The sequence below is a fragment of the Flavobacterium sp. LM5 genome, from assembly GCF_002017945.1.
Classification (GTDB): Bacteria; Bacteroidota; Bacteroidia; order Flavobacteriales; family Flavobacteriaceae; genus Flavobacterium; species Flavobacterium succinicans.
In genome coordinates, this window is the sequence record NZ_MUFX01000001.1 from 57672 (window position 1) to 173014 (window position 115343).

94 protein-coding genes, 2 tRNA genes and 3 pseudogenes (2 of these 99 cut by a window edge) are annotated in these 115343 nt (G+C 36.2%); 51 read left to right on the top strand and 48 right to left on the bottom strand.

What is annotated here, in order from left to right; genetic code table 11:
• Both BXU11_RS00275 and BXU11_RS00280 read right to left on the bottom strand, forming a co-directional pair.
• Positions 1-163, bottom strand: partial view of a hypothetical protein gene (locus BXU11_RS00275; RefSeq protein WP_078210588.1) — the beginning only. Its footprint begins 182 nt before the window's first position; only the first 163 of its 345 coding nucleotides appear in the window; the start codon lies at positions 161-163; the stop codon falls past the left edge of the window.
• A 67-nt stretch (positions 164-230) separates the two neighbouring features.
• Entirely contained in the window at positions 231-1391 is a 1161-nt protein-coding gene (locus tag BXU11_RS00280) for a lycopene cyclase family protein (RefSeq protein WP_078210589.1), read from the bottom strand.
• A 285-nt stretch (positions 1392-1676) separates the two neighbouring features.
• Between BXU11_RS00280 and BXU11_RS00285 the strand changes: the two genes are divergently transcribed.
• Entirely contained in the window at positions 1677-2969 is a 1293-nt protein-coding gene (locus tag BXU11_RS00285) for an aminopeptidase P family protein (protein ID WP_024979971.1), read from the top strand.
• A 157-nt stretch (positions 2970-3126) separates the two neighbouring features.
• On the top strand, positions 3127-3927 hold the full coding sequence (locus tag BXU11_RS00290) for a TIGR00266 family protein (RefSeq protein WP_078210590.1): 801 nt from the start codon (positions 3127-3129) through the stop codon (positions 3925-3927).
• Positions 3928-4555: 628 nt separating this feature from the next.
• On the opposite strand, the gene thiL is transcribed toward BXU11_RS00290, so the two are convergent.
• Positions 4556-5602: a thiamine-phosphate kinase gene (thiL, locus tag BXU11_RS00295; protein WP_078210591.1), complete on the bottom strand. Its 1047-nt coding sequence runs from the start codon at positions 5600-5602 to the stop codon at positions 4556-4558.
• Positions 5603-5711: 109 nt separating this feature from the next.
• On the bottom strand, positions 5712-9767 hold the full coding sequence (locus BXU11_RS00300; protein ID WP_078210592.1) for a T9SS type B sorting domain-containing protein: 4056 nt from the start codon (positions 9765-9767) through the stop codon (positions 5712-5714).
• A gap of 213 nt (positions 9768-9980) precedes the next feature.
• On the opposite strand from BXU11_RS00300, the gene BXU11_RS00305 reads away from it, so the two are divergent.
• Positions 9981-10913 carry a 1-phosphofructokinase family hexose kinase gene (locus BXU11_RS00305; protein WP_078210593.1) on the top strand — a complete coding sequence of 311 codons (933 nt, stop codon included), beginning with the start codon at positions 9981-9983 and terminating at the stop codon, positions 10911-10913.
• Positions 10914-10986: 73 nt separating this feature from the next.
• On the opposite strand, the gene BXU11_RS00310 is transcribed toward BXU11_RS00305, so the two are convergent.
• On the bottom strand, positions 10987-12333 hold the full coding sequence (locus tag BXU11_RS00310; protein ID WP_078210594.1) for a hypothetical protein: 1347 nt from the start codon (positions 12331-12333) through the stop codon (positions 10987-10989).
• Between the two features lie 122 nt (positions 12334-12455).
• On the bottom strand, positions 12456-14252 hold the full coding sequence (gene lepA, locus BXU11_RS00315) for a translation elongation factor 4 (protein WP_024979964.1): 1797 nt from the start codon (positions 14250-14252) through the stop codon (positions 12456-12458).
• A gap of 283 nt (positions 14253-14535) precedes the next feature.
• Here lepA and dusB point away from each other — a divergent pair, with 283 nt between their 5' ends.
• Positions 14536-15528: a tRNA dihydrouridine synthase DusB gene (gene dusB / locus BXU11_RS00320; RefSeq protein ID WP_078210595.1), complete on the top strand. Its 993-nt coding sequence runs from the start codon at positions 14536-14538 to the stop codon at positions 15526-15528.
• A gap of 51 nt (positions 15529-15579) precedes the next feature.
• Here dusB and BXU11_RS00325 read toward each other — a convergent pair whose 3' ends face one another.
• Both BXU11_RS00325 and rbfA read right to left on the bottom strand, forming a co-directional pair.
• Positions 15580-16779, bottom strand: a complete 1200-nt coding sequence (locus BXU11_RS00325) for an ABC transporter permease (RefSeq protein WP_078210596.1) — start codon at positions 16777-16779, stop codon at positions 15580-15582.
• 1 nt (position 16780) lies between these two features.
• The gene (gene rbfA / locus BXU11_RS00330; protein ID WP_024979961.1) at positions 16781-17173 is read right to left on the bottom strand and encodes a 30S ribosome-binding factor RbfA; all 393 of its coding nucleotides are present in this window, start codon (positions 17171-17173) and stop codon (positions 16781-16783) included.
• Between the two features lie 269 nt (positions 17174-17442).
• Here rbfA and BXU11_RS00335 point away from each other — a divergent pair, with 269 nt between their 5' ends.
• The 5 genes from BXU11_RS00335 to BXU11_RS00360 all read left to right on the top strand — a co-directional run bounded on the left by BXU11_RS00335 (position 17443) and on the right by BXU11_RS00360 (position 27021).
• Positions 17443-20595: an exodeoxyribonuclease V subunit beta gene (locus tag BXU11_RS00335; RefSeq protein WP_078211992.1), complete on the top strand. Its 3153-nt coding sequence runs from the start codon at positions 17443-17445 to the stop codon at positions 20593-20595.
• A gap of 38 nt (positions 20596-20633) precedes the next feature.
• A complete protein-coding gene (gene kbl, locus BXU11_RS00340) occupies positions 20634-21824 on the top strand; it encodes a glycine C-acetyltransferase (protein WP_078210597.1) in 1191 nt (396 codons plus the stop codon).
• A 110-nt stretch (positions 21825-21934) separates the two neighbouring features.
• Complete coding sequence (locus BXU11_RS00345; RefSeq protein ID WP_078210598.1) at positions 21935-23410, top strand: OmpA family protein; 1476 nt, start codon at positions 21935-21937, stop codon at positions 23408-23410.
• A 64-nt stretch (positions 23411-23474) separates the two neighbouring features.
• Positions 23475-26237, top strand: a complete 2763-nt coding sequence (locus BXU11_RS00350; protein ID WP_078210599.1) for a PD-(D/E)XK nuclease family protein — start codon at positions 23475-23477, stop codon at positions 26235-26237.
• 304 nt (positions 26238-26541) lie between these two features.
• Positions 26542-27021 (top strand): ATP-binding cassette domain-containing protein, encoded by a 480-nt coding sequence (locus BXU11_RS00360; protein ID WP_078210600.1) that lies wholly within the window; start codon positions 26542-26544, stop codon positions 27019-27021.
• Between the two features lie 184 nt (positions 27022-27205).
• Here BXU11_RS00360 and BXU11_RS00370 read toward each other — a convergent pair whose 3' ends face one another.
• From BXU11_RS00370 to purN, 5 genes are all read right to left on the bottom strand, one after another.
• Positions 27206-27988 carry an alpha/beta fold hydrolase gene (locus BXU11_RS00370; protein WP_078210602.1) on the bottom strand — a complete coding sequence of 261 codons (783 nt, stop codon included), beginning with the start codon at positions 27986-27988 and terminating at the stop codon, positions 27206-27208.
• 412 nt (positions 27989-28400) lie between these two features.
• Positions 28401-30299, bottom strand: coding sequence for an amidophosphoribosyltransferase (locus BXU11_RS00375; protein ID WP_024979953.1), 1899 nt, complete (start codon positions 30297-30299; stop codon positions 28401-28403).
• A gap of 68 nt (positions 30300-30367) precedes the next feature.
• Positions 30368-31291 carry a PfkB family carbohydrate kinase gene (locus BXU11_RS00380; protein WP_078210603.1) on the bottom strand — a complete coding sequence of 308 codons (924 nt, stop codon included), beginning with the start codon at positions 31289-31291 and terminating at the stop codon, positions 30368-30370.
• A gap of 103 nt (positions 31292-31394) precedes the next feature.
• The gene (rnhA, locus tag BXU11_RS00385) at positions 31395-31874 is read right to left on the bottom strand and encodes a ribonuclease HI (protein WP_024979951.1); all 480 of its coding nucleotides are present in this window, start codon (positions 31872-31874) and stop codon (positions 31395-31397) included.
• A gap of 39 nt (positions 31875-31913) precedes the next feature.
• Positions 31914-32474: a phosphoribosylglycinamide formyltransferase gene (gene purN / locus BXU11_RS00390; RefSeq protein WP_078210604.1), complete on the bottom strand. Its 561-nt coding sequence runs from the start codon at positions 32472-32474 to the stop codon at positions 31914-31916.
• A gap of 176 nt (positions 32475-32650) precedes the next feature.
• On the opposite strand from purN, the gene BXU11_RS00395 reads away from it, so the two are divergent.
• The 6 genes from BXU11_RS00395 to BXU11_RS00420 all read left to right on the top strand — a co-directional run bounded on the left by BXU11_RS00395 (position 32651) and on the right by BXU11_RS00420 (position 38010).
• Positions 32651-32887 (top strand): acyl carrier protein, encoded by a 237-nt coding sequence (locus BXU11_RS00395; RefSeq protein WP_007137004.1) that lies wholly within the window; start codon positions 32651-32653, stop codon positions 32885-32887.
• Positions 32888-33070: 183 nt separating this feature from the next.
• Entirely contained in the window at positions 33071-34324 is a 1254-nt protein-coding gene (gene fabF / locus BXU11_RS00400; RefSeq protein ID WP_078210605.1) for a beta-ketoacyl-ACP synthase II, read from the top strand.
• A 7-nt stretch (positions 34325-34331) separates the two neighbouring features.
• Entirely contained in the window at positions 34332-35072 is a 741-nt protein-coding gene (locus BXU11_RS00405; protein ID WP_024979948.1) for a ribonuclease III family protein, read from the top strand.
• Between the two features lie 112 nt (positions 35073-35184).
• Positions 35185-35673, top strand: coding sequence for an IPExxxVDY family protein (locus BXU11_RS00410; protein WP_024979947.1), 489 nt, complete (start codon positions 35185-35187; stop codon positions 35671-35673).
• Positions 35674-35677: 4 nt separating this feature from the next.
• On the top strand, positions 35678-37108 hold the full coding sequence (gene pyk / locus BXU11_RS00415; protein ID WP_024979946.1) for a pyruvate kinase: 1431 nt from the start codon (positions 35678-35680) through the stop codon (positions 37106-37108).
• 131 nt (positions 37109-37239) lie between these two features.
• On the top strand, positions 37240-38010 hold the full coding sequence (locus BXU11_RS00420) for a Bax inhibitor-1/YccA family protein (RefSeq protein ID WP_024979945.1): 771 nt from the start codon (positions 37240-37242) through the stop codon (positions 38008-38010).
• A 99-nt stretch (positions 38011-38109) separates the two neighbouring features.
• On the opposite strand, the gene BXU11_RS00425 is transcribed toward BXU11_RS00420, so the two are convergent.
• The 4 genes and pseudogenes from BXU11_RS00425 to BXU11_RS00440 all read right to left on the bottom strand — a co-directional run bounded on the left by BXU11_RS00425 (position 38110) and on the right by BXU11_RS00440 (position 41447).
• Positions 38110-38625 (bottom strand): ferritin, encoded by a 516-nt coding sequence (locus BXU11_RS00425; protein WP_024979944.1) that lies wholly within the window; start codon positions 38623-38625, stop codon positions 38110-38112.
• A gap of 71 nt (positions 38626-38696) precedes the next feature.
• Positions 38697-40067, bottom strand: coding sequence for a hypothetical protein (locus BXU11_RS00430; RefSeq protein ID WP_078210606.1), 1371 nt, complete (start codon positions 40065-40067; stop codon positions 38697-38699).
• A 62-nt stretch (positions 40068-40129) separates the two neighbouring features.
• Positions 40130-40758: pseudogene (locus tag BXU11_RS00435) on the bottom strand (CatA-like O-acetyltransferase).
• Positions 40758-41447, bottom strand: coding sequence for an HAD family hydrolase (locus tag BXU11_RS00440; protein ID WP_078210607.1), 690 nt, complete (start codon positions 41445-41447; stop codon positions 40758-40760). Before BXU11_RS00440 ends, BXU11_RS00435 begins: the two are co-directional and overlap by 1 nt.
• 267 nt (positions 41448-41714) lie before the next feature.
• On the opposite strand from BXU11_RS00440, the gene BXU11_RS00445 reads away from it, so the two are divergent.
• The gene (locus BXU11_RS00445) at positions 41715-42641 is read left to right on the top strand and encodes a hypothetical protein (protein ID WP_078210608.1); all 927 of its coding nucleotides are present in this window, start codon (positions 41715-41717) and stop codon (positions 42639-42641) included.
• A 56-nt stretch (positions 42642-42697) separates the two neighbouring features.
• Here BXU11_RS00445 and BXU11_RS00450 read toward each other — a convergent pair whose 3' ends face one another.
• The 3 genes from BXU11_RS00450 to BXU11_RS00460 form a co-directional block, all read right to left on the bottom strand.
• A complete protein-coding gene (locus BXU11_RS00450; RefSeq protein ID WP_078210609.1) occupies positions 42698-43687 on the bottom strand; it encodes an aspartate-semialdehyde dehydrogenase in 990 nt (329 codons plus the stop codon).
• Positions 43688-43880: 193 nt separating this feature from the next.
• Positions 43881-44261, bottom strand: a complete 381-nt coding sequence (gene mscL / locus BXU11_RS00455) for a large conductance mechanosensitive channel protein MscL (RefSeq protein ID WP_078210610.1) — start codon at positions 44259-44261, stop codon at positions 43881-43883.
• A 64-nt stretch (positions 44262-44325) separates the two neighbouring features.
• On the bottom strand, positions 44326-46767 hold the full coding sequence (locus tag BXU11_RS00460; RefSeq protein WP_078210611.1) for a bifunctional UDP-N-acetylmuramoyl-tripeptide:D-alanyl-D-alanine ligase/alanine racemase: 2442 nt from the start codon (positions 46765-46767) through the stop codon (positions 44326-44328).
• A 150-nt stretch (positions 46768-46917) separates the two neighbouring features.
• Here BXU11_RS00460 and BXU11_RS00465 point away from each other — a divergent pair, with 150 nt between their 5' ends.
• The gene (locus BXU11_RS00465; protein WP_078211994.1) at positions 46918-47523 is read left to right on the top strand and encodes a hypothetical protein; all 606 of its coding nucleotides are present in this window, start codon (positions 46918-46920) and stop codon (positions 47521-47523) included.
• Here BXU11_RS00465 and BXU11_RS00470 read toward each other — a convergent pair.
• The 7 genes from BXU11_RS00470 to BXU11_RS00500 all read right to left on the bottom strand — a co-directional run bounded on the left by BXU11_RS00470 (position 47518) and on the right by BXU11_RS00500 (position 54021).
• Positions 47518-48216: a porin family protein gene (locus BXU11_RS00470; RefSeq protein WP_078210612.1), complete on the bottom strand. Its 699-nt coding sequence runs from the start codon at positions 48214-48216 to the stop codon at positions 47518-47520. The two genes, BXU11_RS00465 and BXU11_RS00470, sit on opposite strands and share 6 nt — an antisense overlap.
• A gap of 104 nt (positions 48217-48320) precedes the next feature.
• Positions 48321-49271, bottom strand: coding sequence for a TIGR01212 family radical SAM protein (locus BXU11_RS00475; protein ID WP_078210613.1), 951 nt, complete (start codon positions 49269-49271; stop codon positions 48321-48323).
• 198 nt (positions 49272-49469) lie between these two features.
• Entirely contained in the window at positions 49470-50720 is a 1251-nt protein-coding gene (locus BXU11_RS00480) for an acyloxyacyl hydrolase (protein ID WP_078210614.1), read from the bottom strand.
• Between the two features lie 168 nt (positions 50721-50888).
• A tRNA-Ser gene (locus BXU11_RS00485) sits at positions 50889-50975 on the bottom strand.
• Positions 50976-51033: 58 nt separating this feature from the next.
• Positions 51034-52062, bottom strand: coding sequence for an asparaginase (locus tag BXU11_RS00490; protein ID WP_078210615.1), 1029 nt, complete (start codon positions 52060-52062; stop codon positions 51034-51036).
• Complete coding sequence (locus tag BXU11_RS00495) at positions 52052-53188, bottom strand: 1-acyl-sn-glycerol-3-phosphate acyltransferase (protein WP_078210616.1); 1137 nt, start codon at positions 53186-53188, stop codon at positions 52052-52054. Before BXU11_RS00495 ends, BXU11_RS00490 begins: the two co-directional genes overlap by 11 nt.
• A gap of 65 nt (positions 53189-53253) precedes the next feature.
• Entirely contained in the window at positions 53254-54021 is a 768-nt protein-coding gene (locus BXU11_RS00500; protein WP_078210617.1) for a TatD family hydrolase, read from the bottom strand.
• A gap of 84 nt (positions 54022-54105) precedes the next feature.
• On the opposite strand from BXU11_RS00500, the gene BXU11_RS00505 reads away from it, so the two are divergent.
• The gene (locus BXU11_RS00505; protein WP_078210618.1) at positions 54106-54552 is read left to right on the top strand and encodes a retropepsin-like aspartic protease; all 447 of its coding nucleotides are present in this window, start codon (positions 54106-54108) and stop codon (positions 54550-54552) included.
• A gap of 220 nt (positions 54553-54772) precedes the next feature.
• On the opposite strand, the gene BXU11_RS00510 is transcribed toward BXU11_RS00505, so the two are convergent.
• From BXU11_RS00510 to BXU11_RS00530, 5 genes are all read right to left on the bottom strand, one after another.
• Positions 54773-54967, bottom strand: a complete 195-nt coding sequence (locus BXU11_RS00510) for a hypothetical protein (protein ID WP_078210619.1) — start codon at positions 54965-54967, stop codon at positions 54773-54775.
• Between the two features lies 1 nt (position 54968).
• Positions 54969-55568 carry a hypothetical protein gene (locus tag BXU11_RS00515; protein ID WP_078210620.1) on the bottom strand — a complete coding sequence of 200 codons (600 nt, stop codon included), beginning with the start codon at positions 55566-55568 and terminating at the stop codon, positions 54969-54971.
• Positions 55568-58678 carry a class I SAM-dependent DNA methyltransferase gene (locus BXU11_RS00520; protein ID WP_078210621.1) on the bottom strand — a complete coding sequence of 1037 codons (3111 nt, stop codon included), beginning with the start codon at positions 58676-58678 and terminating at the stop codon, positions 55568-55570. Before BXU11_RS00520 ends, BXU11_RS00515 begins: the two co-directional genes overlap by 1 nt.
• A gap of 141 nt (positions 58679-58819) precedes the next feature.
• Positions 58820-60046: a 2-oxoglutarate dehydrogenase complex dihydrolipoyllysine-residue succinyltransferase gene (odhB, locus tag BXU11_RS00525; RefSeq protein ID WP_078210622.1), complete on the bottom strand. Its 1227-nt coding sequence runs from the start codon at positions 60044-60046 to the stop codon at positions 58820-58822.
• 97 nt (positions 60047-60143) lie between these two features.
• A complete protein-coding gene (locus tag BXU11_RS00530) occupies positions 60144-62933 on the bottom strand; it encodes a 2-oxoglutarate dehydrogenase E1 component (protein ID WP_078210623.1) in 2790 nt (929 codons plus the stop codon).
• Positions 62934-63048: 115 nt separating this feature from the next.
• Here BXU11_RS00530 and BXU11_RS00535 point away from each other — a divergent pair, with 115 nt between their 5' ends.
• Positions 63049-63585 (top strand): hypothetical protein, encoded by a 537-nt coding sequence (locus BXU11_RS00535; RefSeq protein WP_078210624.1) that lies wholly within the window; start codon positions 63049-63051, stop codon positions 63583-63585.
• Positions 63586-63686: 101 nt separating this feature from the next.
• Here the strand turns inward: BXU11_RS00535 and BXU11_RS00540 are convergent, their stop codons facing one another.
• Positions 63687-64040 (bottom strand): hypothetical protein, encoded by a 354-nt coding sequence (locus BXU11_RS00540; RefSeq protein WP_078210625.1) that lies wholly within the window; start codon positions 64038-64040, stop codon positions 63687-63689.
• A gap of 66 nt (positions 64041-64106) precedes the next feature.
• Positions 64107-65081 carry a polyprenyl synthetase family protein gene (locus BXU11_RS00545; RefSeq protein WP_078210626.1) on the bottom strand — a complete coding sequence of 325 codons (975 nt, stop codon included), beginning with the start codon at positions 65079-65081 and terminating at the stop codon, positions 64107-64109.
• Positions 65082-65339: 258 nt separating this feature from the next.
• Between BXU11_RS00545 and BXU11_RS00550 the strand changes: the two genes are divergently transcribed.
• From BXU11_RS00550 to BXU11_RS00570, 5 genes are read left to right on the top strand one after another with little or no spacing between them, the layout of a single operon-like run.
• Complete coding sequence (locus BXU11_RS00550) at positions 65340-65861, top strand: YceI family protein (RefSeq protein WP_024979898.1); 522 nt, start codon at positions 65340-65342, stop codon at positions 65859-65861.
• Between the two features lie 48 nt (positions 65862-65909).
• Complete coding sequence (locus BXU11_RS00555) at positions 65910-66554, top strand: TetR/AcrR family transcriptional regulator (RefSeq protein WP_024979897.1); 645 nt, start codon at positions 65910-65912, stop codon at positions 66552-66554.
• A 3-nt stretch (positions 66555-66557) separates the two neighbouring features.
• Positions 66558-67901 (top strand): TolC family protein, encoded by a 1344-nt coding sequence (locus BXU11_RS00560; RefSeq protein ID WP_024979896.1) that lies wholly within the window; start codon positions 66558-66560, stop codon positions 67899-67901.
• A gap of 3 nt (positions 67902-67904) precedes the next feature.
• A complete protein-coding gene (locus tag BXU11_RS00565; RefSeq protein WP_078210627.1) occupies positions 67905-68972 on the top strand; it encodes an efflux RND transporter periplasmic adaptor subunit in 1068 nt (355 codons plus the stop codon).
• Positions 68973-69001: 29 nt separating this feature from the next.
• The gene (locus tag BXU11_RS00570; RefSeq protein WP_024979894.1) at positions 69002-72175 is read left to right on the top strand and encodes an efflux RND transporter permease subunit; all 3174 of its coding nucleotides are present in this window, start codon (positions 69002-69004) and stop codon (positions 72173-72175) included.
• Positions 72176-72521: 346 nt separating this feature from the next.
• Here BXU11_RS00570 and BXU11_RS00575 read toward each other — a convergent pair whose 3' ends face one another.
• Together BXU11_RS00575 and BXU11_RS00580 are read right to left on the bottom strand one after the other, a co-directional pair.
• Positions 72522-72869, bottom strand: coding sequence for a toxin-antitoxin system YwqK family antitoxin (locus tag BXU11_RS00575; protein WP_024979893.1), 348 nt, complete (start codon positions 72867-72869; stop codon positions 72522-72524).
• Between the two features lie 177 nt (positions 72870-73046).
• Positions 73047-74051, bottom strand: a complete 1005-nt coding sequence (locus BXU11_RS00580; protein ID WP_078210628.1) for a TlpA disulfide reductase family protein — start codon at positions 74049-74051, stop codon at positions 73047-73049.
• 156 nt (positions 74052-74207) lie between these two features.
• Here BXU11_RS00580 and aspS point away from each other — a divergent pair, with 156 nt between their 5' ends.
• The 23 genes and pseudogenes from aspS (at position 74208) to BXU11_RS00695 (ending at position 95655) form a co-directional block, all read left to right on the top strand.
• Complete coding sequence (gene aspS, locus BXU11_RS00585) at positions 74208-75959, top strand: aspartate--tRNA ligase (RefSeq protein ID WP_078210629.1); 1752 nt, start codon at positions 74208-74210, stop codon at positions 75957-75959.
• A 111-nt stretch (positions 75960-76070) separates the two neighbouring features.
• Positions 76071-76265, top strand: a complete 195-nt coding sequence (locus BXU11_RS00590) for a cold-shock protein (protein ID WP_024979890.1) — start codon at positions 76071-76073, stop codon at positions 76263-76265.
• 232 nt (positions 76266-76497) lie between these two features.
• On the top strand, positions 76498-76863 hold the full coding sequence (locus BXU11_RS00595; protein ID WP_078210630.1) for an NADH-quinone oxidoreductase subunit A: 366 nt from the start codon (positions 76498-76500) through the stop codon (positions 76861-76863).
• Positions 76864-76898: 35 nt separating this feature from the next.
• Entirely contained in the window at positions 76899-77447 is a 549-nt protein-coding gene (locus tag BXU11_RS00600; RefSeq protein WP_024979888.1) for an NADH-quinone oxidoreductase subunit B, read from the top strand.
• Between the two features lie 5 nt (positions 77448-77452).
• Positions 77453-77973, top strand: a pseudogene (locus BXU11_RS00605) (NADH-quinone oxidoreductase subunit C).
• 32 nt (positions 77974-78005) lie between these two features.
• Positions 78006-79244 (top strand): NADH-quinone oxidoreductase subunit D, encoded by a 1239-nt coding sequence (locus BXU11_RS00610; RefSeq protein ID WP_024979886.1) that lies wholly within the window; start codon positions 78006-78008, stop codon positions 79242-79244.
• A 79-nt stretch (positions 79245-79323) separates the two neighbouring features.
• Positions 79324-79854 carry an NAD(P)H-dependent oxidoreductase subunit E gene (nuoE, locus tag BXU11_RS00615; protein WP_024979885.1) on the top strand — a complete coding sequence of 177 codons (531 nt, stop codon included), beginning with the start codon at positions 79324-79326 and terminating at the stop codon, positions 79852-79854.
• 1 nt (position 79855) lies between these two features.
• The gene (gene nuoF / locus BXU11_RS00620; RefSeq protein WP_078210631.1) at positions 79856-81223 is read left to right on the top strand and encodes an NADH-quinone oxidoreductase subunit NuoF; all 1368 of its coding nucleotides are present in this window, start codon (positions 79856-79858) and stop codon (positions 81221-81223) included.
• A 50-nt stretch (positions 81224-81273) separates the two neighbouring features.
• Positions 81274-82326, top strand: coding sequence for a 2Fe-2S iron-sulfur cluster-binding protein (locus BXU11_RS00625; RefSeq protein WP_024979883.1), 1053 nt, complete (start codon positions 81274-81276; stop codon positions 82324-82326).
• Positions 82319-83370 (top strand): annotated as a pseudogene (nuoH, locus tag BXU11_RS00630) (NADH-quinone oxidoreductase subunit NuoH). Before BXU11_RS00625 ends, nuoH begins: the two are co-directional and overlap by 8 nt.
• A 10-nt stretch (positions 83371-83380) precedes the next feature.
• Positions 83381-83932, top strand: a complete 552-nt coding sequence (locus BXU11_RS00635) for a hypothetical protein (protein WP_139363419.1) — start codon at positions 83381-83383, stop codon at positions 83930-83932.
• A 131-nt stretch (positions 83933-84063) separates the two neighbouring features.
• Positions 84064-84588 carry an ORF6N domain-containing protein gene (locus BXU11_RS00640; protein WP_078210633.1) on the top strand — a complete coding sequence of 175 codons (525 nt, stop codon included), beginning with the start codon at positions 84064-84066 and terminating at the stop codon, positions 84586-84588.
• Between the two features lie 105 nt (positions 84589-84693).
• Positions 84694-85239, top strand: a complete 546-nt coding sequence (locus BXU11_RS00645) for an NADH-quinone oxidoreductase subunit I (RefSeq protein WP_024979881.1) — start codon at positions 84694-84696, stop codon at positions 85237-85239.
• Entirely contained in the window at positions 85239-85751 is a 513-nt protein-coding gene (locus BXU11_RS00650; protein WP_078210634.1) for an NADH-quinone oxidoreductase subunit J, read from the top strand. Before BXU11_RS00645 ends, BXU11_RS00650 begins: the two co-directional genes overlap by 1 nt.
• A 1-nt stretch (position 85752) precedes the next feature.
• The gene (gene nuoK, locus BXU11_RS00655) at positions 85753-86073 is read left to right on the top strand and encodes an NADH-quinone oxidoreductase subunit NuoK (protein WP_024979879.1); all 321 of its coding nucleotides are present in this window, start codon (positions 85753-85755) and stop codon (positions 86071-86073) included.
• A 6-nt stretch (positions 86074-86079) separates the two neighbouring features.
• Positions 86080-87963: an NADH-quinone oxidoreductase subunit L gene (gene nuoL / locus BXU11_RS00660; protein ID WP_078211996.1), complete on the top strand. Its 1884-nt coding sequence runs from the start codon at positions 86080-86082 to the stop codon at positions 87961-87963.
• Between the two features lie 11 nt (positions 87964-87974).
• A complete protein-coding gene (locus BXU11_RS00665; RefSeq protein WP_078210635.1) occupies positions 87975-89417 on the top strand; it encodes a NuoM family protein in 1443 nt (480 codons plus the stop codon).
• Between the two features lie 11 nt (positions 89418-89428).
• Positions 89429-90796, top strand: a complete 1368-nt coding sequence (locus BXU11_RS00670) for an NADH-quinone oxidoreductase subunit N (protein ID WP_078210636.1) — start codon at positions 89429-89431, stop codon at positions 90794-90796.
• 85 nt (positions 90797-90881) lie between these two features.
• Entirely contained in the window at positions 90882-91589 is a 708-nt protein-coding gene (locus BXU11_RS00675; RefSeq protein ID WP_078210637.1) for a DsbA family protein, read from the top strand.
• A gap of 6 nt (positions 91590-91595) precedes the next feature.
• Positions 91596-92582 carry a Gfo/Idh/MocA family protein gene (locus BXU11_RS00680; protein ID WP_078210638.1) on the top strand — a complete coding sequence of 329 codons (987 nt, stop codon included), beginning with the start codon at positions 91596-91598 and terminating at the stop codon, positions 92580-92582.
• 63 nt (positions 92583-92645) lie between these two features.
• Positions 92646-93863: a patatin-like phospholipase family protein gene (locus BXU11_RS00685; protein WP_078210639.1), complete on the top strand. Its 1218-nt coding sequence runs from the start codon at positions 92646-92648 to the stop codon at positions 93861-93863.
• 86 nt (positions 93864-93949) lie between these two features.
• Positions 93950-95224, top strand: coding sequence for a Y-family DNA polymerase (locus BXU11_RS00690; protein WP_078210640.1), 1275 nt, complete (start codon positions 93950-93952; stop codon positions 95222-95224).
• Positions 95215-95655, top strand: a complete 441-nt coding sequence (locus BXU11_RS00695; protein ID WP_078210641.1) for a LexA family transcriptional regulator — start codon at positions 95215-95217, stop codon at positions 95653-95655. Before BXU11_RS00690 ends, BXU11_RS00695 begins: the two co-directional genes overlap by 10 nt.
• Before the next feature lie 90 nt (positions 95656-95745).
• Here the strand turns inward: BXU11_RS00695 and galE are convergent, their stop codons facing one another.
• The 11 genes from galE to BXU11_RS17980 all read right to left on the bottom strand — a co-directional run bounded on the left by galE (position 95746) and on the right by BXU11_RS17980 (position 111031).
• Positions 95746-96759, bottom strand: a complete 1014-nt coding sequence (gene galE, locus BXU11_RS00700) for a UDP-glucose 4-epimerase GalE (RefSeq protein ID WP_078210642.1) — start codon at positions 96757-96759, stop codon at positions 95746-95748.
• Position 96760: 1 nt separating this feature from the next.
• The gene (locus BXU11_RS00705; protein WP_078210643.1) at positions 96761-97810 is read right to left on the bottom strand and encodes a UDP-glucose--hexose-1-phosphate uridylyltransferase; all 1050 of its coding nucleotides are present in this window, start codon (positions 97808-97810) and stop codon (positions 96761-96763) included.
• 137 nt (positions 97811-97947) lie between these two features.
• A complete protein-coding gene (galK, locus tag BXU11_RS00710; protein WP_078211998.1) occupies positions 97948-99117 on the bottom strand; it encodes a galactokinase in 1170 nt (389 codons plus the stop codon).
• 239 nt (positions 99118-99356) lie between these two features.
• Positions 99357-101783 (bottom strand): DUF4982 domain-containing protein, encoded by a 2427-nt coding sequence (locus BXU11_RS00715; RefSeq protein WP_078210644.1) that lies wholly within the window; start codon positions 101781-101783, stop codon positions 99357-99359.
• A 225-nt stretch (positions 101784-102008) separates the two neighbouring features.
• Positions 102009-103046 carry a glycosyl hydrolase 53 family protein gene (locus BXU11_RS00720; RefSeq protein WP_223253638.1) on the bottom strand — a complete coding sequence of 346 codons (1038 nt, stop codon included), beginning with the start codon at positions 103044-103046 and terminating at the stop codon, positions 102009-102011.
• A gap of 2 nt (positions 103047-103048) precedes the next feature.
• Positions 103049-104146 (bottom strand): glycosyl hydrolase 53 family protein, encoded by a 1098-nt coding sequence (locus BXU11_RS00725; protein WP_139363420.1) that lies wholly within the window; start codon positions 104144-104146, stop codon positions 103049-103051.
• A gap of 2 nt (positions 104147-104148) precedes the next feature.
• Positions 104149-105180, bottom strand: a complete 1032-nt coding sequence (locus tag BXU11_RS00730; protein ID WP_078210646.1) for an aldose epimerase family protein — start codon at positions 105178-105180, stop codon at positions 104149-104151.
• Positions 105181-105372: 192 nt separating this feature from the next.
• Complete coding sequence (locus tag BXU11_RS00735; RefSeq protein WP_078210647.1) at positions 105373-106431, bottom strand: SusE domain-containing protein; 1059 nt, start codon at positions 106429-106431, stop codon at positions 105373-105375.
• Positions 106432-106457: 26 nt separating this feature from the next.
• Positions 106458-108068 (bottom strand): RagB/SusD family nutrient uptake outer membrane protein, encoded by a 1611-nt coding sequence (locus tag BXU11_RS00740; protein WP_078210648.1) that lies wholly within the window; start codon positions 108066-108068, stop codon positions 106458-106460.
• Positions 108069-108074: 6 nt separating this feature from the next.
• Complete coding sequence (locus tag BXU11_RS00745; protein ID WP_223253639.1) at positions 108075-110483, bottom strand: SusC/RagA family TonB-linked outer membrane protein; 2409 nt, start codon at positions 110481-110483, stop codon at positions 108075-108077.
• Positions 110480-111031, bottom strand: coding sequence for a carboxypeptidase-like regulatory domain-containing protein (locus BXU11_RS17980; RefSeq protein ID WP_223253640.1), 552 nt, complete (start codon positions 111029-111031; stop codon positions 110480-110482). Before BXU11_RS17980 ends, BXU11_RS00745 begins: the two co-directional genes overlap by 4 nt.
• A 248-nt stretch (positions 111032-111279) precedes the next feature.
• Between BXU11_RS17980 and BXU11_RS00750 the strand changes: the two genes are divergently transcribed.
• On the top strand, positions 111280-112278 hold the full coding sequence (locus BXU11_RS00750) for a GntR family transcriptional regulator (RefSeq protein WP_078210649.1): 999 nt from the start codon (positions 111280-111282) through the stop codon (positions 112276-112278).
• A gap of 49 nt (positions 112279-112327) precedes the next feature.
• Here BXU11_RS00750 and BXU11_RS00755 read toward each other — a convergent pair.
• Positions 112328-112407 (bottom strand) — tRNA-Leu (locus tag BXU11_RS00755).
• Between the two features lie 288 nt (positions 112408-112695).
• On the opposite strand from BXU11_RS00755, the gene BXU11_RS00760 reads away from it, so the two are divergent.
• From BXU11_RS00760 to pth, 3 genes are all read left to right on the top strand, one after another.
• The gene (locus BXU11_RS00760) at positions 112696-113637 is read left to right on the top strand and encodes a ribose-phosphate pyrophosphokinase (protein WP_078210650.1); all 942 of its coding nucleotides are present in this window, start codon (positions 112696-112698) and stop codon (positions 113635-113637) included.
• 119 nt (positions 113638-113756) lie between these two features.
• Positions 113757-114368: a 50S ribosomal protein L25/general stress protein Ctc gene (locus BXU11_RS00765; protein ID WP_024979853.1), complete on the top strand. Its 612-nt coding sequence runs from the start codon at positions 113757-113759 to the stop codon at positions 114366-114368.
• 555 nt (positions 114369-114923) lie between these two features.
• Positions 114924-115343, top strand: partial view of an aminoacyl-tRNA hydrolase gene (gene pth / locus BXU11_RS00770; RefSeq protein ID WP_223253641.1) — the 5' portion only. It continues 150 nt past the right edge of the window; the window shows 420 of its 570 coding nt (coding positions 1-420); its start codon is at positions 114924-114926; its stop codon lies beyond the right edge, outside the window.

Here is a 115343-nt window from a genome sequence, read left to right on the forward strand (position 1 = left end):
GATGCGCATGTGTAATTTGCTTTGTAGAAGGATCGCTATCATGATGACATACCACCACATTCAACTGCTCCAATAAATGGGAATAGCTGTGCTTGGTTTGAAAAACCATAGTTGCCAATAAAATCAGCAAAAGGATTCGTGATATGAAAGCTTTGTTTTTCATGAACTGCAAATGTAAAGAAAACAATTGAAAAAGTTACTTTAAAAAAAACACCCTCGCCCCAAACACTTTAGCGATACAATAGCACCCGAAACAAGGCCTTAATGAAAGGCATTTTAGGACACTTCCAAATCACTTGTAAGTCTTCAATGAAAGTAGTGTCTTCGTCTAAAAATTTAAAAATCAAACTAGGTGTTCCTTTTTGAAATAATTTCGAAAAAATATGACTACCTATGGCATTATTCCGATGCAAGATATCTAACAGCAACAGATCATACCACCAAAATTTGTTGCGTTTTCCAAACAAAGTAAATGGCTGTTCATTTTGCAAAAAAGCCACCAAAGCCTCCGATTTTTTGTCTGCATTTTTAAAAGTGTAGCCCGTGCTGGCTTTGGTCCAACCTCCAGCGGTACCGATGTGTAACACATTTTTAGTATTCCATTTCCAAAACGGATAGCTGGTCATTGGAATACTGCCTTGCTCCTTTTCAATAATAGTGTAATCGGTAACTCCCAATTGCGCAAGGTACTTTTGTATTTCTGCTTCATATTCTTGTTTCGGCAACAATTGTGACGAAAAAAGCGTATACTCCACCAACGCCTGATGGGCAGTAGTTGGCAACACATACATAAAACGAGTATTGTCTTTTTGTGCTACCGAAAAGTCCATAAAAGTAGGTTTTTCGGGTGTAAAAACAGCTTCTTTGGTTTGTACTACCCATCCAATAAAATGCTGTTGCAACACCGGATACTTTTGCTGTTTGGCTACAAGTTCAGGATGGTAGATACTATTAAACAAGCGCTTTCCGTAATAAACCGTTTGGTTAGTTTTGACAAAAATTTGCTGCTCGGTTTCTTCAATGGCAACTACTTTTTCGGATACGAAAGTTACATTGGAGTGTTGACGCAAACTAGACAAAACCTGTTGGTAGAAATCGATTCCACGAATCATTTGGTATTGGTAAGGCGACAAAACCAAATCACGATCAAACGATTGACAGCCAAAATGAGCTACGTCCCAATGTTTTGACACCGAAGGCTCCCACTGCGTTGGCTCAGTAGACCAAAAACACCAAGTTCGATCATTGCTGTCTTTGGGTTGTTCATCGAGCAACAAAATGGTTTTTTGAGCAAAAAAAGGCAATTGCACCATTTTGTATACTGTCATCAAAGCGGCTAGCCCTGTTCCTGCAAAAATATAATCGTAATTGTGTGACTCGTTTTGTACCATGCGTCAAAAATAAAGAATTATACACTACCTAACGAGCATTTATCATAATTGCCATTCCTTTACTCTTGGATTAATTGTAAAAAAAGCGCTACTAATCTGTGCTTATCTGAGAAACCGATAGCTTTAAAACACAACATCAAATTTTAACCATTATTAGCTTCTTGTTGCTCATAACAACGATTTACGAGTACAAGAAACATCCTAACGTTAAAAATTCTTTTTCTTAGACAAAAATCATAGTAAAGTTAGTATTTTTGAATTTTACTAATAAATAATTTGGTTGTCATGAAATATCATCAAATAAACAGTGGGCTTTTTGTAAAAAACAGAGAAAAATTCACTGCTCAAATGAAACCGAAAAGCGTAGCGGTTTTTAATTCAAACGACATATATCCTGTTTCTGCCGATAGCACTTTACCTTTTGCACAACATAGAGATATTTTCTATTTATCTGGTGTAGATCAAGAAGAAAGCATTTTGTTATTATTCCCAGATGCGCCATACGAACACTTGAAAGAAATCCTTTTCTTGAGAGAAACCAATGAGCACATTGCAATTTGGGAAGGCGAAAAACTAACCAAAGAACGTGCGTTTCAGGTATCAGGAATCAAAACAGTTTTTTGGCTACAAGATTTTGACAAAACCTTGAAAGAAATTATGATGTATGCCGAAGTGATGTACATCAACACCAACGAACACTATCGTTCAGCCGTAGAAACCGAAACCCGTGAAGACCGTTTTATCAAAAAATGGAAAGCACAATATCCAGCGCATACCGTAGCCAAAAGCAACCCAATTTTGCAACGCATTCGCTCCATAAAAGAAACCGAAGAAATCGATTTAATCCAACAAGCGTGTAACATCACCGAAAAAGGGTTCCGTCGTTTGCTTTCTTTTGTGAAGCCCAACGTAATGGAATATGAAGTCGAAGCCGAATTGATTCACGAGTTCGTTCGCAACCGTTCCAAAGGGTTTGCCTACACTCCCATTATTGCTTCGGGAAACAATGCCAATGTATTGCATTACATCGAAAACAACCAACAATGCAAAGCGGGCGACTTGCTTTTACTAGATGTAGCGGCAGAATACGCCAATTATTCAAGCGACTTAACCCGTACCATACCAGTTTCTGGACGCTATTCTGAAAGACAAAAAGCGGTGTACAACGCAGTTCTTCGTGTGAAAAACGAAGCTACAAAAATGCTTACTCCGGGTACCCTTTGGAAACAATACCACGTAGAAGTGGGCAAAATTATGACTTCTGAATTATTAGGTTTAGGTCTGATTGACAAAGCCGACGTTCAAAACGAAAATCCTGATTGGCCAGCTTACAAAAAATATTTTATGCACGGGACTTCGCACCATATGGGACTCGACACACACGATTACGGATTGCTCCACGAACCAATGGAAGCCAATATGGTGTTTACCGTAGAACCTGGAATTTATATTCCTGCCGAAGGTTTCGGTATCCGAATTGAAGACGATGTGGTGATTCAAAAATCAGGAGAACCGTTCAATTTGATGCGTAACATTCCGATTGAAGCAGACGAAATCGAAAGCTTAATGAACGCTTAAAAATAGAACACGTATTACACTAATTCTCGCGAAAAAGTAGAATTCAAAATAAATACAACTAACGGCATCTGTTCTGGATGCCATTTTTTTTATGCCAAAAAATGTAACATTTCAATTTAACCACTTACTAATTCCTTAAACCCTAAAACACAAAATCATGATAGCACACGAAATAGATTACCATATTTATGGCGAAGAAATGCAATATGTAGAAATAGAACTCGACCCACAAGAAATTGTCATTGCCGAGGCGGGAAGTTTTATGATGATGGACAATGGCATCCAAATGGAAACCATTTTCGGAGACGGTTCCCAACAACAAACAGGTTTGTTTGGCAAATTACTAAGCGCAGGAAAAAGAGTTTTAACAGGAGAAAGTCTGTTCATGACTGCCTTTATCAATCAAAATTACAACAAAAGCAAAGTCTCCTTTGCCTCACCTTATCCCGGAAAAATCATTCCAATTGATTTGAGACAATTTAGCGGAAAATTTATTTGCCAAAAGAACGCATTCCTTTGCGCTGCCAAAGGCGTAGCTGTTGGTATTGAATTCTCCAAAAAGTTAGGTACAGGCCTGTTTGGTGGCGAAGGTTTCATCATGCAAAAATTAGAAGGCGACGGAATGGCTTTCGTACATTCAGGCGGAACTTTAGCCAAAAAAGAATTACAACCTGGCGAAATCCTCAAAGTAGACACCGGCTGTATCGTAGGTTTCACCCAAGATGTCGATTATGATATCGAGTTTATTGGCGGCATCAAAAACTCTCTTTTCGGTGGCGAAGGCTTGTTTTACGCGACTTTGCGTGGCCCTGGAACTGTATATGTTCAATCGCTTCCGTTCTCTAGATTGGCCGATCGTATCATCGCTTCAGCCCCAAGAAACGGTGGCAATAGCCGTGAAGAAGGCAGCATTTTAGGCGGACTCGGCAGTATCCTCGACGGCGACCGACGCTTTTAAGCACAACTCAAACGTTCAAAAAACACCATACCCCAAAACGACAAATTTTGGGGTATTTTTTTTAGGAGCAATACCCATAGGGATTTTTTACAAACATCGTCCCGCTTTCCGCTACAATCTTTTTTTACACCTGACAGGTTTTATAAACCTGTCAGGTGTAAAAAAAGGATTTCCACTGCAATCGGGGCTAAAAACCAACATTTGGCTTTATTAAGTTACATTTTGAATTCAAAAAAGTCGAAAAACCATCTTTAAAACAAAATCTGAATTATAGGTATTTACTTTATTAAAGGAAGCTGAATCTAAGGCAAAGGGTTTTGTCAACTATTTTTTCTCACATCATTATCTTGTCTTGTTCTATTAATTATTGTGTTTTTGCGTTAGGGATTATTTCACTCATACTATTTTCATAGGAGCTCAGTGAACTTCGTTTGAAGTGGAAATCCTTTTTGAGGCTTTTTCTGCCTCAAAAAGATTGCAACGAAAGGAGCCCGACCCTTGTGGTAACGCCCAAATCATGAGATTTAAAATTTGTAGTTTCTTGTAGTTTTGAGCAAAAAAAATACCCCAAACTAGATTGTTCGGGGTATTGTATTGGGGAATATAAAAACTTGACGAATTTTAAAATCTATTCTTTAAAAGCATTCCAGCCTCTAGCTTTCAATTCAATTTTAGTATTGGCGCGTGTTACCAAGTGAATGCCTTCGTTGGCTTCGGTCATGTGGCCAATAATGGTAAAGTTGGGATTGCCTTTAATTTTGTCAAAATCCGTAATTGGAATAGTGAACAGCAATTCGTAATCTTCGCCTCCATTGATGGCAATGGTGGTACTGTCGATGTTGAATTCTTCGCACACGGAGATAAATTGTGGATCCAATGGCAATTTGTCTTCATACAAATTACAACCTACCTTGGACTGTTTGCACAAATGCATGATTTCGGAAGAAATTCCATCCGAAACATCAATCATCGCTGTAGGTTTGATCTCTAGCGCATGCAATAATGTTCGGACATCCGTTCTTGCTTCAGGTTTGAGTTGTCGTTCAATCAAATACGTATAAGCGTCTAAATCGGGTTGCGAATTGGGGTTGACTTGGAACACTTGCTTCTCGCGCTCTAGCACTTGTAAGCCCATGTAGGCTGCGCCAATATCGCCTGTTACCACTAGCAAATCGGTGGCAGTAGCTCCATTTCGGTATACAATTTCATTTTCATCGGCTTCGCCTAATGCCGTAATACTGATAATCATTCCTTTTTGAGACGAAGTGGTATCTCCTCCAACTACATCTACTTTGTACTCTTGGGCAGCACGGGCAATTCCGTCATACAATTCTTCCAAAGCCTCTAAAGGAAAACGATTGGACACGGCTACCGAAACTGTAATTTGGGTAGGTTTGGCGTTCATGGCACAAATGTCGGATAGATTGACCACTACGGCTTTGTATCCTAAATGTTTTAGAGGCATATAGGCCAAATCAAAATGCACGCCTTCAATCAACAAATCGGTAGATACTAGTGTTTTTCGAGTGCCAAAATCTAAAACGGCTGCATCGTCACCAATTCCTTTTACAGTAGAGTCTTGCGTAATTTCGAATTTTTGGGTTAAGTGATCGATTAATCCAAATTCTCCTAACTGATCAATACTAGTGCGTTGTGGGTTTTTATCTTCAATCATGTTCAACTATTATTTTAAAAAAAGCAAAGGTACGAAGATGTTGCACTAATTTCAGTGGCTATTGCAAGGGTTTATGCAACTAATCGTTTTTCTTTGGTTGCAACAGCGTTTATCGTTTCATACTAAAATGCGCTTTAAACACTTGTTGTTCTCCATTTAAAAGATACGTTACTTGAAACCAATAATCGGTCGATGGCAAGGGCTGGCCGTTGTAATTCCCATCCCATCCTGCACTTGAGGGTTTGATTTCTTTTATGAATTTTCCGTAGCGATCAAAGATTTGAATAACCGCATCGGGTTGAAATGCCAAATCCAAGATGTTCCAAGTATCATTAAAACCATCATTATTGGGAGTGAAAAATTTTGGATATTTCAACACATTGGCTACTAAAATACGATCGTCACAGCCTCCTTTGACGTCTTTGATGGTAACGGTATGGGCTCCCGAATCAACATCATAAAAAACTGTTCCTGTTTGAAAATTGCCATCGTCTAGTTTAAATTCATAGTTGCCCAATCCATTGGTTACTGTTACTATAATATCGATAGTATTGGTAAAAGCATTAGACACCGTCAAGGCGGCTTCGGCCGGGCTAGACTTCTCGACGGTATACGTCACGGGATTAAAACCACAATCAGCGCCAACACTTGGACTTATTTTTTGACTTTGCATAGTATACACTCCTTCTTGAGTTGTTGAATAGTCAACGCCCGAACCCACTTTTGCCCCTGACAGATACCAATCCACATTATAGTCATTCGGATCTAATCCTGAGGTCAACAAAGCGGGTTGTAATACATTGCCCGACTGAAAATCAACACAAACAAAAGCCCGCTGAGGCGCTAGATTTTTTAAAGGAAATACTGTGATTTCAAAAGAAACCTCTGAGAAACAGTTGGGATTCGTCGCAACAGCAGCGTAAATATACATTTGTTGACTTGCTCTAATCACGTCACCAGCCTGATACGATGTACCTCCTTTATTTGCATTTGAATAATAAGCCCCAATACTCAAAGGTGGTAAAACATAGCTAGCACAAGCCGTAACATTTGCTACAGGCTGAAGTATAGGAGTTGTCGAAATATTCACCATGAAGGAGGTTTCACTCGTGCAAGTGATCCGATTACCCACCTCAGCAAAAACATATATTTTTTGTGTGGTGTTCAAAACGGTACCCACCGCAATTGGGTCTTTACCATTTGGGCTTAAAAAATACCCTCCGACAGTTAAAGACGGTAAGGTATAACTATCACAAGCATTGACATCAGCGAATGTTCCTACATCCACTTGTTTGATATTAATCTTAAAAAAAGATTCATTATCACATGCACTAAAATCGCTCCATTCATTGTAGATAAAAAGTGTTTGCGAAGTAGTAATCACTGTACCCTCTGTAAGCATAGTACCTACTCCTTTACTACCTCCAGTAGCTGTGTAATAGTTACCGTTGGCTAATCTGGGTAATGTAAAACTTGTACAAGAAATTATATCGGTGAAATTATCAACAATAGGACGTGGTCTAATCTCAATGGCAAAAGCATGTTCGTTGTTGCAATCTGGACTGGAAGCAAAAACATACAACCTTTGATTTTGTGTAATAGGAGTTCCTGCTTGTACTTGGTTTCCTCTTCCGTTGGGTAAGGTGTAATAGTTTCCATTGGTTAAAGCTGGCAAAATATATTCTTCACAAGCCAACACATCATTAGGTGTATCAATGAGGGGCAAGGGTTTTATAGTGATGTCTATATTGATGGTATCGGTACAATTGGGCGTAGTGGTAGTAGTTGCAAAAAAATAAACCGTTTGAGAAGTGACAATTTGGGTTCCAGCAGGAATGGCATTGCCTTGACCTCTGGGCTGATCATAATATCCACCAACTGAAAGAGGAGGCAAGGTATACCCTCCACAACGGCTAACCGGTCCAAATACGGAGGGATCAATAATTACAATTCTGAATGAGGTTTCATTAGAACATTGTCCATCGTTAGTAAATATGTAAATGGTTTGAGTTGAAGTGATAGTGGTTCCTGAAGACAAAATTGTTCCGTTTCCTCCCGGTTGTGTGTAATAGTTTCCATTTATTATGGTAGGCAATACATACGAATTGCAGGTTACCACATCTGCTAATTGCTCCACAAGCGGCAGTGGAAAGACGGTAATGGCCACCGCTTCATCTCTACAAACTATTCCATTAACTACAGCATAGTAAAAAATAGTTTGACTTGTATTCAAAACGGTTCCTGCGGGCAAAAGGCTTCCTCCACCTCCCGCTTGGGTATAAAAGTCACCCACAAGTACATCTGGAACAACATATTGCCCACACCCTTCTCTCAAAAAAGACAAATCATATACCAAAGTGACCATAAATGAAGTTTCATTACTACAAATAGAATTGGGTGACGGATCGTTGTATATATAATAAGTCCCCGATGCAGTGATCACATCGCCAATATTGAGTTGTGTTCCTGTAGCATTTGGACCTGTATAGTACTTTCCATTGGTAATACTCGGTAATGTATAGCTATCACAGGCAATGACATCCGCTAACCGATCCACATTCGCCAAGGGAATAGCAATGACATCAAAGGTTACTGTGGCATAGCATCTGGACTCATTGTTGCTTTCTACACGTACCCAAATAGCAAGGGGTGATCTAGCCAACGTCATGATAAAATTCCTGGGATTACTAATGCTATTGGTTTTATTGTTGGCGTCGATTAAATTAAAATAATAGGACAACGTATAGTCGCTTGCAGGTAATCCATTTAAAATACTACTAGCATTAGTGGTTAAATCAACGGGGATTCGTCCATTTGCAGTATCGCACACTTTAATCTCAGGCGGATTGATAATATTTAGTGGAGCTGTAATTTGTAGTTCAAACGAAACCAAATCATTACAAAGTGTGTTATTGGTAATATGAATGGGTTTGATGTATATCGTTTTGTTGGCTGAAGTGATATAGTTGGTCCATTGGTTAGCTGGAATTGCAGGTCCGTTGGCATTGGCATTAGCCAAGGAGTCAAAATACAAAAGCGAATAAGCCGCAGGATCTAATCCTAATGCAGCAGCATTATTTTGAGTTAAATCGAAAGGGTAACTTGTACTGGCATTATAGCAATTAATCAAGTCTTTTGGAGGAAGTAAAGCCAATTCGAAAACAGTCACTTCATCTTGTATAACACATCCCGAAAGAGTCGCTGTAACGCCATAGGTTCCCGCTTGAGTTACGGTCAAAGTGGCACTAGTCTCGCCTGTTAGTTCAGCACCATTTAATGTCCATTTATAATTATAATTTCCAACTAAATCCGACTGAAGCAGTAGTTGCTCTCCTTTGCAAAGGATTTGATCTGGCCCTAAGTTCATCGATGTTTTAAAACTACCGCCTTTAATAAAAACTGCCGAATCATAATTGCTATCGTTGTAATCGCCTATGGCTAATTTAATTTGATACGTCCGATTCGGAACTACAGTTGCTGAGGCGGTTAACACCTTGGTTTCGCCTCGCATATTCATTAAAGAAGTAGTAGAATTACCAACATTATAATTATCAAAAAAAGAAGCATTGGCCGAAACACAAGAGGAATTGTACCGATTATCTCGAATATTTAAAACGGATACCGCTTGATTTGTTTGGGGAAGTACTGCCAAATTAGTGGAAATACCAGTAGTAAGATCCGTCAATATAAAACCAAAAACATCGCTAAAACCACATTGAAACTCGCCATATTCGTTAGACGCAAACAAAAAATCAAAACTAAAATTACTGGACACTGGTGTAAAATCAAATTGAATAAAACTCACATCTGTAATAGGTGTAATTTGCCCGTTGCTATTACTAATCGTTTGCAAATCTGGATCACCATTGGTATTTAACTGACTACTCTCGTTGACGCCAGTATACGTTCCCTCGGTGTGCTTAGCGATTCCATTTCTAATAATAATACCCTCTTGAAACGGAAAATTAGGGTTTGAACTTATAAACTTCCCGATCCCTAAACGTGATGAAAATTTGAAGTTGCTCTCCTCAGCGCAAGCATTTTGCAACAATTCATTTCTAACCAATTCAGGAATACTCAGCGTGGTCGTATCCACAACGATGCCCTGCGACCAAGAGTGTGCCGAACAAAATAATAAAACAAGAAATAGAGCTTTTCTCATCATTCTGAATGTTTTATTTGGGTTAGACAAATATACAAATCAAAACGTTAAAAAATTGAAAATCAACATTTTGAGCTTAAACAAGTTTAACAATAAGGTCCTTTCCCACCCACAATACTGAAAATCAGAAAGCAATTCACTGCAAAATAACAGTAGTACCTAGCGCATCGCATCAAAATTGATTAAATTGCAACGTAGACCTTTAAATTTAAAATAATGAAAGCATTCGACATAGTGACCTTAACGGTCAACCCAGCAGTAGATAAAAGTACTAGTTTTAAAGGATTAGTAGCCGAACAAAAAATCCGTTGCGAAGTCCCAAGATATGATGCAGGCGGCGGCGGAATCAATGTATCTAAAGCGATTGCTCGTTTGGGAGGTAATTCGATGGCTTTATTTACTTCAGGTGGAGCAATGGGACAATTATTGGAAGAATTAGTAGCCAAAGAAAATATTGCCAGTGAGGCTGTTGCTGTTGAGAGTTGGACACGAGAAAGTTTTGTAGCAGTAGACACCAATACCAACTCGCAATACCGATTTGGATTTACGGGAGGTGCAATTACTCCTGAGGAAAGCGAGTGTTTTTTAGCTAAAATTGCCGAATTCAAACCTAAATTTTTGGTTGGAAGCGGAAGTTTAAACGAAGGACTAAATGCCGATTTTTATCAAAAAGTAGCGCAGATTGCCAAAGCAAATGGTTCAAAACTAATTGTTGACACTTCGGGTGCCGCACTAGAAAAAGTCCTTGAAGTAGGCGCTTATTTAATCAAGCCAAACGTTGGTGAATTAGCCAAATTAATTGGTGAAGAGCGACTAGAAATGGAAGAAGTAAACGAGGCAGCCAAGAAAATTATAGCCAAAGGAGGTGCCGAAATAGTTGTGGTATCCCTTGGCCCGCAAGGCGCTGTTTTGGTGACCAAAGATCATTATGAGTTTGTCCCCGCTCCCAATGTTGCCAAAAAGAGTACAGTAGGTGCGGGTGATAGTATGGTAGGAGGAATGGTTTGGGCACTTTCTCAAAATAAACCTTTAAAAGAAGTTATTCGATGGGGAGTGGCTTGTGGTTCAGCTGCCACGATGAACGAGGGTACCCAATTATTCAAAGGCTCCGATGCACAGCGATTGTTTGATTGGTTGAAGGATAAATAAAAGCCCCTAACCCCAGAAGAGGAAATTAAAAAAGCCTGACAGTTTTCGTTGTCAGGCTTTTTTAGGTTTAATCTTATCCTCCGTTAACTCCAAATTTTCTAAAAGCTTGAATGGTTTGATAAATTCCGTAAGACACAAATATCTTATTGATACTTAAAATTAATAATGGAAAAAAATAATCTTCTGAATTCTCTAAAGGAGTTTTTAGAAATGATAAAGGATTTGTGAATTTTATGTAATTGACCAAAAAATCATCAAATTTAGGAATGCATTGAAAATCATCAATACATGCAGAATAAGAAATAATATAAAGTATATAAAACATAAAGCTCCATTCAAAAATGAACTTAATTCCTTTAGTCCAATCTAAACCGAAATAATTTGAGTTTTCATTAAAATATAAAATTAATGAGTCTTTCCAGTTTAATTTGTTTTGATCTATTTCCTTTTTGTAAGCAATTAGTTCATACGCTTTAAAACGTAAGTAGTCAATTTGATTATGAGTGTTGACTAGTTCTCTTTTTATACTTCTTATGGTTTCAATGTCACAATTATTAATTTGATTAATTTGAATATTTTCAAACCATACTTTCTTTTCAAAAACAGTTCTTACGATTGTTATTCTGTCCAAATAAGCCTTTTGTAATGATACATTGTCTAGGAAAGTTGTGTCTTCAATTCGTAGTTTATGAACAAAATATTCATTGAAATTAGCTAACTTAGAAAAGGTACAATTTTCAAACCATAAAAAGGATGTATTCATTTTTACATTAAATAAACCAAGAAATGTTGTCTTATCTAAAAAAGTACATTCCCTAAATTGAGAAGAATTATAATTACAGTCATATCTTAATTCTTTATAAAAACTGCATTCATAAAAATTTATTTTATCTAATAATGTATAGTCAAAGAAAGACTCACTTAGAAATTTAACACTACTAAAATCAATGGTAGTGTTTTTCATAAATTCGGCATTCTTAATCCAAAAAATAGATTCAAAATTACAGTTTTGAATTTTGAAGTTTCCTTTAGTAAAAATGTTTTTTTTGGTGTTTTCAGAATTTGAATCATTATTAGAAAACTCTAAAGTTCCGATTTCTGAATTAATTATTCGAATATTATTACAATTAAAAACATTAGCTTTGAATGAAATGTCAGCAAATTGTCCTTGAATATTGATATTGGTATTAAATGTACAATTTTCAATTTCAATGATTGTTTTGAACTCTTCTGTTTGATTATAAAAATCTAAATCTTTTCCAATAAAAGTCAGATTTTGAAAAAATATCGGATTCTTAGTTTTAACTTTTTCAAAGTCAATAGATAATTTATTATAATCGACAGTATAATCAGCTATAGAAACATCACCTTTATTTGAATATAAAATTCTTAAAAACTCCTCCTCGTTGATTTTTTTCATATTTAAATTTTATCTCTCAAATCTAAACAAAAAAAACCTGACAATTTTTACATCATCAGGCTTAATCTATATTCTATTATCTTTTTTCTTTATTCTAATTCCCCCTTCGGGGTTAGGGGGCTCTAGTCGTTCAGTTTAAGAACCGCCATAAACGCTTCCTGCGGAATTTCTACATTTCCTACTTGACGCATACGTTTTTTACCTTTTTTCTGTTTTTCCAATAGTTTACGTTTACGAGAAATATCTCCACCGTAACATTTGGCGGTAACGTCTTTACGCAAGGCTTTTATGGTTTCTCGGGCAATGATTTTGGCTCCAATAGCTGCTTGAATTGGAATATCAAATTGCTGTCTCGGAATCAGCTCACGCAATTTTTCTGTCATTTTTTTACCAATATTGTATGCGTTGTCTTCGTGGATCAAGGCAGAAAGTGCATCAACCGTTTGTGCATTTAACAATACATCTAGTTTTACCAATTTTGAAGTACGCATTCCAATAGGCGAGTAATCAAAAGAAGCGTAACCTTTAGAAACCGTTTTCAATCGGTCGTAAAAATCGAATACAATTTCGGCCAAAGGCATGTCAAAATTCAATTCTACACGTTCAGTTGTTAAATAGGTTTGGTTGGTGATCACACCGCGTTTTTCAATACACAAACTCATTACATTACCCACAAAATCAGCTTTGGTAATAATGGTAGCCTTAATATAAGGTTCTTCTACGTGGTCTAGTTTTGAAGGTTCAGGTAAGTCTGATGGGTTGTTGACAATCAAAATCTTTTCAGGCTCTTTTTTCGTAAATGCGTGATACGAAACGTTAGGAACCGTAGTAATTACTGTCATATCAAACTCGCGTTCTAAACGCTCTTGAATGATTTCCATGTGCAACATGCCCAAGAAGCCACATCGGAAACCAAAGCCCAAGGCTGCAGAGCTTTCTGGTGTAAACACCAACGAAGCATCATTCAATTGTAGTTTCTCCATTGAAGAACGCAAATCCTCATAATCTTCCGTATCTACAGGATAAATTCCAGCAAATACCATTGGTTTTACATCCTCAAAACCAGTAATCATATTCGTTGTAGGTGTTTTGGCATCTGTGATGGTATCCCCTACTTTTACTTCTTTGGCTTCTTTAATTCCAGAAATCAAATAACCTACATCCCCAGTGGAGATTGTGTTTTTTGGAACCTGATTCAATTTCAAAGTTCCTACTTCATCAGCAAAATATTCATTGCCAGTAGCCATGAATTTGATTTTTTGGCCTTTTTTGATTTCCCCATTTTTCACACGAAAAATTACTTCAATGCCACGGAATGGATTGTAATGTGAATCAAAAATTAAGGCTTGAAGAGGTTCGTCCACATTTCCTTTTGGAGCTGGAATTTTTTCAATAATGGCAGCCAAAATATTTTCGACACCAAAACCTGTTTTTCCAGATGCATGAATAATATCTTCTAATTTACAGCCTAATAAATCAATAATATCATCGCTTACTTCTTCAGGATTAGCGCTTGGTAAATCGACTTTATTTAAAACTGGAATGATTTCCAAGTCGTTTTCTAAAGCCAAGTATAAGTTAGAAATTGTTTGTGCTTGTATACTTTGAGCCGCATCTACAATCAAAAGCGCGCCTTCGCAAGCGGCTATCGAACGAGAAACTTCATAGGAGAAATCCACGTGACCCGGAGTGTCAATCAAATTCAAGATATATTGTTCGCCTTTGTAGGTGTATTCCATCTGTATGGCGTGACTCTTAATGGTGATGCCACGTTCGCGCTCCAAGTCCATATTGTCCAACAATTGGGCTTTTTCTTCACGAGCGGTAACCGTTTGCGTAGCGCCTAATAATCGGTCAGCAAGCGTACTTTTTCCGTGGTCAATGTGTGCAATAATGCAAAAATTTCTTATATGTTTCATTTTCAATAAATATCAATACTGTAAAACTTGCCGAATCAAAATTGGGGCGTGCCGGCAGAAAAAGCCGTCGTGCTATCCGCTATATCTTTTATTCCGCTATCGCTACATAAAAGGATGCCGCTACTATCACTCACGCAAACCCTGCTAAACGACAATTAATCTGCAAATATACGCTAAATTCAATAGCTTCAAAGCCAACAACAACCATATCTAGTAAGTCTTTCAAAATTACCTTTTTATCCTTTCATTTAAAAAGCGTAATTTTGCGCCAAATTTCCAGAATATGATCAAAATTGGCAACATAGAACTTCCAGATTTTCCTTTACTTCTTGCACCTATGGAAGACGTGAGCGATCCGCCTTTTCGCAGATTGTGCAAAATGCACGGTGCTGACATGATGTACTCTGAATTTATTTCCTCAGAAGGCCTAATCCGCGATGCCATAAAGAGCCGAATGAAGTTGGATATTTTCGATTACGAACGTCCCGTTGGAATACAAATCTTCGGTGGTGACGAAGAAGCGATGGCGTTATCGTCTAAAATCGTTTCTACAGTAAACCCCGATTTAATTGATATTAACTTTGGTTGTCCGGTAAAAAAAGTCGTTTGTAAAGGCGCAGGTGCAGGAGTTCTTAAAGACGTCGATTTGATGATTCGTTTGACCAAAGCGGTAATTGATAGTACGCACTTACCTGTAACAGTAAAAACCCGTTTGGGCTGGGATGATAATTCTATCAACATCGATGAGGTAGCCGAGCGTTTGCAAGATATTGGCGTTGCCGCATTGAGCATTCACGCTAGGACTCGTGCCCAGATGTACAAAGGCCATTCCGATTGGTCTCACATTGCTCGTGTTAAAAACAATCCAAGAATCACCATGCCTATTTTTGGAAATGGCGATATTGATTCTCCTGAAAAAGCCTTAGAATACAAAAACAAATACGGTATCGACGGGATTATGATTGGTCGTGCTGCTATTGGTTATCCTTGGATTTTTAACGAAATCAAACATTTCTTTAAGACGGGAGAACATCTAGCCAAACCCACCGTTGCTGATAGAGTCGAAGCCGTTCGTAACCACTTGACTTGGGCTATGGATTGGAAAGGCGAACGTCACGGAATTGTAGAAACAAGACCGCATTATACCAATTATTTCAAAGGAATTCATTCGTTCAAAACCTACAAACAACAACTGGTTACGCTCGATAAACCTGAAGAATTATTCGCTGTACTTGATGAGATTATCGATGCTTATTCTGGGTATGAAGTGGTGTAATTTCACCTCTAACCCTAACAGGGTTTAAAACCCTGTTAGGGTTACGAAATTCTACTCCAGCAACTTCTTCGTAACTCGACTACTAGCAATCAACGAAGCCAAAAAGCCAAGGATGATAATGGTCGTCATTACGATTGCAATATTTTCAAAACTAAAAACGACTGGATAAGCCAGTGTCGGGGTAATCATAATCCACTCGAATTGTTGTTGCAGTAACACAATTACGATACCCAAAAGCAATCCAATGATTCCGCCATAAACACTCAACAAAGTCCCTTGTAGCAAGAAAATATTGCGAAGGCTCTTGATTTCGGTTCCGAGATTGAATAAGGTTTTCAGATTGCCTTTTTTGTCCAAAATCATCATAATCAAAGCGCCAATCAAGTTAAAAAGCGCCACGACAATGACTAAGGTAAATATCAGATACACCGCGATGTTTTCGGTGTTCAACATTTTATAAAGCGACTCATTCAACTGCGCTCTGTTTTTTAGCGTGATTTTATTCTTGAAAATCGTTTGTAATTGCTCAATTACAGCGTCTTCATCCGCATTTGGCCGGAGTTTAAATTCAATTCCCGAAATTTGATTGGGTTGATATTCGAGTAATTCTTGCGCCAAGCTTAAATCGGCAAAAACATATTTCGAATCCAAATCTTCATTGATGGTATAAATCCCAATCGGAATCAAATCAGTCTGATTGAAGGCTTCTGATGGAATAGTAATCGTGCCTTTTCCCGGTCTTGGTACCATAACTTCTAGCGCCGTATTATAATCAAACAATCCCATTGAGAATTTCTGCGCCATACCGTATCCTACCACAACTTGATAGGTGTTAGGTTGCAGCCATTGCCCATTGAACAACTTTTTTTCAATCGCATTCACTCGAGTAAACTGAGTATCTACCCCTTTTAAATATGAAACCTCTTGCTTGTCCCCGAAAGTAAAAAGCACACGCTCTTCAATAATTTTGGTATACGAAGCAATGCCGGTTATTTTTTTAATTTCTTGATCTTGTTGGGGAGTAACAAAAAATGATTTACCAAGCACAGGAGCGGCTTTCAAATCGGGATCAATTTCGTTGGTAAACGAAAGACTAAATTCTTTCAACCCACTAAACACCGACAACACCACAAAAAGTGCCATCGCACCCACAATAATGCCCAAACTAGCAATACGATTAATGATGTTAATAGCACTATTTTTGCTATTACTTCTAAGATAACGATGGGCAATGTATAGCGGAAAATTCAAATTAAAACAATCTGCGTTTTTCTAATAAATCTCTGTTTTCAATAGGATTCTCCTGATTTTTCAAGGCATTGTCAATTTTCTCGATATAATCCAACGAGTCATCAATAAAGAAAACCAAATTAGGCACCCTACGCAATTGCATACGCACACGTTGCGACAAATCATGCTTGATTAAATTGGTATTCGTTTTTATAGCCTCTAATGTTTCCTTTGCTTTTTCTTGAGGAAAAATACTCAAATGCACCGTAGCTACCGATAAATCTGACGTCACCAACACTTTGGATACTGAAATTACTAAGTTAGTAACTCCATTTTTTCTCACTTCACCTTGCAAAATGTCCACCAAATCTTTTTGGATCACACCGCCTATTTTTTTCTGTCTATTTGTTTCCATGCTGCAAAAATACTACTTTTAAAAATTAAATGAACAAATTTTCAAAGGAACAATCCTTATTCTAGAATAATCCGATTGATAATCAGGAGCTATTTCCTGCTGTACGCTATATCTTTACTGCCGAACCCCGGCAGCAAAGGATGCCGCTTCCATCAGGGCTAGGGCTTTAGTGTACTCAAGAAAATTTGTTTCATGACAAGAAAATCTAATAGGATATGATAACTCTTTCAGAGTTTAAAACTCTGAAAGGGTTATATAACAAAAATACTATGCAAAGCACTTCCTTTTCAATCTATGACGCTTCAGCTGGCTCGGGGAAGACGTATGCATTGGTCAAAGAATACCTCAAAATTATTTTGGTCGCCCCAAAAAACGACGCGTACCGCCACATTCTAGCCATCACCTTTACCAACAAAGCGGTACACGAAATGAAAAGCCGAATTGTGGGTAGCCTTTCCGAATTTGCAAAGGACGAACCCAGCAGCAAAGCACTAGACTTAATGCGTGATTTAGCTGCTGACACCGAACTTTCTTTGATTCAAATCAAAACCAAAGCGCAACAAATTATCAAGCACATCATTCATAATTATGCGGCTTTTGATATTTCTACCATCGATAAATTCACCCATAAAGTCATTCGTGCTTTTGCTCTTGATTTGAATTTACCGGTAACTTTTGAAGTCACTCTTGATACAGAAAATTTATTAGTCGAAACCGTAGACGCCATTATTGCCCAAGCCGGAGAAGACGAAATTCTAACCCAATTGCTCATCGATTTCACCATGGAAAAAACCGACGATGACAAGTCGTGGGACATTTCCAGAGAAATTCTCAACACCGGCCGATTGGTACTCAATGAAAACAATCGTAATGAAATTGCTCATTTCCATGACAAAACGATTACCGAATTTGTTGCCATAAAAAAGAAATTAATAGCCATCAATAAGCAACTAGAAGCCGAAACGGTTACACTAGCGCAATCCATTTTGGAACTAATAGAAACGAACGGAATCGATGTAAAATCTTTTTCAAGAGGTACTTTTCCCAATCACATTAGTAGCATTGTAGACAAGAAATTCAATCCCAAAAACAAAATGTTTTATGAATTTGAAGATATCGCCATCAACAAAACAGCCAAAGACAGAGCGATTATTGAGGCCTTAATTCAAGAGTTTTTGATTCAATTGGCTGCTATTTATAAAATCTTTGAAAAGATTAACTTTTACAAAGCCTTCCTCAAAAACATCACACCGCTGTCTTTACTCAATACTGTCAGTCATGAATTGGCCAAAATTCAGCAAGAACAAAATGTATTATCTATAGCTGAATTCAATGCTATTATTCATCGAGAAATTCAAAACCAACCCGCTCCTTTTATCTATGAGCGTTTGGGCGAACGGTATCGCCATTTCTTTATTGATGAGTTTCAAGATACTTCCGAAATGCAATGGCAAAATCTAATCCCACTCATCGACAATGCCCTAGCCGGTCAAGATGATTATGGCGTAAAAGGCACCTTGATGATTGTGGGCGATCCCAAGCAATCCATTTACCGCTGGCGAGGTGGAAAAGCAGAACAATTTATTGCCTTAAGCAAAGAGCACAATCCTTTCAGTAACCCTGAAAAAAAACTGGTGCATTTGGACAAAAACTACCGTAGTTATTCGGAAGTCATTGACTTTAACAATGCTTTTTTTAAAATGTTATCTTCTGAATTTACTAACGAAGATTACAAAGACTTATACGAAAATCACAGCCACCAAAAAGCAAATGACAAAACAGGAGGCTATGTCAACATCTCATTCATACCGCAGCCAACCGATAATGAGGAAGACGAAGAAGCACTAGACAAGACCGATTTGTATGTTTTAGCCACACTACAAACCATTCAAAAAGTACTAAGCCAAGGATTCGAATACAAAGACATTGTCATTCTCACGCGCAAAAGAGAACAAGGCATTGCAGTAGCAAATTATTTAATGGAGCAAAAAATTCCATTGCTATCCTCAGAAACTTTAATGATTCAAAACGCTACCGAAGTCCGCTTCTTGATTCATTTACTAAAGTACCTCAACAACAACAATGACATAGAATCCAAAGCTTATTTTTTATATTATTTGGCCAAAAACAAACAGGATCAACTTCCTATTGCCGATTGCATTGCACAAGGCATGGCTTTGACCAACGAAAAGGAATTTGAACTTTGGCTACAGCAATTTGATATACAATTTTCTTTTCAAGACATTCGTAAAAAAGCGTTGTACGAAGCGGTAGAAATTTGTATCGCTAAGTTTTTAGATGCCAAAACCAGCAACTCTTATGTGCAATATTTTTTGGATATCGTCCTAGAACGCGACATGCGCAACCAAGCCGGAATTGCTGATTTCTTACTGTTTTGGGAGAAGAATGGCGCTAAATTCAGCATTCCATCTCCAGAAGGTAGCAACGCGGTGCGCATCATGACCATTCACAAATCCAAAGGCTTAGAGTTTCCTGTAGTGATTATGCCTTTTGCCGAAGAAGATTATTCACGCAAACCCAAAGATAAATTATGGCTCGACGCCGATAAAGAAGAATTAGGCTTAGAAAAAGCCCTTATCGACAATAGCAGTGCAGTTGAAGGCTATGGCGAAGGAGCCGCTTTGGTTTACAATCAAAAGAAAGAAGAAGAATTGTTGGATAATATTAATGTCTTGTATGTGGCTTTAACCAGAGCCGAAGAACAACTCTACATTATATCCAACATGAATTTATCAAGCAAAGGAGCTTTGCCCAAAAATAACATGTGTACTTTTTTTATTCAATATTTAGAAAACAATCATCTATTTCAAACCGAAAAGCTCTCCTATGATTTTGGCAACGCTACCAAACTATCAAAGGAAGAAAAACATATAAACAGTACAAAACCAATACCCACAATCACATCGTTCTTAAACCCTAAAAATATCAAGATTGCTCAAAAAGAAGCCTTGATGTGGGGCACACAACAGCAAGAGGCCATTGCTTATGGAAACGTAGTACACGAAATTCTTGCCGAGGTAAAACATCAGAACGACATTGAAAATGCCATCGCAAAAGCTTTAGATTACGGATGGATACATTTTGAACAACATAAAACTGTTCAAGAAACGATTGAATCAATAGTCCTGCATCCCGAGTTATTGGTTTATTTTGAAAAAGGAAACCAAGTATTTAATGAACAAACCATCATTCAAAAAGAAGGAAAAACGATAAAACCAGATCGAATGGTTTTGAAAGAAAAAAATGAAATTTATTTGCTAGATTACAAAACAGGAGAACATAACGTTAAATACGTAAAGCAATTAGAACATTATCAAGAAGCTATAGAGAAAATGGGTTATAAAGTAGTTAAAAAAGCACTCGTCTATATCGGATTAGCAATCGATGTAGTAAATTTGTAGACAAAATCAATTCTAAAAGATCATAACACCATCATATTATGTACGGTAAAATACAACAACATTTACAGAACGAATTACAAGCCATTGAAGAAAATGGTTTATTTAAAAAAGAAAGAATCATTACATCAGCACAAGGAGCCGAAATCACAGTGAATGGAGAAACGGTACTTAATTTTTGTGCCAACAATTATTTGGGGCTTTCTTCGCATCCCGAAGTAATACAAGCCGCCAAAGACACCTTAGATTCTCACGGCTTCGGAATGTCATCCGTTCGTTTTATTTGTGGCACACAAGACATCCACAAAACCTTAGAACAAAAAATTGCAGATTTTTACGGCACCGAAGACACCATTCTATACGCTGCAGCATTTGATGCCAATGGTGGCGTTTTTGAACCTTTATTAGGAGAACAAGATTGTATCATATCAGACAGCTTGAATCACGCTTCTATAATTGATGGCGTTCGTTTGTGTAAAGCAGCCCGTTACCGTTACGAGAATAGTAACATGGAAGACTTGGAACAACAATTAATCAAAGCTACGGAAGCTGGCACACGTTTTAAATTAATTGTAACCGATGGCGTTTTCTCTATGGATGGTCTTGTAGCTCCCCTAGATAAAATTTGCGACCTAGCAGACAAATATGATGCCATGGTCATGGTAGACGAATGCCATGCCGCTGGTTTTATAGGCGCAACAGGCAAAGGCACCATGGAAGCCAAAGGTGTAATGGGACGTATAGACATTATTACAGGAACCTTAGGCAAAGCTTTGGGCGGTGCTATGGGCGGTTACACTACTGCCAAAAAAGAAATCATTGAAATTTTACGTCAACGTTCTAGACCGTATTTATTTTCCAATTCATTAGCACCTGCCATTGTTGGCGCGTCAATCAAAGTATTTGAACTACTAGAGAAGGACACCTCCCTCAGAGATCAATTAGAATGGAATACGAATTATTTCAAACAAGGCATGCTAAAAGCCGGTTTTGACATCATTGACGGTGACGCTGCCATAGTACCCGTTATGCTTTATGATGCCAAATTAGCCCAAACATTTGCTAACGAATTGTTAAAAAATGGCATATATGTTATCGGATTCTTTTTCCCAGTAGTTCCTAAAGAAAAGGCTCGAATTCGAGTTCAACTGTCCGCAAGCCACAAAAAGGAACATTTAGACAAAGCCTTGCAAGCATTTATAAAAGTAGGTAAAGAGCTAAAAGTAATATAGATAATAGTAATTGTTCATTTTTTTGTAGGTTTTTTTTATATTTTAATTTTGTTGCTAAAAAATAAGTTGTTATTTTTGTTTATAATTAACTAAATATTAATAGAATCATTATGAAACATCTTAACAAAATTTTAGTTGCTGTATTGATGGCTGCGGGATTATCTTCCCAAGCTCAAGATAGTAACAATCCGTGGGCAATTACCATTGGTGTAAATGCTATCGACTCAAGATCAAGTGCAGGACCTGATCATGTGAATTGGTTTCAACAACACTTTTCTCAGCCATTCGCTGTAAAAGACAACTGGAACATCCTTCCGTCTGTATCTTATATCCAAGTATCTAGACACATCAACGGAGGATTCTCTTTTGGATTAGCTGGTTCTGTTAACAAAATCGACAAATTTGTAACATTTGCACCAAATCAAGCTAACGCAGATTCAAGAGGAATGTCAGTAAACAATCCTGGTGATTTAATGTACTACGGAATTGATGGTACTGTAAAATACAGTTTCATGGATTTGATTGGTACAAAATGGTTTGATCCAAGCTTACAAGCTGGTGGAGGTTATACTTTCTTAGGAAAAGATAGCTTTGGTACTGTAAATTTAGGAGTAGGTATGACTTTTTGGTTTACTGAAAACGTAGGTTTAGCATTATCTTCTACTTACAGAAAATCTTTTGGAGACAGAAATGATGGTTTAAATCCTGAATCTCCTTCTTTAGTTCAGCACACAGCTGGTATCGTTTTCAAATTTGGAGGTAAAGACACTGACGGTGACGGAATCTACGATAAAGATGATGCTTGTCCAGAAGTTGCTGGTTTGAAACAATTCAACGGATGTCCTGATACTGACGGTGACGGAATTGTTGACGGAAGTGATGCTTGTCCAGATACTGCTGGTTTAGCTGCTTTCAACGGATGTCCTGATACTGACGGAGACGGAATTGCTGATAAAGATGATGCTTGTCCAGATGCTGCTGGCCCTGCTTCTACTAAAGGTTGTCCTGACGGTGACGGTGACGGTGTAGCTGATAAAGATGACAAATGTCCAACAGTTGCTGGTCCTAAATCTAACAACGGTTGTCCAGAAATTAAAGATGCTGACAAAGACGGTGTGCCAGATACTGAAGATGACTGTCCAATCGTAGCTGGTCCTGCTAGCAACAAAGGTTGTCCTGAAGTAACTGAAGAAGTAGTTAAAGAATTAAGAGTTCAAGCAAGATCTATCTTCTTTGTAACTGGTAAATCTACTTTAGATGCTGCTAAACCAGCTACTGCTACTAGTTTAGACGCTATCAAAGAAATCTTGAAAAACTACCCTAACGCTAAGTTTGAAGTAAACGGACATACTGACAATGTTGGTAAACCAGCTTCTAACAAAAAACTTTCTGAAGCTAGAGCTCAAGCTGTAGTTGATGCATTAGTAGCTAGAGGTATTAATCCTGCTAACTTAACTGCTCAAGGATTTGGTGACACTAAACCAGTTGCTTCTAACAAAACAGCTAAAGGAAGAGCTGAAAACAGAAGAACTGAAGTTATCTACGTAGGTGGACCTTCTGGAATGAAAGTAAACAGATTACCATAATAATTTTTGAAATTATTTCTAAAAGCCGTTCTTAATTGAACGGCTTTTTTTTTATATTTATAAAATGACAAAACCTACTTTTTTAGATCAAATAGCCATACATTTAGCTGCTAATTACTCCGGAGATTTTGCCAATACTATTGTAATTCTCCCTAATAAAAGAGCAAAAATATTCCTGATTGAGGCTTTAAAAAAACAAATTCCAGGTACTGTTTTTTGTCCTGAAATTACTAGTATCGAAGACTTCATTCAAGAAATTTCAGAAATTAGAGCTATAGATTCTATTGCGCTACTTTTTGAATTTTACGAAGTATACTTGTCCATCACTTCCAAACAAAATCAACAATCCTTTGAATTGTTTGCCAACTGGGCTAAAATTTTACTACAAGATTTCAACGAAATCGATCGCTATCTGCTAGATCCAAAACATGTTCTTTCCTACTTAAAAGACATTGAAGACATTAAAAAATGGGGAATAGCCGTTGAAAACAAAACACAATTATTAGAAAATTACATCGACTTTTGGAAACTATTACCCAAATATTACGATTCTTTATACCACTATTTAAAAAACAAAAAAATTGGCTACCAAGGCCAAATCTACAGAGAAGCAGTATCCAATCTTTCAGAATTCTCAAAAAAAAGCACAAGTAAGCGCTATTTGTTCGCTGGTTTCAATGCTCTAAATGCTGCAGAAGAAAAGATAATACAACACTTAATTGCCAACGACAAAGCCACTATCTTTTGGGATATCGATCAAGTCTTTTTAAACGATCCTTACCACGATGCAGGATTATTTGCAAGAAGATTTAAAGCCAGCTGGAAGCACTACAAATCAAATCCATTTGAATGGATTGTAGATGAATTTTCAGCGCACAAAAACATACAAGTTATTGGCACACCAAAAACCATTGGCCAAGCTAAAATTGTAGGTAGCATTCTTGATAAAAACATTAAAAAACAACAAGTATGCAACCTAGACAAGGTTGCAGTAGTTTTAGGCGAAGAAAACCTATTACTCCCCTTATTGTACTCCCTACCAGAGTCGGTAGGCGCCTTAAATATCACTATGGGGTATTCTAGCAAAAACAACCCCGCACAATTATTGATAACAAAACTATTCAAAATGCACACGAGTGCATTAAAAAGAAATCCTGTTCAGTATGTATTTTATTACAAAGATGTACTCGACATACTTACCCATCCCCTGGTGGAATCTTTTGCGAATGCACATCATATTGTTCATATCATAAAAGAGAATAATTATACTTTTATTACACACCAAAAAATAAACGAACTGCAAAAACAACCCAATGAGCTATTCGATTTATTATTTCTAAAATGGGACAATGGCTCTAGACCTGTTCTAGACATTATCGCCAAGTTATTATTACACCTAAGAAACAACTTAAGCAACGATAACGAAGAAGAGAAACTAACCAAAGCATTTGTATTTTCAATATTTACGGTAATCAACAAACTAAAGAGTTACTATGCCCAACATTTGCATATTGACCAAATCCCCACTCTATTCGCCATTTACAAGCAAATTATCGACTTGGCCGAGGTTTCTTTTGAAGGAGAACCTTTGAATGGCTTACAAATCATGGGCGTTTTAGAAAGTCGAGTATTAGATTTCGATACCGTCATAGTGACTTCTATGAATGAAGGCAAATTTCCTGCTGGAAAATCCACCAACTCTTTTATTCCTTATGACGTAAAAAGAGAACTCGGGCTGCCTACTTTTAAAGAAAAAGACGCCATCTACACCTATCATTTTTACCATTTATTACAACGTGCGAAAAACATCTACCTACTTTATAACACAGAAAACGACGGTTTAGATGGAGGTGAGAAAAGCCGCTTTATTACACAACTCGAAGTAGAGAAACAACCAAACCATCAACTCTCACATGAAATATTCAATGCAACCGTTCCCGAAACGGCTTACACATCCATGACTATTGAAAAATCACCACTGATCATGGAACGACTGAAAGAAATTGCCGAGAAAGGTTTTTCTCCTTCTTCATTGACCAGTTACATCCGTAATCCTATTGATTTTTATTTTAAAAAAATACTACGCATCAGAGATACCGAAGAAGTTGAAGAGACTATTGCGCTTAACACCTTGGGAACGATTATCCACAAAACATTAGAGGAATTGTATACGCCACTTATTGACAAGTTCATATCAGAAGAAGATATGGAACTGGCAATTAAAAAAATTGACTCCGAGGTTTTAAAACAATTTAAAGCCATTTATAAAGAAGGAGAAATTAACAAAGGCAGAAATTTATTAGCTTTTGAAGTAGCCAAACGTAACGTATATAACTTTTTAAAAACAGAATTACAATCCATAAAAGCTGGTGATGCAGTAAAAATCGTGGCTTTAGAAGCTACTTTTGAACGCGTTTTGGAACATCCGAGCTTACCTTTTCCGGTGAAAATCGCAGGAAATGTTGACCGAATTGAAGTAAGAAACGGAGTGATTCGAATTATAGATTACAAAACAGGTAAAGTAGAAAAAAGCAATGTTACCTTAAAAACGTGGAACGGATTAGTAGATGAAATCAAAAATGACAAAATCATTCAAATTTTGGCATATGCTTATATGTATGAAACTCTAGCTCACGAACAACCGATGCAAGCAGGTATAATCTCCTTTAAAAATAGTAAAGCTGGCTTTTTGCCTTTTACTTTAAAAGAAGAAAAAAACGAAGAATCTACTATTAATTCAGCTATTTTGACTGCTTATTTGGAGGAATTAGTGGGCTTGTTACAAGAAATTCTAGATCCAGCAATTCCATTTATGGAGAAAGTATAATTGGACATGAATTGGATAAAAACCACTACTGTTTTTCAGTTTTTCAAATCTACTATTTTACTTAACTGTACGATTTGTCTCTTACCTTTACTATTTGGAGGCGCTGAACTTTTTAATAGTTGCTTTTTGAGCATAGGTTTTTTTGGCAGTCTTTTATTTAAAGAGATTAATCGCAAAAATGAGTATTTGTTTTACTATAATAATCAAATTTCTAAACCTGTTTTGTTTTTGACTTCTTGGATGATGACTTTTGTATTGCTTGTCTTACTGAATGCAGTGTATCATTTTATTATAAATTTATAAGATGAAACACGTTTTAAAAATAGATAGTATACAGAAGAAATTTGATTTAAAAACAATTCTTTCTGATGTTTATTTGAAATGCGAAACAGGAGATATCGTGGGTCTTTTGGGTAGAAATGGCTCTGGTAAATCCACATTATTACAGCTTATATTTGGTCTTTTAAAAGCTGACTTTAAATTTATTCGAGTGGACGGTGTAGTAAAGTCCAAAACAAGTGAATTGTTTAACGAGATAAGTTATTTATCACAAGATAATTTTCTACCAAGAAACTTTTCTGTAGCCAAAGTAATTGCATTATCCATAAAGAAGGATAAAATCAATGCTTTTTATAGTGATGAAACGATAACAACTTTAAAGAATAAAAGTATTGCTGAATTGTCTTCTGGAGAGTTAAGGTATTTAGAGATTAAGTTAGTGCTGAGCAATTCGTCTAAATTCGCCCTGCTTGATGAGCCCTACAATGGACTATCCCTTTGTTAATTGAAAAAGTTAATGATTTAATCCTTAAAAACGCTGCTCAAAAAGGAATAATCATAACAGACCATAATTATGAAAGTATAATTGGCATTTCAACACGATTGACTTTACTAAAAGACGGCAAACTATACACAATCAGCAGTAAAGAGATGCTGGTTAAAAAAGGATATCTAACTGGAAATAGCCTTTAAATTTTCTGCAAAAACTGTACTAATTCTTTAGTCAAATCCGTTTCATTTTCGATGTGGCTCATATGACCATCTGGGAAAGTGACTAAATCAACGGAAGTTTCCTGAATTTGAGCGACGGTTTCTTCGTAGTTCAAAACGGGATCTTTTTTACCTAGAATTAGCAATTTAGGAAAAGCAGTAGTGTGAAGGATCACTTCACGGTCTTTACGGATTTTCATCCCTTCGAGAGAGGCGACGATGCCTTGTAAGGGCGTTTGTAAAGCTTCTGTTTTTACATTTTCGATGCAGTCGCTCAATCGTTCGCGATTGTCTTCGCTGAATAAATTGGCGACAGAAAGTCGGATAAAGGTTTCGTAATCATTTTTTACCGCTTTTATGGCTCGATCTCGATTGGTTTTACGTTCGAGACTGTCTTTTTTGGCGGTGGAATTGAGTAACACCAATCCTTTGACACTTTCAGGATACAACTCAGCATAAGCTAAAGCTACGTAACCACCCATCGAGTGCCCAATGAAAGCCGCTTTTCGTAGGCGTAAACTGGACAGCACTTCATGTACCATGTCAGCATTATCTTCCATAGTTTGTATGTAACCCAAAGGTTCTGTTTGGCCGTGACCTAACAAATCGATGGTTATGACGCGGTATTTTTGACTCAAAACGGGTACTAAAGCATTCCACATCGATTGATTTTCTAGGAAGCCGTGTAACAAAACAATCGCGGTACCTTTTCCAATGTCAGAAAAAGAGATAGACGTATTTTTATAAAATAGTGTTTTCAAAATTTACAGCAGTAAGAGCAGACAAAATTAAAGCTTAAACACCAAAAAAAAGATAAATAAACCATCATTTTAATCCTAAAACAACAAAACTAAAAAAACACCATTACAATAGTTGATCTTAAGGCATAAAAACTCAAAAAATAAAAGAAAAATAGAAAAGTAAAGTGATAAAAAAAATGTTATAAAAAAAACACATTTAACACCCTTATTACCAAAAAGAAGAGAAAAGGAAAATACTTTAGGAATAAAAATAAAAAAGGTGGAATTGCTTCCACCCTTTTTGCCCCAAATCTACCATAAACTTAACCTACTAATATTATGGTGACATAAACTTACTGCAATACTGTATTAATGACAATAATTTCCGACGAACTACACATAAATCCGACGAACTACATCGTTTAACTTTTTATTAATAAGCTCTAGCATCTTTTCCTTCGTAAAAATTCATGAAGGCGCGATTCACTACACGGTTACCTCCTGGTGTAGGATAATCACCTGTAAAATACCAATCCCCTAAATTTTTCGGACAAGCTATATGTAAATTTTCAACCGTTTGAAAAATTATCTTTACTTCTGCCTTAATTTCTGATGAGCTCAACATTTCTGCGATTTTATCCGAAACTTCTTGAGGCGTAAATGGATCATAAATAGCTGTTACATAATTGACCACTTCTACATCCTTAAAATGTTCCTGTGCCTTACATTTTGCATATACTTCATCTACTATATGATATAGGTTTCGTTCCTTAAGCAATTCGAGAGCCGCCTTAAAGGCAATTAACCCCTCTAATTTAGCCATATCAATTCCGTAACAATCAGGGTAACGAATTTGCGGAGCAGAAGAAACCACAACGATACGTTTAGGATTCAAGCGATCCATCATTTTGATAATGCTTTTTTTAAGGGTAGTACCTCTTACAATACTATCATCAATGATCACCAAATTATCCGTTGGGCGAACCACTCCGTAAGTAACATCATAAACATGAGCTACTAAATCATCTCTACTACTATCTTCAGTAATAAAAGTTCTTAATTTCGCATCTTTAATAGCTACTTTCTCGGTGCGTATTTTAACCGATAACACCTCCTGCAACATCTCAGTCGTTAAGGTATCTTTATGCGCTAAAATATAATTGTTTTTACGTTGATTTAAGAAATCTTGAGCCGCTTCGACCATTCCAATAAATGAGGTTTCGGCGGTATTTGGAATGTAAGAAAAAACCGTATTGTCGGTATCTTCCTGAATAGTTTCTAAAACTGCAGGCAAAACCAATTTACCCAACATTTTGCGTTCTTGATAAATCTCGGCATCACTCCCTCTAGAGAAATAAATACGCTCAAAGGAACACGCCTTTTTGGTAATAGCAGGCAAAATTTCCTGCATAGAAACCGTTCCGTTTTTTTTAATGATTAAGGCTGCACCTGGATCAATTTCATGCACTTTTTCAAAAGGGACATTGAAAACGGTTTGAATTACGGGTCTTTCAGAAGCAACAACCACAATTTCATCATCTTGATAATAATACGCAGGACGTATTCCAGCTGGATCTCTAAAAACAAATGCATCGCCATGCCCCAAAAGACCTGCCATAGCATAACCGCCATCTAAATTTTTTGCTGCTCGGTTTAAAATTCTAGCCACATCCAATCGCTCTGCAATAACAGGAGATGCCTCTCTTTTATTCAAGCCTTCATTTTTACATTCTTGGTACAAATCAGTTACTGCATCATCTAAAAAATGTCCGATTTTTTCCATAACGGTAACCGTATCAGCCATTTCTTTGGGATGTTGACCCAACTCAACCAAATTTTCAAAAAGCTCCTTTACATTGGTCATATTGAAATTACCTGCCAAAATCAGATTACGATGCATCCAATTGTTTTGACGTAAAAAAGGATGTACACTTTCGATACTATTTTTACCAAAAGTACCATAGCGAACGTGCCCCAAAAAAAGCTCACCTATATAAGGAATATTTGCCTTTTGTAATGCCACATTATCAGCATATTCAGGATTTGCGGCCAACTCCTCATTAATTCTAGCATTAATTTGGGCGAAAACATCTTGAATGGGTTGCGCATGATTAGAACGCACACGACTAATATAGCGCTGACCCGGCTCTACATCAAGTTTAATACTTGCAAAACCTGCACCATCCTGACCTCGATTGTGCTGTTTTTCCATCAGTAAATACATTTTCTGGACACCATAAAATGCAGTTCCGTATTTTTCTTTGTAGTAGTCTAGTGGTTTAAGAAGTCGCACTAATGCAATTCCACATTCGTGTTGTAAAGCGTCACTCATTGTAATTTATTGTTGTGTTGTAATTAGGGTAGTGTATTAAAAAAAGCCCAGTTCCCTGAGCTTTGGCATTATAATTCGATATCAAATTGTGTTAAGGCTTTGAATTGTCGTAAACGCTGATTTACTTCGTTCTCATTCAAGCTTACCATTCTTTCTGTGCCAAATTTTTCCACACAAAAAGAAGCCAAGTTAGAACCGTAAATAATTCCATTTTTCATGTTTTCGAAAGACACATTTTCACTTTGGGCAATATAACCCGAAAAACCTCCTGCAAAAGTATCACCTGCTCCTGTTGGATCAAAAACCTCTTCTAATGGCAATGCTGGCGCAAAAAAGACTTCAGCACCATGAAACAACAACGCTCCATGTTCCCCTTTTTTGATCACAACATACTTAGGACCTAGTGTATGAATTTTAGCAGCGGCCTTAACTAAAGAGTATTCGCCAGAAAGCTGTCTTGCTTCTTCATCATTAATGGTAATTACGTCTACTCTCTTAATCACATCAAGCAATTCTGGAAGTGCACAATCCATCCAAAAATTCATGGTATCCAAAACCACTAATTTAGGTGTTGTTTCCATTTGATCCAAAACGCTACTTTGTACTAATGGATGAAGATTTCCTAGCATTACTACTTCGGCATCTTTAAAATTCTGAGGTACTTTAGGCTGAAAATCAGCCAAAACATTGAGTTCCGTTACTAAGGTATCTCTAGAATTTAAGTCATTATGATACAATCCGCTCCAGAAAAAAGTTTTACCTTCTTTGACAATTTCAATACCAGAAATATCAATATTTCTAGAAATTAATAAATCTAAATGTTCCTGAGGAAAATCGCCACCTACAACTGAAACTATTGCTGATTGTAAGTTAAAAAAAGAAGCTGACAAACCAATATATGTAGCAGCACCTCCTAAAATTTTATCCGTCTTCCCAAAAGGGGTTTCAATTGCGTCGAAAGCTACCGTTCCAACAATCAGTAATTTATTCATTTGCCTTGTTTGAAATTAAGGCGCAAAGATAGTTTTTAAAGTGTAAAATTGCAACGAATGATCTGCAAAGAATAAAAACAAAAATTAACTGATTTTTAACGTGTTAAACAATTTTCCGATCTTCAATTTCGTAAAAGGAATCAACTGAAAGTGATTTTTGCATCGAAGCCATAACTGCTAGCTGATCACAACGTTCATTTTGCGGATGATTATTGTGCCCTTTGATCCATTTGAAATCGACCTGATGCTTTCTGAAAATAACTAAAAAACGCTTCCAAAGGTCGGCATTTTTTCGATCTACAAAGCGCTTTTTCTCCCAACCAAAGACCCACTTTTTTTGAACAGAATCTACCACATATTTAGAATCCGAAACTACTAATACCGAAGTATTTTCGTTTTTTAGTTTCTCAAGACCTACAATAACCGCTAATAATTCCATTCTATTGTTGGTTGTTAATCGAAACCCTTCGAAAAATTCTTTTTTATAAGGTTTACCCACCCATTCCATAACTACACCGTAGCCTCCGGGACCGGGATTACCTTTGGCTGCGCCATCTGTATATATATGAACTTGGTGTGACATAAGAATTCTATTTGATACCAATATAAAAGTAAGAAGGTTTTATTGAAGAACATCGGCTATAACAACAGGGAAAAATTGCTGTTCTAACTCATGAATCTTAGCAGCAACACTTTCGGCTGTGTCCTCTGAGGTAAGTGCTACAGCGGTTTGAAAAATGACAGCACCTTCGTCATAATGTTCATTTACGTAATGAATAGTAATACCGGTTTCTTTCTCGCCATTTTGCACTACTGCTTGGTGAATATGCATTCCATACATTCCTTTTCCTCCAAATTTAGGCAAAAGAGCAGGATGTATATTAATGATTTGATTGGAATAAGCATCGATTAAATATGGAGGCACTTTCAACAAAAAACCAGCTAAGACAATTAAGTCAGGCGCATAGTTTTGTATTTTTTGTAATATATTACCCTCATTAAGATCTTCTTTTGAAAACACATGACACGGAACCTGCAACTGTTGCGCCCTATCTATAACTTTGGCCTTAGGGTTATTTGTAAAAACGCCAACCACCTTAGCGAAAGGCGAATTAGAGAAATATTTAATAATATTTTCAGCATTTGTTCCCGATCCTGAGGCAAAAACCACAATGTTCTTCATGTTTTTCTAGATTTTATTTTGCAAAAATAAGGGATAAAAAAGGAATAGAAACAGCTTTACAAATTCTTTATTAAATAAATTTTAGCATTTCGAACACACATTTATTAACTAAATAGTTGTTTTAAAATAAAGTTTTTTATTTTTGCCAACAAATTAAATTCTAAAATTAAAAAATTATGTCAGACATTGCATCAAGAGTAAAAGCGATTATCGTAGACAAATTAGGTGTTGACGAAAACGAAGTTGTAACAGAAGCTAGCTTCACAAATGATTTAGGAGCTGACTCATTAGACACTGTTGAGCTTATTATGGAATTCGAAAAAGAATTTGACATTCAAATTCCAGACGATCAAGCAGAAAATATTGCTACTGTTGGTCAAGCTATCTCTTACATCGAGGAAGCAAAAAAATAATAACTCTCACCCGTTTATTTCAATAATAAACGGGTGTTATTATTTTATTTTTGAATAAAACAGCAAGAGAAACGATTCTCTTTGTAAATACTAATATTATGTAATACCCATGTCTCTTTTGTACCAATTACAATAAAGAAAACGTGGGTTTTATTTGTTTAAAGCTAACAAAATAAAAACGTTATGGAATTAAGACGAGTTGTAGTTACAGGATTAGGAGCACTAACTCCTATTGGAAACAACATCCAAGAATACTGGAATGGTCTTTTGAATGGAACTAGTGGAGCAGCCCCTATTACTTACTATGATACGGAAAAACATAAAACCAAATTTGCTTGTGAAGTAAAGAACTTTAACATTGAAGACTATATGGATCGTAAAGAATCCCGTAGACTTGATAAATTTGCTCAATACGCTATCGCTGCAAGTGATGAAGCTATAAAAGACGCTGGCATCAACAACGAAAACATCGATAAACAAAGAGTGGGTGTTATCTGGGGTGCAGGTATTGGAGGGTTGGAAACTTTTCAAGATGAAGTAATGTATTATGCAAAAGGAGATGGAACACCAAAATTCAATCCGTTCTTTATTCCAAAAATGATTGCCGATATTGCTCCTGCTCATATTTCTATGCGCAATGGCTATATGGGACCTAACTACACTACAGTTTCTGCTTGTGCTTCATCGGCCAATGCACTGATTGATGCTTTCAATTACATCCGACTTGGTATGTGCGATGTCATTATTTCAGGTGGTTCAGAAGCAGCCATAACTATTGCTGGAATGGGCGGATTTAACTCAATGCACGCACTATCTACCAGAAACGAAAGTCCAGAGACAGCCTCAAGACCATTTGATGCAACAAGAGATGGATTTGTACTAGGAGAAGGTGCTGGTGCTTTGGTACTAGAAGATTATGAACATGCCAAAGCAAGAGGCGCCAAGATTTACTGCGAAATTGGAGGAGGCGGAATGTCATCCGATGCTTACCATTTAACAGCTCCACATCCAGAAGGAATCGGAGTTATTGCGGTAATGAAAAACACCTTAAGAGATGCTGGCATGAACCCCGACAAAGTGGATCACATCAATACTCACGGTACATCCACCCCACTTGGAGATGTAGCTGAATTAAAAGCGATTAGTGCTGTTTTTGGTGATCATGCTAAAAACATCAATATCAATTCGACCAAATCAATGACTGGTCATTTATTAGGAGCTGCAGGAGCTATTGAAGCCATTGCCTCTATCCTTGCCATGCAACACGGAATAGTACCTCCTACGATCAACCACAGCGTTGTTGACGAAAAAATTGATCCAGCCTTAAACCTTACACTTAATACTCCTCAAAAAAGAGAAATTAAGGTGGCTATGAGCAATACTTTTGGCTTTGGCGGACACAATGCTTGCGTTTTGTTTAAAAAACTAGTTGACTAAATTCAATATGAATATAATCAGAAAAATATTTTCAAAATCCCGTTCCAATACAGACGGGATTTTTTTTAATTCCATCGAAAAAATATTAGGATTTGCCCCTTTAGATATTGAAAAATATCAAAAAGCTTTTACACATCGCTCTTCGAACAAAACGGATAGGGATGGCAATCCGATGAATTATGAACGCTTAGAATTTTTAGGAGACGCCATGCTTAGCTCAGTAATAGCAGGCTATTTATTCAACAAAGCACCGCATGGAGACGAAGGATATTTAACTAAAATGCGTTCCAAAATTGTAAGTCGCGAGCATTTAAATGAATTAGGAAAAGATTTAAACTTGATTCAGTTTATAGATAGCAAAGTACCCGTACAACATTTTGGCGATAACATTCATGGCAATATATTTGAAGCCCTAATTGGCGCGATATACCTTGACCGTGGGTATGTGTATTGCGAAAAGTTTATCAATAGCCGAGTAATTCTTGAATATGTCGACATTAGCAGATTAGAAGGCAAAGTAATTAGCTACAAAAGTTTAGTTATCGAATGGTGTCAAAAAGAAAAGAAAAGCTTTTATTTTGATATTTTTGAAGATAATGCCATCGACGGACAACGTTTATTTGGGGTTCGATTAAGCATCGATGAAAAAGTAATTGCCAAAGCAAGAGCGACTTCCAAAAAGAAAGCAGAAGAAAAAGCATCCCAACGCGCTTACTTTGCTTTTCAAGAAAAAATAAACAAAAAATAACCCTATTTTTCTGATTGCTATAACGTTTTCGACAACGTTTTAACAAAATCATATCATTTCTACTTAGAAATTCTTCAATAGAAATACTATCTTTACTACTTATTTTAACAGAATGGCAATTCATAAAGTAAATTTAGATGAATTTGAAGCGATAGAATATGCTATTATAGCAATTCATTCCACACTGGAAGATTACCGATTAGCCTATTTTATCAATCAAGCCTTAAACATTAATCTAGGCAAAAACACTAAAGATCTTTTCGTTAAAATTAAAGAAGGAGAGTCTTGTTTTTCACGATACTCCTTTTACCAAGCCGATGAAGATATTTATTGGCATTTGATTAAAAACAAAAATGAGGTAGTGCAAATCAAAAATAACAGCAAAACCAACTTGTTTATAGAACAAGATATTTCAATTTCGGTACAGACCTACTTAATACCTGAATTAAAAAAAGCTGATTATTTCTTAAAAATAGAGGCTTGCCCCAACACTTTTAATTTAATTCAAACGGTTAGTAAATTAAATGCCATAGACGTAATTAATATGTCTTACACTATAGAAACAGAAAATTTAAAAACAAAAAACAATTTAATTTTTTAATAAAATGCTTACAAACAAAAAAACGAAAATTGTAGCCACACTTGGGCCTGCATGTAGTACAAAAGAAATCATCAAGGATATGATTGAAGCAGGGGTTAACGTGTTTAGAGTAAACTTTTCGCATGCTGACTATAATGATGTTAAGAACAAAGTAAACATCATCCGAGGAATAAATGAAGAATACGGATACACTACCGCTATTTTAGGTGACTTACAAGGACCTAAACTTCGTGTAGGGGTTATGGAAGAAGGCGCATTTGTTAATGATGGCGATTTAATTACATTTACCACAGCAGAAGAAATCATTGGAACTTCTAAAAGAGTATTCATGAAATACAAGAACTTTCCAAACGATGTAAATCCTGGGGAAAGAATACTTTTAGATGACGGAAAATTGATCTTTGAAATCGTTTCGACAGATAAAAACACTGAGGTTGTAGCCAAAGTAATTCAAGGAGGAGAATTAAAATCAAAAAAAGGAGTTAACCTTCCTAATACTAAAATTTCCCTTCCGGCAATGACTGAAAAAGATATTGCAGATGCTAAATTTGCTATCGAATTACAACTAGATTGGATCGCACTTTCTTTTGTTAAAACACCAAGAGATTTACAAGACTTACAAGAATTAATCGCAGAACACTCTGAATTCAAAATTCCAATTATTGCCAAAATCGAAATGCCAGAAGCATTAGAAAATATGGACAAAATTGTAGCTTATTGTGATGCATTAATGGTAGCTAGAGGTGACCTAGGAGTTGAACTTCCTGCTCATGAAGTACCTTTAGTTCAAAAAGAATTAATTAGAAGAGCTAAAACAGCAAGAATTCCGGTAATTGTAGCTACACAAATGATGGAAACCATGATTACTAGCTTAACGCCAACTCGTGCTGAGGTGAATGACGTTGCAAACTCAGTGATGGATGGTGCCGATGCAGTAATGCTATCTGGAGAAACAGCAACTGGTAATTACCCTGTTCAGGTTATTCAAAAAATGACACAAATATTAGAGGCTGTAGAAGATTCTCCGCTGATCAATGTGCCTCAAAACACACCTCAAATCAAAACCAATCGTTACATTACTAAAACGATCTGTCACCACGCAACATTAATGGCAAACTCTATTAATGCTAAAGCAATTTGTACACTTACTAATAGTGGATACACTGCTTTCCAAATTTCTGCTTGGAGACCAAACGCACATATTTTAGTATTTACTTCAAACAAACGTATCTTAACACAATTAAACTTATTGTGGGGAGTAAAATCGTTCATGTACACTAAAGATGTGAGTACTGACGACACCGTTACGGATGTAAATGAAATTGTAAAAGAAAAAGGTTTTGTTCAAAAAGGAGACTTCCTAATTAACTTAGCGGCTATGCCAATCAAAGATAAAGGAATGGTGAACACCTTGAGAGTATCTGAAATTGAATAGAACGATATAACACAATTATGAAACGCTCCTTAATTAAGGGGCGTTTTTTATACATTTTTTTCTCTATTTAAGAAGAATCCATATCTTTAGCGTTGTCAAAAAAATCATTACCTAACTTAAAGAATAAACAAATGGCTTTTAACACCTCAAATAATCCTTTTTTAAACAATAAAAGCTTTAAAAATCAGGACAAATCAAACACGGTACATCAAGCTACTGTAATTGATTACAACCAAGACATGACCCTTTCGGGAACAATCAACAGAAGTTTAATTTTGTTTTTATTATTAACTGCATCAGCTACCATTACTTGGTGGATGGCTTTTAATGACATGAATCCAATCGTTCCTACTATCGGCGGCGCTGTTGTTGGGCTTATCTTAGTAATGATTGCTGCATTCAAACCTCATTTATCACCTTATTTAGCTCCTGGCTACGCCGTATTTGAAGGGTTATTTATTGGTGGTATTTCTGCCATCTTTGAATCCAAATATCCTGGCATTGTACTTCAAGCTGTGAGTGCAACTTTTGTTACGTTTATAGTTTGCTTGGGACTTTATAAGTATAAAATTGTAAAAGTGACCGAACAATTTAAATCGGTGGTACTAGCAGCCACATTAGCTATCGCGACGTATTATCTTATCTCTTGGTTATTTTCGATGTTTACTAGCTTTACACCGGTACACCACGATAATTCATTAATGAGTATTGGTATTAGTGTCTTTGTGATTATCATTGCCGCTTTGAACCTCTTCTTAGATTTTGACCGAATAGAACAAGGTGTTTCCGAAAAAATGCCGAAATACATGGAATGGTATGGCGCAATGGGACTACTCATTACTTTGGTTTGGTTGTATATTGAATTTTTAAGATTACTATCAAAATTATCTAGTAAAGACTAAATCTCGATTTCGCATTTGAAATCTGGTATAAACTTTAATTCATGAAAAAAGCTGTCAATAACGACAGCTTTTTTTTATACACTCTTAAAAAACAAATAATTAAATCGTTGCTTTTGTAGCATTGGCAACTGCAACTTGCTGAATATCGCGATCAAATAAATACAAGCCCCCTTTGTCGTCACCAATTAAATTGATCTTATCCAAAATTGATTTTGCGGTAGCTTCTTCCTCAATTTGCTCAGCTACATACCATTGTAAGAAATTGTGTGTTGCGTAATCTTTTTCAGAAAAAGTAATGTGCACCAATTCGTTGATAGAATTAGAAACAAAAATCTCGTGTTTGTACAATTCTTCAAACATATTTTGAAACGTTTCATAAGACGATATTGGCGCTTTCAAATCAGTGATTTGGGTATGTCCGCCGCGCTCGTTAACGTATTTAATCAGCTTTAACATATGCGCGCGCTCTTCATCCGATTGGGCATACATAAACTGTGCAATGCCTTCCAAACCATGTGCCTCAGCCCAACAAGCCATCGATAAATAAATTTGAGAAGATTCGGCTTCGATTCGTATTTGATTGTTTAAAGCGGTTTCGATATTTTTGGATAACATAACAATATGAATTATGGTTAATAAATAAACTACAAACAAAAGTACTAAAATTGAACTATAAAGATATTTATTTACCAGCCATCATTAAATCGCATCATTACAAATTCCTTTAATTTAGAATCATAATAAGCATGAATATAATAATTTTTATGCCTCAAAGTGTTTTGCAAAACCGCTTCGGGATGTGCATATGAAAATTGACTGATAAAATCCACCGCCAAAGGAGCTGGTGTGGATGAGATATGATTCCCTTTTTTGTCCAAAACACTCTCAAAATAAACATTCAATGGAATAAAATAAGAATTGGTTACGAAATCACCATCATTGGGAGTAAAACCAGAAGAAAACTGTTCCACTTCTTGATTACCTCCTATTGTAAGCAACAAATTTTTGGGCGTTTTATATACCGAAACACCCAAATCAGTAGCTGATAACTGCTTTAAAAACTTTGCGGTAGTCTTGACAGCTTTGGGGCGTTGATTGACAACTTGAGTGTACAAAGGTGAGTTTTTGAAGGTAATTGTATCATTTTTGGTTGCACTAAATTCTTTGATCAACACATCAGTTTCAAAATCTTTGTAGCCAAAATGTAATTCTTCATCATTCGCAGTTACTTGATATATTTTGTTTTCGTGATAATAAGAATTCGACAATCCATTTAAGCGTTTCAACGGAAATTGCGGAATGCTACGCTCAACGAGTTTTAAGCTCTTAAAATCCAATTGAAACAACTGTGTTTCATTTATATTATGGTCAAAGGTGAAGAGAATATCGTTCTCTCGCACATAAAATTTAGACTTACTTGTGGCTTTAAACAACGGATTATAGGCACGTGTTTCTATTTTTTCTAAAGGCAAAACAGACAAAATCATGGATAAACGGATGACTTCTTTTTTACGATTCACAAACTCGAAACCGCTAAAATCTAAGAGAAACTGTGTTTTTTTCGAGTCTTTAAAAATATGTAAAACCAAGGCATCAGCATCTTTCTTTTTAGTAATGACATAAAAACTATTGTTTTCATTAAAAACATGGAGCACCGTTTCTCTTTGGGAAGGAAACTGAAAATAAGTGGCAGATGTTTTCTTTTCAAGTAGATCATAATGCACCGCAATCATATTTCTGAAAGCCTGATCCACCCAATACAATGTGGGGTTTTCATCTGTTCCAAAGGAGTAGCCCGCCATTAATTTATAACCAATATCAGGTCTTTTGGTCACCATACTGTCTTTAAAAAACAAGAAGGGACTGTACTTTAGAATCGTCGTTTTTTCTTTGTCGGTAGCAAAAACAAATACATTATCATTTTGCCTATCGTTGGCACTGATAACTTGATGGTACTCTTTTGACTTTTTTAATTCTAAAGGATGAGAGGCTAACTTTATTTGGCCAAAAGCCAAAAAAGTACTTCCAAGAAAGAAAAGAACCCACAACTGTTTCATAATGATTTATATTAAAAATAGTACAATTCTTCCCGCAAAGAGCATACCAAAAAAATCGCTACTTATTCGTTCATGATTTGCTGAAAATAATCTACAAATTGTCCCAAATGCAATCCATCCATCAAACCGTGATGAACATGTACCGACATATTCATTCGTTTGCTTCCATCGTTTTCAACCACCATTTTTCCAAAAGAAATTTTAGGAAACTATCTGGAAAAGTAAAACTACGAGCATGCGATAAAGACGTAAAATCCAACCAAGGCAAAGCCGAAAAATGAATTAAATTATCTGAATCGAAAGAACGTGTAAACAAACCTGTGGTGTTTTGAATGCGTTCGATCTCTTCTAGTGCATTTTTTTCGAAAACAGTAAAATCGGGATGAAATTCAATTAATGAAAAACCAAAGGTTCCATCAGGACGACCAATAGTAGCCGAACCATCAATTCTATCGTAAACTACAATGGTTTCGTTATCGATTCGGTATCTAAAATTTTCAATCGCATTGACCGCTTGTAAGGTTTTGTGCAAATAATAAATAAAGAAAGAAGATGAAATGGATTTGGCTTTTTCGTATGCCTTTGTGCAGTCTATTGCCACAGTAGCTCCAAAAAAAGGCTCACTCATTTGTCTAAAAAAATGAAAATGCTCTTTTCTGTTCCAATTTTCAAGGTCAAACGGCTGCTTCATTAGATTAAAAGTGGAATTATATCGGTTAATTGTTGCAAGGTAGTAAATTTGGGATGCTCGACTTTGTGGTCTATTTTCTCGTGTGCCCAAGTCGTGTGAAACGGAATATGTGCAGCATAACCACCTATAGAAAGTACAGGCAAAACATCCGACTTAAGCGAATTACCAATCATATAAAACTCATTGGGTTGAATCTCCAAACGTTTAATCAAATCCAAATAATCGATTTCTTGTTTGTCTGACATCACTTCAATGTGATGAAAATAAGGACCTAAACTTGAATTGTGTAATTTTCGTCTTTGGTCTAATAAATCACCTTTGGTAGCAACTACTAATTTATATTTTCCGCTCAACGCTTCTAAGGTTTCAGTAACGCCGTCAAGCAAATCGACAGGTTTTTCTAATAAATCTTTTCCGTATTGTACGATTTTTTCAATCGCTTCAATAGAGATTGTATTGTTTGAAATTTTCATAGCCGCCTCAATCATCGATAGAATATAGCCTTTGATACCATAGCCGTAGAGTTTTAAATTCGCAATCTCTATTTGAAACAATTCGGATGAAATTCCTTGATGCGAAAGATAATCTTCCATCAAACCACAGAATTTTTTTTCGGTTTCGTCAAAATACATTTCATTGCCCCAAAGCGTATCATCAGCATCAAATGCTATCACTTTCAAATTTTTCATCCTTACCTATTTTACAACAAATTTAAACTATAAACACGCAAGAATTAATCCGAGAAAACATTAATTCAAAACTTTTTCGGTCCGTCCATACTTGGTGCGTCGGAAAACTACAACAAAACATCCAACATTAGTACTCCTACGAACACCAAAAAACTAAAAATATAACATTGCAAAATTAATGAATAACCATTATGCTTTATCGATTGTTTAACGTATCCTCCTAAGTACTAGGGCATGAATTTTGTATTTTTGTAAAAAATATTTGCTATGAAATATACCTATTATTTACTACTCTCGCTTTTAAGTTTTTTACTGCTTTCGTGTTCTTCTGGAAGCTCTGACAGCGAACCAAATGAGTTAAAAGGTGAATCAGGAAGTTTTCTTTTTACCTATAGTGCTATTCCCTCCAAACCCATTCCGGTGCACTACTATTATCCTTCGAGTGGCGCAAAAGAAACAATGAAAATACTGATGGTGTTTCATGGCGATAGCCGGGACGCAAGTTATTATAGAGATTTATGGGTGGCATATGCCGAAAAATATAAAGTGCTCCTCTTTGCCCCTGAATTTTCTGAAAAAGATTTCCCTGGCGGTAATTTCTACATTATGGGTAATGTTTACAAAGACACGAACAAGCCCAAACCAGAAGATTTAAATCCGGAATCACAATGGACTTTCTCTTACATTGCTCCTTTATTTGAGGAGATTCAAAAAAGAACCAAAAGTACGCAAACTACCTATGATATTTATGGCCATTCGGGAGGAGGACAGTTTGCACATCGTTTGGCGTTGATGAAACCAAGCGAAAAAATAAACAGAATTATCAGTTCCAACGGAGGGTGGTTTACTGCACCAGACACAGCAGCACTATTTCCCTATGGATTAAAAGAAGCACCTATTCCCACTGAGAATTATGCTAGTTTTTTTGGAGCCCATCTCACTGTGCAAGTAGGAAGCCCTTGTACGGTTTGTAACGCAAGTGGCAGCGACCAAAGCAGTGGATTCAGACATAATACTTCCGCAGATGCCCAAGGGCTTAACCGAATAGATCGCGCTTTATATTTTTACAATAACGGCAAAGCACTTGCTAAACAACTTGGATTACCCTTCAATTGGACGTTTCGAGAGGTGCCCAATGCCTATCATGACCCAATTAAAACAAGTCAAGATGCTGCTCAATTCTTATACAATTAAAAAAAAGAGCGCCTCGATTTATCAAGGCGCTCTCTTTATAACGTAAAAACGATTGTTTATACCAAATTTGCTTTTATCAAATATTCAGCAATTTGAATGGTGTTAGTAGCCGCTCCTTTTCTCAAGTTATCCGCCACAATCCACATATTTAAGGTATTGTCTTGGCTTTCGTCACGACGAATTCTACCTACAAAAACTTCATTTTTTCCTTCAGCATAACGAGGCATTGGGTAAGTGAACGTATCCAAATTGTCTTGTACCACGATACCATCGGTGTGATGTAAAATATTTCTAACTTCTGAAACATCAAAATCATTAGTAAACTCAACGTTCACCGCTTCGCTATGACCTCCAACTACAGGTACACGAACAGCAGTTGCGGTAACTTTGATGGTATCATCACTTAAGATTTTTTTGGTTTCGTTGACCAATTTCATTTCTTCTTTGGTGTAACCGTTGTCTTCAAAACTATCACATTGCGGGATACAATTGCGATTGATTTTGTATTTGTACACCATGTCGCCTTCAATTCCTGCTACTTCATTTTCGAATTGTTGTACCGCTTTTACACCTGTCCCCGTAATGGACTGATAAGTAGAAACAATTACACGTTTGATGTTGTATTTTTGATGTAAAGGTGCCAAAGCCAATACCATCTGAATTGTAGAACAGTTTGGATTCGCAATGATTTTGTCCTCTTTAGTCAATTGGCCAGCATTGATTTCTGGAACCACTAATTTTTTGGTTGGGTCCATTCTCCAAGCCGAAGAATTATCAATTACTGTAGTACCTGCAGCTGCAAATTTAGGAGCCCACTCCAAAGAAGTTCCTCCACCAGCAGAAAACAAAGCAATATCTGCTTTTAAATCTACTGCCGTTTGCAATCCTACCACTTTATATTTTTTTCCGTTGAATTCTATTTCTTTTCCTACTGATTTTTCAGAAGCAACAGGAATTAACTCGGTAACTGGAAAATTACGCTCTGCTAAAACTTTCAACATGATTTCGCCTACCATTCCGGTAGCGCCTACAACTGCTATTCTCATCGTATCTCTTTTATATTGACTTACTATTGAATTACAAAAGTAAGTAAACTAAGAAACAAAACAAGGTGATTCACAATATTTAACAAATTGTTACATATGAAACATTTTATGTATTTTTTTATTTATCAACACAAAAAAAACCGCCTCTTTTTTGGGAAAAGAGACGGTTAAGTTAGACACTAGTGTAGCGGTATTATTTCTTTAAAAGATCTCTAATTTGAGTCAATAATTCTTCTTGAGTTGGTCCAGCTGGTGCTGTAGGAGCAGGTACTTCTTCTTTTTTCTTCATACTGTTAATGGCTTTTACCATCAAAAAGATCACAAAAGCTATCACTAAGAAGCTAATGATTGCCGCCAAAAATTTACCGTACAAAATACCTCCATCGGTTTTTAGTCCCGCTAAATCTTCTACTTGAGCAGCTTTTAATGCTGGGTTTAATAAAGCTGGCGTGATAACATCTGCTACCAATGAGTTCACAATAGCACCAAAAGCGCCACCAATGATCACTCCTACTGCTAAATCCATGGCGTTACCTTTAGCAATAAAATCCTTAAATTCTGAAATCATTCCCATATTTACAATTTTAGTTATTTGATTAGAAGATAAAGATATTTAAAATTTTCCTAAACTCTAAAAATTATTCCCTGTAAAACACCCGCTTCACCCGTTGGGAAATACTAGTTAGAATTTCATAGGGAATGGTGTGTAGCTTTTCGGCCATTTCGATTACGGTTGGGCTTTCGCCAAAAATGATTACCGCATCGCCTTCTTGACAATCAATATCCGTAACATCTACCATTAGCATATCCATACAAACGCTTCCAATAATGGTGGCTTTTTGCTGATGAATCGACACATATCCTACTCCATTTCCCCAAAGTCGTGCGATACCATCGGCATAACCAATAGGAATTGTGGCTACTTTGGTAGACTTTTCCGCCATAAAACGACGCCCATAACCTACAGAATCTCCAGCAGGAATTGTACGGATTTGTGAAATAACGGATTTGAGCGTACTCACATTTTCTAATTCTTTTTGTTCTTCGTCATCATTAGAAACACCGTACAAACCAATTCCCAAACGAACCATATCGTATTGCGCTTTCGGAAAATTACTAATGCCCGAAGTATTCAAAATATGACGAATAGGCTGAATATTCAACTCGGTCATCAAACGGCTGGATAAATTTTCGAACAACTCAATTTGAGATGCAACAAAAGCTTGATGGTTTAGGTCATCACTTGTGGCCAAATGCGACAATATACTTTTTACTCGCACCAAAGTAGTGTCTTTGAGTATCGCGATTAATTCCTCGATGGTATCTTTTTCAAAGCCCAATCGGTGCATACCTGTATCGAGTTTGATATGAATCGGAAAGTGCTTTAGATTCTTTTGTTCGGCTATTTTCAAAAAGGAACGCAAGCCTTTCAAACTATAGATTTCAGGTTCTAATTGATGTTGAATAATCGCTGAAAAACTCGTAGACTCAGGATTCAAAACCATAATCGGCAGATGAATTCCTGCTGTTTTCAAAGCAATTCCCTCATCGGCGAAAGCCACACCTAAATAATCAACTTGGTGATGTTCTAGTAATTTGGCAATTTCAAAACCGCCATTTCCATATCCAAAAGCTTTAACCATCACCATCATTTTAGTGGAAGGTTGTAATTTCGAACGGAAAAAATTAAGATTATGACTAATGGCGTTGAGATTGATTTCCAAAACCGTTTCGTGCTTTTTTTCTTCTAATACAGCCACAATATCTTCAAAATGAAAGCTTCTTGCGCCTTTGATTAAAATGGTTTCGTTGCTAAAAGTAGCACTATCCAATTTTGCTAAAAAATCGGCAGTAGTAGCATACGTAGTGCAATTGACGAACTTATGTTTAAAAGCGGTTATGGTCGTTCCGATGCCAATCACGCGGTTAATTTTGTTAGCAATAACAAGCTGCGATACTTTGGAATACAATTCTTCATTCGATAATCCGCTTTGAAAAATATCGGACAAAATCACTGTTTTTTTCTTGTATTGTTTTTGACTTTCTAAGAAATCCAATGCAATTTTTAAAGACTGAAAATCGGAACTGTAACTATCGTCAATAATTGTGGTGCTATTGATACCGTCTTTGACCTTAAGTCGCATTTCAACGGGATACAACAAATACATCCGATGTTCGATAGTCACTCTATCATAGCCCAAATGCAACAACACCATCAAACAATGAATCGCATTTTCGATAGAAGCATCATCTTGAAAAGGAATGATGATATCAAAAGCATACGACTGTAGTTGAAGATGCAACTTGGTTTTATCTAAAATACTTGTTTTTTGAATGAAAACATCCGCAGTGATATCTTTAAAACTCCAAGAAAAGGTTTTTAATGACGGTTTCAAAAAAGCATCGATGGTTTTATTTTTATTATAAATCAACAAATCACAGTGCTTAAAAAGCTGCAATTTTTCTTTTATTTTTTCGCCAATAGAAGAAAAACCTTCGTCGTGAGCCGAACCAATATTTGTCAAAATCCCAAGCGTGGGGCGAATGATTTTTTCCAAATGCACCATCTCATTTACGGTAGAAATTCCGGCTTCGAAAATTCCGAAATTATGTTGCTTGGCAATCGCCAACACAGACAAAGGAACACCTACTTGTGAGTTATAACTTTTGGGACTACGAATGATAGAATAATCGGGGCTTAGCAAGAAATTGAGCCACTCTTTTACGATGGTTTTTCCGTTGCTACCCGTGACACCAATTACTGGAAAATGAAATAAACTGCGATAATAGCTCGCCAATTCTTGTAAGGCTGTTAACGTATTTTGTACCACCAAAAACTTTGCTTTTCCTTCGCAATGCTCAGGAATGTATTGCACCACGAAATGAGTAACACCTTGTTGAATCAAATCATTGATATACAAATGCGCATCGTTGTTGGGACCAATCAAAGCAAAAAACAAGGTGTTCGGTCCGTTTTGCAAGGAACGGCTATCTATAGCAATAGCATCGATAAGTACTGAAGGGTCGCCTTTGAAAGTGGCATTTATTTGTTGCGAAATCGTAGCAATAGAAAGATTCATTGTATTCTTGATTTGAGAGTAAAAATACTATAAAGACAAGCAATCTCATCTTCATTTCATATTTATTTAACTTGAACTTCTTTGGGTTGCAATCCCATCAAAACAATTGTAAATTGCGAGATCAAAATTGGCAAACCAAACAAATTGACCTTGAAAAAAATAATAACCTTCTTTTCTTACGCGTTCCATCCTATATTTATTCCTTTGATGGCAACGCTGTTTTATTTTTATTACAATGCTACTTCTTTTGATTTAAAGGAAATAGCTTTTGTTTTGCTTCAAATTCTGATACTCACCATTATTGTTCCCGTTTTACTTTATTTATTATTAAGAGCCTTAAAACAAATCGACTCGGTCATGGCTTATGAATTAGAGCAACGCAAACTACCCTTAGTCTTTCAATGCTTTTTAATGATATTACTGATTAAAAAGACCATTACCATTGAATACTATTTAGAATTGCATTTTTTCTTTTTAGGTGCTTTGTTGAGTACTTTAATAACCTTATTACTTTTGTTTGCTAAAATCAAAGCCAGTATTCATATGCTAGCCTTTAGTTCGCTCACCATTTTTATCATAGGCTTACAATTGCAGCACCCACAAGATTTTTCAATTGTAGTACCCACCTTTATTTTTTTAAATGGCGTTATTGCATCGTCTCGTTTAGTAATGAATGCGCACACTCCCAAAGAGCTAAGTATAGGGTTTATATCAGGTAGTATTCCGCAAATATTGCTAATGATTCTTTGGTTATAAGATGTAGAATATTAGACCTAAATTAAAATTTTGCATCTGAAGTTGTTCTCCTGCTAATTGCCCTTTCTGAAATAACGAGTTGAGCCCATATTGTACATACACATTAAAAGTGTTGTAACCAGCCCCAATGTGTGCGCCGTAGCCTAATCGATTGAGATCATTATTGTTTTTAATCACTATTCGATCACTACCCGCCTCATACAAACTACGATCATAAAGCATATAGCTAATTTTCGCTCCTAAATAAATTCGCCAAAATTGCGTACTTTCAAAAGTAGAGGTACGCCATCTCAGTTCAATGGGAAAATCGGCAGTTAAGGTTGATAACTTATTCGCACTGTACGTACCACGTTCCAATAAATTATAGTCAGGATTTTTACCAGAACCCGAGATTTTAAGATTATGATTGTAATTGTTATGCGTCAAACCTAAACCAGCAGCTATGGCAACCGTTCTAGACGCATTTAACGGCATGTCTCTTAAAAAACCTGCGGTAAAACCAGCTGCAATTTTATCTTTATCGTATCCTTTGGGAGTATTTGTTAATGTATTATAAGTAATTCCAAAATAAAACTGATCTTCTCTATACAAAGAATCAAGTTTCTTCTTAGGTTTTGATTCATCGTAGGAAAGGTCTTGAGCAAAAGCACAAGTACCAAGAAATAGCAAAAAAAGCAATACAAAATTACGCATAGCAGAAGGATAAGATAAAGGATAAAGAAAGGATTTTTACCCAATACAAATATACTACTTTGATTGTGTATTTTTAAGCATGAATGAAAAACCGAACCATAGCCCTAATCAATTGGATACTGTGACCCTTGAATACAATTACGCTTACTAATTTCTTTATCCATATAATTCTGAATCAACGTTTTTTTAAGTCCCCAATTGGGCGCAATAAGTAATTCCCAATCAGAAATACCAAACAAACGTTGTACTACAATATCTGGTCGCAACAACGGAATTAACTGGCACAATAAATCCGTATACTCTTCTAAAGTAAAAAGTGGAAAGGGATTACGTTTATAGTGCACACCAAGTATGGAACCTTCTACAATATGTAAATGATGAAACTTCACAAATTTTATTTGAGGATATTGATTGATCTCGTGTATGTATTGTAACATCATCTCGGTAGTTTCTCCTGGAAACCCAAACACAGTATGAATACACAAATCAATTGGACTGTTGGCAAACCATTCTACCGCTTGAATAAACTCTTGATGGGAACAACCTCGATTAATTTGTTGCAGCGTCGCATCATATATAGATTCCATTCCCATTTCAACATCAACATCTAATCGATCACAATAGGATTCCAATAACGCAATTTTTTCAGGATCCAAACAATCAGGGCGTGTACCTACAGAAAGTCCAACGATAAGCTCTGGCGCAGCTGCTATGGCTTCGTCATAACATTTTTTCAAATAATCAACATCACCATAAGTGTTGGTATTGGGTTGAAAATAAACAATAAAGCGTTCTGCTTTGTAGGACTTTTGGGCACGTTCGATGCCTTGCACTACTTGATCGGTAATGCTTGGCAATTGTCGAGAAAGTTCAGGCGTAAAAGAATCGGTATTGCAATACGTACATCCTCCAAATCCTTTACTCCCATCGCGATTTGGACAACTAAAACCAGCGTCTACAATAACTTTGTAAACCTTTTGTCCGTTGTATTTCTCTCTTAGAAAAGTACCATAATTGTTATAGCTTTTTCTTTCATTTGAAACTGTATCCTTCATTTTGCAAAAATAAGACGAATCTAGTTAATAGCAGAACATTCAATTGTAAAGTATTGCTAAATAACACTTTTAGCAAAATACAGCTATTTACAAAAATCAGATGAGAAGAATAAAATCATAGGGACGCCTACAGTAGTATTGTACACTATTTTACTATTGCTTATCACTTAATTCATTCTAAAACAAGCCCTCAAACAACTACTTACTAGCTCTCTTCGGACTATAAACATATCCAAAGCTCAGTTCAGAAAAATCGGCTTGTCCTAAATTAGCATTGATAGTTGCGGCAACAAAAACATTGTGTTGGGGTGCTTTTTTGGCGGTAATCGCGTAGTACCGAAATCCTAAACGAGAAGAAATATATTGCTTTGTTTTGGCTTTAAGTCCAAATGGTTTGGGAATATATACCCCCGAAGCAGCACTTCCGTTATTTAAATACCAATCCAGTTTAAAAGCAGGTTTGTACACGTTTATTCCTAATTCTGTTTCAATACTGATATGATGAATTAAGACTTCAAAATTGGTATACAAACCAATTGCTGAGGCATTTCTGAAGGGATTATTTTTCAATGCTGGAAATTGGGTATTGATCACTGAACCTTCTTCTTTAATGTAATCATAATAATCATCATAGAATCGATAGAAGAAACCTACACCGTATTTAAAGGTTTTATCCTTTATTCGACCTACCGAAAAAGAACTGGTATACACGTTTTTCAGTGCATTATAATCACGAGCCAAGACTTTTTGTCCCAAGCCCAATCGAGTTCCATAGAAGGTTTGCGTATGTGATTGATCCGAGGGACTAACTAAAGTTGGAACAGAAGCAGTGTTTTTGACGAAATTCAATTCTGTTTTTACAGTAGCTAAATAAGAATTTAAACCGTGATTGGGTAATCGGGTATGACCGTTTGAAAAATGGGTAAAGCCTCCACCAATTTTCAGGTTGAAGTCTTTTCGATGCACCAGATCATAATACAAAAAGGATCTAAAAGCCCAAGTAAAGTGAGTCGAAATTCCAAAATTTCCAGGGTTGGTAACTTTGTCATAAATGACGTTATTGTAAGATCCTCCCAAACCCACCTGAAAACGGATGCGTGGAGTCACACTATTCAAAACACCAAAATCAAAAAAAGGTATTACGCTAATTCCGTAACCCACTTTCTCCTTATTACCAAAATCAGCAAAAGATAGCAATATTCCAGTTTTGGGATAATTTAACCGTTTGGCCCAAGTGTCGTTTTCAAAGGTAGTTGTGCCAAAAGTAAAATCAACCCCTTTTTGTGTCTTCGTTTCCGGAAATATACTAATTGAGGGAATGGTTTCACCCATAGCATAACCAATTCCTATAAAATTGACATTGTTTTTGATGCTAGTAGTACGCTCTTGAGCAATACTTTTGACACCAAGTAACAAAAAGAAGATTTGTGATAACGTTCGTAAAGTCATAATTAATCATCATCATTTGAGTTGCTTGAATTACACAAGAAGCTTTAAACACAGAACGAAATCTATTTCTGTAACCTATGAATTCTCCATAAAAAAACACCCAACTTTACCTTCCTGAGTGTAAAATTGGGTGTTATCATTTTGAAAATACGCTGCTTGATTTTCTAGCAGAGAGGAAGGGATTCGAACCCTCGATACAGTTACCCATATACTAGCTTTCCAGGCTAGCTCCTTCAACCACTCGGACACCTCTCTATTTTGAGTTTGCAAATAACTTAAAAAAAATTGAGTTAGAAAAGGAAAAAAGTAATAATTAACCCATTTCGCCTCGAATTGATTTTTCGAATTGATTTTTAAAATTTTCATTAGAAATAGGCTGACCTAACAAAAACATTAGTTTGGTAATGGCAGCCTCTGTGGTACAGTCTTTTCCAGAAATCACTCCAATTTGTTTGAGCTGAGAACTGGTTTCATATTTGCCCATATCTACACTTCCTCCGGAACACTGCGTAACGTTTACAATATGTATTCCCGCTTCAATGGCATTTTTCAATAATTGAACAAACCAATTTTCGGTTGGAGCATTACCGGATCCAAAAGTTTCCAATACTACCCCTTTCAATCCAGGGACAGCCATTAGTGTTTCGAGTATCTTTTGATTGATTCCCGGAAACATTTTTACAATCATGACATTGTTGTCAAAGGATTTATGAATTTTAAGCACCTTATTTTGTGGCAAAGGCAACAACAAGTCGCTATTTACTTTAAGATGTACTCCTGATTCTATCAAAAAAGGGTAATTGGGAGAAGTAAAAGCATTAAAATGTTCCGCACTAATCTTTGTTGTACGATTCCCTCGATACAATTTGTATTCAAAATACAATCCAACTTCTGAAACTAAGGGCCTCCCATTTTCTTGTAAAGAAGCAATTTGTATGGCTGTAATCAGATTTTCTTTAGCATCTGTTCTCAAATCACCAATAGGCAGTTGAGAGCCTGTAAAAATCACTGGCTTTCCTAGATTCTCCAACATAAAACTCAAGGCAGACGCAGAATATGACATGGTATCTGAACCGTGAAGCACTACAAAACCATCAAAATCAGCATAATTTTGCTCAATTACCTCAGCAATAGCTACCCAACTCTCGGGGCTGATATTAGAGGAATCAATAGGGTTTTCAAAAGAAATGGTTTCAATGGCACAATCCAACAACTTCAACTCTGGCACGCGTTGCAAAAGCTTACTAAAGTTGAAAGCTTTTAGCGCTCCCGTCTCAAAATCTTTTTGCATACCGATGGTTCCACCGGTATAAATTAGTAGTATTTTGATATTAGAAGACATTGGTATATTTCAATTTATTCACCACCGGATTTGCATACATCGCCAAAAACCCTTCTAAAAGTTGTGGATTATCATGATCAATTCGCATTTCCAAACGGCGTTCGAACAAGGCTTTTTCTTCTTCTGTATACAAATGGCTGTATTGATTCGTTTTGTGCAACAAATCAAAAGCAATAAAATTGGTAGGCCACAATTTGTAGTTAGTCAAAATCGCATCATCTATAACTTGTGCCAGACCTAAAACTTGTTTATTAGCATTGCCTTCATGCGCCACAATTGCATCAATTTCGGAATCGATTACTTTTCCAACGTGAATATGAATACGTTTTTTTGTCCCTAAAACACCACTCAAAATATTCTTAAAATCTTCGTTTTTCTCTTTGATATAAATTTCATTATTGGCCTCAGCCATTAATTGTGGCATTTTCAAAACATCAGTAGGATCGTATTCATAGGAAATAGAAACCGGTACAATTTTCACTTTTTTGAAATAATCCATGATGTTTTTTTCATCCGAACCCATGCCCAACATTTTCAAAACACCTGGGTTAGTGGCATCGTTACCGTCTTTGGTTCTGCCCTCGCGTTGCGCAATCCAAACCGAACGGTTTTCGTGCAACAACAATTGTCCGATATATTCAGAAAGTAATTTAGAACTTTGCAACATTTCTCTTGGCGAAAGTCCGCGAAGTACTAAGAAATTGCGATTTAATTTGGCTAAGACCTTCAAAAAAGATTTCTTAACTAAATTATCTCCGATTGCCGAGGCTGTCATCACCAATCCGTGTTCGAACAAGGTGGCGTTGAGCAAAGTGGTGTCTAAAAGTATGTCTCGGTGATTCGAAACAAACAAATAGGCGGTATTTTTTTCTAAATGTTCAAATCCAGAAGTGGTCAATCCATCGGAACTTTTCTCTAAAATTTTTCCAACCGATTGATAAATAAAATTACACTGAAAATCACGAATAGAGTGTGTTTTTTTGAGCTGTTCCTTCCAAACCTCATCTTCTACCTCAGGGAACGAAAAGTTCATCAAAGCTTTCATCATCGGATGCTGAATCACATCAGATAAAGCTTGATTTACTTCAGAATCATAAAATGGTCGTATGGCGTCAAATTTTTGCATTGGATTTTCACTTTTAATGGGCACAAAAGAACGAAAAAAAAGGCAAACAATAGGTACATTTCCCCTTAAATCCCAAATACCCGTTTCGAATTTTCGGTAGTAATCTGAGCAATTTCGGCTACACTCAAGTTATAAATTGCAGTCAACTTTGCGGCTACATTCACTACATAACTGCTTTCGTTTCGCTTACCGCGAAAGGGAATCGGAGCCAAATAAGGCGAGTCGGTTTCGAGTACAATGTGGCGTAAATCAATGCGGTCTAAGAACTGGTCAATTTTTCCGTTTTTAAACGTTACTACACCACCAATTCCTAACAACATATTATAAGAAATGGCCTGTAATGCTTGTTCATAGGTTCCCGAAAAACAGTGGAATATTCCAAACAATTCTGGGCTTTTCTCTTCTTCTAGAATTTCGAAAATTTCATCAAAAGCCTCACGACAGTGAATCACTATGGGCAATTTGTACTGCTTTGCCCACTGAATTTGTTGTCTAAAAGCAATTTGTTGTTCCTTAAGATGCGTTTTGTCCCAATACAAATCGATGCCTATTTCACCAATCGCGAAGAACTTTCGCTTGACTAGTTCGGAAGCTACGTGCGCTAACTCGGCTTCGTAATTGTCTTTCACATACGTTGGATGCAAGCCCATCATCAAAAAAACATTCTCTGGAAAATCCTGTTCCAAATCATACATTGCTTGAGTACAAGTCGAGTCAATAGCTGGAATAAAAAAACGAGAAACGCCAGCATTGATGGCACGTTGTATCATTTCGCCTCGGTCTTGGTCAAATTCTTCAGAATATAAATGGGTATGCGTATCAGTAAGTATCATTGTATCATTTTTGCGGGACAAAGTTAGCGTTTTGCCCTAGTAGTTTTAAAATTTTTAGGCTACTTTTGAAAAGGCACTTTTATTATGGAAAATCTACACGCAATCTTACAAACCGAAAACTACCAAAAAATCCGATTCAAAATCATTAAAACCCAGCATTTATTGGTCAAAGCCAAAATCAATGGTATTGCGGGTAATTTCATACTCGACACTGGCGCTTCAAGCAGTTGCGTAGGTTTTGAAGGCATCGATTTCTTTCAGTTAAAGGCCAAAAAATCCAAAACCAAAGCCGCAGGCGCAGGCGCCACTGGAATGCTAACCCAACTTTCTACCGACAACAAGCTGCAACTGGGCCGCTGGAAAACCGATGATGCCGCACTTGTGATTTTCGACTTATCGCACGTCAACGAAGCGCTCACTCAACACAAAGCCAAACCCGTTCACGGCATTATTGGCGCCGACATTCTCCTAAAAGGCAAAGGGATTATTGATTACTTTAATCATTATTTGTATTTGAAACAAGATTTTTAGGGCAATTGCCAAGGCACCACGCTATCCGCTATAGTTTTGCAAAACCTTAAATGGAAGTTTTGCAAAAGCTGCCGCTCCTATCGTTATTGCGGTAAAGTGCTTCAAACAGAATTTCTTGTTCTAAAACAAATCCCAAATTCTAAATGAGTTTGGGATTTATTTTATTATAAGTATTTCTTTAAAATGGCTTCTTTTTGTTTGAGATCATGCTAAAAAAGGATTATAAAGTTACAGTAACTAAATGATTTCCATGTTTTTCATCATAAACTTCTATCAAATAACCGTCATGAAAATTTCTCACCCAAACTAATTTCGTAACTCTTATAAAATAGTTATACCATTTTCTTTCCCCTAAAATCGAAGGGTTAAGTTTGTTGTTAATAATTGCTTTTTGAATTTTATTTTCTATATCCATACTACAATTTTACAAAATCTAAAAAAAGATGAAAAAGCTCCTTACCATTATGAGTAGAAAAAAAATTATTATTTATCCTTTCAGCTACTCTTTCATCCTTTTGGAGTAACTTATTTATACCTTCAACACAATTATCAACTGTCCCTTCAAGAATATACCCGACAAGAAACCCTTCACATTCAAAATATTTTCCACCTTTTAAAAAATTATCAATCCCCGTAGATATATATCGTCTTTTTAAACCAGAATCGTTTGCTTTAAGATTCTTAGCTTCTACATGATATTTAAATTCTTCTTTCTGCCAAAATTTAGTAAAACGCATATCAATCCTTGAAAATTCTGCGGCAAAACCTCTAACAAATTCTGCCTCTCTATCAAATAGATGGTTTTCTAAATTGGTTGAAATTTCCCAAGTTTTTCTTTTAGGATTTTCATCGATATAATTATGAAGAATTGCCGTTATGTCGTTTTCATGAAAGTCTAATAAAATAGATTTATTAGAAATGGAAGTAGAATACGCCTCAACAAACAAAGTTGTACATCTTTCTTTGAATTTATTTTGAAATTTTTGAGATATTGAAGCTTTTAAAGTTCCTGCCATTATTCTTTCATATTAAGAATTTCAACTAATAAAGATTTACAATCCTCCATAGCAGCGGTTTGACTCCAAAAACGTCTTTGATTGGGTTTTATGATATAAACATCATTATTATCATAATAGTTTAGTTTTTTTCTGAAATAAACACTTGGAGTATCTTTACTCCATAGTTTTTTATCCAATGTTTTTAATTCTTTATAAATATCTTCTTTTGATTCGAAAACAGGTTTTTCTTCATTCCCAAATGATATTTTAACCAAATACAATGGGCAATTTCCTTTGATATCATAAATTGTTGCAGAAGCTTTTAAATCAACATCATCCAACCAATTATTTAGTTCTTTTGTTAGTCTATTAAGATAAATATTTATTTCATTAACTGGTAAAACTGCTTTAGATTTCTCTTGATTTTCAAACAAATCCAAACTATAATCAAGTGTGTCTTGAATTATTATCTGCTCGTCTTCTGTTAACTTTAACATATCATTATAAATAATCTTATCAATTTGCTTTTCTAAAAGAAGAATATCCGCTTTTGAACCATTCTCTTCATCTAATTTTTTTATCGATAAAATTTTATCAAATAAATATACTAAAGTGAATTTAATATCTTCATTTATTGTGTATGGCAAAGTAAGAAACTCATTTTTCATAATTTGTTCCCTTTCTATTCCATAAGAAGAAATAGTTAAGAAAAGTAAATATGAGCTAATTTTAGAATTTAATAATGTTGTTAATGCTTTTAAGTAATTTTCATTCTTGTCCAAAGAATAAAATCCATATACGCCATCTCTAAAAGTACAGACTTCATCTAAATAAGAAGCGCAAATTTGGTTATCATTCAATCCTTTTTTCAACAACAAATGAGGTGATAAATAAGCGTCTAAATCTCCTAATCTTCTGAAAATATTTATATTTTGAACTCCAACATCTTTTCTTAAAGAGTTATCAATCCCATAAAATAATTTTGCTTTAATTGTTTTAATAGAAGAATTAATACCTTTTAAATTTGAACTATTAGATGTAAATCTTTCTATATAATCAGCATCTAAATATTTATTTTCCGAGATAAAAATATTTTTCTTAGGCTTATCTCTTTTGTTTGTCAATAATTGAAATCCTACACCATTTTTAATATTGTTTTTTCTTAAATCGTTTTTTAATGATTTATTTTTAAACAACTTTTCAATCAACTCAAAATCAAAATAACTTCCCCACATTGCTATTTTCCAGATTCTAGTGTCTTTCTTTTCACATTCTATTCTTGGCAAATGCTTTTCATCCGATGAATCAATTACAATTCCCTCTAAGATATCATTTTTAATATAGGTCTTAGGTGCATAATATGTAATGGTAGCTTTTGGACTTGCAGGTTTTTCTTTTTTATAAAAAACTATACTAATTGGCTCTACCGCTGAACCAAAAAGGTGACCACCTGAATTTTTAGGAGCTTTTCTTAAAATGGAAAAATTATAAATTTTTTCTACATAATTTCCGTTGAATAACCATTGTCTAAAATTTTGATACGTCCCACCTGTATTAGTCAAAACTTTGGTGTTAAAAATCAGGGCAATTTCACCTTTTGGTGCTAATAAAGTGGCTTTGTGCATAAATGGCAAAACCATTTCTTTTGCAAAATCATTTGCTTCACAATAAGTTTTTATTGTTGGTAATAAGTTTTTTGTCCCAAATGGAGGATTTCCAACTACCAATTGAAAATTTTGCAATTCTGATATTTCGAAATCTGAAATAGTATCTCTTTTAAAAAGATTATATCCTTGTTCATTTAAAGTTAAATCATCAGGATCGTTTATTAAATAAGGAAATTTAATATTCCCATTCCACCAACCTGTCTTTGGGTCTAGATTGTCCAACAACGCTAAATACAAACTAAATGCCGCAACTTTAATTGATTTTGGTTCAATTTCAATCCCGAAAATATTGTCTTTTAGAATCTTTACCAGAATATCGAAATCCGGCTTTTTTTTGTATTTGTTTTCATAACGTTTTACTAAACGCTTAAAACTTTGAACCAAAAAAATTCCTGAACCACAACTTGGATCAAGAGTTTTTATATTGTAATTGGTTTTGTCTTTTTGAATGGGTAACTTCTCATTTAAAATCAGTTCAACTAATGATGGAGGTGTATAAAAAGTTCCAGAATCTTTTTTATTTTTTTCATCTAATTCGGATAAAAAGTTTTCGTAGATTTCACTTAATAATTCAATTCGAATAATACTAAAATCAAATAACCTCCAGCCTTCAAAAAGAATAATTTGTTCATCATTTTCACAACCATTAATAAAACATTTTTTTATTAATTCTAAATGATTTGGTTTGACTAGATTTCTTTCCTCTTGAGTTATAGTAAATAAACTTCCATTAAAGTCATTGGATAATCTTTGGAATAGATTATAAGTAGCTTCAATATTTTCTAGAACCTTAAAATAAGAATCCGCATGATCTAAAAAAGTAGCATAAAATGGTTTTGTAGTCGCTCCTTTATCTTCTAAATACAATAAAAATAAAGAACGCATCACTAATTTATGAATGATGTCTTTGTCTTTTAACCCTTCTTTTTCTAGCTTCCTCGAAACATTAATTAAACTCTTAATTAAATATTTATCAACTCTATTTTGGAGATTTAGTTTGTCTTTTATCTCTTTAGCTTCAATTGCTGACCAAATAAATCCTGTGTCAATAGCAATTCTTGAAAAAAGTGTATTAAGAGTTTTTAATTTTGCTTCGTCTGTTTCCTCACAACAAAAAAGTTGCAGTTCTTGTAATTGACTTTTTAACTTTAAGTCAGCTATATTTTTATCTAAAACGAAAGGTTTTACAGAACAATTATAAATTCTAATTTCTGTTTTAGTATAAACATAGAGAAATAAAACTTTTTGAAAATTCCAACAAGTATGCTGAATTTCAGCAATTAAATTTAAAGTTTGTATATCAAAAGAATCAACCTCTTTTAAAAATAATGCGGGTTGATTTTCATTTTCATATACTTTAACAATTCCATGTCTTTCAATATCAAATATTTCAATATCAATTTCCTTGCTATCTTTTGCAAAGTCATTGAAATCGAGTTGTTGAAAAATGGAATTTGACATTATTTGGGTTTTAAACAAAAATAATTTAAAATTTAATATTCCGTACTGATACGGAAAATATTTTTAATTATTATACTAACAAAAAAAATCCCAAAAACCAGTATTGGAATTTGGGATTTTGTGTATTTAAAATGGAATGGACTACAACTCAAATGCTTTTTTAGGATTGTTATCGCAAAGCAACTCCACTGGATTTTCTAATGCTTCTTTCACTGCTACCAAGAAACCAACTGACTCGCGTCCGTCGATGATTCGGTGGTCATAAGAAAGGGCTACGTACATCATTGGGTGAATTTCAACTTTACCATTTACAGCAATTGGACGCTCAATGATGTTGTGCATTCCCAATATTCCTGACTGTGGAGGGTTGATAATTGGAGTAGACAACATTGAACCAAAAACACCACCATTGGTAATCGTAAAGGTTCCTCCTGTCATATCATCTACAGTAATTTGTCCGTCGCGTGCTCTCAAAGCCAAACGTTTGATTTCGGCTTCAACTCCACGGAACGTCAAGTTTTCTGCATTACGAACTACTGGCACCATTAAACCTTTTGGTCCAGAAACAGCGATTGAGATATCACAGAAATCGTAGGCTACTTTGTAATCGCCATCCATCATAGAGTTTACGTCTGGATACAATTGCAACGCTCTAGTTACCGCTTTGGTAAAGAAAGACATATAGCCTAAACTTACTCCACCGTGTTTTGCTTTGAAAGCATCTTTATACTCGTTACGCAAGTTGTTGATAGGCGTCATGTTTACTTCATTGAAAGTAGTCAACATTGCCGTATCGTTTTTGGCAGCTACTAATCGCTCAGATACTTTACGACGCAACATAGACAATTTGGTACGCTCTACACCACGAGAACCTCCTGTTGGCGTTCCCATAGACGGCACTGCATTAATCGCATCTTCTTTAGTGATTCTACCTGCTTTTCCAGTTCCAACAAGGGTTGCTGGAGCTATATTTTTCTCGTCTAATATTTTTCTTGCCGCTGGTGATGGTGTGCCTGCAGCATAACTTGGAGCTACTGGAGCTGCTTTTGGAGCTTCAACTTTCACCTCTGCTTTTGGAGCTTCGGCTACTGGTGCTGGTGCTGCCACTGGTGCTACACCAGATGGTTTTGCTGCGCTAGTATCAATTAAACAAACTACTGCGCCTACAGCTACAGCATCGCCTTCTTCTGCTTTTAAAGTAATAATACCACTGGCTTCTGCTGGCAACTCTAAGGTAGCTTTGTCTGAATCTACTTCAGCAATCGCTTGATCTTTTTCTACATAATCACCATCTTTTACTAACCAAGTGGCTATTTCTACTTCTTTGATCGATTCCCCTGGTGATGGGACTTTCATTTCTAAAATCATCTTCTTTTAGTTTATTGTTTGTAGTTTATGGTTATTAGTTTGAGGCTTATGGTTTTGTATCGGATTTGAAATTACCAACAAAAAACCACTAAAGCTTTTATCTAAATAAATTTTTATCAAATACCATTTTAATGGCGTCAGCATGACGGCGCTTGGCTCTGGTATAACTTCCTGAAGCTGGTGCAGCGTAAGCTCTTAACGAAGCTAATCTCCATTTTACCAAATCAAAATTAGCTAACATATACGTATAAGCTCCCATGTTTTTCGGCTCTTCTTGTGCCCAAACATAATCGTCGGCATTTGGATACTGAGCGATAATCGTTTTTAACTGCTCGATTGGTAATGGGAACAATTGTTCGATTCGCACTACAGCTACATCCACTCTTCCATTAATACCTCTTTCGGCAGTAATGTCATAATAGAATTTACCTGTACAGAATACTAATGTTTTCACCTCAGCTTTGTTTACTGCAGTATCATCAATAGTTTCTTGGAATTCACCATGCGTAAAATCTTCCAACGGCGAAACACATCTTGGATCACGCAATAAACTTTTCGGAGTAAACACAATTAACGGTTTACGGAAATTCGTTTTCATTTGTCTTCTCAACAAGTGGAAGAAATTGGCCGGCGTAGTACAATCGGCCACAAACATATTATGACGAGCACAAAGTTGTAAGTAACGTTCCATTCTTGCAGAAGAATGCTCTGCTCCTTGCCCTTCGTAACCGTGAGGCAATAACATCACGATTCCGTTTTGATTGTTCCATTTGTCTTCTCCACAAGAGATATATTGGTCAATCATAATTTGGGCACCATTAGAGAAATCTCCAAATTGTGCTTCCCAAATTGTCAAGGCATTTGGATTGGCCAAAGCATAGCCGTAATCAAATCCTAAAACCCCATACTCAGACAAGAAAGAATTAAATACATAGAAGTTTCCTTTTTTGTCTTTGATATGATCTAATAAAACAACTTCTTCCTCTGAATCTTCTACTTTTACAACTGCATGACGGTGTGAAAAAGTACCTCTCTCTACATCTTGTCCCGAAATTCTGACATCATAACCTTCGATCAAAAGCGAACCATACGCCATGGTTTCGGCAGTTCCCCAATCGATCGTGTTATTATCGTATCCTGTTTTTCTATCGGCTACAATTTTGGAAATTTTGTTGATGAATTTTTTATCTGAAGGCAAGCTCGAAACAGTTTCGATAATTGAGTCAAGTGTTTCTTTGTCTACTGTAGTTTTAACTTTTTGCAACATAGTAGCAGCAGAAACTTGTTCAAAACCATTCCATTCATTTTGCATAAATGGAGTAATTACCGTTAATTCCTTTTTACGAGAAGCTTCTAAGTTATCGTTGAGTTTATCTTTGTATTCTTTTTCAATTTGGTTAACATAAGTAGCGTCAATCACTCGCTCTGCTAATAATTTCTCAGCATAGATATCTCTTGGATTTTGATGCTTTGCAATTAATTTATATAAAACAGGTTGTGTAAATCTTGGCTCATCTCCTTCGTTATGACCATATTTTCTGTAACCAAGTAAGTCAATAAACACATCGCGTCCAAATTCCATTCTGAAATCCAACGCAAATGACATGGCATGAACTACAGCCTCTGCATCGTCAGCATTAACGTGTAATACGGGCGAAAGGGTTACTTTGGCCACATCCGTACAATACGTTGACGAACGAGCATCAAGATAGTTCGTAGTAAAACCTACTTGATTGTTGATTACAATATGAATGGTTCCGCCAGTTTTGTACCCATCTAACTGCGCCATTTGCACAATTTCGTACAAGATTCCTTGACCAGCAATCGCGGCATCACCGTGCACGGCAATAGGTAAAACTTTAGAGAAATCATCCGCATAGTACTTATCTTGTTTCGCTCTAGTAATTCCTTCAATAACGGCACCTACAGTTTCTAAGTGAGAAGGATTTGGCGCCAAGTTGATGTTGATTTTTTTACCATTTCGAGTTACTTTATCCGCAGTTAATCCCAAATGGTATTTAACGTCCCCATCAAAATATTCTTGATCGTAATCTTTTCCGTCAAACTCACTAAAAATATCTTGAGTAGATTTATCAAAAATGTTAGCAAGGACATTCAAACGTCCACGGTGTGCCATTCCCATTACAAATTGCTCTACACCTTTATCGGCTGCTTTTTCAATCAAAGCATCCAAGGCAGGAATGATCGTTTCGCCTCCTTCTAAAGAAAAACGTTTTTGACCTACATATTTAGTATGTAAAAAGTTTTCAAAGGATACCGCTTGATTTAATTTTTCTAAAATCACCTTTTTCTCATCAGCTGAGAAATTAGGTTGATTGTCATTGATTCTAATTTTTTGACGAATCCACTCTACTACTTCAGGTTTACGAATAAACACATATTCTATACCGATGTGTTGACAATAGATACGCTCTAAGTGTCCGATAAGTTTTCTCAATGAACAAGGTTCTAATCCGATCACTTTGGCCGCATCAAAAACAACATCCATATCAGAGGAAACTAGACCAAAATTTTCAATATCTAAAGTTGGTAAATATACGCGACGGTCACGAACAGGATTTGTTTTGGTAAACAAATGCCCTCGCATACGATAGCCCTCAATTAATTTGATAACTCTAAATTCTTTTTGTAATTTTTCTGAAAGTTGTGCATTGGATGCAAAACAAGAATCGTCAGAAGCTTGAACAATAGCTTGTGCTGGTGGAAGACTGGCCTGTTCTTCATTATACGTAGTCATTCCAAAATCGAAACCTTGAAAAAAACTTCTCCAACTTGGCTCTACGCTATCTGGATTTTCTAAATACTGATCGTATAATTGTGCAAAAAATTCGGTGTGTGCTGCGTTTAAAAATGAAAACTTATCCATAGTATTAGTTGAATGAATTTTTAAAATAGTCCGACAAAAGTACAATAAACGGATATAACTAATTCAACTTTTTGATTACTTTTACTGCAGTTTTTGTTAAATAAAACCCATTATCATGAAAAAAATTAATTTTTTTACTGTTAGCTCGTTGATTTTCCTATTCGTATGCTTCAGTTTTACGAAATCGTTGTATGCGCAACAATCCCTTTCGAATAGTTTTGGCAAAAAAATTCAGTTTGGAGGAGGACTTGGATTGAATTTTGGGTCAGGATTTACTGATATTTCTGTTGCGCCAAGTGCTATTTATAACATCAATCCAATTGTTGCACTTGGAGCCAGTCTACAATTTGGGTATATTAAGGTAAAAAATAGCTACGAAACCTACACTTATGGAGGAAGCTTAATTGGATTACTCAATCCTATTCCGCAAATTCAACTTTCGGCTGAGCTAGAACAATTACGATTCAATACTGATTTCAGAACAATAACAGGAAACATCGCTTCGGATAATTTTTGGAATACTGCTTTATATGTTGGGGCAGGTTACCGAAGCAACAATGTTACAATTGGAATTCGCTATGACTTGTTACACGATGACAACAAAAGTATTTACAGCGAAGCGTTCATGCCGTTTGTAAGGGTTTATTTTTAGAAAGAATCAAATAAGGAATAATTAAGAGTAAGTGAAGAAGGTACTAGAAAAATAGTCAAAAATGTAATTACTCCATTTCTAAGTATAAAACCAAGCGAAACTCAGCGATAAAAATTCCTAAACCACACCTTTTGCCACTCTCGCTTTAAAATTAAAAATGCGACTTGACCCGACAATTCGACAATATCAGAACCGTCCAATTGCTTAATCTCGTTTTCAGGCACATCAATAATATAGAGCAGGTTTAAATATTCGGCGAACTTGTACTGAATAAGTCGGTATATTTTATCTTGTAAAGCAATTTTGAGTTCATCGGGCAAAACACTTAAAGAAAAATCTATGCTTTCGTTGGCAAGATTAAAATCTTTATTGATTTGAGCCACCAACTTTACATACAAATCCTCCTTTGTTGCTTCCGTTAGTAAATGATCCATATTTAGGGGAGCTACATACATGGTTTGCTTTTTAATGCTTATAATAGCATGGTGACTTTTATTTTTTTGCCTTGCTCGACTAATTCTTTAAACTTTTCGTTCCATTAAGTTTTTACCAAAAGCTCTCAATAGTTCCTTTTTATCTGGCGTAATATTTAATTTATCCAATGTCGCAAAAGCCAAAAGTGTATAAGTTTCAATCGCTTCTTGAGTAGCATTTGAAGCACCGCTCTCTGTAAAAATTTGTTTTACCTGTTCAATTTTTGTTGTTACTGCTTCGGGTTGAATTGAAAACAAATCAATTAATTGCTCTTTTTGCTTCTCGTTTGAAAACTCTAATGCTTTTAAATAAAGATAGGTTTTTTTATTCTCAATAATGTCCCCTCCTACTTGTTTCCCAAAGGTTGCAGGATCTCCAAAAGCATCTAAGTAATCGTCTTGTAACTGAAAAGCAATACCTAAATTCAATCCGAAATCATAAATTAATTTAGCATTGGTTTTGGACGTTTTAGCGATTATTGCACCCATTTTCATAGCAGCTGCCACCAAAACTGCCGTTTTGAATTCGATCATTTTTAAATATTCTGGAATCGTAACGTTGTTTCTCGTTTCGAAATCCACATCCCATTGCTGTCCTTCGCAAACTTCCAAAGCTGTTTTACTGAATAACTTTGCTAATTTTCGAAACGTTTTGGGTTCGTATTTTTCAAAATATTGATAGGCCAAAATAAGCATGGCATCACCAGATAAAATTCCAGTATTGGTATCCCATTTTTCATGAACGGTTTCGTGTCCTCTCCTCAAAGGCGCAGCATCCATAATATCATCATGCACTAAAGAAAAATTATGAAAAACCTCCACCGCCATGGCTGCTGGTAATGCTTTTTGATAATTGGCATCAAATATTTCGGCACTCATTAAAGTCAACACTGGACGCATACGCTTTCCACCCAAGGACAAAATATAGTGAATAGGATCATAAAGGTTGCGAGGTTCTTTATGAATGGATTGGTTTTCGAGATAAGCTACAAAAAACTCTTGGTAGGCTGAAACTGAATACATGTTTATAAAAATTCGATTAGCAAGCTCCAAAGATACAATTCCATACTATATTTTGAGTAGAAAATTCGGCCGTGAATCATTATATTTCTGTAGAACAATTGTTAAATAACTGTTTCCGAAAACGTTTCAAGTGTTAAAAAATAGGTTTACATGGAAACTTATTTGGTATTCAAAGTTTCCTGACTATATTTGCCATGGATTTTAAATGCATCCAAAAAAACTAAACCACCATCCATCACCAATTCTTAAACCCAAAAAATGAATCCAAAAAACCGCATCAATTCTAATCAATCAGAGGTATTGATTGAGGGCAAAAACTCAGTTCTGGCCTATATTGGCGGAAAAAACAATCAATTTAGCGGCTACGTAGTACTGGATAATGACACCATTGAGGATGCTTCCTTAGAATTTTCTTTAGATATGTATCACAATCATAACCAGAAAGATTCGGTACCGTTTATTTCGAAGATTACGTCGCTGTTTGATGAAAACGAAGCACCGATCATACAATTCAAATCCACTTCTTTCCAAAGAGTCAATAAAAATATCAATTTTTTAAAAGGCGATCTGACCATCAAAAATGTAACTAAAACATTAGAATTGGATGCTGCCTTTTTGGGAATAAACAATTACGATGGCCATCAAAAAGGGGCTTTTGAAGTATCGACAAAAATTAGCAAAAACGATTTTGACAATTGGTACAATTCCAACTTTCAACAGGCTGGGATTTCAATTGGAAGAGATATTAAACTGGTCGCAAACTTAGAATTCCTAGTTTAAAGACAGCATAATTTACGTAACAACATTAAATCTAAACTGGATATACTGATGAAAGATAAAATAATGGCTAAAGCTAGTGAGTTGTTTTTAAAACTTGGTTTTAAAAGCATCACCATGGACGATATTGCTTGCGAAATGTGCATATCTAAAAAAACAATTTATAAGTATTTCTGCAACAAAGAGGTTTTAATTGAAGAAAGTACCGAGGTCATGCACAAAAAAGTACACCAAGGTATCAACGCAATTGTTCAACAAAATTTCAACGCCATTGAAGAAAATTTTGAAATACGAAAAATGTTCAAAGAAATGCTAAGTTCAGGTGACACATCTCCAATGTATCAATTGAAAAAACATTATCCCGATATTTACTTCAAATTAGTCCATCGCGAAGTGAGCGAATGCAACACTGTATTCAAACAAAACATTCTTAAAGGTATCGAACAAGGATTGTACCGTCCCAATATACCCCTTGAATCGTATGTAAAATTTTATTACACGATTATTTTCGACATCAACGGCAATACCATTTCTGAGAAAGAAGCACAGAAATTAGAACTCGAGGCGTTAGAATATCATACGCGTGCCATGGCCACATTAGCAGGAATCATCGAGCTTGAGAGACAATTAGAGCATCATCTTTTACTAACACAAAACAATAATAACACTGAATTCGTACCACTAAATAATTATTAAACTATGAAATATCGATTTTCCGTAATTTGTCTTTTACTCCTTGTCTTGAATAGCCAAGCACAAGAAGTTCAAACACTTACTTTACAACAGGCTTTAAAATTTGCTCTCGAAAACAAAGCCGAAGCACAAAAAGCCAAGCTTAAAGTAGAAAATAGTCAATACCAAATTGAGGAAGTTCGTTCCAGAGCTTTACCACAAATTGTGGCTAATGGAAATTTAAGTTACAGTCCAATACAACAAACAAGTGTTATTGATGGAAGTAATTTTGGCCAACCCGGAACTTTAATTCAAGCCGTGTTTGGACAAAAATGGAACTCGACCGCTGGAGTAACGTTAACTCAAGCTTTATTTGACCAATCCGTTTTTACGGGTTTAAAAGCAGCGCGTACTACCCGAGAATTCTATCAAATCAACAACCAACTTACCGAAGAACAAGTTATTGAAGGCGTTGCCAACAACTATTACCAAGTGTATGTGTTGCGTCAAAAATTAACATTACTAGAAAACACCTTCAAGATCACTGAAAAATCTCGTGATATTGTTAAAGGACAATTCGAAAATGGATTGGCAAAAAAAATTGATTTGGATCGAATGAACGTAAGGGTCACCAATGTGATGACGCAGAAACAACAAATCATCAACCTAATTCAACTCCAAGAAAACACTTTGAAGTTTTATATTGGAATGCCTATTGGAACCCAAATCAGCATTCCTACTACGGGATTTGAAATTAGTCCTTTAGCGATTACCGAAGCTCCAAACCCAACTACTAGAACTGAATTTTTATTATTGAAAAAACAAGAAGAACTCTTGCATCTACAAAAAAAGGCAGCAATAGCCAATTACTACCCCACCTTATCCCTATCGGCAAATTACAGCTACTTTGGACAAGGTCCCGTAATGCCTTTACTAAAATTACCCTCTGACGGAGTGTATTGGTCTGACTTCTCATCTGTGGCTTTAAATTTAAGAGTACCTATTTTTACTGGTTTTGGCACAAGAGCCAAAGTAAGACAAACTGACGTAGAATTGCGAACCATTCAAGAAGATCTTAAAGACACGCAATTAGCTTTGGATCTAGATTACAAAAATGCCAATACGCAAATCCAAAACAGCATCATTACAATCACCAACCAAAAAGAAAACATGCGTTTGGCCGAAGAAATTCTAAAAAACACTAATAATAATTATCAACAAGGTTTGGCCTCATTGACCGATTTGTTAGATGCAGAAAACACAGCTACTGAAGCTCAAAACAACTACACAGCTGCCATCTTAGACTACAAATTAGCCGAAATAAAACTAGTAAAATCAAAAGGAGAACTTAAAACATTATTAAATAACTAAATCATGAAAAGAAATATAACAACTATCATAATTATCATTGGAGCTTTAGGCTTAATCGGCTATGTGTTAATGAAAAACAAAGCTGAGAATGAAGAAAAAATTGCCATTGTAGCCTCTAAAAATGCTAGTGTATCTGTAAAAGCTACTCAAGTTAAAAACGAAACAGTTTCATTGGATTTTGTAGCCAACGGGAATTTTGAACCCATCCAAGAACTAACCTTCTCGGCTGAAAAATCAGGTAAAGTAATTAGCGTTTTAGCCAAAGAGGGTGATAGAGTTAGTGTTGGACAAACCCTAGCCATTGTTAGAGGAGACGTGATTGATGTGAATGCAAAAGCGGCAGAAGCAGCCTACATGAACGCTAAATCAGATTACAACCGATTTGAAAATGCGTACAAAACAGGTGGAGTAACCAAACAACAATTAGACCAAGCTAAATTGGGTTTGATCAATGCGGAATCGAATCTCAAACAAGCTAAAATAAATGTAGGAGACACCCGAATTAAAGCGCCTATCAACGGAATCATCAACAAAAAACACATCGAACCGGGATCTATGTTGGCCGCAATGCCAGCAACGGCACTTTTTGATATTGTTAATGTAAGTAAATTAAAACTGAAAGTTACAGTTAGCGAGGCGCAAGTCGCAAGTTTAAAAGTAGGTAACACCATTAACATCAAAACCAGTATTTATCCTGACAAAGCATTCACGGGTCGCATCACTTTTATTGCAGCCAAAGCGGATACTAACTTAAATTTCCCTGTAGAAATAGAAGTAGCCAACAACTCCAATCAAGAGCTTAAAGCAGGAATGTATGGAACTGCTATATTCCAATCAAGCCAACAAAAACAAGCCATGACTATTGTACCAAGAACGGCGTTTGTAGGTAGTGTTAGCAGCAACGAAATATTTGTGATCGAAAACGGAATTGCTAAATTAAAAAAAGTAACAGCTGGTAGAATTTTAGGTGACAAAGTTGAAATTATCAATGGGCTTACAATTGGCGAAACAGTAATCACAACAGGACAAATCAACCTACAAGATGGCGTTGCCGTAGAAATCATTAAATAATTGATTGCAATAATCAACAAATCACACCTATGAAATTAGCAGAAATATCAATAAAACGACCTTCGTTAGTGATTGTATTATTTACAATCCTAACGCTGGCAGGTATCTTTAGTTATAGCCAATTGGGCTATGAATTGATCCCTAAATTCGAAACCAATGTAATCACGATCTCAACGGTATATCCAGGAGCTTCGCCAAGTGAGGTTGAAAACACTGTTACCAAAAAAATTGAGGACGCCATCGCCTCACTTGAAAATATCAAGAAAATTGATTCTAAATCTTATGAGAGTTTATCGGCCGTATCGGTAACACTTACTTCTAATGCGAATGCTGACATTGCGATGAACGATGCGCAACGTAAGATTAACGCCATTTTGGGTGACCTACCCGATGATGCCGATCCGCCATCTTTGACCAAATTCTCGTTAAGTGACCTACCTATTATGACCATTGGTGCCAATGGAAAAATGGATGAAGCAGCCTTTTATGATTTGATCGACAAAAAAGTAGCCCCTATTTTATCACGTGTAGAAGGTGTGGCACAAGTAAATATTATTGGCGGGCAAGAACGTGAAATTCAAGTAAATATTGATGCACTAAAACTTCAAGGTTTTGGATTATCTGTCCCACAGGTGCAACAAATGATTCTAGCTTCAAACTTAGATTTCCCTACTGGAAATATTCAAACTAGAGAACAAAAAATATTAATTCGTTTAGCAGGAAAATATAAAAATGTTGATGAATTAAGAAATCTTGTTATTTCTTCTCAAAACGGAATTCAAATTCGTTTACAGGATATTGCAGATGTTCAAGACAGTCAGAAAATTGCTGAGAAAATCGCTAGAATTGACCAAAAAAGTGCGATTGTACTTCAAATCATCAAACAATCTGATGCTAATGCTGTAGCGGTGAGTGAATTGATTGTTAAAACCATCGCTTCTATTGAAAATGATTACAAAGAAAATGCCTTAGAACTCGAAATTGCAAAAGACAGCACCGTTTTCACTCTTGAAGCGGCCGATTCAGTAGTACATGATTTATTAATTGCCGTACTATTAGTGGCATTAGTAATGTTGTTTTTCCTTCACAGTATCCGAAACTCATTAATTGTAATGATTTCCATACCGGCTTCATTGGTGGCTACCTTTATCGGAATATATCTATTAGATTATACTTTAAACTTGATGAGTTTATTAGGATTATCTTTGGTGGTCGGAATCCTTGTCGATGATGCCATTGTAGTACTAGAAAACATTTATCGACATATGGAGATGGGTAAAAACAGGGTTCGAGCCGCATATGATGGTACTGCCGAAATTGGCGCTACCGTAACTTCGATTACCCTTGTAATTGTGGTGGTATTTTTACCAATTGCCTTGAGTACCGGATTGGTATCTAACATCATCACACAATTCTGTATGACGGTAGTGATCTCTACTTTGCTTTCTTTACTCACCTCATTTACTATCATTCCTTGGCTTTCTTCCAGATTTGGAAAATTAGAACATATTGAAGGTAAAAATTGGTTCGGAAAAGTGATTTTAGCCTTTGAAAACATGCTAACACGATTCACGCATTGGGTGACCGAGATATTAGAATGGTGTTTGGATCATTACATCAAAACGATTCTAGCCGTATTGGTTTTATTTTTTGCTTCAATTTCGTTGTTACCTCTAGGATTCATTGGTGGAGAGTTTTTTGCTTCTTCTGATAGTGGGGAATTTTTGGTTCAAATAGAATTACCCAAAGATGCTTCCTTGGAACAAACCAACTTTATGACCCAAAAAGCAGAAGCTTACTTGAGTAAACAAGAGTATGTAAAAACTCAAATTACTACTGTGGGTCAAACCTCAGAGGGAATGGGAGCTGCCCAATCTACAGCCTACAAAGGTGAGATCAACGTAAAAATGATTGATCAAAAAGATCGTAAAGACGATGCCTCTGTTTATGCAGCAAAAATTAAAAAGCAATTAGAAAAAGTTTTGGTGGGAGCCAAAGTAAAAACCGTTCCCGTAGGTATTTTGGGTACTGCAGAAGATGCTAAACTAGGTCTTATTGTAACAGGACCATCAGTAGAAAGCGCCATGAAATTTGCACTACTAGCAGAAGCCGAATTGAGAAAAATCCCAGGTACTACAGAAATTAAACTAACGGTAGAAGATGGTAATCCCGAAGTAAATGTAAAAGTGGACCGTGATAAAATGGCTGCACTGGGATTGACCTTACAAACGGTGGGAATGACCATGCAAACAGCCTATAGCGGAAACACCGATGGTAAATTTAGAGCTGGTGAATACGAATACGACATTAACATCAAATACAATGCATTCGACAGAAAAGACATTACCGATGTGAGCAACCTTATTTTTGTAAATGATGCTGGACAACAAATTAAATTGTCGCAATTTGCTACTATTACCGAAGGTTCGGGGCCAAGCCAATTAGAGCGAAGAGACAAAACAGCCTCGGTAACGGTGCAAGGACAAAATATAGGTGTCCCTTCTGGAACGATTGTTCAGCAATGGCAAGAGCGACTGGATAAGCTTGAAAAACCTACCGGTGTTAAATACATTTGGGGAGGAGATCAAGAAAACCAAAGCGAAGGTTTTGGTACATTAGGAGTAGCATTATTAGCCGCTATTATTTTGGTGTACTTGGTAATGGTTGGTTTGTATGATAGTTTTGTTCACCCTTTTGTGGTACTATTTGCCATTCCGCTTTCATTCATTGGAGCCATGTTAGCATTAGCCTTAACCAACAATTCATTAAACATTTTTACCATTTTAGGTATTATTATGTTGATTGGATTGGTAAGTAAAAATGCGATTATGCTGGTCGATTACACCAATCATCGTAGAGCCGCTGGCGAAACCATTCGTAGAGCCTTAATTCAGGCCAACCATGCTCGTTTGCGTCCAATTTTGATGACTACTATTGCCATGGTTTTTGGTATGTTCCCAATTGCCTTAGCATCTGGTGCAGGTGCCGAATGGAAAAATGGATTGGCATGGGTAATTATTGGAGGATTGATCAGTTCTTTATTCCTAACATTGATTATTGTTCCTGTGATTTATGAAATCATGGAAAAAATTATTCACCGTTTGAGTAAAGAAGAAAAAACAGATTATGAAGCCTTAATATCTGCTGATTATGTTCATACAGAAGTAAGTGAGGATGGTTTTAATCCAAAACATACACTATAAACTACTCGTTTTGATTTTTACTTAAGAATCAAAAGATAGCAACCCAAAAGCGCTTCCCTATTTTGTAAATGCAGAATTTACAGAAAATGGAAGCGCTTTTTTATGCCAATAACCTTGGATGAAAACAAAACACTAAAATGGTCAATATCAAGAATAAACAAATTATTCGTCTATAAACCATTAAAATTTCACCAAGCTCTAGTAAGCTAAGTAAGTTTACCTTACTATACTTGAACTTGATTTTTGTATCAGTTCACGGTTGGAGTCACAACAAATTGAGTTAAAAAAAAATTCCCACCTAATCTTGACATTAGGTGGGAATTTAACATTAACTAAAAAAAAGAAATTAATTCTTTACTGCAATAGCTTCTTGTTTCCAAGTTTTAACACTGGCAACAGCATTATTAGCATAATCAACTTCGTTTAAATTTACTTCTTTCCAAAAAAACCATTTTCCAACTTTCACTCCATTTTTATAAAAACCTGAAGCTTGTTTGGTTCCATCTTCATTATAAGCTACCCAATAGCCTTCCAACTTACCATTTTCAAAAAAACCTTCTTGTTGTACTTGTCCATTATCATAAAAATAAGTGGCTTTCACTTTTTTACCAAAAGGCTCTAAAACTGGTTTTGCTTCTTGAGCGTAAATGAAACCTGATACTAGTAATGCGGTAGTTATGATTAATGTTTTCATGACGTTTATATTTAGAGGTTTATATCTTTCTGATTTCAAAATTAAATAAAAATTCACATTAAAAAAACTTTTTGGTAACAATTTGATAACATTGGACAAAAACTTAACATTGGAAAACACAAAACACAAAAAAAAACAGCCATAAAAGACTGTTTTTAAACACTATAAAACAACTATTTACTTTAAAACCGAATCCAGCAAGGTGTGTAATTCACCTGAAGAAGGTCTTGGCGCATCTGCTTTTACAATGTTGCCATTAGGATCTACCAAAATAAAGCGAGGAATTCCAGTAATTTTATACTCTTGCACAAATTTTGAATTCCAATCGTTATCGGCAAAAACTTGAACACCGCCCAACTCTTTTTCTTTAATCATGGTTTTCCATTTTTCTATATCTTTCAACTTATCAATCGACATACTTAAAAAGACAATATTCTTGTCATGATACTTTTCCTCAACTTTTTTCAAAAAAGGAATTTCCTGACGACATGGCCCACACCAAGTCGCCCAAACATCAATATAAACAAACTTGCCTCTAAAATCCTCCAACTTGGTTTTTCCTCCTTTATAATTGTCGTACTCAAAAGTAGGCGATGGTGCACCATTCATTTTATTACTTTCAGCAATTTTTTGATAGTATTGTTGCAAACTTGCCAAATTCATTTCGATATTTTGCTTTTGAATCGCTACAAATTCTGGATCTAATTTTTTAGAGGCTAAATCCGCAACATCAGCCGATTTCTTTTCAGCAATACGTGTTGCAAAATTAGTCTCGTCTAAAGCCAACAAAGCATTATAGTCAAATTTAGACTCGGCAACAGTGTTTTGTGCTAAATAATTGTTCTCAACTGCACCCACTCCCGTAAACACAATAGATTCATCAAATTGCTTGGCATCCATTTTTAGTTTTAGATTATAACTGTTTTTCAAAAACAACGAAGCATATTCTTTACCATCAAACAAAAGATAAAAACCATTATCCAGGGCAACAGTCCCTTTAAACATTCCTTTTTTATCTACGGCCATCTTTAATAATTCCTTCCCATTGGTTCTGTTTAAAATTCTAAGCGTATCACTATTGCGATTAGCGATTTCGGCTTGTAAAACAAAAGTGGATTTCTTTTGGCTAAAACCTGCAATCGATACAAAAGCCAACAAGGCTAGAACAAGTACTTTTTTCATATATATTTTAGTTACTGATTAGTAACCTCAAACTTAATGGTATTTTCCTTCAAACTTAAAAACATTAACAATATTTTTTTTTAAAAGATAAGGATATGGTAAACTATTACCATTATTTAAAATTTGTGTTTACTTTTGCAATCTAAAATTTGGAACATGTATAGAAGTCATAATTGTGGCGAATTGAACGCCTCACATATCAATCAAGAAGTAACACTAGCGGGATGGGTACAAAAATCTCGTGATAAAGGATTCATGAATTGGGTCGACCTAAGAGACCGTTACGGCATTACGCAATTGATATTTGACGAAAGTCGTACCGAAAAATCGGTTTTTGAATTAGCCAAAACCTTAGGGAGAGAATTTGTAATTCAGGTGAAAGGAACCGTTATTGAACGCGAAGCCAAAAACAACAATATTCCAACCGGAGCTATTGAAATCTTAGTAACAGAATTAACGATTTTGAATGCAGCTTTAACGCCTCCATTTACTATAGAAGATGAAACTGATGGTGGAGAAGACATTCGAATGAAATACCGCTACTTGGATATCAGAAGAAATCCAGTAAAAAATAGTCTACTTTTCCGTCACAAAGTGGCAATGGAAGTACGCAAATACCTTTCTGATTTAGATTTTTGTGAAGTAGAAACTCCTTATTTAATCAAATCAACACCAGAAGGCGCTCGAGATTTCGTGGTTCCTTCTCGAATGAATGAAGGACAATTTTATGCTTTACCACAATCTCCACAAACCTTCAAACAATTATTGATGGTGGGTGGAATGGATAAATACTTTCAGATTGTAAAATGTTTCCGTGACGAAGATTTACGTGCCGATAGACAACCTGAGTTTACACAAATCGATTGTGAAATGGCATTTGTAGAACAAGAAGACATTTTAAATGTTTTTGAAGGACTTACTCGTCATTTATTAAAAGAATTAAAAGGCATCGAAGTAGACAAATTCCCAAGAATGACTTACGAACATGCTATGAAAACCTACGGAAACGACAAACCAGATATTCGTTTTGGAATGGAGTTTGGTGAATTGAACGCTTTTGCACAACACAATGAATTCCCTGTTTTCAATGCTGCTGAATTAGTCGTAGGTATCGCTGTTCCAGGTGCAGGAAACTATACTCGCAAAGAAATTGATGCCTTGATTGATTGGGTTAAACGTCCACAAGTTGGCGCAAGCGGAATGGTTTATGTAAAATGTAATGAAGACGGTACCTATAAATCATCTGTAGATAAATTTTACGATCAAGACGATTTAACCAATTGGGCAAAAACTACAGGTGCAAAACCTGGAGACATGATTTTTGTATTGTCTGGACCTGCCGATAAAACAAGAGCGCAACTTTCAGCCTTACGTATGGAATTGGCAACAAGATTAGGCTTAAGAAATCCAGCTGAATTTGCTCCACTATGGGTTATTGACTTCCCATTATTAGAATTTGATGAAGAAAGCGGACGCTATCATGCCATGCATCATCCATTTACCTCGCCAAAACCAGAGGACTTGCACTTGCTAGAAACTGCTCCAGGAAAAGTAAGAGCCAATGCTTATGATATGGTTTTGAATGGAAATGAAATTGGCGGAGGTTCTATTCGTATTCACGATAAAGCCACGCAACAATTAATGTTCAAATACTTAGGTTTCACAGAAGAAGAAGCCAAGGCACAATTTGGATTCTTGATGGATGCCTTTCAATTTGGCGCACCACCTCATGGCGGTTTAGCTTTTGGATTGGATCGATTGGTAGCTATTTTGGGCGGACAAGAAACCATTCGCGACTTTATTGCATTCCCAAAAAACAATTCGGGTCGTGATGTAATGATTGATGCTCCTTCTATTATTGATGAATCACAATTAAACGAATTACACATTCAATTAAATTCAAAATAATCATTAAATAGTCTGTATATCAATATTTTTGAAAAAAAATTAAGACACTAAACCGTTTTGTATTATTTTAAAGATTACATTTGTCCATTATAAATTATTATTACTATTACAATGCGTACAGGTACAGTTAAATTTTTCAATGAATCAAAAGGTTACGGATTCATTACAGACGAAGAAACAGGAAAAGACATTTTTGTTCATGCATCAGGAATCAAAGCGGAAGAATTACGCGAAGGTGACAGAGTAAGTTATGAAGAAGAAGAAGGAAGAAAAGGTAAAGTTGCTGCTCAAGTAGTAGTACTTTAAGCTAAAAAATATAACAGTATTTTTTACAAAATTAAAAAGTGCTTCGAGGCAATCGAAGCACTTTTTTTTGTTTACCCCCATCGAAAAGAAGAAAATTTAAACGCTTATTTATAATCAATAAAAATTAGAACACATTAACAAACGTTTATAACTGAAAAAAAGTAATTAACTTGTGTTTTACATCCTCGAAAGCTATCTTTGCGGTTCGTTAAAGCAAGAAAAAAAAACTACTATGCAAACCGAACAAATCAATTTTATTCCGATCCTAATTCAATTAGCAATTGTGATTGCTTTTGTAGCTGGAATCATCTTTATTTCAGGAAAATTAGGCCCAAAAAGAAATTCAGCTAACAAAAACAGAAACTTTGAGTGTGGTATCGAATCCATTGGAAACGCACGTATACCGTTTTCTGTAAAATACTTTTTAGTAGCTATTTTATTTGTGCTTTTTGACATTGAAGTTATCTTCTTATATCCTTGGGCCATCAATTTCAAGGAGTTAGGTATTGAAGGTATGATAAAAATGGTTATTTTTATGCTCTTGTTACTTGTTGGTTTTTTCTACATCATCAAGAAAAAAGCCCTTGAGTGGGAGTAAATTAAAGCAAGTAGAACTTGAACACTATATCAATTATGACAGATTCTAATACAAAAATGGTCGCTCCTCCAGAAGGAGTTGTTGGTGAAGGTTTTTTTGCCACTAAACTAAATGATGTTGTAGGACTAGCTAGAGCTAACTCCTTGTGGCCATTGCCTTTTGCCACTTCTTGTTGTGGTATTGAATTTATGGCTACTATGGCTTCACATTATGATCTAGCACGTTTTGGGTCTGAGCGAGTAAGTTTTTCTCCTAGACAAGCCGACATGCTTATGGTTATGGGAACAATATCAAAAAAAATGGGGCCGATTTTACGTCAAGTTTACGAGCAAATGTCAGAGCCTAGATGGGTGATTGCCGTTGGAGCTTGTGCCTCATCAGGCGGAATTTTCGACACCTATTCTGTGTTACAAGGTATTGACAAGGTAATCCCAGTAGATGTTTATGTTCCTGGATGTCCTCCAAGACCAGAACAAATAGTGGATGGCGTAATGCAATTACAAGAACTTGTAAAAAACGAATCGGTTAGAAGACGAAGCTCCCCTGAATATCAAGAATTATTAGCTTCTTATAATATCAAATAAAAAAGATGGCATTAGAAACAACCGAAATACAAGAAAAATTAGTAGCTACTTTTGGCAATGCTGTTTTTCAATTCAATCAAGATAGAGATCTTTTTACCTTTGAAGTTTCAGCAGATGTAATTACTGCCGTTGTACTTTTTTTAAAAAATGATCCTCAATTACGTTTTCACTTTTTGACAGATTTGTGCGGTATTCACTACCCGATAACGAAGAAGAAAGACAATTTGCTGTAGTATATCATATGCACAATTGGTACGAAAACAAACGCATTAGATTTAAAACTTTTTTGAACGGCACACAACCTGAAGTAAAATCAATAGCTAACATCTTTTTATGCGCCAATTGGATGGAAAGAGAAACCTATGATTTCTTTGGGATTAACTTTGTAGGACATCCTCAGTTGAAAAGAATTTTGAACATGGATGAAATGGTTTCTTTTCCAATGCGAAAAGAATTCCCAATGGAAGATGGAGGAAGAACCGATAAAGATGACCGATTCTTTGGAAGAACACCTTCTAATAGCTAAAAAACAAACTTATAATTTTTCACATTAGATAAATGTCAGAACTATTATTACCACCAGAGCATCGATATGCTAAGATTATAAAAGAGCGTCATAATGAAGACGGAAGTGAACTTTCGATCTTGAATTTAGGACCTACTCACCCAGCAACACACGGAATTTTTCAAAACATCTTATTAATGGATGGAGAAAAAATTTTAGAAGCTGAACCTACCATTGGATACATCCATAGAGCCTTCGAGAAAATAGCCGAAAATCGTCCGTTTTATCAAATTACGCCACTTACGGATCGTATGAACTATTGTTCTTCTCCAATTAACAACTTAGGATGGTGGATGACTTTAGAAAAATTACTAGGAGTAGAAGTTCCAAAAAGAGCACAATACCTTCGTGTAATTGTCATGGAGTTGGCGCGTATTACCGATCACTTGATTTGTAATTCGATCCTAGGAGTAGATACTGGAGCGTATACTGGCTTTTTATATGTGTTTCAATTCAGAGAAAAAGTATACGAAATCTACGAAGAAATTTGTGGCGCTCGTTTGACTACCAATATGGGAAGAATTGGAGGTTTCGAAAGAGATTGGTCTCCAAAAGCTTTTGAATTACTCAACACTTTCTTAGAAGAATTTCCAGTAGCTTGGAAAGAATTTGAAAATCTTTTTGAAAGAAACAGAATTTTTATTGATAGAACTGTAAATGTAGGAAGCATTACAGCTGAAAAAGCTTTAGCTTATGGATTTACAGGTCCTAATTTACGTGCCGCTGGTGTTGATTATGATGTTCGTGTGGCACAACCCTACAGCTCTTACGAAGATTTTGATTTCATTGTTCCTGTTGGAAAATCAGGAGACACCTACGATCGTTTCTGCGTGCGTAATGCAGAAGTTTGGGAGAGTTTAAGCATTATCAAACAAGCCTTAGCTAAAATGCCAGCTGGTAATGAATATCACGCTGACGTTCCTGAGTATTTTTTACCTCCAAAAGAAGATGTATACACTACGATGGAATCGTTAATCTACCACTTCAAAATTGTTATGGGAGAAGTTCCTGTTCCAGTTGGAGAGGTATATCACCCGGTAGAGGGCGCTAACGGTGAAATTGGTTTTTACTTAGTTTCTGACGGAAGTAGAACACCTTATCGTTTGCATTTCCGTAGACCTTGTTTCATCTATTACCAAGCTTATCCAGACATGATCAAAGGATCCATGTTATCGGATGCCATTGTAATATTATCAAGTTTAAATGTAATTGCTGGAGAATTAGACGCATAACAATTTTTAAAGTAGTGCTTTTTAAATTTAGATTTAAAAAAACTTTGTGACTTTGAGCCGTACGGCAAAAATTATAAAAATGGAAAGAAAACAGTACCAACAAGAAATAAACATGACCGAAACATTGATGGAACGCATCAATGAATTGATCAGCCACTATCCTGAAGACAAAAGAAAATCAGCGCTGTTGCCAGTTTTACATGAGGTACAAGATGCTCATGACAACTGGTTAAGCATTGAATTACAAAACAAAGTAGCCGAAATTCTTCATATTAAACCCATTGAGGTTTATGAAGTGGTGACGTTTTACACCATGTTTAACCAAAGACCTGTTGGAAAATACATGTTCGAGTTTTGTCAAACTTCTCCTTGTTGTTTGAATGGTGTAGAAAACTTAATGGACTACACTTGCGAAAAACTAGGTGTACCAGTAGGAGAGCCTACCGCTGATGGCTTGTTTGAAGTAAGAGGTGTAGAATGTTTAGGTGCTTGTGGTTATGCCCCTATGATGCAATTGGGCGATTTCTACAAAGAACATTTGACTGAAGAGAAAATCGATCAAATCATTACGGATTGTAGAGATAATAAAATAATATTACACGATAAATAAGATGTCACAAAAAATATTATTAGACAAAATCAATATTCCTGGAATAAAGACTTACGAAGTATATCGTGCTAACGGCGGTTATGCTTCTGTAGAGAAAGCTTTAAAAACATTAACTCCTGACGAAGTTGTTGAAGAAGTTAAAACTTCTGGACTAAGAGGTCGTGGTGGTGCTGGATTCCCTGCAGGAATGAAATGGAGTTTTATTGATAAAAAATCAGGAAAACCTCGTCACTTAGTTTGTAACGCAGACGAATCAGAACCAGGAACGTTCAAAGATCGTTTCTTGATGGAATATATTCCTCACTTGTTAATTGAAGGTATGATTACCTCTAGTTATGCACTAGGCGCTAATCGTTCTTACATCTACATTCGTGGAGAATACATGTGGGTTTACAAGATATTAGAAAGAGCCATAGCCGAAGCAAAAGCTGCAGGATGGTTGGGCAAAAATATATTAGGTACAGGTTATGATTTAGACTTGTATGTTCATTGTGGTGGTGGAGCCTACATTTGTGGTGAAGAAACTGCACTTATTGAATCTTTAGAAGGAAAACGTGGTAATCCACGTATTAAACCACCTTTCCCTGCGGTTTCTGGTCTTTGGGCCAACCCAACCGTAGTTAACAATGTGGAAACTATTGCAGCCGTGCCTTGGATTGTAAACAATTCAGGAGCTGATTACGCTAAAATTGGAGTTGGAAGATCTACTGGAACTAAATTAATTTCTGCTTCTGGTCACATTAAAAACCCAGGAGTTTATGAAATCGAAATGGGATTATCTGTGTACGAATTCATGAATTCAGATGAATATTTAGGAGGAATGAGTTCTGATCGTCCACTGAAAGCTTTTGTTCCAGGAGGAAGTTCAGTACCAATTTTACCTGCTAACTTAATCTATAAAACAGCCGCTGGCGAAGACCGATTGATGACGTATGAGTCTTTAAGTGATGGTGGTTTTGCTACAGGTTCTATGTTAGGTTCAGGTGGATTTATCGTGTATGATGACACCAGCTGTATTGTTAGAAACACTTGGAATTTCTCTCGCTTCTACCACCATGAAAGCTGTGGTCAATGTACTCCTTGTCGTGAAGGTACTGGATGGTTAGAAAAAGTATTGCACCGTATTGAAAACGGACACGGTCGTGAGGAAGATATCGAATTGTTGTTAAGCATTCAAAGCAAAATCGAAGGAAACACTATTTGTCCATTAGGTGATGCCGCTTCTTGGCCTGTGGCTGCAGCGATTCGTCATTTTAGAGATGAATTTGAATACCATATTCGTTTCCCTGAAAAAATTAAAAATAGAGATCATTTTGTTGCAGAACCTTTCGAAAAGGTAAAGCACTTAGTTGGTAAAGTAACCCTATAGTTAAAAAGTTAAAAAGGTAAAATATTGTTTTACCATTAAGACCCAAAAAAATGAAAGTAACAATAGACGGTCAGTCGATAGAAGTAGAACCAGGAACAACCATCCTTCAAGCCGCTCGTATGATTGGTGGAGATGTAGTTCCGCCAGCGATGTGTTATTATTCGAAATTAAAAGGTAGCGGTGGTAAATGCCGTTGTTGTTTAGTAGAAGTATCCAAAGGTAGTGAAGCTGATCCAAGACCTATGCCAAAATTAATGGCATCTTGTGTAACGGGCTGCATGGATGGTATGGAAGTAAACAGCAAATCTTCTGAAAGAGTTACCGAAGCAAGAAAGGCAGTAACTGAATTTTTATTGATCAATCACCCTTTAGATTGCCCAATTTGCGATCAAGCAGGAGAATGTGATTTGCAAAACTTAAGCTTCGAACACGGAAAATCACAAACGCGTTATATCGAAGAAAAAAGAACATTTGAACCTGAAAATATTGGTCCAAATATTCAACTGCATATGAACCGTTGTATTTTGTGCCAAAGATGTGTACAAGTTGCGGATCAACTAACAGACAATCGTGTTCACGGTGTATTAGACAGAGGTGATCATGCTAATATTTCTACTTGTATTTCAAAAGCTATCGACAATGAATTCTCAGGCAACATGATTGATGTATGTCCTGTTGGAGCATTGACCGACAAAACCTTCCGTTTCAAATCGAGAGTTTGGTTTAACAAACCTTTTAATGCACACAGAGAATGTACTACTCCTGGATGTTGTGGCAACACTACTGTTTGGATGTTTGGAGGTGAAATTCAACGTGTAACAGGAAGAAAAGATGAATATCACGAAGTAGAGGAATTCATTTGTAACACTTGTCGTTTTGACAAAAAAGACGTTAGTGACTGGGTAATTGAAGGACCTAGAGTTTTTGAAAAAGACTCTGTAATCAATCAAAACAATTACACGAAAACAGAAAAAGTAATCATCAATACCGAAGAGAAAATCCTTTTGGGAAGACCTCAAGACCGTAAAAAAATCAGCATGGCTGAGATTGATTACAACGAAAAAATTGATGGCAACCTAATAGATTCGAACAAAAATGGATAGTGTTTTTATTATTGAAAAAAGCGTTGTAATCGTAGTTGTATTTGCAATTACCATGTTGGTCGCAATGTATTCTACATGGGCCGAGAGAAAAGTAGCTGCATTTTTGCAAGACAGAGTAGGTCCAAACCGTGCGGGATGGGGTGGTTTATTTCAACCGCTTGCCGATGGTTTGAAATTGTTTGCCAAAGAAGAATTTGAACCAGATACTCCTAATAGATTTTTATTCTTTGTAGGACCTGGAATTGCCATGGGTACAGCCTTAATGACTAGTGCTGTTATACCATGGGGGGATCGTTTACATCTTTTTGGAAAAGACATCTTGCTACAAGCTACAGATATCAACATCGGATTATTATACTTTTTTGGAGTAGTTTCTATTGGAGTTTATGGGATTATGATTGGAGGTTGGGCTTCAAACAATAAATTCTCTTTGATGGGAGCGGTTCGTGCGGCTTCGCAAATGGTTTCTTATGAAGTAGCCATGGGATTATCCATGATTGCTTTGTTAATGATGACTGGAACCTTGAGTTTAAGAGAAATTTCTGCACAACAAGCTGGAATGAACTGGAATGTATTTTACCAACCTTTATCATTTTTAATCTTTTTGATTTGTGCTTTTGCTGAAAGTAACCGTACGCCTTTTGACTTACCAGAATGTGAGAGTGAATTGATTGGTGGATACCACACGGAATATTCTTCCATGAAAATGGGATTCTATTTATTTGCGGAATATGCTAATATGTTTATTTCTTCCACTATTTTATCTGTATTATTCTTTGGTGGTTACAACTATCCTGGAATGGATTATGCAGTGGAAAACTGGGGGTAAATATTGGTAACCTTATTGGTGTAGCCGTATTGTTTATGAAAATATTTAGTTTTATCTTTTTCTACATGTGGGTAAGATGGACGATACCAAGATTTAGATACGATCAATTGATGCATTTGGGATGGAGAATCTTAATTCCACTTTCCATCATCAATATCATCATTACTGGAATTGTTATTTTAAGAGCAGATATTGCTGCTTATTTAGGATTCTAAAATTCACAATATGGCAGCATCTCGAATTACAATAATATTATTATTAGCATATTCATATGCATTCTGTCAAATTAAAAGTGATCTAGATATAGACAAACTTAAAGGTAAAGTTAAATCTTTAAAAACAATATTTTTTTCTTACAATGTAAATCATAAGGAGGGAATGTTTTTGGAAAAAACTTCTACTGATAGTGTTAATTATGACAAAAATGGAAAAATAGCAAGAAAACCAACTAACATATTCAAAAAAAAAGCTAAAAACAATAAAGAACTTGATCCTCCATCACCACAATATGAAAAAGGTAAAGTCTATGACAAAAATGGTAATGTGATAGAATATAATTCGATTGATTCTTATGGTAATTTAGGATATGTTGTAAAATACAAATACAATAATTTGAACTATGAAATTGAAAGTATCTCTTATAATTCAAATGGAAATTTAATTGAAAAATGGGATTCAAAATACGAATTAGATAAATACCAAAATTGGACAAAAAGAATGATTTATGTAAATGAAAATTTTAAATATATCATTGAAAGAAAGATAAAATATTATTAATGTTGTTTACAATATAATCTTGAAGAAACCAAATCGATATCTCAAGTTATAAAAGTAAATTATTTTACAGAATAGTTTTGAATTAAAAATCTTGTAGTCGTAATTTGCGGCCACAGATAAAAGATATTAAAATGAGCAAGGAATTAATAATTACAGAAGAATTTATAATGAGTAAAATATTACTCATTAGGGATCAAAAAGTAATGATTGATTCTGATTTAGCCGCTCTTTATGGAGTAACAACAAAGCGACTCAATGAACAGGTAAAAAGGAATATAAAACGTTTCCCTAATAATTTCATGTTCCAATTGACTGCTATTGAAAAAGAGCAGGTGGTCGCAAATTGCGACCACCTCAATAAATTAAAGTTTTCATCAACTTTGCCTTATGTTTTTACTGAACATGGAACAATGATGTTGGGAAATGTTTTAAATTCAGATAGAGCTATTGAATTTAGTATAAAAATAGTAGAGGCTTTTGTTAAAATGAGAGAATTTTTGACTCAAAATTTAAGTGTTAAATTAGAAATTGAAAAAATAAAACAGAAGATTATCAATCACGATAAAAACATAGAACTAGTCTTTTCGTACTTGGATGAGTTGATGGATAATCAAGAAAATAGAGCGGAACGAACAAAAATAGGTTATAAAAAATAAAAACGAATACCCTAGCCCTGATAATAGCGGCATCCTTTTATTTTTTCTTTCAAAAAATAAAAGATACAGCGAAAAGCAGGATTAGCTTTAAATAAAAAACAAAAAATGTCAATAGAAACTATATCATTATCGGGTAGAAAAAAGATGGTCTCTAACAAAGAGATGACCTTTTTGGAACGCTTGTATCTTGTAGCGATTGTAAAGGGTTTATTTATAACCATCCAACACTTTTTTAAGAAAAAAGCAACGATTCATTACCCAGAACAAGTGCGAACCATGAGTCCAATTTATCGCGGACAACATATGTTAAAACGCGATGAAGAAGGAAGAGAAAACTGTACCGCTTGTGGATTGTGTGCTTTATCTTGCCCTGCCGAAGCCATTACGATGAAAGCAGCAGAGCGTAAAGCTGACGAAAAACATTTGTACCGCGAGGAAAAATATGCCGAGATTTATGAAATCAATATGTTGCGTTGTATTTTTTGTGGTTTATGTGAAGAAGCTTGTCCAAAAGACGCGATTTATTTGACGCTTTCTAAAGAATTGGTTCCAGCAAGCTACACCAGAGAAGACTTCATTTTTGGTAAAGATAAATTAGTAATGCCTTTGGAAATGGCTATTAAAAATACTCAACTTAAAAACGCTAACTAATGTCTACAGTACTTATTGTTTTTTGCCTGTTAGGCTTTATCACTTTAGCCAGTGCTTTTTTAACGGTTTTTAGCCGAAATCCAATACATAGTGCCATTTACTTGGTGATTTGTTTCTTTACTATTGCGGGTCATTATTTATTATTGAATGCGCAATTCTTGGCCATCGTTCATATCATCGTTTACTCCGGTGCGATTATGATCTTGTTTTTGTTTACCATCATGTTGATGAACTTAAATAAAGAAGATGAAGTACACAAACCTAGAATTACTCGTTTGGGTGCTATCGTTTCGTTTTGCTTGGTATGTTTGGTTTTGATTGCCATTTTTACCAATTCAAAACCTATTGTTGGTGAATATGTGGCTACGGGTGAGGATTTTCAATCCATCAACGTATTGGGTAAAGTGTTACTAAATGAATATATGGTGCCGTTTGAATTTGCTTCGATCTTGCTTTTGACAGCGATGATTGGAACGGTGCTTTTGTCTAAAAAAGAAAAAATAGAAAAGTAAGATGAATAATATTTTAAACCAGATTGGTATCGAAAATTACATCTTCTTGAGTGTCATCCTTTTTTGTATTGGCATTTTTGGAGTATTGTACAGAAGAAATGCCATCATTGTTTTCATGTCGATTGAGATCATGTTGAATGCAGTAAATTTACTTTTTGTTGCCTTTTCGACTTACCATCAGGATGCACAAGGACAAGTTTTTGTGTTTTTCTCCATGGCGGTTGCCGCGGCTGAAGTTGCAGTTGGACTAGCCATATTAGTTTCTATTTTTAGAAATTTAGGCGCTATTACTATTGATAATTTAAAAAACTTAAAAGGATAAATGGAAATGAATACCAACATAGCATTAATTTTAGTTCTTGCTCCTTTAGTAGGCTTTTTAATCAACGTATTTTTTGGAAAAAATTTAGGAAAAACAGTATCGGGAGCTATTGGTACGTTGACAGTACTAGTTTCATTTATCGCTACCTTTTACTTTTTTGGAGCTGTGAATGGTTCAAAAGAAAGCATTCAGGTTTCGTTATTCGAATGGATACAAATTGGCACTTTCAAAGTAGATTTAGGCTTTTTGATCGATCAACTTTCAGTATTATGGTTGCTTTTTGTAACAGGTATTGGATCTTTGATTCACTTATACTCTATTAGCTACATGCACGACGATGAAAATATGCATAAGTTTTTTGCGTATTTGAATTTATTTGTGTTCTTCATGATCACTTTGGTCTTAGGAAGTAATTTATTGGTTTTATTTATTGGATGGGAAGGCGTAGGACTTTGTTCTTACCTATTGATTGGATTTTGGTACAAAAACCAAGAATACAACGATGCGGCTAAGAAAGCCTTTATCATGAATAGAATTGGTGACTTAGGTCTTTTAATCGGGATTTTTATATTAGGAAGACAATTCAACACTTTAGACTATACTACATTAAAAACAGTTATTGCGAGTGCTTCAGAAATCAACATTTATGCGTTATCAGTAGCCGCTTTTGCATTATTTATTGGAGCTTGTGGTAAATCAGCACAAATTCCGTTGTACACTTGGTTACCTGATGCGATGGCTGGACCAACACCAGTTTCTGCGTTAATACACGCGGCTACCATGGTTACCGCTGGTATTTTTATGATCACCCGTTTGAACTTCGTGTTTGATTTGGCTCCAGACGTACAAAATATTATTGCTATCGTTGGTGCTGTTACTTCTTTGGTAGCTGCAACCATCGGATTGGCTCAAAATGACATCAAAAAAGTACTGGCTTATTCTACAGTTTCTCAATTAGGATTAATGTTTTTAGCCTTAGGATTGGGTGCTTATGAAGTTGCCGTGTTCCACGTAATCACACACGCTTTCTTTAAAGCTTGTTTGTTCTTGGGTTCAGGTTCTGTGATCCATGCCTTACATGGAGAACAAGATATGCGTAATATGGGTGGATTGAGAAAAGTAATGCCAATCACTTTTATTACCATGCTAGTGTCTTCTTTGGCCATATCAGGTGTACCGTTGTTCTCAGGATTCTTCTCAAAAGATGAAATTTTGCTTACAGCTTTCCACCATAATATTCCTTTGTGGATTATTGCTTCTGTAGCTTCTATTATGACGGCTTTTTATATGTTCCGATTGATGTTTTTGACTTTCTTCCAAGATTTTAGAGGAACGGCAGAACAAAAACATCATTTGCACGAAAGCCCTGCACTAATTACTGTACCATTAATCATTTTGGCGATTTTGGCAACGATTGGTGGGCTTATCAGTTTACCAGGTAACAGTTGGTTGAATCACTATTTGATTCCAATTGTACCCAAATTAGCGACTGCCGAACATCATTTAGGTTCAACAGAATATATGTTGATGGCTCTTGCCGTAGTTGGAGGATTAGTTGGGATTGCCATTGCTTATTTTAAATACGTTAAAAATAATACTGTACCACCTGCAGATAGCGAAATTACAGGCTTCACAAAAGTGGTTTACAACAAATATTATGTTGATGAATTATACGATACTTTATTTGTAAAAACGACCAATACTTTATCTTCTTTCTTTAGAGATTATATTGAAACTGGTCTTTCAAGTTTCGTATTTGGATTTGGAAAAGTAACGAACGAAATTGGACACTATGGTAGAAAAATTCAAAACGGAAGTATTGGTTTATACCTTTTTGCTTTTGTTTTGGGACTATGCGCCATCATTTCCTTTTTATTTTTAGCACAATAATACACCCTACTATGAACGTATCACTTATATTACTATTACTTTTAATTGGAGCTTTGGTCACCTACTTATCAGGAGACAAGTTGGCTTCAAAAATAGCTATGTTGTTTGGACTAGTTACTTTTGGGGTTTCTATTGTACTTTTAAATCATTACAATGCTGGCGAAAACATCAGCTTTTTGGCCAATTGGATTACACAACCTAAAGTATCTTTTGCATTAAAAGCTGACGGTCTTTCTTTAGCAATGCTTTTGTTAACGACAGCTTTAACGCCAATCATCATTTATTCTTCTTTTGGAAATGATCTAAAAAATGCTAAAACTTTTTATGCGTTAGTTTTATTCATGGCATTTGCTATGGTAGGTACATTTTTAGCATCAGACGGACTTTTGTACTATATTTTCTGGGAATTGGCTTTGATTCCAATTTACTTTATTGCCTTAGTTTGGGGTAATGGTGATGTGGAAGAACGCAAAAAAGCAGTAGTTAAATTCTTTATCTACACTTTAGCAGGTTCTTTATTCATGTTGGTTGCTTTTGTTTATATGTACCAACAAGCGGGAAGCTTCATGATAGAAGATTTGTACAAATTAAACTTAACGCCTTCTGAACAAAAATGGATTTTCTTGGCTTTCTTTGCCGCCTATGCTATCAAAATTCCATTAATTCCTTTTCACACTTGGCAAGCGAATGTATACCAAAAAGCACCAACCGTTGGAACAATGTTACTTTCAGGTATTATGCTAAAAATGGGATTGTACAGTGTGATTCGTTGGCAATTGCCTTTGGGAAGAATTGCAGCTAAAGAATACATGCCGATATTTATTGCCATAGGAATTGCAGGAGTTATTTACGGATCGATTGTAGCGTTACGACAAAAAGACCTTAAGAAATTATTGGCCTACTCTTCTCTAGCACACGTTGGTTTAATCGCCGCTGGCGCCTATACTTTAACAATTGATGGGTTAAGAGGTGCCGTTCTACAAATGATTGCTCACGGATTTGTAGTCGTAGGTTTATTCTTTGCTGCTGAAATTATTTACAGAAGATACGAAACAAGAACGATTGCTGACATGGGAGGTATTCGTGCTTTGGCGCCAAAATTCACTTCATTATTTATGATCTTAGTGTTGGCCTCTGTAGCGTTACCAACCACTTTTAACTTTGTTGGAGAATTTACGGTATTGTACAGTTTATCGCAAATCAATATTTGGTTTGCAATACTTGGCGGGACTACCATCATTCTTGGTGCCTATTACATGCTTAAAATGTTTCAATATGTAATGTTAGGTGAAACGAACGCGAAACCATTTGCAGCATTGTCAACTAGCGAAATCATCACTTTACTTGTTATTGTAGCAGTATTGTTCTTTTTTGGATTGTATCCAAAACCCATTACAGACTTAATCACACCAAGTCTTGAAGAAATTTTAACACAAATCAATCGAATCAATTAGTCAAATAGAAAATGAATACATTAATAGCTATAATAGGATTAGGTGTTTTATGCCTTTTATTTGAAATTCTTGATTTCAGAAAAGGAATTATTCCTGCAACCATCCTTGGATTACTTGGCGTTTTGGGGCTAACAGTGGCCGATTACAATATGCCTGCTTCTTTTTATAATAATATGATTTCGGTAACGAATTTTTCAGTTACTTTTTCAAGTTTATTTATCGTGCTTACCATCTTTTTGGTAGCCTTGAGTCATAACTTTTATGAAAAGCATCAATCTAAATTATCGGATTTTATTGCGATAAAAATATTTTTACTAGCTGGAGCAGTTGCTATGGTTTCTTTCGGAAACTTAGCCATGTTCTTTTTAGGAATCGAAGTATTATCGATTGCTTTATACATCCTGGCAGCAAGCAGACGTTTGGATTTAAAAAGTAATGAAGCTGGGATGAAGTATTTCTTGATGGGCTCTTTTGCCTCTGGAATTATTCTTTTTGGAATTTGTTTGGTGTACGGCGCCATGGGAAGCTTTGATGTAGCTGAAATCAGTGAAATGTCTAAATCGGCAGAATTACCTATTTGGTTCCCCATTGGCATTGTGCTTTTAACCATTGGAATGTTATTCAAAGTAGCGGCAGTTCCGTTTCATTTTTGGGCTCCTGACGTATACGAAGGTGCGCCTGCAATGACTACTGCCACAATGAGTACTTTGGCAAAAGTGGTAGCAATGGCCACTTTGTTTAAATTACTGAGTGTTTTAAATGCCGATTTGAATTATAATTTCCAAATGGTCATTGTAATTGTTTCTATTGCATCCATGACTGTAGGTAACATCATGGCATTAAAACAAAGCAACGTCAAAAGAATGTTGGCCTTCTCTGGTATTTCTCATGCAGGATTTATGCTAATGACCTTACTAAGCATCGGCACTTCAGCTGGAAGTTTATTATATTATGCTACGGCTTATGCTATAGCAGGTATAGGAGCCTTTAGCGTATTACTTTATGTATGTAAAAACAAAAACAACGAGGATATTGCCAACTTCCACGGATTAGGAAAAACACATCCTTTATTAGCCGCAGTACTCACTGGATCTCTTTTATCCATGGCAGGTATTCCAATTTTCTCAGGATTTTTTGCCAAAATGGCTTTATTCAGTGAAACCATTCAAGCAGGTTATCTAGTAGTAGTGATATTTGCTGTAATCAACTCTATCATCAGTGTGGGCTATTATTTCAAATTAATACTAGCCATGTATACTAAAGAATCTAATGAATCTAGAACAGGAACTCCAATATTAATCTATATTGTTGCCACTGTTGCTTTATTATTAAACATCGCATTAGGATTATTCCCATCGCTAGTAATGGACTTAATCTAAAAAAATACAACTATATTCAACCGCCTTAAATTCATATTTAAGGCGGTTTTTTTTTAGTATATTTCACCCCTCAAAAATCAAAAAAATGACAAAGCCAATCAACATACAAATTTGGTCTGATATTATGTGCCCCTTTTGCTACATCGGAAAACGAAGACTAGAATCAGCCATCGCACAATTCGAATATAAAAATGCCGTAACTATCGAGTGGAAAAGTTTCCAATTAGACGCTAACTTCGTTGCCACGAAAGAAGATAGTTTGGTGGAACATTTAGCAGAAAAATACAGAAAAGATACAGATTGGGCACAACAGATGCTAGATGATATGACACAGAATGCTAAAAACGTTGGTCTGGATTTTCACTTTGAAAAAGCTAAAATGGCGAATTCCTATAATGCGCATCGTTTATTGCATTTGGCCAAAGAGAAAGAAGTCGCTGATTCGTTAAAAGAGTTGTTATTCAAAGCCTATCTTACCGACGGATTGGACATCAACAACATTGCCGTACTAACTTCTTTAGGGAAAGAAGTTGGACTGGAAGAGAAAAGTATACACTCAGTTTTTTCTTCAGATAGGTTTGGTGATGCCGTTAGAAAAGACCAACTAGAAGCACAAGCCATAGGCGTGCAAGGAGTTCCATTTTTTGTTTTGAATAATAAATATGCCGTTTCAGGAGCGCAATATCCAGAAACTTTTTTGAATGCCTTGAAACAAATTTGGGAAGAAGTAGAAAACACTAGCATCAACAAAGAAGCAGATAATTCTTGTTGTGGCATAGACGGATGCAATTAAAAGCCAATGGATATAAAAGATAAAACAATCCGCTGGGGAATTATTGGTTGCGGGAATGTAACCGAAATTAAAAGTGGCCCCGCCTATCAAAAAACAGAAGGATTTACCATCGGAGCTGTGATGCGCCGTAATGAAGAAAAAGCGGCTGATTATGCCAAAAGACACGGCATAGCCAAATACTACACCGATGCTGATGCCCTAATCAACGACCCTGAAATAGACGCGGTTTATATCGCAACGCCACCAGATGTACACAAATATTATGGTCTAAAAGTAGCCGAAGCCGGAAAACCCTGTTGCATAGAAAAACCATTGGCTCCTAACTATAAAGATTGTGTTGCCATCACTGAAGCATTTGCTGCTAAAAACATTCCTTTATTTGTTGCCTATTACAGACGTACTTTGCCAAGATTTGAGCAAATAAAAGAATGGATAAACAGTCATAAAATTGGCACCATTAGACACCTTCATTGGCATTTGAGCAAACCCACCTCAGCACAAGACATTTCTGGAGATTACAATTGGAGAACCGATAGTAAGATAGCTACAGGAGGATATTTTGATGATTTGGCCAGTCACGGATTGGATTTGTTTGTGCACTATTTTGGAACCATAACAAATGTTTCGGGAATTAGTCTCAACCAACAAGGGTTATACACCGCAAAAGATGCTGCAACAGCTTGCTGGCTCCATCAATCAGGTATAACTGGAAGTGGTTGTTGGAATTTTGGCACTTTAAAACGAGAAGACAAAGTTACTATTTATGGCAGCGAGGGTACTATTTCTTTTTCGATTTTTGAAAACGACCCTATTCTACTCACAACATCAGAAGGCACAACAGCACACGAAATAGCACACCCTGAAAACATTCAACTGTATCATGTGCAACAAATGAGAGAGCACTTATTAGGTCGTTCACAACATCCCTCAACGGGAGCAACAGCTACTCATACCAACTGGGTTATGGATCAAATTGTTGGAAATGAATTATAAAAAAATCATTTTTTGAGTATTTTTATATCGCTCTAATCCTATCTATTAACCAAACTAACCACAATGGCAAAAGTAAACGGATCAAAAATGCCAACCTCAAGAAAAAAGGCCTTTGAAACACTCAACATCAACCCCAACAAAAGAGCAATTTTATGCTTAGATGGTGGCGGTATGAGAGGAATTTTAACCCTTCAACTGCTCAAAAAATTAGAAGAAACCGCTGGTATTCCTTGTTTTGAATTGTTTGATATGGTTTCAGGAACTTCTACTGGAGGCATCATCGCGGGACTCATAGCTTCTGGCTATACCGCAGCAGCGATAGAAGAGAAATACAGTACATTAATCGAAGAAGTATTTGACAAAAAACCTTTGGGAGACCGTTTTGTAAATCCGCCAAAATACCTAAAAGGCAATTACCGAAAGTTACTTTTCGAAGAAATTCAAAACACTACCCTAGCCGAAAGTTGTGCCAAAACCGATATTGATTTGATGATTACGGCGCACGATATGACCGCTTCTGAAGAGACTTTTTTTAGTTGTTTCAAGCAAAAAGACGGTAGCTTTTATGGCACCTACAAAGATGTATTACTCCGTGCCGTACTCGAAGCCACTATGAGTGCTCCTACTTATTTCAATCCACTTGAACGTTTTGTAGATGGTGGAACGACTACCTACAACAATCCTGTTCTTGCCGGATTTATGGAAGCCATTTCCTATAGCTTTCCCAAAGGCAAAGAAGAAGATTCTGCTTATGATATCACCAAATTATGCATTTTCAGTTTTGGCACCGGAATCTCCAGACAGTTTGTACAACCCGATGCAACTCTCAAAATCAAGGGGCTAGATATTAAGTTTTGGCTGGAATGGCTTATGACACAAATGGGTCAAGATTCCAGCGCTATGCAAGTAAACACCTTACGCTCTCCAATAATTAATAAAATCATCGATTTTCGCCGATTCCAAATTTCATTAGACCCTCTCTCTATCAAAAAAATACCGAATACCGACGGATTGGACCCCAAAAAATATCCTTCAAAATGGTTGCACGATGTAGATTATTCCATCTTGAACTCAATTGATATGGCCGATATTAATCGTTTTGATTTGATGCAAGTCATTGGTCAACAAATGGCCGAATACATCATCCAAAAAGGCGGCGCTTTTCAGAAAGATTTGGTCGACAGCAACAACAACGACGCTTTGGTGACTACGTTTGGCGACATCGAAAGGATTCAAAAACAAATGAGCGACCCCAATTGGTTGGATAATTTTCACGCCTAAAAGGAGTGGTTGTAACTTATCAACAGCCACAAAAAATTAACTATCGTTAGCTACTTACGGCAGTTCGAATGCTGTAAATTTGCGCTATGTATGCTTTAGTCGATTGTAATAATTTCTATGCTTCTTGTGAACGTGTTTTTCAGCCGAAACTCAACGGGAAACCGGTTGCGATATTATCCAACAACGATGGCTGTGTGATTTCTAGAAGTAATGAAGCCAAAGCAGTTGGCATTCCTATGGGCGCACCTGCCTTTCAAATCAAAGACCTAATTAAAGAAAAAGAAGTCGCTATTTTTTCCTCCAATTATCCGTTATATGGCGATTTGAGTAATCGAGTGATGACTATCTTGAATCAGTTCACCCCGAACATAGAAATTTACAGTATAGACGAAGCCTTCCTGAATTTTGATGGGCTTTCGGTTGAGGACTACCACGGCTACGGACTCCAAATGAAAACTCGAGTACAAAAATGGGTAGGGATTCCGGTTTGCATTGGCTTTGCCGAAACCAAAGCGCTAACTAAAGTCGCCAATAAAATTGCTAAAAAATTTCAAGATCGCACCCAAGGTGTCTATGTTATTGACTCTGAAGAAAAACGCATCAAAGCCCTAAAATGGACCAAGATTGAAGACGTTTGGGGCATAGGCTATCGCACGACCAAAAAAGCCAAACTGCGCAACATACAAACCGCGCTGGATTTTATACAACCCCAACACGAAGCTTGGATTAAGAAAGAAATGGGCGTTATTGGCCTTAGATTAAAACAAGAATTAGAAGGTAACTCAGTACTAGATTTAGAACCTGTTGTGCTTCAAAAAAAGAGTATTGCCACTACAAGAAGCTTTCCAAAACAAATCGCGGAATTTGATTTACTTAGAGAACGCCTCGCAACTTTTGCCGCAGTTTGTGCCGAAAAATTACGCAAACAACATTCGTGTTGCCATACCATCATCGTGATGTTGGTCATTGACAAACATTCGGTTACTAGCTCAAAATACTATTTCAATAAAGCCATAACATTACCTTATGCAAGTAATTCAACCTTAACAATTTCGAATGCTGCCATCTCTTTACTGAAAGAACTGCACCAAGGCAACGAAGGCATTAAATTCAAAAAAGCAGGGGTAATCGTGACCGAGCTGATTGACGAGAACAAGAAACAACTGCATTTATTCGAAGAAGAAAACCCAAAACATTTGGCTTTGATGCAAACCATCGACCAACTGAATCGTAAAATTGGAATGACGAAAGTCAAATTAGCTACACAAAATCTGAGTCTGACTTGGAATATGAATCAAAACCATTTGTCACCAAAATACACCACAAAGTTTAAAGAAATACTCGAAATACAATGTCTGTAAACCCAAAACAAAAGCTCACTTTCTTCCGTCCAGACTTCGAAAGTGAACTTCGAATACCGTATATCAATGAGGGCGTTTCGGCAGGATTTCCTTCGCCGGCAGGTGATTTTATGGAAACCAACATTGATTTGAATAAAGAATTGAGCGAAAATCCGTTGGCTACATTTTACATCAAAGTCAAAGGCAATTCTATGATTGATGCTGGTATCAATGACAAAGATGTACTGGTCGTCGACCGAAGTTTGGAACCCAAAAACAACAAAATTGCGATTTGTTGTATTGATGGTGAATTTACCGTAAAACGCATTCAAGTCGAGAAAGATTGTATGTATTTACTCCCCGAAAACCCAAGTTACAAACCCATTTTAGTTACTGAAGAAAACCAATTAATCATTTGGGGAATGGTAACTTATGTGATTAAAAAAGTGTAATCTAAAGTATATTTCATTGAAATCAACTTTAACACAACAATAAAATCCATATTTTTTGAAAAAATCTGAGTTTTAGAATATTAAAATTAATTATTTTCTACTCTTTTGTTCCCATTTCCAAGCGCTTTCGATGGCTTCTTCAAGGGTTGCCGCTGTTTTCCAGCCTAGTACTTTATTGGCTTTTTCGGTATTGGCATAGGCTTCGGTTACATCGCCTTCACGTCGTGGTACGATGGTATACGGCAACTTTTGGCCACTCACTTTTTCAAAAGCCGTAATCACTTCGAGTACAGAACTTCCTTTACCTGTTCCTAAATTGAATACCTCTAACGCAGTTTCATTTTTCTTATCCAACAAACGTTGCAAAGCCACTACATGCGCCTTGGCCAAATCTACTACGTGAATGTAATCTCGCACACAAGTACCGTCAACCGTAGGATAATCATTGCCATAGACGGATAACTCTTTGCGCAAGCCCATTCCGGTTTGTGTAATAAAAGGGACTAAATTTTGAGGAACCCCAATAGGTAATTCTCCAATTTCGGTAGAAGGATGCGCTCCAATTGGATTGAAGTAACGCAATAAAATAGCATTGAGTCCGCTTACCTTGGTCACATCCGCAATGATTTCTTCTCCAATTTGTTTGGTATTTCCATAAGGAGACATCGCCGCTTGTATCGGTGTAGATTCTGCAATAGGCATCACCTCGGCTTGGCCATAAACCGTGCAAGAAGAACTAAAAATAAAATGAGCTTCTGGCTTTTTCTGCAATTCTTGCAAAAGATAAACCAAAGAAGCAATGTTGTTCTCGTAATACAATAAAGGATTTTGCACACTCTCGCCCACCGCCTTTGAGGCTGCGAAGTGAATCACTCCTGAAACCTCAGTGTATTTGGCAAAAAAAGCTTGTACTGCCGCTTTTTCTCTTAAATCAATCTGTTCAAAAATAGGCTGCTTTCCGGTGATTCTTTCAATTCCACCCAAAACATCAATAGATGAATTCGATAAATTATCAATCACGATTACCTCATACCCTACATTTTGTAGTTCGACCACCGTATGCGAACCAATAAATCCTAAACCTCCTGTGACAACTATTTGCATTTTATTTGTTTTTATAATGAACTACTGATAATCCTCTCAAGACCTCAGCACTTTTCTCTGGAGTAATATCACGCTGTGACTCGCCCATCATTTCATAACCTACCATAAATTTCTTTACCGAAGCTGAGCGCAACAACGGCGGATAAAAATGCATGTGAAAATGCCATTCTGGATGTTCTTCACCATCTGTTGGCGCTTGATGAATCCCAGAAGAATACGGAAAGGAAGTCTCGAAAAGATTATCGTATTTAGTGGTTAATTGTTTTAAAATAATAGCAAAATCTGTAACCTCAGCTGAAGTAAAATCAGTAATTTTAGAAACGTTGCGTTTGCTTACAATCATGGTCTCATAAGGCCAAATCGCCCAAAAAGGCACCAAGGCTACAAAATGCTCATTCTCGATAACGATGCGCTCTTGCACTTTCAATTCTTCTTGAACATAATCTTGTAATAAGGTTCGGCCTTGTTGTTCGTAATACTGTTTCAAGCTATTATGCGTTTTTTCAACCTGCGTAGGCAAAGACGATTGCGCCCAAATTTGACCGTGCGGGTGGGGATTACTACACCCCATCACACTGCCTTTGTTTTCAAAAATTTGAACATGGTTAATGTAATCTATAGCGCCCAAAGTAGTGTATTCTTTTTGCCAAGTCGCTACAATATTCTCGATATTCTCGACCTCCATTTGAGGTAAGGTCAAATCGTGTCTTGGTGAAAAACAAACCACTCTAGAAATGCCTCGTTCTGGTTTTGCCTTAAAAAAAGTAGGTGCATTGTTTTCTTCAAAAGCAATAGGTTCTTGTTTTAGCGCAGCAAAATCATTTTCGAAAACATAACAAGAATCATAAGTAGGATTCACTTCGCCATTGGCACGCACATTACCTGGACACAAGTAACATTCGGGGTCGTACTCTGGCAATTGCGCACCTGAAATGCTTTCTTTTTGACCTTGCCAAGGTCTTTTGGAACGGTGAGGAGAAACCAAAACCCATTCGTTGATTAAGGGATTAAAACGTCTATGCGGGTCTTCGTTGATATCAAAATTTTTCATGCTATTCATTTTATGTTTTTTGACACAGATTTGCTACGCCTATTCGCTACCACTCGGGTCACGAATTATCACAGATTAATTTTGTGCTTAAAAATTTGTGCAAATATGTGTGGAATCAGCGTTAAGTTTTTTATTAATTATGATGGCTCATATAAGGATGTACCATTTCCGATTTTTACATCATAAATTTTCAATTCTATGTTCCATTTTTCTTGGTACAATTGAGCGAATTTTTGTTTAACGGCTTCTTCTTTTCCTTTCTTAATCAAAGTAATGGTGCAGCCACCAAAACCACCGCCCATCAATCGGGAACCTATTACGGCATCATCGGCTAAGGCCAATTCAACCAAGTAATCCAGCTCGGGACAGCTTACTTCGTATTCTCTAGACAAGCCATCGTGTGTTTCAAAAAGTAATTGCCCCAAAAGCTCAATATTTCCAGCATCCAAAGCTTCGCAGGCTTTAGAGACACGAGCAATTTCTTTTACTACATAATGCACGCGTGTAAAAACAACAGCATCCATTTTGTCTTTCAAAGTCAACAATTGCGCTTCGGTACAATTTCTAAAACTTTTGATTTCAGGAAAATTAGCTTTGATAATCGCCAAACCTTCCTCGCATTCTTCTCTTCTTTTGTTATACGCCGACGTAAACAAGGAATGCTTCACATTACTATCAAACAACACCAAAGCATAGTCTTTAAAATCGGCATTATGGTACTCATACTCCAGCGTATTACAATCCAACTTGATGACTTTGTTTTCTAGGCCGTGTACGCTAGCAAACTGATCCATGATACCACAATTGATTCCCACCCAATGTTCTGCCTTTTGGCTCATCAATGCCCGATTTTGTTTGCTAATGTCTAAATTGAAAAGTGATTGTATCCCAAAAAGGAATCCGCACTCCAAAGCAGCCGAAGACGATAATCCAGAACCTACTGGAATGTTGCTACTAAATACACAATTGACTCCACTAAAATCAAAGCCATTGTCTTTTAGCTGTTTCAAAACTCCTAAAATGTAATTATGCCAAACCGTTGAACTCAATTGAATGTCTTGCGATAAATCGACTTCGAATTCTTGATTCAAATCGATAGCCACAATTCGAGAAGTAGTCGTATTGCTTTTTTCGAAAGCAAAGCAAATAATCTTATCTATAGCAGCAGGCAATACATAGCCATCGTTATAATCTACATGTTCTCCAATGATGTTAATTCTTCCTGGAGAAAGCACTATTTTTTCAGGTGCATTACCAAATGCATCCTGAAAAAAAGCCGTCGTTTTTTGTATTAATGAATCATTCATTATTCTTAAAATTAGAATTATTTTGAAATTGTTAATCTTTCTTCCCTTGTATACAAAAGAGGAAGGATAAAATGTGATTAAGTAAGAATCTAAAGTCATCGTTTTGTCATTCCGAAGAATGAGGAATCTCACAAGTGACTACCGTTATGCGATTTCTCCTTCGTCGAAATGACATAAAAAATACCTAACATAGTGACATTAACGATGCTTATTGTGCTACTTCATATTTGTTTTTTTATTTATTTCTTTGCTTCCAAAGTCAATTTACCCGCCTTCAACCCATCTCCGGTTACTTCCAATTTGATATCGCCTGCGGTAGTTTTCGATTTCACAAGTACTACCAATTTTCCGCTAAACAATTTCATCGTGTCTTTATGAAATAGTTCAAGTGAAGTTGCATCTCCATTACAGGCGGCGCGATACGTACCTGCTCCAGAAACTTTAAATTTTAATTGGTTGGTGGCTGTTGGACAAGGAACTCCATTTTTATCCACTACAGAAACCGCCACAAACGAAATATCCTCGCCATCGGCTGTGATGGTTTTTCGGTCTGCATCCAAAACAATCTGGTACGGTTTATCAGCGGTTCGGATTTCCTTTTCTTCAGCTACTTTGCCATTGTCATCATAAGCTACAACCTTTACCGTTCCTGGTTCATATTTTACATCCATCCACATCAAGCGGTAACGGTTTTGCGGAGTATTCTTGTTTTTGGTTTGTACGCCCATACTTTTGCCATTGATAAAAAGTTCGGCACTGTTGTAACTGGTGTACACAAAAACAGGAGTTGTTTGTCCCTCGCGACCTTCCCAATTCCAATGAGGTAAAATGTGTAGCGTAGTTGCCTTGGTGTTCCAACGGCTTCGGTACAAATAATAGCGGTCTTTCGGTAAGCCTGCTAAATCGTTAATTCCGAAATAAGAACTACGTGACGGCCATATTTCATCATAAGGTGTCGGTTCACCCAAATAATCAAATCCTGTCCAAACGAATTCACCAATTACCCAAGGTTTATCATCCTGAAGTACAAAATCTTCATCGGGAACATTGGACCAACTACAGGCTTCTAAATCATAGGATGAAGATTGCAAATCTGGATATTGCTTCATTTTTTCTTGCACGACAGGAAATTTGTAAATCCCTCTAGAACTCACCGTTGAAGCAGTTTCGGAACCTAAAATAAATCCTTGTGGAAATTTTTTGAATGCCTCATCGTACAAATGCACGCGATAATTCAATCCTGGAATATCCAACAAAGCTCCAAAACCAGACTCCATAGTCGCTTTCACTTGATCCATTCCTACGGTTACAGGACGTGTTGGGTCTTCTCTATGAAAAATCTCCTGCAACCATTTGGCTCGTTTTACACCTGCTTCTCCCCACTGATCTGGAACTTCATTTCCTGAACTCCACATCACAATAGAAGGATGATTACGTGTGGCTTGCACCAAATTCACAATGTCTTTTTCAGCATACTCGTCAAAAAAGCGATGGTAACCGTTTTCTACTTTTGGTAGAACCCATTCATCGAAACTCTCTGCCAAAAACAAAAAGCCCATTTCGTCTGCCAACTCCAATTGTTCGAAAGAAGGCATATTGTGCGAACTACGAATGGCATTGCATCCCATATCTTTTAAAATGGTCAACTGTCTACGCAAAGCCGCTTTGTTTACCGCAGCACCAAGAGGTCCCAAATCGTGATGCAAACAAACCCCTTTGAATTTGGTCACTTTCCCATTAAGACTAAATCCTTTATTGGCTTCATACTTAATTTCACGGATTCCAAATCGGGTGACAACCTCATCTTTTAGTTCATTGCCAACATACAATTGAGAAACGGCTTTGTACAAATAAGGTGTTTCTGGGCTCCACAATTTTGGATTCTCTACTTTTATATTTTGGTCAAACTCTTTTCCGAAGCGTAAAGAAGATTCCTCTGCACTTACTTTGTGTCCTTCGGCATCAAAAATGGTGGTCACCAAACGCGTATTTTCGCCAGAGGCTTTGGTCTTAATATTGACTTTGGCAACTGCATCACTAATAAAAGGCGTCGTTATAAATTGCCCCCATTGGTCAATACTTTCATTGTTTTTAATAATAACACTTACTTTTCGATACAAACCCGCTCCAGGATACCAACGGGAGGCAAATTCTTTATTGGATAATTTTACTGCTACAGTATTGTCGCCTTCTTGAATGAATTGAGAAACATCAAAATAAAAATAACTATAGCCATACGTCCATTCTCCTACTTTTTCCCCATTCAAATACACTTGAGGTTCACTCATCGCACCTTCAAAAAGTAGTAGTACTTTTTTTCCTTTGGCTTCTTTAGGCAAAGTAAAAGTATTGCGATACCACGCCGTACCCATATGAGGTAAGGCTCCGGTTCTTCCTGTTTTTACAGTAGGAGTATTTTCGCCATTTTGAGAAATTGCAACTGTTTGCATATCATTTTTTTTGTCAAAAGGACCATAAATTGCCCAGTCGTGCGGAACAGTAACCGATTCCCATTTCGAGTCGTTGAAGTTCATTTTGAAAGCGTCTTCAATATTTCCTTTTTGAAATTTCCAATGGGTATCCAATACCTTTACCACTCGGGCTTGAGAGAAAGCTATGGTGGTGGAGGCTATAAAAACCAACAAAAAATAGGGTATTTTTTTCATTTGTAAACCTGTATAATTATTTACTATCTAATCAATTCATAAACATTTAAGTCATTTAAGCGAAAGTTATTTAGCTTGCCCAATACTGTTCAAAAGGGAATATAAGTTCAAAACATTCTCTATAAGGCTAACAGTAGTTACTTAAACGAACTGATATTTTCACTTATAAGCAAATCAAAAACTTATCTAACTTATATGTTGTAACATTTTTTTGAATCCAATTCATTATTCTTTAAAAGCATCCAAAGCTGGCGAAGGTTTCCCGTCTGGTTGCCAAGCACTCAAGCCATAGCCACTCCAAGATTTGGCTCCTTGTGGTTCCCAATACAAAACGCCCAAGCCTTTATTATTGGGAACAGCTCTTACGGCTTTGATTGTAGCAGCTAGGAGTTCTTTGGTGTTTTGTACTTGTTCATCAACACCTCCAACTTCGACCACCATTACTTCTTTCTGATAACGTGAAGCCATATCGTTTAGGTTGTTTTGTAAATCGGCTATGGTTTCTGAATAGTCTTTCTTAATCCAAAACGGATAGTAAGACAGACCAATAACATCATACTTTACTTTATGCTCGGTAGCTTTATCAAAAAACCAACGGAATTTTTCGTTGTTGTTTCCTTCGTCTACGTGCACAATTACTTTGATTTTGGCATTCACAGCTTTGGTCGCTTCGTATCCTTTATTCAACAATTGCGCCAGTTGAGCCCAATTGTTAGTGCTCCCATCAGGCCAAAGCATTCCACCTGGAATTTCATTCCCTACCTGAACCCATTCTGGAGTAACACCTGCCTTTTTTAAAGCGGTCAACACATCAAATGTATGTTCATAAACTTTTTTCTGTAACGCATCGAATGATAAATTGGCCCAAGCAGCAGGTTTGGCTTGTTTGGCTGGATCGGCCCAAGTATCGCTGTAATGAAAATCAATCATAATGCGCATTTTGGCTTTTTGAGCGCGCAAAGCCATAGCTACTGTTTCTTCCTTACTGCAATGACCATTAGTTTTGTCTTGACTCGGATTGACAAACACACGCAAACGAATGGTGTTCATCCCGCGTTCTTTTAGCAATTGCAAACAATCTTTTTCCTTTCCGTCGGTATCATAAAAACGATAGCCAGTGGCTTCCATTTGCGGCAACCAACTCACGTCGGCTCCTTTGGCGAAAGCCGATGTATTTTTCTTTTGTGCCAAAGCGATAGTGGTACCACTTATAAAAAGAAGCAGTAGCATTATTCTTTTAAAAATTCTAACTGTAGTATTCATAACTAATTGGTAAATGCTTGCAAAACGGGCAAGGCTTTATTTGAAAAATCATAGAATGCTTGGTTTTCGAAAGTAGAACCATTGGTAGCTTGACTTCCTTTGAAAGACACCCATTCGCCTCCCCAATACGCAAAACCTTGCCCATAAGTAGATGATTTTACTAAATCTTTAATCGCTAAAACAAAACTTTTTTGTCCTTCGGGAGTGGCTGGATAGCCAGAAACCAATTGATCCGTCTGTCCCATTATATTATTGGTCCAGTCATTGAATGCCAAAGTAAACGGATAAGCAGTTTCTGCAATCACTACTTTTTTAGAAAAGTTTTTTCCTAAGGCATCGATAGTGGTTTTTATGGTAGCCAAATCTTTCCCATGCCAAATAGGATAATACGACAAACCGATATAATCATAATCAACACTTTTTACTTTAGTAAAAAACCAATTAGTATCTGTAGCCGAAACGCCTGCATAGTGAATCATAATTTTGGTACTTGGCGCTTTGCTTCGAATGGTAGCACTCGCTGTTTTTAACAAGTCTATACATTGTGCTTCTTGATTGATTAAATGCCCTTGAGGCCAAAGCAATCCGGTATTGATTTCGTTCCCGATTTGAATAATATCTGGATTAATTTCGGTCAAAATAGTTGTGGTGTATGAAGCTACCGCAGCTTTTAAATCAGTAAAAGATAAGTTTTTCCAAGCAGCTGGAGTGGTTTGAACCGCAGGATCTGCCCAATCGTCAGAATAGTGAACCGTTAACCAAACTTTTAAACCTGCTTTTTTTACTCGCTGTGCTAGAGTTTTTACCTCTGTCAACCCAGAATGTCCGTTGGCTGGATCTTTCCACAAACGAATTCGAATGGTATTGCAACCAGCACTTTTTAATGTAGTCAACATGTCTTCGGTTTTTCCGTTGTTGGTAAAAACTACACCCGCCGCTTCTATTTCTGGTAAAAAAGAAATATCAGCCGCTTTGATAAAATCACTGGTTACTACAGGTGGTGTAACGGTTCCGCCATCGCTTTTTTCGCTATCGCTAGAGCATGCTGTTTGTAACAAAACACTTAGGAGAATAACGATGTTTAAGAAGGTTTTTTTCATGATTAATTCGATTTGGATTGGAATTTGTAAATAGTTCTATGATTATAATGTTCTCCTTTTTTCAAAACTGCTGAAGGAAATTCAACATGATTAGGAGCATCTGGAAAATTTTGAGTCTCAAAACAAATGCCACTTAAAGGATGGTAATTGGCACCCTCTTTACCTGAAATAGTATCAAAACAATTGCCCCCAACATAAATATGAACGCCTGGCTGATTGGTATACACCAATAGTTGCAAGTTGTTTTTAGCACTATAAAGTGAAGCCGCAACTTCTTCAGAGCTGCTCAAAACGAAAGTATCGTCAATAGATATAGGACATTCTTTAGAAGTTAAAAAATCAAATGGAGTTCCAGCTACAGGCAGTACCCTACCAGTTGGTATATTTTGATGATCTTTCTCTATCACTTTCTCGGCATTGACAAATAATTCTTGTTGAGTTATCCCCTCTTGATGCCCATCAAGGTTAAAGTAACTGTGATGTGTTAAATTCAAAATGGTATCTTCGGAAGTGGTTGCGCTATACTCAACTTTTAATTCATTTGACTCTGTCAAAGTATAAGTAACGTTTACTTCTAGGGTTCCTGGAAAATTTTCTTCATTAGCAGGACTTGTATAAGAGAGCGTTACTGCCGAATTAATTCCTTGTTTACTATTTACAATCTTCCAATTTTTTTTACTAAATCCATCTTCTCCTCCATGTAATACATGTGCACCGTTATTTGGATTTAACTGAATGGTTTTACCATTTAATTCGAATGTGCTTTCATTAATTCTACCAGCGTATCGCCCTACGATGGTTCCGAAATAGGGAGGGCTTGGCAAATTATAAGAATCAATGTATGATGCTGCATTTTCAAATCCTAAAACCACATCTACCATTGATTGGTTTTCTAATGGAACTTTAATAGCAGTTACTGTGGCTCCATAGCTCATAAGCTGTACTTCCATTCCATTAGCATTTTTAAGCATAACAAACTGAATGTCTTCACCATCAGGCATTGTTCCAAATGATTTATTGATATAATGTGTCATAATCTGAGAATTTAATTTTATTTATGCTGTTTTATTATTAAATGTGAAATTCAAATTTAGATAAAAAAAAGCCTGTTACATACCAGTACCTACCAGTTATTTTATTATAAAAGTATTTTTATATCCCTCAAAAAAACAACCCCCGATAGCAAAGACTACCGAGGATTGAAAAGTATAAAAAACCAAAAATTATTACTGTGCTACAATGAACGTGTAACGTCCATCTAAATCATTGAACCAGATATCGTATTTACCGGCTGTTACAATAATATCACCACCATTATCTCCCCAATTCACATCCCAGCTGTTGTTGGCTCTGAATTTCATCTTACCATCTTTTAATGTTTGAGTAACTTTCCACATATGAGCATCAAAAGTAGATTGTACCATTGGCACACTCACATCCCATCCAGACGGCAAAGCATCACCAACAATTCCTACTGTTGCATAGGTAGTCATAGGTCCTGTGTAAGGTGTTAAAGTATAGGTTAATGATTCCAAATTCAATTCAAAATAATAGTATCCTTCTTTATCTGTAGGAAAAACGGCTGGGTCTGGTGCGCTATCATTGGCTCTGTATTTTACTTTGCCTCCATCAACACCATACGAAGGTGCCCAGAAACCTAATTGTTCAATTAATTTGAATCCACCAGCGTTGAAGTATCCCGTGTAGTAAAACTTAGCGTTGTCTTTGGTGTCTCTAAAAATAGGCATATTCCCTTTATTCACATCCCAACCCGCGATTGTCGCAGGACCTACTTGATACAAATCCACTTTAGGGAAAACGCCTCTGTAAGGTGTTACTACAATACTTATTGCTTTAGAATATTTAGGTTGAGAACCAGTAGTACCTACAGTAGATTTGATACGAATATCAATAGTTCCCTCTACCTCTGGAATTAATCCAAAATCCAACGCTTTGGTGTTTAGCTCCGACACTTTAATCGTAGCGAAAGAATTTGATGTTGCATTGATTTCGACTGGTGCAGCAAAATCAGTTCCGCTTTTGGCAAACTCTACCGTATAAGTTACAATAGTTGGCGTACCATAAGATACTTTTTCCCAAGTCAAAGTAAGTGCTGTATTATCTGGTGTAGCTTTGTTCAAAATTACTTTCGAACCCGCATCTGGGGTAATAATAGCAAAATCAGCTTCTTGTGGTTCAAGAATCATCAAATCAGTTTCGTTATCACAGGACCAAAATCCTAAAATAGCTACAAAAGCAACTAATAGTTTATATGTATTTTTCATTTCTTTAGTGTAAAGTGGTTATTTTTTTAGTATCCAAGGTTTTGAGTTAGGTTGCTATTTGATCCCAAAGAACCCGCAGGAATTGGAAACAAATCCATAAAAGCCGGAATAGAAACTCCCGTAGAAGCATTGCCTTTCCAAGCCCAATTGTAAGAACCGCCAGAGAATTTCCCAAAACGGATTAAGTCTTGTCTGCGGTGTGCTTCCCAGTGTAATTCACGAGCTCTTTCGTCTAAAACAAAATCAAGAGTCAAATCAGCAGGGACAATATTACCAACAGTGGTATTGTTATTGGCTCTTCTTCTAAGTGCATTCACATAGTCTAATGCTTTGGTAACATCTCCGCCAGCTCCTCCGCGTAAAGTAGCTTCAGCATACATCAAGTATACATCGGCCAAACGGAATAATGGAAAATCAGTATCGGCAAAAGTAGAACTTGTTCCATTTTGTCCCGTAGATGTTTTATTAGAAAATTTAGACAAAATGTACCCTTGGGTTTTAACTCCAATATCTGCAATATCAATCGTTCTTTGTTTAGAAGCACTTCCAGCCACGCCAGTTCCTATTGTTTTACGAGTATCTTGGTTGAATTTGGTACCATCAAATTTTTGAGCAAATTCTTTTCTAATTCTCAAGGCTCCACTCCATCCTCCAATTCCAAAATCAGCGCCGTTGTTTTCCCATACACCAATTTGTCCATTGGTCAATACTGTAGTGGCTCCCCAGTTTTGAGTTTTGGCACCATCAGATTGAATGGTGAAAATCATTTCAGGTGAAGTATGATTATCAGCTTTGAAGTTGTCCAAATAATTTGCTTTCAAAGAATAACCCGCAGCAATAAGGTCATTACACATGGTAATACAATCTCCGTAACGCTTAGTTTTGGTATACACTTCGGCATTCAAGTAAATTTTTGCCAAAATCATTTTTGCCATTCCTTGGTCAACGCGTCCGTATTCATTGGTTCTTGCGGCTTTCAAATTAGGAAGTGCAGCTTTTAATTCTGTTTCCACAAAATCAAACAATTGTTGTCTTGTAAACTCAGGTCCTTTGAAGTTGATAGGATCCGCTTCTGTGTACATAGCTGCTTTCCCAAACAAATCCATCATATTATAGTAGGCATACGCACGCAAAACCTTCACTTCATTTCGGTACAATTCGATTGCTGCCAAATCTTCGGCACTAGTAATGTTGCGTGATTTCAATTTTTCAGGAGTACTTTGGCGTAAAAATTCATTAGCATAAGCCACAGAAGCCATAGTTCGCGAGTACATTCCCAAAAGAATTGGATTGGCTGGTGTCCAAATATTGCGTTGCAATTCGGCTGTCCCACCATCATTTTCATAACTCCAAACCAATTCGTCGGTTGTAAGCTCTTGCAAATACAACAAACATCTACTAAACTGACTTGTTCCTGCATCTACTCCTTCAAGCGAAGAAGCATCTGGGCCCCAAGTACTCGTAAGCGATAAATTTCCGTAAACACCTGCCAAGGCATTTTTGTATCCAGCTGCATCTTTATATACAGCATCTGAAGCCAATACATCGTCATCTTCTGACACTACATTCAAATCATCGGTACACGATTGAAATAAAGTAGCCAAAGCTAAAAAGGATATAATTATATATTTCTTCATCGTTTATTAAAATTTAAGATTAAGACCAAATAGAATAGTACGTTGTCTAGGATAGATGGTTTTATCGACACCATTATTAGTAATTTCAGGATCTAAACCGCTGTATTTTGTCAAGACAAAAACATTTTGAACTCCTGTAAACATTCTCAAGCTAGTATTTTCATTCATTATTTTTCTAAAAGTATAGCCTAATGTTACGTTATCCATTCTCAAGTACGAAGCATCTTCGATATAAATATCAGACAACAATACGTTTGAAGTAGTTTGGAAATTCGTATCTAAAATAGAAGAAGGAACATTGCTTAAAATACCACCATTTTCCATTGCCTCATATTGCGCTCTAGAAGCGTCTACTGCGTTGAAAATACGGTTGCCAATGCTCGCTCTTAAATTGAAAGAGAAATCAATGTCTTTGTAATTCATTGTAGAAGCAAAGCCTAAGGTCACATCTGGATCTGGGTTGTTATAGATGTAGCGATCTGAATCATTTTTGATGTTATCTCCATTCAAATCTGCAAAAGCACCTTCAATAGCTTTTCCGTTGGTATCATACAATTGTTTGTACACATAAAACGAATAAGGCGTATATCCTTCTCTAAAAAGCTGACCTGGCGTTCCCGTTCCAGCAATGTTATCGCCTACATAAATATCTGTTCCGTAGACTAAATCTTTGATTCTTCGCTCGAATTTAGTTGCATTGAAATTAACATTCCAATTGAAATTTTCTGTTTTAATTGGAGTAGCGTTCAAGGTAAACTCAATTCCTTTGGTTGTAAAAGAACCCACGTTTTGGTATACACGGTTCGAGAAATTACTTCCGTCAGAAATGGCAGCATTTACCAATAAATCTTTGGCTTCTTTGTAAAACACATCTACTGCACCCGTGATTACATTTTTGAATACCCCAAAATCAAGACCCGCGTTATAAGAAACAGTTTCTTCCCATTTCAAGTTTTTGGTACGTTTGCTTGGCAAGGCAATTGGAAAATAAGCATTACCAAATTGGTATTCAGAGTTACCTCCACCTAAATCGTATTTCTCTAAATAGCCATTTGGATCAGGAATATCTTGTTGTCCTGTAATACCATAGCTCAAACGTAATTTCAAATCGGACACCACATTACTGTCTTTAAAGAAATCTTCTTTTACTTTCCAAGCAAACGCAGCAGAAGGGAAATTCCCCCAACGGCTTTCTTTTTCAAATCGAGAAGAACCGTCTCTACGATAAGACAAGGTCAATAAATATTTGTTTTTGAAATTAATATTGGATCTTCCAAAAAAGCCTAACAGTACGACATCCGTATTCAAAGTAGTTTCAGGGAAAGTCGAGGGTAGATCTGGGTTTAAGATGTTACCGGTATCGAATCTATTGGATTCGAATTTTTGATACGAATGTCCGCTTGTTAGTTCAACATTAAAATCATTAAAAGTCTTGTTATATACGAAATAAGCATCAATCAACTTATTTCTTCGAGTCGATTCAGAGTACTCATCTGTTCCGAAAGGAATATTATTATTGGATGGAGCCGAACCAGCATTGGCACCTACCAAGCGGTGTCTTTCTCCATTCGATTCATCAAAACCAAGATTCACTACAGCTCTCAAAGAAGGCAAAAAGTGAAATTTATAATCGATTTCAAAATTTCCAAAAAGTCTATTGCTCTTTCCACGATCATTAGTTTGAAGCAGCTGCGCTACAGGGTTTCTTGCTGCAATAGCGATTAGCGGATAATTGCCGTTGGCATCTATACCAGAAGTATACTCAAAAAATCCACCATAAGGAGCACCGTCAACACGAATAGGTTGTGTTGGATCAAAACCAATAGCAGCACCTTCAACAGCATCTGTAAAACGGTTTCTTTCATTGGCATAATTAGCAGAAAGTTTCACCTTCAAATGATTTTCAAAAAAAGACGGATTCATAACCAAACCTACCGTGTTTCTTTTGAACTCATTGGTAATACGCAACCCTTGTTGATCCGTATTTCCTAAAGTTAAACTTGTTGGAATCACACCGAAAAGACTTCCTCTAACCGCTAGATTTTGATCTACCAAACCAGTATTGCGGTAAATTGCCTCTTGCCAGTTGGTATTGGCTGTGCCTAATTTATCTAAATCTTGTGGACGAACTTGAGCAATGGTATTTCTAAAAGCAGTTGGGCTCAATACATTAACAGTTTTGACCAACTCACCTGCACCAAACTGTACATTGTAATCTACAGAAAGGGTTTTGCTTCCCTTTTTAGTCGTGATAATAATTACCCCGTTTGACGCACGTGAACCGTAAATAGCAGTTGCCGAAGCATCTTTCAAAACCGTCATCGACTCAACTGTACTTGGATTCAAAGAAGCCAAAAACGAAGCTGAACCCGTGTTGGTCGTGTTTTCAAGAGGCAAACCATCAATAACAATCAATGGGTCATTACTTGCAAATAACGAACTTCCCCTCTAATTCTAATTTCGGATAACGAACCAGGTGCTCCTGATGAATTGATAGACAAACCCGCTACTCTACCTGTAAGCATGTTCTCGGTAGAAACGTTTACCCCTTTGTTAAAATCTTTGGTAACCAAAGAAGTCACAGAACCTGTGGCATCTTTTCTTTTTACAGATCCATATCCTACTTGAACTACGACCTCGTTAAGCTCATTCCCTTGTTCTTGCAAAAAAACTATAAGAGAACTTTGGCCAGAATAAATCACCGTTTGTGATTTAAAACCCACAAACGACACTACGATTTGATCTCCTTTACTCACACTCGAAAGCTGAAAAGATCCTGAAAAATCAGTAGACGTACTAACTTTAGAACCCTTAACAACTAGATTCGCTCCAGGTATTGGTTGTTTGGTTGTGTTATCAACCACCGTTCCAGACAATTTATTTTGTGCCTGAACAAGAAACGGAACAAGGAGTAGCAGAAAGAACAATCGCAAATGCATTGTTTTTAAACTTTTTGTTTTCATTAAATTGGTTTTTGTTGGTTATTATTATTTGAAACATTTACCAAAAAGTCAGAATAAATTAAAAATGGCTTATCGATGAATTAACTAAAAAAAATGATAATCATATTTTTTGTTGTTATTTGTGATAAAAACGTTTTAATTTTCTATTTTTTTTGTGAAATATTAAAATCCAAAATTATACGAAGGATTATGTTTTACATACCAGTACCTACCAGTTTTTTTGTATTTTGCCATAAAAAATACCAGACATGAAATACATCACAGTTCAAAACAACCAAGGTGTGCCCAAATACAAACAAATAATTCAATCGATTGAGAAGGCCATCGAATCAGAAAAATTAGTCAAAGGCGATCAACTGCCTTCGGTAAATAAAGTGTGTTTAGCACACGAATTATCTCGAGACACCGTACTCCAAGCTTATGATGAATTAAAGAAGCGAGGCATTGTATTTGCTATACCTGGCAAAGGATATTATGTAAAAAGTGTAGAAATAAACATCAAACAAAAAATATTTTTACTCTTTGACGAATTAAATATTTTCAAGGAAGATTTGTACAACTCATTTTTAGAAAATATTGGAAAAAACGTCCAAGTTGACATTTTTTTTCATCATTTTAATTTTCAATTTTTTCAAAAAGTCATCGCAGAAAATAATGGCAACTACACCAAATATATTATTATGCCCACCGCTTTTGAAGAAGCACATACCACAATAAAAAACCTACCAGTAAATGATGTCTATATATTGGACCAAACCAATTCCGAATTATTTTCCTACCCTTCAATTCATCAAAACTTTATTCAAAACATTTACGATGGCCTTTTGGAAGGTAAATCTAGGTTGGACAAATACAAAAAACTCATCATCATCTTCCCTGGATTTAGAGAACCGCTGGGTATGAAAATAGGTTTTCTAAACTTTTGCAAGGACTTTGGATTTGAGCATGAAGTAATTACAGAGTTCAAACACCGAAGCATCACACCCGGTGAAGTCTACGTCATTCCAAGTGATCGCGATTTAGTGAGCGTAATCGAAAAGGCAAAATCACAACAGCTTACTATAGGTCAAGACTACGGAATCATTTCGTATAATGAAACGCCACTGAAGAAAATCGTAGATAACGGAATCACGACCATCTCCACTGATTTTGAACAAATGGGTAAATTAATGGCCGAAATGATTTTGAAGAATAGAAAAGATCGAATTGAAAACAAATGCAACCTAATTGTAAGAAACTCACTTTAAAATTTAAGCAAACCTCATAAAAAAAACCGCTTCTTTCGAAGCGGTTTTGTACCCGGAGCCGGAGTCGAACCGGCACGGTTTCCCACAGGTGTTTGAGACCAGCGCGTCTACCAATTCCGCCATCCGGGCTTAGCAGACCGAAACAACAACAGTTGTTTCACGCATAAAGAACAATTTAGTGGTAGCTAAACTGCTGTTCCTTTAACACGGTGCAAATGTAAAAAATATTTTTAAATGTCCAACAAAAATTACTCGTTTTTTTTCTTTCAGTCTTGAATAAATTTCATAAATTTGCACCTCGTTAAAACAACACACACTAACTAACTACATCCGAGACTTTTAGAACACTTTGTTTTGAATTCGTTCAAAATAAAAAACACACTAATATAGTAACGGGCTTTAAAAACAACATACTAAATGTCACACCTAGAACCAGAAGCTAAAATTTTTGCTTGTTCACAAAGTGTATATCTTGCAGAGCAAATTGCAAAAAATTACGGAATCCCATTAGGAAAAGTAACCTTAGCCAAATACAGCGACGGAGAATTCCAACCTTCTTACGAAGAGTCCATCAGAGGATTACGTGTTTTTATTGTTTGCTCAACATTTCCAACATCAGACAATCTGATGGAATTATTGATGATGATCGATGCCGCCAAAAGAGCTTCAGCAAGACACATCACTGCCGTAATTCCCTATTTTGGATGGGCTAGACAAGATCGAAAAGACAAACCAAGAGTTCCAATTGGAGCCAAATTAGTAGCTAATTTATTAGATGCTGCAGGAGCCACAAGAATTATGACCATGGATTTACATGCTGATCAAATTCAAGGATTCTTTGAAATACCGGTAGATCATTTATTTGCCTCTACTATCTTTTTACCATATGTAAAAAGTTTAGAGCTTGAAAATTTGACTATCGCGTCTCCAGACATGGGAGGTTCAAAAAGAGCCTATGCGTATTCTAAATTTTTAGAATCCGATGTAGTGATTTGCTACAAACAAAGAAAAGCAGCCAACGTTATCGAATCCATGGAATTGATTGGTGAGGTAAAAGGCAAAAATGTAATTCTAGTAGACGACATGATCGATACTGGAGGAACTTTAGCCAAAGCTGCCGATTTAATGATTGAAAAAGGCGCCTTGAGTGTAAGAGCTATTTGTACGCACGCTATTTTATCAGGTAGCGCTTACGAAAAAATAGAAAATTCAAAACTAAGCGAGTTAATCGTTTCAGATTCTATTCCATTAAGAAAAGAATCTAGCAAAATAAAAGTGTTGAGTTGTGCACCACTTTTTGCCGAAGTAATGCACATGGTACACCACAACAATTCCATTAGTGGGAAATTTATAATGTAGCATTAGTGAATAGCACTTAGTCATTAGTAATTAGCAAAAAAAACAAAGCTAATCACTAATAACCAATTACTAATCACTCCAAAAGAAGAGTTTAATTAATAACTATATAAATATTTAAAATGAAATCGATTACAATTAAAGGATCAGAAAGAGAAAGCGTGGGCAAAGTGTCAACTAAAGCCTTACGTAATGCTGGATTGGTTCCTTGCGTATTATACGGAGGAAATCAGGCAGTTCATTTTTCAGCGGAAGTTATAGCTTTCAAGAACTTGGTTTACACTCCAAACGCGCACACAGTTGTGATTGAATTGGGCAATGGTAAAACCTTCAATGCTGTATTACAAGACATTCAAGTACACCCAGTATCTGACAAAATTTTACACATTGATTTCTTCCAAATTCACGAAGACAAAGAAATCACTATGGAAGTTCCAGTAAAAATTATCGGTAACTCTAAAGGAGTTATGGCAGGTGGTGACTTACGTATGAACAACCGTAAATTAAAAGTAAAAGCATTACCAAAAAATCTTCCTGATTTTGTTGAGGCTGACATTACTCCATTAGACATGGGTAACAAATTGTATGTAACTAAAGTACCTACACCAAACTTCAAAATCATGCACCCAGACAACACTGTTATCTGTCAAGTGAAGATCTCTCGTGCCGCTATGAAAGCCGCTCAAGAAGCAGCAAAAGCAGCAAAAGCTCCTGCAAAAGGAAAGAAAAAATAATTTTTTTCAATCATTATATCAAAGCGTCAGTTACACAACTGGCGCTTTTTTTTTATCTGAACTTGTTTCAGATTCTATAATTCATAATTTTAATTAGGAGCACACCTCCCTTCTATTAATCACGAGTCCTCCTGCTGTCCACTATATCTTTACTGCCGAACCCCGTTAGCAAAGGATGCCGCTCCCATCAGGGCTACACTACACGCCCAATCTCATTAAGTTAATAGCTAAATCATAAATAGATTGCTGATTTTTGATTAACGATTTTTGATTGTTGATAAAAAATACTGAAAATCTTTTGCTTTTTTATTCACTTGCACCAAAATCTAAAATCAAGAATCGTTAATCGTCAATCTAAAAGCTCTTAACTTTATACTATTGACTACATGGCTCCTTTCCATAACAATTACAGACTTTCAATTTAACTTCTGCACTAAATACACTATTTTTGCAACATCAGAAAATGGATCCAAATTTTGTTTCCATCACAAAAAAAGCAGCAATACAAGGTAAAATAAAACCGGTGGTTCACGAACACCAAAAAATATTGAGAAAGTGAGTAAAAAGTTTTTAATAGTAGGATTAGGCAACATTGGTGCCGAATATGTCAATACCCGTCACAACATTGGTTTTAAAGTGCTGGATTTTTTAGCTCGAAAAGAAAGCCTAGATTTTCAAACCGTAAAACTTGGCGCCTTGGCCGAATACAAGTTCAAAGGGCGAACATTCTTGCTTTTGAAACCCAATACTTACATGAATTTGAGCGGTAAGGCCGTAAAATATTGGATGGACAAAGAAAACATTCCTTTAGAAAACCTATTGGTCATCACCGATGATTTAAATCTATCCTTCGGTACCATTCGCATCCGCAAAAAAGGAAGCGATGGCGGACATAACGGACTCAAAAACATCAACCTTGTTTTGAATACACAAGAATACACCCGCTTCCGCTTTGGCATCAGCGATGAATTCAAA

Bases quoted from the DNA above. Each gene is read 5' to 3' on its own strand.
- BXU11_RS00460 (WP_078210611.1), bottom strand. From the start codon at position 46,767: ATGAATCTTTCTATTGCTACGATTTCGCAACAAATAAATGCCACTTTC.
- BXU11_RS00645 (WP_024979881.1), top strand. From the start codon at position 84,694: ATGTCAATAGAAACTATATCATTATCGGGTAGAAAAAAGATGGTCTCT.
- BXU11_RS00685 (WP_078210639.1), top strand. From the start codon at position 92,646: ATGGCAAAAGTAAACGGATCAAAAATGCCAACCTCAAGAAAAAAGGCC.
- BXU11_RS00690 (WP_078210640.1), top strand. From the start codon at position 93,950: ATGTATGCTTTAGTCGATTGTAATAATTTCTATGCTTCTTGTGAACGT.
- nuoE (WP_024979885.1), top strand. From the start codon at position 79,324: ATGGAAAGAAAACAGTACCAACAAGAAATAAACATGACCGAAACATTG.
- BXU11_RS00635 (WP_139363419.1), top strand. From the start codon at position 83,381: ATGGCAGCATCTCGAATTACAATAATATTATTATTAGCATATTCATAT.
- pyk (WP_024979946.1), top strand. From the start codon at position 35,678: ATGCTTACAAACAAAAAAACGAAAATTGTAGCCACACTTGGGCCTGCA.
- BXU11_RS00440 (WP_078210607.1), bottom strand. From the start codon at position 41,447: ATGAAAAATTTGAAAGTGATAGCATTTGATGCTGATGATACGCTTTGG.
- BXU11_RS00540 (WP_078210625.1), bottom strand. From the start codon at position 64,040: ATGTATGTAGCTCCCCTAAATATGGATCATTTACTAACGGAAGCAACA.
- BXU11_RS00345 (WP_078210598.1), top strand. From the start codon at position 21,935: ATGAAACATCTTAACAAAATTTTAGTTGCTGTATTGATGGCTGCGGGA.
- BXU11_RS00750 (WP_078210649.1), top strand. From the start codon at position 111,280: ATGAAATACATCACAGTTCAAAACAACCAAGGTGTGCCCAAATACAAA.
- BXU11_RS00715 (WP_078210644.1), bottom strand. From the start codon at position 101,783: ATGAAAAAAATACCCTATTTTTTGTTGGTTTTTATAGCCTCCACCACC.
- BXU11_RS00610 (WP_024979886.1), top strand. From the start codon at position 78,006: ATGTCAGAACTATTATTACCACCAGAGCATCGATATGCTAAGATTATA.
- BXU11_RS00515 (WP_078210620.1), bottom strand. From the start codon at position 55,568: ATGGCAGGAACTTTAAAAGCTTCAATATCTCAAAAATTTCAAAATAAA.
- galK (WP_078211998.1), bottom strand. From the start codon at position 99,117: ATGAATGATTCATTAATACAAAAAACGACGGCTTTTTTTCAGGATGCA.
- rbfA (WP_024979961.1), bottom strand. From the start codon at position 17,173: ATGGAAACAAATAGACAGAAAAAAATAGGCGGTGTGATCCAAAAAGAT.
- BXU11_RS00520 (WP_078210621.1), bottom strand. From the start codon at position 58,678: ATGTCAAATTCCATTTTTCAACAACTCGATTTCAATGACTTTGCAAAA.
- BXU11_RS00560 (WP_024979896.1), top strand. From the start codon at position 66,558: ATGAAATATCGATTTTCCGTAATTTGTCTTTTACTCCTTGTCTTGAAT.
- BXU11_RS00725 (WP_139363420.1), bottom strand. From the start codon at position 104,146: ATGAAAAAAACCTTCTTAAACATCGTTATTCTCCTAAGTGTTTTGTTA.
- BXU11_RS00300 (WP_078210592.1), bottom strand. From the start codon at position 9,767: ATGATGAGAAAAGCTCTATTTCTTGTTTTATTATTTTGTTCGGCACAC.
- BXU11_RS00285 (WP_024979971.1), top strand. From the start codon at position 1,677: ATGAAATATCATCAAATAAACAGTGGGCTTTTTGTAAAAAACAGAGAA.
- BXU11_RS00360 (WP_078210600.1), top strand. From the start codon at position 26,542: ATGAAACACGTTTTAAAAATAGATAGTATACAGAAGAAATTTGATTTA.
- BXU11_RS00395 (WP_007137004.1), top strand. From the start codon at position 32,651: ATGTCAGACATTGCATCAAGAGTAAAAGCGATTATCGTAGACAAATTA.
- BXU11_RS00470 (WP_078210612.1), bottom strand. From the start codon at position 48,216: ATGCGTAATTTTGTATTGCTTTTTTTGCTATTTCTTGGTACTTGTGCT.
- BXU11_RS00475 (WP_078210613.1), bottom strand. From the start codon at position 49,271: ATGAAGGATACAGTTTCAAATGAAAGAAAAAGCTATAACAATTATGGT.
- BXU11_RS00380 (WP_078210603.1), bottom strand. From the start codon at position 31,291: ATGAATAAATTACTGATTGTTGGAACGGTAGCTTTCGACGCAATTGAA.
- BXU11_RS00550 (WP_024979898.1), top strand. From the start codon at position 65,340: ATGAATCCAAAAAACCGCATCAATTCTAATCAATCAGAGGTATTGATT.
- nuoK (WP_024979879.1), top strand. From the start codon at position 85,753: ATGAATAATATTTTAAACCAGATTGGTATCGAAAATTACATCTTCTTG.
- BXU11_RS00505 (WP_078210618.1), top strand. From the start codon at position 54,106: ATGGAAAATCTACACGCAATCTTACAAACCGAAAACTACCAAAAAATC.
- BXU11_RS00640 (WP_078210633.1), top strand. From the start codon at position 84,064: ATGAGCAAGGAATTAATAATTACAGAAGAATTTATAATGAGTAAAATA.
- BXU11_RS00405 (WP_024979948.1), top strand. From the start codon at position 34,332: ATGAATATAATCAGAAAAATATTTTCAAAATCCCGTTCCAATACAGAC.
- BXU11_RS00735 (WP_078210647.1), bottom strand. From the start codon at position 106,431: ATGAAAAATACATATAAACTATTAGTTGCTTTTGTAGCTATTTTAGGA.
- BXU11_RS00480 (WP_078210614.1), bottom strand. From the start codon at position 50,720: ATGACTTTACGAACGTTATCACAAATCTTCTTTTTGTTACTTGGTGTC.
- BXU11_RS00590 (WP_024979890.1), top strand. From the start codon at position 76,071: ATGCGTACAGGTACAGTTAAATTTTTCAATGAATCAAAAGGTTACGGA.
- BXU11_RS00575 (WP_024979893.1), bottom strand. From the start codon at position 72,869: ATGAAAACATTAATCATAACTACCGCATTACTAGTATCAGGTTTCATT.
- lepA (WP_024979964.1), bottom strand. From the start codon at position 14,252: ATGAAACATATAAGAAATTTTTGCATTATTGCACACATTGACCACGGA.
- BXU11_RS00420 (WP_024979945.1), top strand. From the start codon at position 37,240: ATGGCTTTTAACACCTCAAATAATCCTTTTTTAAACAATAAAAGCTTT.
- BXU11_RS00680 (WP_078210638.1), top strand. From the start codon at position 91,596: ATGGATATAAAAGATAAAACAATCCGCTGGGGAATTATTGGTTGCGGG.
- BXU11_RS00410 (WP_024979947.1), top strand. From the start codon at position 35,185: ATGGCAATTCATAAAGTAAATTTAGATGAATTTGAAGCGATAGAATAT.
- BXU11_RS00335 (WP_078211992.1), top strand. From the start codon at position 17,443: ATGCAAAGCACTTCCTTTTCAATCTATGACGCTTCAGCTGGCTCGGGG.
- BXU11_RS00375 (WP_024979953.1), bottom strand. From the start codon at position 30,299: ATGAGTGACGCTTTACAACACGAATGTGGAATTGCATTAGTGCGACTT.
- BXU11_RS00430 (WP_078210606.1), bottom strand. From the start codon at position 40,067: ATGAAACAGTTGTGGGTTCTTTTCTTTCTTGGAAGTACTTTTTTGGCT.
- BXU11_RS00305 (WP_078210593.1), top strand. From the start codon at position 9,981: ATGAAAGCATTCGACATAGTGACCTTAACGGTCAACCCAGCAGTAGAT.
- dusB (WP_078210595.1), top strand. From the start codon at position 14,536: ATGATCAAAATTGGCAACATAGAACTTCCAGATTTTCCTTTACTTCTT.
- kbl (WP_078210597.1), top strand. From the start codon at position 20,634: ATGTACGGTAAAATACAACAACATTTACAGAACGAATTACAAGCCATT.
- BXU11_RS00310 (WP_078210594.1), bottom strand. From the start codon at position 12,333: ATGAAAAAAATCAACGAGGAGGAGTTTTTAAGAATTTTATATTCAAAT.
- galE (WP_078210642.1), bottom strand. From the start codon at position 96,759: ATGCAAATAGTTGTCACAGGAGGTTTAGGATTTATTGGTTCGCATACG.
- BXU11_RS00490 (WP_078210615.1), bottom strand. From the start codon at position 52,062: ATGTCTTCTAATATCAAAATACTACTAATTTATACCGGTGGAACCATC.
- nuoF (WP_078210631.1), top strand. From the start codon at position 79,856: ATGTCACAAAAAATATTATTAGACAAAATCAATATTCCTGGAATAAAG.
- BXU11_RS00450 (WP_078210609.1), bottom strand. From the start codon at position 43,687: ATGAGAATAGCAGTTGTAGGCGCTACCGGAATGGTAGGCGAAATCATG.
- fabF (WP_078210605.1), top strand. From the start codon at position 33,071: ATGGAATTAAGACGAGTTGTAGTTACAGGATTAGGAGCACTAACTCCT.
- BXU11_RS00510 (WP_078210619.1), bottom strand. From the start codon at position 54,967: ATGGATATAGAAAATAAAATTCAAAAAGCAATTATTAACAACAAACTT.
- BXU11_RS00350 (WP_078210599.1), top strand. From the start codon at position 23,475: ATGACAAAACCTACTTTTTTAGATCAAATAGCCATACATTTAGCTGCT.
- BXU11_RS00740 (WP_078210648.1), bottom strand. From the start codon at position 108,068: ATGAAGAAATATATAATTATATCCTTTTTAGCTTTGGCTACTTTATTT.
- BXU11_RS00545 (WP_078210626.1), bottom strand. From the start codon at position 65,081: ATGTATTCAGTTTCAGCCTACCAAGAGTTTTTTGTAGCTTATCTCGAA.
- BXU11_RS00495 (WP_078210616.1), bottom strand. From the start codon at position 53,188: ATGCAAAAATTTGACGCCATACGACCATTTTATGATTCTGAAGTAAAT.
- BXU11_RS00650 (WP_078210634.1), top strand. From the start codon at position 85,239: ATGTCTACAGTACTTATTGTTTTTTGCCTGTTAGGCTTTATCACTTTA.
- BXU11_RS00500 (WP_078210617.1), bottom strand. From the start codon at position 54,021: ATGATACTTACTGATACGCATACCCATTTATATTCTGAAGAATTTGAC.
- rnhA (WP_024979951.1), bottom strand. From the start codon at position 31,874: ATGTCACACCAAGTTCATATATATACAGATGGCGCAGCCAAAGGTAAT.
- BXU11_RS00670 (WP_078210636.1), top strand. From the start codon at position 89,429: ATGAATACATTAATAGCTATAATAGGATTAGGTGTTTTATGCCTTTTA.
- BXU11_RS00445 (WP_078210608.1), top strand. From the start codon at position 41,715: ATGAAATATACCTATTATTTACTACTCTCGCTTTTAAGTTTTTTACTG.
- BXU11_RS00765 (WP_024979853.1), top strand. From the start codon at position 113,757: ATGAAATCGATTACAATTAAAGGATCAGAAAGAGAAAGCGTGGGCAAA.
- BXU11_RS00720 (WP_223253638.1), bottom strand. From the start codon at position 103,046: ATGAATACTACAGTTAGAATTTTTAAAAGAATAATGCTACTGCTTCTT.
- BXU11_RS00425 (WP_024979944.1), bottom strand. From the start codon at position 38,625: ATGTTATCCAAAAATATCGAAACCGCTTTAAACAATCAAATACGAATC.
- BXU11_RS00280 (WP_078210589.1), bottom strand. From the start codon at position 1,391: ATGGTACAAAACGAGTCACACAATTACGATTATATTTTTGCAGGAACA.
- BXU11_RS00565 (WP_078210627.1), top strand. From the start codon at position 67,905: ATGAAAAGAAATATAACAACTATCATAATTATCATTGGAGCTTTAGGC.
- BXU11_RS00760 (WP_078210650.1), top strand. From the start codon at position 112,696: ATGTCACACCTAGAACCAGAAGCTAAAATTTTTGCTTGTTCACAAAGT.
- BXU11_RS00580 (WP_078210628.1), bottom strand. From the start codon at position 74,051: ATGAAAAAAGTACTTGTTCTAGCCTTGTTGGCTTTTGTATCGATTGCA.
- BXU11_RS00530 (WP_078210623.1), bottom strand. From the start codon at position 62,933: ATGGATAAGTTTTCATTTTTAAACGCAGCACACACCGAATTTTTTGCA.
- BXU11_RS17980 (WP_223253640.1), bottom strand. From the start codon at position 111,031: ATGAAAACAAAAAGTTTAAAAACAATGCATTTGCGATTGTTCTTTCTG.
- BXU11_RS00570 (WP_024979894.1), top strand. From the start codon at position 69,002: ATGAAATTAGCAGAAATATCAATAAAACGACCTTCGTTAGTGATTGTA.
- BXU11_RS00665 (WP_078210635.1), top strand. From the start codon at position 87,975: ATGAACGTATCACTTATATTACTATTACTTTTAATTGGAGCTTTGGTC.
- nuoL (WP_078211996.1), top strand. From the start codon at position 86,080: ATGAATACCAACATAGCATTAATTTTAGTTCTTGCTCCTTTAGTAGGC.
- odhB (WP_078210622.1), bottom strand. From the start codon at position 60,046: ATGATTTTAGAAATGAAAGTCCCATCACCAGGGGAATCGATCAAAGAA.
- thiL (WP_078210591.1), bottom strand. From the start codon at position 5,602: ATGATTGAAGATAAAAACCCACAACGCACTAGTATTGATCAGTTAGGA.
- BXU11_RS00730 (WP_078210646.1), bottom strand. From the start codon at position 105,180: ATGACACATTATATCAATAAATCATTTGGAACAATGCCTGATGGTGAA.
- BXU11_RS00555 (WP_024979897.1), top strand. From the start codon at position 65,910: ATGAAAGATAAAATAATGGCTAAAGCTAGTGAGTTGTTTTTAAAACTT.
- BXU11_RS00675 (WP_078210637.1), top strand. From the start codon at position 90,882: ATGACAAAGCCAATCAACATACAAATTTGGTCTGATATTATGTGCCCC.
- BXU11_RS00625 (WP_024979883.1), top strand. From the start codon at position 81,274: ATGAAAGTAACAATAGACGGTCAGTCGATAGAAGTAGAACCAGGAACA.
- BXU11_RS00600 (WP_024979888.1), top strand. From the start codon at position 76,899: ATGACAGATTCTAATACAAAAATGGTCGCTCCTCCAGAAGGAGTTGTT.
- BXU11_RS00535 (WP_078210624.1), top strand. From the start codon at position 63,049: ATGAAAAAAATTAATTTTTTTACTGTTAGCTCGTTGATTTTCCTATTC.
- aspS (WP_078210629.1), top strand. From the start codon at position 74,208: ATGTATAGAAGTCATAATTGTGGCGAATTGAACGCCTCACATATCAAT.
- BXU11_RS00695 (WP_078210641.1), top strand. From the start codon at position 95,215: ATGTCTGTAAACCCAAAACAAAAGCTCACTTTCTTCCGTCCAGACTTC.
- BXU11_RS00705 (WP_078210643.1), bottom strand. From the start codon at position 97,810: ATGAAAAATTTTGATATCAACGAAGACCCGCATAGACGTTTTAATCCC.
- purN (WP_078210604.1), bottom strand. From the start codon at position 32,474: ATGAAGAACATTGTGGTTTTTGCCTCAGGATCGGGAACAAATGCTGAA.
- mscL (WP_078210610.1), bottom strand. From the start codon at position 44,261: ATGGGAATGATTTCAGAATTTAAGGATTTTATTGCTAAAGGTAACGCC.
- BXU11_RS00595 (WP_078210630.1), top strand. From the start codon at position 76,498: ATGCAAACCGAACAAATCAATTTTATTCCGATCCTAATTCAATTAGCA.
- BXU11_RS00290 (WP_078210590.1), top strand. From the start codon at position 3,127: ATGATAGCACACGAAATAGATTACCATATTTATGGCGAAGAAATGCAA.